Origin of the sequence: Sorangium sp. So ce448, from assembly GCF_051520915.1 — a bacterium.
GTDB classification, from domain to species: domain Bacteria; phylum Myxococcota_A; class Polyangia; order Polyangiales; family Polyangiaceae; genus Sorangium; species Sorangium cellulosum_B.
Map to the genome: position 1 here is coordinate 2,188,328 of NZ_CP150343.1, position 115,343 is coordinate 2,303,670.

The following is a 115,343-nucleotide window of genomic DNA, read 5'->3' on the forward strand; positions in this document are numbered from 1 at the left end:
TTTCTCGCTCCGTGATCCGCTCGACGCCGTGCGTTCGGCAGCGGAAGCGCGAGCCGGCGGTAAACGGTGGACTGGGGCGTTATGACGACGCTGTCGCCCGATCGGTAGATGTGCGCGGCGCTGGCTGCCGCTCCGGCGCGAGCCCACGCGAGCGACCGGCGACAGGGACGAGCCAAATACACCTTTCCGGTCGCGATCGATCCGGACTGGCGCACGCTCAAGCGCTGGTGGATGGATGGCCATCCGAATCGACAATACACGAGCGTCAGCTTCCTCCTCGATCGGGCGGGGCTCGTGCGGCACGTGCACCTCGGGGGCAAGCTGGAGCCCGCTACCCCCGAGTTCGCGGCGGTCGAGGGGCGCGTCCGCGCATTGCTCGACGAGCCTGCGCGCTGACGCCACACCCAGCATCGTTTCACCTCCCCGGGAGACGCGCGCAGAAGCGGTCCCGTTGTTGAACTAGCGTCGCTCTTCCAGGCAGCGGCGCCGAGGCGGGTGAGGGGGGCCGAGCAGCTCAGCGCGCGCTCGCGTGCGCGATGGTCTCGATCATGCGCGGGATGGCCACGGAGATGAGGATCCCCAGGTTCGCCCGCTTGTTGTCCACCAGCATGCCCTGGAGCAGCGTCCCGTGGTTGAGCACCACCACGGTGTGGTTGCCCGCCATGTCGAGCAGGTAATACCGCCCCAGCGGAGGGAAGTTCGAGTCGCGCAGCGAGCTGTCCAGCTCCTCGGTGATGCGCGTGAAGAGGGCCACCGCCACCGGCTGCTGGTTGAAGCCGGCGAGCGACAGGCCCGCCGAGCGCTCCCAGATGTCGGTGGCCAGCAGCCCGTCGCGGAGGATGTTGCGGAGATCATGGACTGCGGCCTCGAGGACTTTGGTATCGATCATCGTGCTTCCGTCGCTCCTGGGCGCGCGCGCCCGCATTGAAAAACCGGATGTACTACAGCCCGCGCAAGGTCGTCTCGAGCGCCTCCTTCAGCTGCTCGAACGACCGCGTGGAGAGAGCCTCGTCGCCCACGGTGCCGAGGCAGAAGCCGCCGCGCGCGGTGCGCGCCTCGACCCAGGACATCATCTGCGCGCCCAGCCAGAGCGCGCCCGCCGTGGCGTCGATGCCGGGGATGCTGCGGACGCCGACCAGCGCCGAGAGCAGCGGGCCCACGAGGGACACGTGCGCCTCGGAGATACCGTGCGCCGCCAGGGTGAGGCCGTTGTCGTCGGCCACGAAGGCGCCCACGCACGGGTGGTGATCGAGCGTCCAGGCGACGAGCACGTCGAGCCGATCGGCCGGGTTGTCGGAGGTCTGAACGAGGCGCGGCACCTCCTTCACCTCCTTCACCGCCTTCACCTCCTTGGGCGCGGCCTTCGCCGGCACGGGCGCCGCCTTCCCCGGCGCGCCGGCGCGCGCTCCCCCCATGGCGGTCACGAGCGCCGCGGGCTCCCGCGACCGCGTCGTGGTCACTCGCGCGAGGAGCGAGGTCACCCGCTGCGCGTCAGTCCACGAGACGGATCGGACCGTCATCCTCGCCTCCTGCGTTGGAGCCCAGGCGCTCCTCGATCTCGGCCACCAGCTTGTCGAACACCGCGGAGACCGCCGGAGGGCGGCGGCTGAGCAGACCGAGCGGCACGCCCGCGCGGCTCGCCTGGAGGAACGTGCCGTCGCGCGGGACCGCGGTGTCGAAGACCTGATCGCGGTAGAGGGACCACAGCTCCTCCAGCGAGGCCAAGAGCACCGGATCGCGGAACGAACTCATGGTGCCGACCACGCCGAGCAGGGAGCAGGCGGAGCCGATGTCGCGGAGCCGCGCCAGGAGCTCGAGCAGCCGGGGCATGGCCCGCAGCGCGAGCGGCTCGCACTGCGCGACGGCGATGACGCTGTCCACCTCCTCCAGCGCGATGCGCGACATCCCGCCGAGCCCGGCCGGCGTGTCGAAGAGGACGAGGTCGAAGTCGCGCTGGCTGTGCTCCAGGATGCGCCCCACGATGTTGGCCTCGCGCGCGTTGATGGCGAAGCGATCCTCATCGAGCGCGTCGACGGGGCCCATGGGCAAGAGGCTGAGCTCCGGGAGCCGGGTCTTCACCAGGCCCTCGAGCGGGGGGCCGCCTCGCGCGAGGTTCGCGGCGAGGCCGGGCCGGTCGCTGACGCCGTCGAGCGACATGCCGATGGCGCCCTGCAGATCCGTGTCGACGAGCAGGGTCCGCGCGCCTCGGCGCGCGAAGGCGAAGGCGCAGTTGAGCGCCACGGTGGTCTTTCCGACTCCGCCCTTGAGGCTGGCGAATGCGATGGATCGGGTCATCTTGGGTATCCGAGCTTGCGTAGCTGTTCCAGGTTAGCGCGCACGAGGCTGGACGCGGGGTCGAGCGTCGAGAGGTCGATGAGGACGCAGGCCGCCTCGCTGTAGCTGCGTTCCATCAAGAGGCGCCGCGCGTCGGCGTTGAGCTGCTTGATGCGGGCCGCGCGCTGCTCCGGCGAGATGAGCGCGATCTCGATCCGCCTCGACGAGATCGGCGGCGGCACCTCCACGCTGCCTTCGTCGATCCGGCGCAGCGAGTCGAGCACCAGCTCCGCCAGGTCCTTGAAGATGGTGCGCTCCTTCGTCGAGCCGACGGCCGGGGTGACGCGCACCCGCATCTCGGGGCGGATGAGCCGCGCGAACGCCTCCTCGCCGACGCCGAGACCATCGAACGCCGTCCACACCTGGCCGCGCCGCACCTCGATCAGCCCCACGTCGGCGCTGGCGTTGCTGACAACGAGGACATGCGACTCGCCGGACATGCAGATCATCTGCAAGAAGTCGACGGGCACGAAGTTCATCCCGATCGGCGCCGACTGGGCGCCCGCGGCGTGCGCCATGAGGATGAGCGTCTCCTCGGCGATGGGCCACGTCACCCGCGTGGTGCTCACCGCTCCCGGGACCTCCACGCCATCGTTGACGGCGAGCACCAGCCGCGCCGTGCGGCGGAGGAGCTGCGCGACGGCGTCCTCCGGCCCACCCGGGAGCGACGGCGCATAGATGATGAGCTCCGCGCTCTGCACGCCGTCGAGGGCTTGATCGAGCTCCTCCCAGGTCGCGGCGCCGAGGGCGCTCACCGGCGCCTGCCCGGCGATGACGCGGATGCACCGCATGCGCTCGCGCAGATCGGGGACAGCGACCACGACGATGGCCATCAGCCTCCGGTGTCGCGCCGCACTCGGCGCAGCATGACCGACGACGCCGTATCGCCCGGGCGCATGCGCGCGCACGCCTCGAACGCCTCGATCGCAGCGTCGTAGCGGCGCTGCACGAACGCGGCGGTGCCGCGGGCGAACGCCTCGCGGTAGAGCCGATCCTCCTCGGTCTCGTACACCCGCGGCGTGAACGGCGCGCTCGCGGGGGGAGCTGGCGCGCTCGCTGGGGGAAATGGCGCGCTCGCGGGGGGAAATGGCGCGCTCGCGGGAGGAGCGTCCGGCGGTCGCTGCGCCAGACCGCGCTCCGGCATGGTCGGCGGCCCCGGATCGGCGCCGGCCTCGGACGGCAATGTGTCCAGCTGCGGCCGGAAGGAGATCGACGGCCGGTCGCTGAACGGCGAGGCCATCTCCCTCCCCGTGTAGAGGCCGACCAGCACCTGGAGCGTGCGGAGCCGCCCGAGCGGGCACATCTGAATGATGTCGTCGAACGTCGAGGAGCCGTCGATGTACCGCGCCACCAGGAGCGCGTCGGGCGAGCGACCCGCCGACACCGGGATGGGCCCCGCCACCAGATCGAGGCCGCCGAGCCGCTTGGCGTAGGCGCCTGCGAGGAACTCTTTGATCCGCTCGATGCTCGCCTGCAGCTCGCGATCGCCGGGCGACTCCGCGCGCGCCCGGTACAGCACCGCCAGCGCCTCCTCGTAGCGCTTCTCACGGACCAGCCGCACGATCTCCGCCCGCATGGGCGCGCTCTTCGGGACCGCGCGGCTCTCGGGTTCCACCATCAGAGCTGAGTCGAGTTGGTCTTTCACGGCACAGCCGGCAAGTTACATGCCTCGACCGCCGGCATTCAAGCTGTTTGGCTGCACCTTTGCGGGGGCCGTCCTCGGTCGGCGCCGTGGATACCGGGCTCGCCATCGTTCAGGTACGCGCGTGTGGGACCAGCCAGCATCCCACCAGAACACGGGGAGCCGCGACATGCGCCCCATGGGAAGGCGGGGGAGACATGGCACGAGGCAATGACCGCGGCCCGCTTCCACATTCGGTCCATTGAGTCGCCACGTATTCTCGGGCGTCTCGCAGGATCGATCGTCTGCCAATCGCGAACGTCGCAAGCCGTATCGCACCCCAGCGCCGGTTCGCCCACCGGCCGCCGTTTCAAATTTGAATGGTGACCCCAAGATTGTGGATGCAACTTACACCGGGCGTGCGCTACAGTGGCTGCACCGGCTGGACGCACCCAACAGCGTTGCAGAAACGTCTGAGGTGGTTCGTGGAAAATTCCAGTAATCGCGCTCGGGTTGCAGCGCGAGGGGGGCGCAGGATTTCAACCGAGGGGAGGTCCAGCGGCAGCGTCCATGCTCGGTGCGCCGTGATCTTGTCTTGAGGCCTCAGGCACTCACGGCGCTTGGTTCACGCAAACAGAGGGATTGTTCAACCAACTGACACCCCACAGCCGAAAAGGAGATCGCTCATGCGGCAGGTCTTGCGGCACATCTTCGAGAAGAAGCAGGCATACGCTCGTCTACCCCTGTTCGAGCACATGCGTAACGAACTGCTCGATCCGAGCGAGCGGCTCGCGTTCTATCCATGCATGGCGTACTTCATCCTGAGCTTCGGTGATCTGAACAAGTTCGTATTACGGGAGGAGCACGCCGCGGACAAATACCAAGAGATGGTCAACGCCCACACGCGCGAGGACGACCATCACTGGCCGTGGTACCTGGAGGATCTGTCCAAGCTCGGCTACGACGTCGAGGGCCGGAGCACGGACCTGCTGAACTTCCTCTGGGGTGAGGAGACGATACAGAATCGGATCCTCACCGCGCGGCTCACCGCGCTCATCAAGGGCACGACGGGCCTCGAGCGGCTCGTCATCATCGAGGCGATCGAAGAGACCGGCAACGTGCTCTTCGGGGAGATGCTTCCCCTGGCGGAGGCCCTGGAGAAGCGCCTTGGCACGCAGCTGCGCTACTGCGGCCCGTTCCATTTCGAGCGCGAGTCGGGCCACGCGGTGAACGCCGACCACGCCGAGCTCGCGCGCATCCCGCTCGACGCCGAGACGCGCGCGCGGTACATCGCGCTCGCGGACGAGGTGTTCACCCTATTCGAGCCGTGGACACACGAGCTCTTGCGCTATGCCCTCGCGCACCCCGTGAGCGCCCCCGTGGCCGACCCCGAGACGGACGGCGTGAGCCAGGTGATGACCCGGTCGTCGGTGCTCGCCGCGTGAAGCAGCGCGGTTGAAGCCTCTCCGGTCGCACCGCCCCCTGTACGGGACCCACCCCCGGGCGCTCGTCATGCGACGAGCTCTCTGCACAAGACGCTGACGCACATCTTGCCCCGACAGCGGTCGCCGACCGCTGTCCCGCGCAGCGCGCAGCTCGTCGGCCAGCTGGACCAGCAGCCCGACGCGCGGCGCGGCGTCCCGCTTGCCGCGCCGGCTCATCCACACCACATCCCCACGACCTGCATGGCCTCAGAACGCAAGACGCACCGCGCCCTCACCGTCGCCGGGCTGATCCTGGCCCTCGCCATGGCCGCCCTCGAATCGACCGTCGTCGCCACCGCCATGCCCACCGTGATCGGCGATCTCGGCGGGATTCACCAGTACGCCTGGGTCACCACCGCCTACCTGCTCACCTCGTCGGTGCTGGTGCCCATCTGCGGCAAGCTGTCGGACATCTACGGCCGCAAGCCGATCATGCTCTTCGGCATCGCCGTCTTCCTGCTCGGCTCGATCGCGAGCGGCCTGGCGCAGACGATGCCGCAGCTCATCGCCTTCCGCGCCCTCCAGGGGGCCGGCGCCGGGGCGATGCAGCCGATGGCGATGACCATCTCGGGCGACATCTTCGATCTCAAGGAGCGCGCGCGGATCCAGGGCGTCTTCGGGGCCGCCTGGGGGCTGTTCGGCATCATCGGCCCGATGGTGGGCGGGCTCATCGTGCACTACTTCTCGTGGCGCTGGGTCTTCTACATCAACATCCCGTTCGGCGTTGCGTCCGTCGCGCTCGTGGCGACCTCGTTCCACGAGCGCATCGAGAGGCGGCCTCACGAGCTCGATTTCCTCGGGGCGGCGCTCCTGTCCGCCGGCGTCGTCGCGCTGCTGCTCGCCACGGGGAGGCTCGGCGGGGAGACGACGCTGCTCGCGGCGGTCGCGTCGGCGGCGCTGTTCGCCGCGTTCTTCGCGGTCGAGCGCCGGGCCCCCGAGCCGATGATCCCGCTGCCGCTCTTCCGGCGCCCGGTGATGCTCATCTCCAACGTGGCCGGCGCGATCCTCGGCGGCGCGATGATGGGTACGATCACGTTCGTGCCGCTCTTCGTGCAGGGCGTGCTCCGCGGCACCCCGACGGACGCCGGCAGCGCCATCGCGCCGATGCTCATCGGCTGGCCGGTCGCGAGCGCCATCGGCGGGCGGCTCATCCCCCGGGTCGGGTTCCGCCCGCTCATCTGGATCGGCCTCGGCGTCACGGCGACGGCGGGGCTCGCGCTCGCGCTCGGCGGGGCGCACGACACGCCGCTGATGCTCCGCGCGACGACGCTGGTCTTCGGCGTGGGCATGGGGCTCTCCAACGTCGCGCTGCTCATCGCGGTGCAGAGCAGCGTCGCGTGGGATCAGCGGGGGATCGCCACCGCGAGCACGATGTTCTCCCGGCTGCTCGGCGGCGTCGTGGCGGTGGGCGTCATGGGCGGCGTCCTGACGGCCCAGCTCGCGAAGGACCCGTCGATCCCCGCGGACGCCGCGAGCCGGCTCCTGACGGCGGAGGGGGCGCGCGGCCTCGATCCGTCGATCCTCCAGCACCTCGGGGAGGCGCTCACGGCCGGCCTGACCACGGTGTTCTGGATCATCGCGGCCATGGGCGTCACCGGCTTCATCGCGGCGCTGTGGTTCCCCCGCGTGCCGCTCCAGGCCGATGGGGGAGACGCCGCCGTCGCGCCGCCGAGCGGTGCCGGCGTCGGGTGAGGCGACCCGCCCTCGTCGGCAGGGACGGGGGCTCGATCCAGCGTGTCCGACGAGGGCCGCCAGATCCTGCTCCGATCGAGCCGCGAGGGCGGAGGAGACCTGTTCTGGGCGCGACGGCCGTCGGCCGACGCGGCCTTCGAAGAGGCGGAGTCGCTCGGTGAGCCGCTGAACCTTCCCGAAGAGCGCGACACCGATCCACACCTCTCGCCCGAAGGGGCCGTCCTGTTCTTCGCGTCGACGCGGAGTAGGGTGGCCGACATCTACGAAGCTCGGCGCGTCACACGATGAGTCGTTGCATCGCCATCTCGGTGTAAAATTTCTTCGAAGACGGTTCTTGGCGCTCCGCGAGAAGCTCGAGCAACCCATGATCGATCGTGGGCGCTCCGGCCCACGTGGGAGAGCGGGACGACCCGTCCCGGAGGACATCGAGCCGACCCCATGGCCAGCACCTCGACGGATGATCCGCCCATGGAGCCTCAGGAGTTCAAGATGCGTCTCACGCTTTGCCGGTCACGGCGACGACGGGTGTCCTCGCCCACGTCGAGCCTCCTGATCGGCGTCGTCGCAACGCTCGCGGGCTGCAGCACGGAGCCCTCGGCGCAGGGCTCCGGCGCAGGCGGCCAGGACAGCGGCGCCACCGGCGCCGGCGGCACGACCGCCGCTTCCGCCACCACGGCGAGCAGCGGCGCGGGAGGCCATCCGGGCGCGACGGCCGGGGTGGGGGGCGCCGGGGGCCCCGGCGGGAGCGGCGGCGCGGGCGGCAGCGGCGGCGCTGGCGGCAGCGGCGGCGCGGGAGGGGCCGAGGACAGGTGCGCCGATGCCCTCTACGACCCGGCGAGCCCGCCAGAGGCGCTGCCCCTGTCCGGGAACCTGGGGACCCACGACCCGGCCGTCATCCAGGCCGGCGACCGCTACTACCTGTTCCAGACGGGGGACAGGCTCCCGATGAAGAGCTCGTCGAACCTCACCGCGTGGCAGGCCGCCGGCCGGGTGTTCGACGCGAAGCCCGCCTGGCTGGAACAGAAGGTCCCGGGCGTGAGCGACCTGTGGGCGCCCGATATCTCGCGCTTCGGCGACACCTACCATCTCTACTACTCCGCCTCCACGTTCGGCAGCAACCGGTCGTGCATCGGGCACGCGACGAAGGCATCGCTCGACTCGCCAGGTCCCTGGACGGACCGCGGCGCCGCCATCTGCTCCAACGACGGCGGGGCGCGGGACGACTGGAACGCGATCGATCCCAACGTCGCGATGGATGCGGAGGGGACGCCGTGGCTCGTGTTCGGGAGCTTCTGGGGCGGTATCAAGATGGTGAAGCTCGCCCCGTCGGGGGAGCGGGCCGACAAGGAGCTCCACGCCCTCGCCGCCCGCCCCGACGCCCGCGGGGCGCTCGAGGCGCCCTTCATCGTCCGGCGCTGCGGCTTCTATTACCTGTTCGTCTCGTTCGACGCCTGCTGCCGTGGGACGGACAGCACGTACAAGATCGCCGTCGGTCGTTCGACGAGCATCACAGGCCCGTACGTCGACAAGGAGGGGACACCGATGATGTCCGGCGGCGGCAGCATCCTCGTGGAAGGAGGCGCCCGCTGGCGAGGGCCCGGGCACAACGCCGTGCTGTTCTCCGGCGATCGCTCTTACAACATCTATCACGCCTACGACGCGCAATCGAACGGCGCCCCCACGCTGCGGATCTCCGAGCTGGCGTGGGACACCGACGGCTTTCCGCGCTCCGGAGGTCCCTAGTCGCGCCACCGCCGCCGGGCTCCGCGCTGCGCGCCCTGATGATCGGGACTCATGGACTCCACCCTCGTCGCCAGAATGCGAAAGCCCGTGATTGACCTCCACGCGCCGCCGGAGGGAGCGCCTCCGCGGGCGGACGAGCTGCTCGGGCTCGCGCGCGCCGCCGCCGCGCGCGATCCGGCGGCGATCCGCACGCTCATCACCGAGCTCGGCGGCGCCATGCTGCGGAGCGTGCGGAAGGTGCTCGGCCCGCATCACCCCGACGTCGAGGACGTGACCCAGGAGGCCGTGCTCGCGCTGCTCCAGGCGCTGCCGTCCTTTCGCGCGGAGTGCACCGTGCTCCACTTCGCCAGCCGGATCGCCGTGATGACCGCGCTCGGGGCGCGCCGGCGCCTCAGCGTGCGCGCGCGCTTCGACGAGCCGGGCGCGGCGATCGACGTGGCCCCGGACGAGCGCGGCGCGTCGCCGTTCGCCGAGGCGGTCTCGAGCCGGCGGCGTAAGATGGTGCTCGAGGTGCTCGACAGGATGCCCGAGGCGACCGCGGAGGCGCTGGCCCTCCATTTCGTGCTTGGCTACACGGTCGACGAGATCGCGGCGCTGGCCCGCGTCTCTCCGAACACGGTCTGGAGCCGGCTCCGGCTCGGCAAGGAGGCGCTGCGGCGCGCGCTCGCCAACAACGCGAAGCTGGCCGAGCTCTTCCGGGCGAGGGAGACATGACAGCCGACTGCCGGAGCGAGCTCCTCACGCGGGTGCGCCGCGGCGTCGCGACCGAGCCGGACCGGCTCGCCCTCGACGCCCACCTCGGCACCTGCGCGTCGTGCCGGATGAGCTGGGTGCTCGCGCTGGACTTCGACGCCGCGGGCGCGGCGGAGCCCGGGGACGCAGAGCTCCTCGCGCGCATCGCGAACGCCGCGATCGGCGGGGCCGTGATCGACCTGCCGTGCGAGCGAGCGCCGGCGCTGCGGCGGCGCGAAGGAGCGATCGCGCGGCTCGCGAGCGCGCCCGTGCGGCCCGACAACGACGTCCGGCGCGGAGACGACGGCGCTCGGCCGGGGACCCTCCTCGCGGGGCGGCGGTGGGCCGGGTGGACGCGGAGCGCCTGGCTCGAGGCCACGCTCTCCCTCGTGTCGCTGGGCGGCCTGCTCCTCCACAACGGCTCGCCTGCCGCGGCGCTCGCGCAGTTCGACCGGTACCTCGGCGTCGCCGGCCCGCGCCCGCTCGCGGTCGAGGCGCTCTACGGCCGCGGGCGCGCCCTGCGGGCGCTCGGGCGTGCCGGCGACGAGGCGCAGACCTGGCGGCGCCTGCTCCGGGAGCACCCGGGCTCGCCGTACGTCGAGCACGCCCGCCGCCGCCTCGCCGAGCTCGGAGGGTGATCCGCGGTGCTTTGTCATCGCTTCGCGCTCTCTTCACCCCCGCTGGCCACGTACGTCCCTCCGGGCACGCACCCGACGCGTGCTCGTCGTGCACTGTTTTCCTGCAGGAGCTCGCCATGCGAATTCGGCCTATCTTCATGACCATCGCACTTCATTCTTTCGTCGCCGGTATCGGCCTCGCGTCTGGGGGTTGCAGCTCGGGAGGCCCCGACGATCACCCCGCCGCGCAGACCACGGGCAGCGGCGGTGGCGGCGGCAGCACCGGCACCGGCACCGGCGCAAGCACGAGCGCCAGCAGCGGTGCGGGCGGTGCGAGCAGCGCTTCCGGCTCCAGCGCCGCGGGGGTGGGCGGCGCGGGAGAGGGTGGCGGCGGCGGCGCGGCCGGAGGGACGACGAGCGCTTCAGGCGGCTCGGAAGGCGGCGGCGGGAGCGCCGAGCTGCCCGACGTCACGGTGTACATCGCCGGCGACTCGACCGTTCAGACCTACGTGAACAGCGCCCTTCACCAGGCGGGCTGGGGCCAGATGCTCGGGGAGTTCTTCGACGAGCGGGTGCGCGTCGACAACCGGGCCATCGGCGGCCGGACCGCGCGCCGGTACATCGACGAGGGCCGCCTCGACGACGTCCTCGAGGACATCCAGAGCGGAGACTACTTCCTCGTGCAGTTCGGCACGAACGACAGCAACAAGACCGCGACGTACGAGCACGACGGCAAGACCATTCCCTATTACCTGGACCCCGCGACGGACTTCAAATCGTACCTCGAGCGGTACATCACGGGCGCGCAGGCGCGCTCCGCGACGCCGGTGCTTGTCACCCCGCCCCCGCGGCGATCGTGCTCCGGGGACAGCCACCAATTCGGCAACGGCCTGGCCGCCCATTCGCAGGCGATGCGGGAGCTCGGAGACGAGCTGGACGTGGCCGTCATCGATCTCAACGCGAAGACGCTCGCCCACCTGAACTCGATCGGGTGCGTGGCGGCGGGCGAGGACTTCTTCCTCGTCCGGGCGGACGGCTCGGTCGACGGCACGCATTTCAACGAGACCGGCGCCCGGGTCATGGCGGGCCTGGTGGCCGACGGCACCGAGGACGCCGGCCTGACGCTCGCGCAGTACCGGAAGTGACGGGACCGACGCGCCTGTCGAGCTCGCGGCATCGACCTGAAGCATCCTCTCCAATCTCGGAAAAATTCACAGGAGGCGGGGAGACGGGGAGTGAATCCAATGAACCTCCCCGTCTCCCCGCCTCCCTGTTCAATCTCTTCTTTTGATAAAAGTGCCAGCAGAATGAGGGAACTGGTCAGGGCATCGAACCGAACATCCGCCATCCGACGTAGACGCCGTTCGAGACCTTGACGGCGACGACGCCGCGGTCGAGGTCCTCCATCTGGTAATGCCCTGTCGGTGCGGCGCCGCCGCTGCCTCCGGAGCCGCCGCTGCCGCCGTAGCCGCCGTTGCCGCCGCTGCCGCCGCTGCCGGCGGAGCCGCCGATTCTCCTCGAACACCGGGAAAGGGTGGCGTATGAGCCCGCAGTGGCGTGCTGGCTCGACCACTATCCACAAATAATCCACATGATGTGGACAAACGTTCAGCTGTCTGCGTAGCCTGGCGCGGCCGGTGGACCTGGCTGCTGGCGCGCCTGCTCGGCGCCAGATGCAGCAGGACCCGAGCGGCCCCCGTGCCCGAGGGCGGGCGCGGCTACAGGCACTCGGCGTTGCACGACTGCGCGCACTGGCTCGGCGTGAGCCGGCCGTCCTCGCGGCACAGATCCATGCACGAGTCGTAACATGCATCCGAGTTGTTCCGCACGAAGTTCACGGTCACGGTCTTCGCCGCCGACATCGTCACGAAGCAGCCGTTGCCCAGGACGCTGTCGCACCCGGTGAACACGACGTCGTGTCCCGTCGACGAGGCCAGGAGCATCACCTCGCTGCGCGTCGGGAACGCAGCAGAGCAGCTCGAGGTGCAATCGAGGTTCAGCGGCGTGCTCACCACGCGGCCCGCGCCGCTGCCCGCCGCGCGGACCACGCTGAGCGTCGATGTGCCCAGCAGGGGAGGGGTGACCTCCAGGAACGACACCGCGCTCGCCAGGCCGGCCCCGAGGTCGAACGTGGTGCGCGTGTGGCTCTGGCACGCGCCCGCGCCGGTGTTGCCGCTGCCGGCGTCGCTGCACACGCGCGCCGTGAGGGTCGGAGGCACGACGAGCGACACGATCCGGTTGTCGCCGATCGCGTTGAGCGCCGCGCCGGCCCAGCGGCCGGCCCCGAAGCTCGCGCGGGTGCCATAGAGGTCCTTCTCGGTGAAGGCCGTCACCACGCGCACGACCTCCGCGTACGAGGTGCCCGCGAGCACGGTCGTGGGCGTCGGCTCATCGTAGAAACGGCAGGTCCCGACGCCGTGCCCGCTCGTCCCGCCCTCGTCCGTGCACACGCGCACGCGCGCGCCCGGCGGGACATAGAGGGAGCGCGTCTGGTCGTTGCCGACCCCGGAAAAACTCCCGGTGCTGGCGCGGTGCTCCCCGTAGCCGAAGGCCGACACGCTGCCCCGGTAATCCTGCTGGCTGAAGAGCAGCACCATCGGCTCGATCTCGACGAACGAGATCGCGTTCCTGTAGGCGGCAGGCACGTTGTGCGCGCCCCCGTACTCGATGGTCGGGTTCTCGATCGTCGCGCAGCTCCCGCCTGTCCCGCTCACGCCCTCGTCGATGCAGTAGCGCATCCGGCTCGCGGGCGGCAGGCGCACGCGCGTGATGCTGTTGTCGCCCACGCCGCCGAGGTGACCGAAGCTCGCTCGATGGCGGCCGATCCCGAGCTCCTGGGCGCGGTCGTCCTCCGTGAAGACGATCGCCCGGCCGAGGATGCCGGCCGAGAGCATGCAGCGATTGGCCATGTGGGGGACGCTGTGGAGCCCTTGGTCGTACTCGCCTTCAGGATAACCGCAGCTGTCATGGCGATAGTCCTGCTGGTGCATCGCCTCGTGCCAGATGACGCCCGCGACGCCGGCGCGCTCGAAGTCGCTCATCCCGGCGGCGGCGACGCCGTCGAGGTAACCCCTGTCGATCTCCATCCGCTCATGGGAGTCGCCGTACCCGTCGTACTGCGCGTGGCCCAGGGCGTCGGTCAGGTCGGCGCACGTGGCGGTCACGTCGGCCATGTTGCCGCTGCGCATGACGTTGCGGACCTTGGTGTGCTGGGTGCTCCTCGGCTCGTTCGCGAACGGGTCGTCGCTGCCCTGGTGACAGGGCTTGTACCACTCCATCATCCGGTACCGCAGGCAGGCGTCGAACTCCTTGGTCATCGCGATCTGCCGGCCGGCCTGGTGGGCCTCCACGAGCACGTCGCGCTGCGCGAGCGTGCACGAGCTCGTGTTCAGGTCTCCGTACAGCGCCTCTTGCGCCTCGGCGATCTCCGGGCCCGCGGGCTCCTCGATCGCGTCGGCCCTGCACCCGGCCAGCACGGCGGCGATACAAAGAAAAAGCGACTTCGTCTCTACCCTGTTCATGGTCGTTCCCTCGAGTTGGCCCTGCCCGAGCCGTCCCCGGGGCGGGGCGTTCGGGCGAGCGTGCCGGGCTCATCGCAATCGATGTGCCCGGCCCCTCGGGGGGCGGTGCACCGGGGAAAAGGGCGGGAGATCGAGGCCCGCGCTGCGCGGCCTGCGGGCGTCCGCCGGCGCGTTGCGCGAGGGCTTGCTCAAGCTGGGCAGGGCTCGCTCAAGGGATCGGGCTCGGGTGCAGCCCCGCGGCGGCGAGCAGCGCGACGGCCCTGTTCATCGCCTGGATGAGGCGACCTGTCTGGCCGCGGTCACGCCGCGAGCCGGTGCTCTATCTCGATCGGCGTGAGCCGCGGCGGCTGCTCGTCGACGACGAGCGTGCTCCCCGGGTGCTGGCGGACGAGGTCCTCCGTGGACTCGATCGCTTCCTGCACCGTGCCGTACGGGAGCGAGCGGGTGACGTAGCCCTCGGCCGCGACCACCCAGCCCCAGCCGTCGGGGTCCGGCATGACGTGGTAGGCGAGTCTCTGTGTCATGGCGTGTCCTCCCTCCGGCAGGGTGAGCCCGGCGCGCGCGAGCCGCAACCGATCGGCGCTCGCGGAGGCCCTACCGCTGGCGGCGCTGCACCTCCTTGAGCGCGAGCTTCGAGATCGCCCTCAGGGTATCGAACACGCCGCGCCCGCTCGCCGCGGCGGCCTCGAACTCGGGCGCTCTGCTCGGGTTGAGGAGCTCCCGGAGCTCGGCGATGTCGGCGATCCCCTCGAGATCCCGCTTGTTGTACTGGACTACGAGCGGCAGCCGCCCGGGCGAGCGGCCCTCCTCGGCGAGGTTGTCCCATAGATCGGCCATCGACTCGACGTTCGCGTCGAGCCGGGCGCGCTGGGAGTCCGCCACGAACACGACGCCATCCAGCCCCTTCAGGATCAGCTTCCGGCTCGCCCTGTAGAAGATCTGGCCCGGCACCGTGTAGAGCTGAAGGCGCGTCCGGAAGCCCGACAGGCCCCCGAGATCGAGCGGAAGGAAGTCGAAGAACAGCGTGCGATCGCTCTCGGTCTTGAGCGAGATGAGCCGCCCCTTGGCGGCCGGCACCGTCCGGTCGTACACGTATTGAAGGTTCGTCGTCTTGCCGCAGAGGCCGGGCCCGTAATAGACGATCTTGCAGTAGATCTCCCGGCTCGCATAGTTGATGAACGCCATCGGCGTGCTCCTCCAGAGTCGACGTTCGAGGGGGAGGCAAGGCCGGTCCCCGCATTGAAATTGAAATCGGCCGGAGGCCGTCGCATTGGAAGCGATGGCTGCGGTCGTCCAGCGCAATGGAAACGAAGGCGGCCACCGGCGCCCGCGCTGGAAGCGGCGTCCGTGGTCGATCCCGCGATGGGAGGCGAGGCGCTGGCCGCTCCCCCCACGCGTCCCAGCGTCGTGCGCCGCGCTGGGTGCGCGCCGCGCGCCCGGCACGTCGCGCGGCGCTGCTTGCTCCCCGGCGCTACGTCACGCTCGGCCGGCGGCGAGCGGACGCGCCGCCGCTGCCGCCGCGAGCGGCGCCGCGCCGGCGGCGATCACGAAGACGCGTCGGCGATCGCGTGGAGGGCCGCCACGAAGCCCTCCAGGGAGGCGTCGCGCGCGTCGCTGTGCTTCACAAGCCGCTCGTTCACGGCGATGAGCTCCACCACGTCCGGGCTCGCGCCCGGGACTCGCCGGAGCTCGTGCACAGCGCGGCTCACCCGCGAGGGCGGGTCGAGGCACGCCAGCGCCGACAGCGCCGCCGTCGCGCCCGCCTCGCGGCCCGCCGCGAGCGCCTCCCGCGCCATCCCGAGCAGCACCAGCGCGAAGGCGACCTGGATCGCCTCCAGGAAGCCGCGGGAGACCTCCTTGCCGCCCTGGCTGACCTCGCTCCACGCGAGCGTCACGAGCTCGCCTATCTCCGAGAAGGCGCGCGCCGACATCAGCGTGGAGAGCGTCTCCAGGCCATGTTTGTCCCACGCCGCCCGCGTCGTCAGCTGGCGCGCGAGCCAGGAGAGCACGGCATAGGCGTCGTCCCCCGCCCGGATCGCGCCGAGCGCGATGTCCATCAGCGCGGCCCGCGCCACGCCGTGCGCCTCGAGCCAGCCGAGCAGGTTCGCCCGCTCCGCGCCCCGCGGCGTCCGGCGCGCCTTCTCGAGGATCGCGTCCCGGAGCGCCGGGGGAAAATGGAGGATATCGACGCTCCAGTCCTCGTCCGAGCCGCGCGCGCGCTCCATCGCCAGCGCGGCCAGCGCGTCGTCGTCGAGCGACAGCGCCCCGGCCCGCCTCGCCGCGAGGATCTTCGGGACGGGCAGATCGCGCAGCGCGGGGCGCTCCCCGTTCAGGCCGTCGAGCTCGTCCCCGTCGAGCAGCGGCGGCAGCCCCTTGTGGACCTTGGGCGCGAGGATGTACTCCGAGGGCCACTGGACGGGCTCGCGCCGGCAACGCTCGAGCACGCGCTCGTAGATCCCCGCCGGGACCTTGCCGCGCACGAGATCCGAGAGCTCGATCCACTCCTCCTCGTCGAGCACGAGGCGCGGCACGCCCAGCACCTCGTGCTGGAAGTGCCCTGGATCCTGGATCGCGAGCCGCGCGAGCTGCCGGATCACCGGCCCGCTGAAGCCGCTCTCGCAGCGCGCCCTCCAGCGCAGGAGATCGGATGTCCCGAGCTCGTCGATGTGCTCGGACAGGAAGGCATGATCGTCTGGCTCCAGCGACGGCTGACGGAGCACATGAAAGAACGCGACGGGACGGGCACGGCCCCGGTGCGCGCGCACCAGGGCCTCAATCTCCGCCTTTCGCATGGCGCGACCTCATCACCCGAGACCCCATGTGGGATCAGGGACACTCTCAGGTCCATCGTCGCCAGGCGCGAGCGCGGCCCGTCATGACTCGTCGGTCGGTGGAATGACGGATCCTGTTCCTGACCGGTATGCCCAGGGTAGCGCCGGCGCGCCCGCTGTCAACGTGCTCATCGCTACTCGATCCGCTGCCGCCGCCGCCGTGGCTCCCGGCCGCTCGCGGGCGGGTTGATCCGGCTGGAACGGCGCGATCCACCCCTCCGCCCGGAGCGCCTCCCGGCACCGGACGAGATCGTGCTGGAGACCGGCGGCGCTGCAGGGGGACGGACGGGCCGATCGGGGGCTACGCCGACCCGGCGAGAGAGCGTGACGGCCGATCAGGGCGAGCCGCGTCGAGCGCAGCGCCGCCGGACGCTGTCTGCCGAGCTCGGCCTTGAGCGGCACGCTCACGGTATCGTCCGCTGGCGGGCGAGAGCGCGAGTGATGGGGAGAGACGACGGGAGAGGAAGCGGGGGAGACGTCAAGCCACGAGGGCCCGTGGTCCCTCGGAACAGCGCGTTCATTCGTCCACGGTCGTCCGCGGTCGTCCAGGATGTCATCTGCTTGCGTCATCGCGCAATCGATTGCGCTTCCATTCCAGTCGTGCCAACTCCATTGAAGGGGACGCGCCGGACCTCTCAGCTGAAACCAGCGGCCAGGTAGCAGCTCTTTTTGGCGGTGCAGCTCGAAGGGGAGACGGCAGGTCACGCTGGCGTACATATTGCGAGCCTTCACGCCAGACGCCCACGCTGAATGCGCCTCCGGCCCTCCGGGGGGGCAAACGCCGTGGAAGGATTCGTTCTTGATGAAAGCAAGGTTGGGAAGAGCCATGATCGATCAACGACGAACGGTCAACCGCAGGATGTTCTTGCAAGGGATGACCCAGGTCGCCTCGGTGGCCGTCGCGGCGCCCGCGCTCGGTTCGGACCCATGGAGAGGCGCCTGCTCGACGACGCTCACCGCGGGGCGGCCCGAGGACGTGAGCATGAGCTCGGAGCGGCTGGAGGACGTCTTCGCGCGGATCCAGCGACGCGTGAACGACGCCCTGTTTCCCGGCGCCACCGCGCTGGTCGCGCGGCGCGGGGTCATCGTGGGTCACCGGGCCTTCGGCACCAAGGTCGCCGGCGCCGACGAGCCGGTGACGCTCGATACGATCTTCGACGTCCAGTCGATGAGCAAGGTGCTCTCGACGGCGGCGGCGGCCCTCGCGCTCGTGCAGGAGCGCGTGATTCGGATGGACGCGCCGGTCGCCAGGTACCTGCCGGACTTCGCCGCCAACGGAAAGGGCGCCGTCACCGTCTACGACATGCTCCGTTACTCGTCCGGTCTGCCGCTGGACAACCGGTGCTTGGATGAGGACGTCGAGACGGCCTGGTGCATCATGGCCGAGACGCCGCTCGAATACGCGACGGGCAGATCGGCGCTGTACAGCGATCTCACCTACCGCCTCCTCGGCCGCATGATCGAGGCCGCCGCGGGGGAAGATCTCGACGCCATCGCGAGAGAGTGCGTCTGGCGTCCTCTCGGCATGAGCGACACGATGTACAACCCGCCCCCGGAGCTCGTCGAGCGCGTCGCGGCCACGGGGTACTCCGCCCGCCGGGGCTGCCTCGTGCGGGGGCAGGTGCAGGACGAGCAGGACTTCGCGCTGGGCGGCATCACCGGCTGTGACGGCGTGTTCACCACGGCGCTCGATGTCGCCGTCTTCTGCCAGATGATCTTGAACGGCGGCGCCTATGGCGGCGCCGAGGTCCTGCGGCCCGATCTGGTCCGGCAGATGAAGAAGAACAACACGCCTTACGTGGCCGAGGCGGAGACCGACACCTCGCCCATCAACAACCTGCTCCTCGCCCCGAAGGGCCTCGGGTGGGAGATGCGGACGCGGCGCTTCTCGAACGGCGGCATGCGCCTGTCGCCGCGCGCCTTCGGCAAGGCGGGCGGCGCCGGCACGTTCATGTGGGTCGATCCGGATCTCGAGATCATCGGCGTCCTCCTGACCAACCACGGGCTGCCGCAGCCGTTCGACGAGCTCGGCTGGAACCGCATGCTCGACAACGTCGGTTGCACCGAGTTCTTCGACGGCATCATCAACGCCGTGCACCGCTGAGCGGCGGGCGAGCGGCGCCTCGACAGGCGAGGATCTCGGGCGAACGCCGCTTCTCCAGCTCGTTCAGGCGGCTTCCACGGGGAGCGGCTCCTCCGGCTCGACGGCGGCGGCGGCGAGCGTCCGGCGCAGCAAGGGGCCGATGGTCAGGCCCTGCACCACGATGGAGACGACAACAACGACATAGGTGATGGTCAGCACCATCTCGCGCTCCGGAACGAGCGTGCCGTCCGCGAGCTTTCCGGGGATGGAGAGCGCGAGGGCCACCGAGACGCCGCCACGCAGGCCGCCCCAGGTGAGGATGCGGATCGCCCCCGGGGTGAAGACCCTGCGCCTCTTCATGAGGCTCACCGGCAGCGCGACCGCGATGAACCGCGCGAGCAGCACGACCGGAAACGCGAGGAGCCCTGCGAGCAGCGACTGGGCGTCGAAGGCGACGATCAAGAGCTCGAGGCCGATCAAGACGAACAGCACCGCGTTCAGGATCTCGTCCATCAGCTCCCAGAAGTCGTCCAGGTGCTCGCGGGTCTTCTCGCTCATGGCGCCGGCGCGCGCCTCGTTCCCGATGAAGAGCCCGGCGACCACCATGGCGATGGGGCCGGAGACATGGATCGCGTACGCCAGGGCATAGCCGCCCGCCGCGGTCGCCAGCGAGAGCAACACCTCGACCTTGTAGTCGTCGACCTGCCGGAGCATGGCGAGCGTCACGAAGCCGAGCGCGAGGCCGTACAGCACGCCGCCGATCGCCTCCTGCGCGAACAGCAGCGAGAGCCGCTGCAGATCGAGGCCCGACGTCCCCGACGCGATCTCCAGGAGCCCGATGAACGCCACCACCGCCACGCCGTCGTTGAAGAGCGACTCTCCGGCTATCTTCATCTCGAGCTCCTTGGGCGCTCCCACGTGCTTGAGGACCCCGAGCACCGCGATGGGATCGGTGGGGGAGATGAGCGCGCCGAAGAGCAAGCAGTAGACCGGCCGGATGTGCACGCCCATCAGCGTCATCAGGGCGTAGGTCATGCCGCCCACCAGCACGGTGGACATGAGCACACCCCCGGTGGCCAGGACGCCGATGACGACCCGCTGCTTCTTCAGATCCGCCAGGTTGACGTGCAACGCGGCGGCAAACAGGAGAAAACCGAGCATCCCCTGCATCAACGTCTTGTTGAAGTCGATGCCATGGAGGTGCTCCTTCGCCTCGGCCTCCACCTCCGGAAACAGCTCTCCGATGGCCACCATGACGAGGGACGTCGTCATCGCGATCAGCATCAACCCGATCGTGGTCGGCAGCTTGAGGACCCGGTGGTTGAAGAAGCTGAAGATCGCAGCGAGCGAGAGCAGCGCTGCCGAGACTTGGAATAGATCCATGCTCCCAGGTTTACAGACGGACGCGCGCCGGCTCAGGCGAGGCGCGGCGACGTCCGGATAAAAAGTTGCACGTCAAAGTTTTCCCGAGGGAAGCAAATCCAAGCCGACTCAAAATGTCAAGCCTCGACCGCGGGACCTGCGCCGGGCTGCCCGAAGGCCGGGGGCGCGACAACCTGCTCCTCGCGCTTCCCGCACGTCTGACGACGTGTGTGGACCTCCCGTGGACGCTGCACACCGTCCTACCGAGCGGCGAGATGTGCGTGTGTCTGCGGCAGCTTCGCCTCTAGCCTGGTGATGCGACGTGCGCCTCGTCGGTGCCTCTGGCGCCGCTCGCGCTTCCGGTCGAATCTGTGGTCGGCGCCGCAACCGCGCGCGGTGAGCGCCGTAGATGGGCATGGGCCGTGGGTCGCGGGGCGATGGCGGCCCCTTCACTATTGCCGGTATCCTGCTGTGCAATGGCTCGTTCCTGTAAATGCATCATTTGAACCTGAAGAATCGCGGTGTGCGTCTCGCGAGCCGTGCGACGCTGGCTCACGACGCCCCCCGTGGGGAGGAGAGTATGACCAAGTCTGCAAACGTCGATGACCCGGGCGCTGCCAGGCACACAGGTGAGATATCGCGCCGCTTCTTCTTGCGGGCGTTCGCCGGGAGCGTGGCGGCCCTGTCGGGCGCGTGCGATGGGATGACGCCGGTCGATGCGCCGACAGCGGAGGCGCTGTCGGAGCTCACACGGGCGACCGGGGGGCAGCTGGCGGATCTCATCCGCCGGAAGCGGGTGTCGTCACTCGAGGTCGTGGAGGCGCACCTGGCGCGCATCGCGAAGATCAATCCGCGGCTGAACGCCGTGGTGAAGCTCCGCGCCGACGAGGCGAGAGCCGAGGCGCGGGCGGCGGACAAGGCCCTGGCGAGAGGCAAGCCGCTCGGCCCGCTGCACGGCGTGCCGATGACGATCAAGGATTCCATCGATACCGCCGGCGTGGTGACGACCGGCGGGACGGCCGGGCGAACGAATTTCGTTCCGAAAGAGGACGCCACCGTGGTCCGGCGCCTCAAGGAAGCGGGGGCGATCCTGCTCGGCAAGAGCAATACGCCCGAGATGACGTGGTCTTACGAGACGAACAACGCAGTTTACGGGCGCACCAACAATCCGTATGGCCTCGACCTGTCGCCGGGCGGCTCCAGCGGGGGGGCGGGCGCCATCGTGGCCGCGGGCGGCTCGCCGTTCGACGTCGGCAGCGACACCGGCGGGAGCATCCGCGTGCCGTCGCATTTTTGCGGGATCGCCGGGCTCAAGCCGACCGCTGGCCGCATCCCGCGGACGGGCCATATCGTCCCGGCGGAGGGGCTGCTCCAATCGTTCACCGTGCTCGGGCCGATGGCCCGCTCGGTCGACGATCTCTGGCTGCTCTTCAGCGTCCTGGCGGGGCCTGACTGGCGCGACGCGGCGCTGATCCCGGCGCCGCTCGGCGATCCGAAGCACGTGCAGCTCAGGGAGCTGCGGATCGCGATGCACACCGACAACGGGATCGCGGCGCCGGACGCGTCGGTGCGCCAGGCGGTGATGGACGCGGCGGCGGCGCTGGAGGCGGGCGGCGCGCGCGTCGAGTCGAAGAAGCCCGACGCGCTGAGCGACGTGCTCACGATCGACGCGGATATCTTCCGGGCGGACGGCGGCGCCTGGTTAAGGCGGCTCCTGGACCTGGCCGGGACCACGGACCCCGGCGCCGAGGTGGACGCCGCGCTCGTGAGCGCGCCGCTGTCGAGCGGTGAGCTGACCGCGGCGGTCGAGCGGCTGGACGCCTGGAGGGGGCGGATGCTCGGCTTCATGAAGGATGTCGACGCCATCGTCTGCCCGCCGTGTGTCCTCGAGGCGCTGCCCCACGATGCGTGGGTCGAGCACGGGGTCTACGCAGGATTCAGCTACTCGTTCGCTTACAACATGACAGGGTGGCCCGCGGTCGTCGTGCGCGCGGGCACCTCGTCGCGAGGAACGCCGGTCGGCGTCCAGATCATCGGCCGCCCCTTCCGCGAGGATGTCGTCCTCGCCCTGGCCGGCCACATCGAGCGGGAGCTCGGCGGCTACCGAGCGCCGGCGATCTGACGGGAGCGCGGGCCACGCTGCCGTGGCGGGCCGGGGTGGCCTCCGCGGGCTCCAGCCCAACCCGTGTCGGGTTGCCGCATGTCTCGACGAGGCTTGTCTCGACGACGCTCCGGACGAGGGGGACGCGACTATCGGGGGACCAGCACCGACACGCTGTGGGCCGGCATCGCGTAGGTGAAGGCGTTCGTGGCGCGCGGCGCGACCGGATCGGCACGCACGAGATCGGCCTTGGTGGACGTGAGTTGCCACGCGTCGATGGCCGTGTAGCTCTCGTGGGCGGCGAGGGTCACCGCGGCCGTGAGCGGGGCCGCTGTCTTGTTGATGGCGACGAGCACCATTCGGCTCGGATCGGCCTCGTCGATGCTCGCGTACACGGTGGCCTTGGCGACATCGCTCGTCTCGGCGCGGACGGACGTATCGCCGAAGCGCGCGCCCTGCCCGTCGTAGCTCGTGAAGGCGCGCACGCCGGCCCGGAGCATCGAGACCTCTTCGCCCGGATCCCAGATCGTCGCGAGGAACACGCCCTCGCGGCCGAAGACGCCGAGGGCGTCGGCCTGCGCGATCGCGCCGGAGATGTGGTTGCCGCCGCCGTAATTGTACTCGGTGATGCCGAGGGCGGTGCCCGGGTAATGGGCGTCGATGAGGCCCTTGAGCCAGGGGATGAGCTTGATGGGGCCGCGCACGACGTCGTTCGCGATCCAGCTGTCCTCGACGAAGGTCGGGTCCCAGAGCGAGCGCGGCGCCTGGACGCGGGCCTCGACCGACGCGGGGGAGGCGTCGGAGCCCGTGAGGCGCTCGCCGTTCGCGTAGATCTCCGTGTACCAGTGCAGGTCGAGCACGTCGACCAGGCGGCGCCCCTCGCTCATCTCGGCGGCCTTCATGGCGTCGAGCCAGTGCTCGATGAAGTTGCCGTCCGCGTCGGGCGCGTCCTGGAGGCTGACATAGCCCGAATACCCGTAGGAGACGAAGCCGGTGACGAGCGCATTGGGCGCGACGTCCTTGATCGCGGAAGCGAACTCGATGTTCTTGTCGACGAGCTCGGCGTAGCGCACCGGCTCCGGGTGGATGCGCTCGTGGGTGTGATTCCAGAGGTCGGGCTCGTTGTCGAGCGAGAACAGGACGCGCGCGACGTCGCCTTCGAAGGCGTCGGGGAAGGCCTGCTTCATCCAGGCGACGAACTCGTCCTGGTACACCGCGTTGTCGTCGAGTTTGGGCGACGAGGAGAAGGGAGCGCCCTTGCGCGCGATCGTCGGGTGAAAGCGGGTTTCGAGGTAATTCCGGGTCTGGTTGACGTCGCCGCCGCCGTTTTTGTCCGCCGCGACATAGCCGCAGATGGGGATGGTCGCGATGAAGGCGGCGCCGTGCGCCAGCGCGCCCTCGGCGTGCATGCGCACCGCCGCCCCGGGGACATTGCCGTTCGGGCTGTTCTCGGCGAGGTACCCGTCGTTCTGGTACATGTAGTCCGAGCCGGCGTTGGAGGCGTTGTTCTCCCAGTTGTACGCCGTCATGCGGTTGCCGCCCATGCGCACGACGGTGGTGCCGCGCTGCTCGCCGTCCAGGTCTTCGGCCCAGTTGGCGCCATAGATGAGCCGGCTGATCGGGCGCACATCCCGATCGGCGCGCACGGTGAAGGTGACATCACCCGGCCCGGGATCGCCGGGCTCGACGAGGTCCGCGGGAGGATGGCCGCCGGACCCGCCCTGACCGCTGCTGGCCGTGCCGGTGCCGCCGCCAGAAGCAGCGGCGCCGCCGCTGGCCGTGCTGGTGCCGCCGCCCGAAGCGCCCGCGCCGCCGCCCGAAGCGCCCGCGCCGCCGTTGCCAGCAGAGGAGGTGTCGGCGTCGTCGCCGCAGGCGAGGAAGGCGGCAGATGCGAGGAGGACCAGCGTGGCGTTCAAGAAGGGAGCATGTCGAGAAAGCATGCGGTGCATCGTATTCCATCCCTCCGCGGGATCGCGGCGCGTGCTGGCGCGGTCAGACCTGGATGCCCGCGAGCGGCGACGTGACCCGCCCCGCGTCGAGGCCGATCTCCTTGAGCGGCAAACCCATGATCTGGGCGACCGTCAGGAGCGCCTTGCTCAGGTTGTCGCCGGGGAAGTTGTGGTGCTCGTCGCCGCGCAGCCGCCCTCCGGCCTTCCCCGCGAAGAGCACCGGCCATTCCGTCCTCGTGTGTATCTTGCCCCACGCGGTGTCGGACGTGACGTACACGAGCGAGCTGTCGAGCAGGTTCGAGCTGCCGTGCGGCGTGTTCTTGAGCTTCGTCAAGAACTCGTTCAGGCAGCGCATCGTGTACATCACACCCTTGTCGACGCGAGGCTGGCTCGATTGATCCCCGGCATCTCCGTGGCAGATGGTGTCATGAAAGTCGTCGTTCATGTCCTGCGCGAGGTGCCGATAGTAGATGTGCGCGGCGGGCAGCGAGAACATGAACGAGAGCACGCGGGTCCTCTCGCAGGCGAGCGCGAGCGCCGAGAGCTCGACCATGGCGGAGTTCACCGCAGGCGGCGCCTCGCTCTGCGCATCCTTGCCGACGGTGGGAGCCGTCGGGCTCTTGCACGCTGCCGTCGGACCGCCGCCGGACGACATGGTATCGAGGCGCTGCTCGATGGCCCGGATCGACTCGAGGTGCTCCTCGATACGATGCCTGTCGGCCGCCCCGAGCCGCTGCTTCAGGCTCGCGCCGTCCTGCTGGACGGAGTCGAGCACGCTCTTCCGCACGTTCGCGAGCTTCGCGGCCTGAGCCGCGCCGTCGTCGCTGGGCTCGGGCAAGCCGCCCATGAACAATCGGTTGAACACGGCCTTCGGATCGAACTCCGGGTTGTTGCGCGCGTTCGGCCCCCTGTGCGAGACCGTGTGCAGCGAGTCCTGAGGGCCGTTCGGCGTCGCCGGCGTCACCCCCACCTCGAGGGAGCGGTACGGCGCCCCCTCCGAGATGGCGTCCGCGACGACCTGGTCGATGGACGCGGCCCGCACGGCGTTCCCGCTGATTGCGGCGCCGGTCGTGGCCGCCGCCGACCCCGAGGGGTGCTCGACACCGGTGATGACGGCCTTGTTTTCGAGGCCGCTGATCACCGTGAGGTACGACTTGAGGTCCGCGAGCGGCTGGAGCTGGGGGCTGAGCTCCCAGGCCTGACCGGCGCCCGTGCGCGCCGGCTTCCAGCGGCCGGGCAGCGTGCCGTTCCCGAAGAACCACGTGACGTAGAGCGGCGACACCGGCGTCTTCGTCTGAGCGTGCGCCGTGCCGCTCTCGTTCAGCATGATCTCCAGCAAGGGGAGCGGGATGGTGACGGCGGCGCCCGTCGCCAGCATGCCCCGGAGAACAGTTCGTCGGCTCAAAACTTTGTTCGTCATGGGGGATACCTGCGATCAGGGTTGGGGGGCGACGGACGAGAAAGCGTCGTTGGTCACGACGTCGAGGACCAGCTCCCGCAGCCTGTACCCCGACCCTTCGAACGAGGCGGCCAGCGCGTTCAGCACGCGCTTGTCCACCTTTCTCTCCTCGTGACCCGCTGCATACGTGTAGTACTTGCGGACGAGGCACTCCGCGACCGAGGCGTCCGAGCTGAGGGTCACGCCGAGCGCGCGCGCGTCGGCCACAGGCACCCCGTCGAACTCGCCGCTCGGGTCGATCGGCAGGCCGTGGTCGGTCGTGCGGAAGCGGCCGATCGCGTCGAAGGTCTCGAGCGGCAGGCCCAGCGGGTCCATGTACGAATGGCAGCCGGCGCAGGCGGGCTCGGTCCGGTGGATCTCGAGCCGCTGACGCTTCGTGAGGGGCCTGTCCGCGGGTGGCTCCGGGAGCTCGAGGGCGACGTCGCCGGGGGGCGGCGGGATGGGCGTGCACATGAGGGCGTCACGCATGAACTTGCCGCGCAACGTGGGAGAGCCCTCCTTCTGGTTCGCGAACTGCGAGAGGAAGCCCGCCTTGCTGAGGATCCCGACGCGCGGGCCGTCCGCGGGCAGCGAGCGGACCTCGAAGGCGCCCGCGCCGAGGCCGGCCGTGTCGATACCGTAGAGCTGGGCGAGCTCGGTGTTGACGACGACCTTCGTTGTCGAGAACAGGTCGAGCGCGCTCGCCTGATCGTCGAACGCGAGCGCCTCCCAGGTGCCCCGCATGTCGCGGACCATCGCCGCTTGCAGCGCGGGGCTGTACTCCGGAAAGAGCCCCGTGTCTTTTGCCTGCGTGCCGAGCCGATCGAGCCGCATGTACTCCTCGGCGAAGGCGCCGACCGCCTCGCGCCCGGCAGGCGCCTCGAGCAGCCGCGTCGCCGCGGCGCGGAGCCCCTCCACCGTTGCGAGCTCCCCGCTCGCGGCCTGGTCGAGCAGCTCCTGGTCTGGCAGGCTGTTCCACAACAAGAACGCGAGCCGGGACGCCATCTCGTAGCCCGTCAGGCGAAGCGAGCCGTCGGCGCTCGGAGCGCCGAGCTCCGGGCGATACAGGAAGTTCGGAGACGTGAAGAGGGCCACTGTCGCCCAGCGGGCCCCCTCGACGGCGCTCTCGAGCTGGGTCGCGGCGTTTGCGGCGACGGCCGCGAGCCGGTCGACCTCGGCGGCCTCGAGCGGGCGGCGCCACGCACGGAGCCCCAGCGCCTCGATGAAGCCGCGCACACACGCGTCGTTCTCCGCGCCGCTGGGCGTGCAGCCGATGAACTGGTCTCGCCTCCCGCGATCCGCGAACACCGCGTCGACGGCGCCCTCGATGGCCGCGTGGTACTGCTCGACGCCTCGCTCCGAGGTCACGACGGTCGCGGCGCCGATGACTGCAAAGTTCCCGTTCCAGCTGTCGGCGTCGAGGTCATTGAGATTGACCTCCACGCCGAAGACGTCGCGCACGGCGTTGCGAAATTGCGTTCTCGTCAAACGGCGCAGCATCCCGGCCGCGGGTTGAAACTGCGGCGGCTCCGAGCCCGTCGGTGAGCCGTCGCCGTCGCCGCCGACACCCGGGTCCGTCGGTGTTCCGTCGCCGCCGACAGAGGATGACCCGGCGCCCTCCGTCGTGTTGTCACCCAGCGCGCCAGTGCACGCGGCCGCGAAGGCGAGCGCGCAAACGCAGGCGACTTCTCTTGAAAAACGGAGCTCGTGCCAGGACGGCTTCTTCATCTTGCTCTCCGATGACGCGACGGACCGTACCGAGGATTGATCGACCCCCGTCGAGTCGACGAGGTCCGTGGTGTCCTCCGGTGGCTCACCCTCGGTAAGAACACCAAGCACCATCGCTCGGCCATCGCTCTCGCGGCGGTCGGGCGAACGGAGCTCTGGAATCGACAAGGACTCGATTGGATGACGAAGGGGGCGGCGCACAGGGCGACCCGCTCATGCGCGAAGCAAAAGGATACCCCTTGGCCCAAATGTGAACGATCACATGGCCGAGGTCAACGCCAAACGACCGGCCCGCGCAACTCCGTGAGGCCAGGGGAGGGCAGGGCTGGCGAGCTTCAGTCCGGATCGAGCGCGTACACGGCCGTTGTCGTCTTTCGCCCCGTGAGGTTGCGCTCGCCCAGCGCGCGCAGCGGGAAGGCGTCGCCGGCGAGGTCCCTCGTCGCCGCGGAGACCAGCACCTGGTTCGGCGCCGCGATGGCCTCGAGCCGCGAGGCCACGTTCACCACGTCGCCTATCACGGTGTACTCCATCCGCTTGTCGGAGCCGATGTTGCCGACGATGGCCTCTCCGGAGTTCACGCCCACGCCGAGGCGGACCTCGACGTCGTACCGCTCGCGCCACTCCTCGTTCGCCGTCTCGAGGAAGCGCATCATGTCCTCCGCGGCCGCGAGCGCGCGCCGCGCGTGATCTTCCTGCGCGATCGGGGCGCCCCAGACGGCCATGACGCAATCGCCGATGAACTTGTCGACCGTGCCCCCGTGCCGGAACACGATCTCGGTGAGCATCGAGAAGAGCTCGTTGAGGAGGGCGACCATCCGCTCGGCGTCGCGCGACTCGGCGAGCGGCGTGAAGCCGACGACGTCGGCGAAGAGCACCGACACGGCCGCCCGCTTGCCGCCGAGGGCGAGCGGGTGCTCGCCCCGCACGATCGCGTCGACGACCGCCTTGTCCATGAACCGGCCGAGATCGCCGCGGAGCTTCGCCTCCCGGGCGATGTCCGCCTCGCCCTGCTCGAGGTCCTGGGCCATGCGGCCGAGGGAGGTCGTGAGCTCGCCGATCTCGTCGCGCCGCCCCCGGAGCGCGTCGCCGAGCGCGATCTCGCGCCAGCGCCGGGCGCCGATGAGCCGCGCCTGCGCGACGAGGTGGAGGATGGGGCGCGTGACGTGGCGGGCGGTGACGAGCGCGAGGACGAGCGCGAGGACGAGCGCGCCCGCGGCGACGGCGACGCCGCGGCGCCGCATGTCGTCGAGGGCGGCGAAGGCCTCCGGCTCGGGGCGCCAGATCGCGACCGCCCAGCCGAGGTCGGGCACCGTCTCGATGGCGCCGATCATCCGCTGGCCGCCCTCATCGTGCGGGGCGAGCACGCCGATCCTGTCGTTCAACCCCGCGCCCGCGGGGAGGTTGCGCCAGATCGGCAAGGACGAGACGTCGCTGCCCGGCGCGACGCCCGGCACCCCGAACGCCGCGATCGCCTGGCGGTCGTGGCCCGCGATGAGCAGGCGCACCGCGCCGCTCCCGAGGCGGCGCCCGGCGATCACCTCGAGGTCGAGCCCGAGCATGTCGAGCGGCACCTCGGCGACAACGTAGCCGGCCGGGCCGCCCGGGGGAGGCGGCGCCGCGGCGCCGGCGCCCGCGGCTCCGGCGGGCCGCACGCGGGCGACGAGGAGGCCGCGGGCCGGCCCGATCACGCCGAAGCCGACGCCGCGCTCGTCAGCGAGCCGGCGCAGCGCAGCCGGCGCGGCGGGGACGTCCGCGTCGGAGGACGCCTTGCGGATCACGGTGCTGATCCCCGCGTCGGGCACCTCGAGCCGCACCGCGTCGATGAGCGCGCGCGTCGCGACGAGGGCGCGCACCGACGCGACAGCGTCCTCGTCCCGGATGGCGCCGCCCGCGGCGTGGCCGAAGATGGCCGCGGCCGCGACGGCATCGCTCTCGACGTCCCGGACGAGCTGGATCGAGGCCGAGGCCACCTCGGAGAGGATCGCCGTCTGCATCCTCTCCTCGGAGGTCCGCACGGCGCGCCGGTTCATGTCGACGAGGAGCGTCACGGCGACGGCGACGGGGACGAGCGCGATCGCCGTGAAGAGCGCGATCGCCTTCGTCTTGAGCGAGAACGCCCTCACGTGGAGGCCTCCCCGGGCGATGCGTCACTCAAGAGGACCGTCCTTCCAGCCGGCCGCGCCCTCGTCGGTGCGCTTGCGGATCTGGAACTCCACCCTGCGGTTCCTGGCCCGGCCGTCCCGGGTGCGGTTGTCGGCGAGGGGGCGGCGCGCGCCGAAGCCGCGCGCTTCGAGCCGGCGGGCGTCGATGCCGTGCGCGGTCAGCCACGCGACGACGGCGAGCGCGCGGCGCTGCGAGAGGCTCAGGTTCGCCTGGGCGGCGCCCTGGTTGTCCGTGTGGCCGTCGACCGCGACCCGGGCGATCTCGGGGTGCTCCTCGAGGACGGCCGCGACCTCGGAGAGCAGCTCGAAGCTCTCCGGCTCGATCTCGGCCCGGCCCGTCCGGAACTGGACCTGCTGGAGGATCACGATCTGCGAGCCCTCGATGCGCACAGCGAACGGGCAGCCGTGCGTCGCGCGATCCTCGCTCGGCTTGCCGCGCTCGTAGGGGCAGGCGTCCGCGGCGTTGGGGATGCCGTCGCCGTCCGTGTCCGCGGGGCACCCGTGCTTCGACGCTGGCTGGGACCCGGCGCTCGCGGCGGCCTCGGCCGTGACCCCGGACCCCGCGCCGCCCGGTCCCGCGTCGGCGGCCGCGCTGCTGACCCCCGGCACGTCCGGGCAGCGATCGTCGACATCGTAGATCCCGTCGTCGTCCCGGTCCGGCGGGCAACCGCGGCGGAACGCCGGTCGGGCGCCCGCCGCCGCGGCGGGCGGGCGCGCCTCGCCGATGACCCGGGGGCAGGCGTCCTCCGCGTCGGGGACCGAGTCCCCGTCGAAGTCGGCGGCCGGAGGCGCGGCCGGCGTCGCGCCGCGAGCGCCCTCCGTCCCGGCGGACGCGCCGGCGACGGCCGAGGGGGCGGCGGCAGGGGGCGCCGACGGAACGGCGTCCGCGGCGATGCCTATCCCCGCGAAGAAGCGCGCCTTCGGTGTGCCGGGCAGCCGCCCGAAGCCGGGGCCCGCGCCCGCGTCGAGCGTGAGGGGGCCGAGCGACCAGCGCGCGGTGAGCAGGAGCTCGCCACCCGCGCGGCCCGGGACCGCGAGCGCCGAGCCCTCGCCGGCGGCGGCCCAGACGGAGAGCTCCGACCCGAGCTGCAGCGGGCCTTTGCGGACGCCCGCGCCCGCGGAGAAGAGGACCTCGCTGCCCGTCAGGCTGTCCGCCGAGGCCTTCTGGAACCGGCCCCCCGCCGAGGCCGACCAGCGGAAGCCCGGGTGCTCGGCCCCCACGATCACCCGCGGCGCGTAGCGCACGGCGCCCGCGCCGGCGAACGCCGCCTCGTCTCCCGTCGGCAGCCAGACGGAGAGCCCGAGCGCCGCCGCCGGCCGCAGCCCCTCCTGGGGCAGGAGCGTCACCCTCCCTCCCGCCTGGAGATCGCCGAGCGTGGCGCCGCCGGCGGGCGCGGTGACGCGGATGCTCCCGAGCGCGCCGGACGCGCCGCCCTGATCCAGGACGAACGGCGCGTCGAGATCGAGCTTGATCCGGCGCAGGAGCTCGACGCTCGCGAGCGCGTGGAGGATCGCCTGCCGGCCCACCCACGTTACCGACCCGGCAGGCGCAGTCCCGCGCAGGCTGAGGGGTTGATGAGAATAGGAGAACAGAAGTCCGACCGCGGGCCGGAGCTCCCCCGATACGCCGGCAGAAGGGACAGTGGATAGCCCGTCGCCCGCGGGCGCGGGAGCGAGCCTGTCGAGCGCTGTGGCCTCCTGCGCTGCGGCCGGCACGGAAGCCGTGGCCGCCGCGAAGAGCAGCGGGGAGGCCAGGAGGGGCGCGATGACGCGCGCCGACCAATACGCCATCGGTCTGCTCGTATCCTATTGCCTGGTCCCTTGCAACGCCGATCTCGATCCGGTAGCGTGCCGCTGCCGTGGCACCGTCAAATGGCCAGTCCGTCGCTGTCGCGGTGCTCCTCGGCTGCGCCACCCACGCTGCGATCCACGCTGGATACGTCGGCTCGGCGAGCGCCGGAGAGCCGACGCCCGGATATCCGGAGGCGGTCATTCAATGGGGCGTGCAGGCGGGAGAGACCTGCGACGACATCGCGGCGGTCCTCTACGGCTCGTCCAAGCATGCAGCCCTGATCCAGCGGTACAACCGCGTCGCGTGCGGCCCGGGCACGACGCTCGCCGAGGGGCTCACGCTGGTCCTCCCGGCGGAGGTGACGTCGATCCCCGACGCGAAGCTCCGGTCGATGCACCCGGACGTGCGCGCGCGCCCGGCCGGCGGCGCCTGGTCGCCCGCGGCTCAGGGGATGCCCCTGCTCACGAACTCGAGCGTCAACACGCTGGATGAGGGGAGGGCAGATATCGAGTTTGTGGATCGGACTCGGGTGCTCCTCGCGCCGAATACGCTCGTCGTCATCTACGGCACGGCGAGCCGAGCGCGGGTATCGAAGACGCCGCCCGCGGCCGTCGAGCTCGCGGACGGCGAGGTGAAGGCGGCGCTCGCCGCGCTGCGGGGCCAGTCGGTCGAGGTCGCCGCGAGCGGGGGCGGCCGCGTGAGCGCGTCGTCGCGGGACACGGTGGTGCAGCGGCGCGGGGAGCGGACGACGGTCGCGGTGTTCGACGGCAAGGCGGGCGTCACGTCGGGCGGCCTCTCCGTCGTGGTCCCGAAGGACCACGGCACCCGGTTCGTGGGCAGAGCGCCGCCCGCGCGCCCGCGCCCGCTGCCGGCGCCGGTCGAGTGGACGACCGCGGACGCCGCGCAGATCGCGCTCGCCCCGGAGGGGCTCGGCGTCCTGTCGGCGTCGTGGAAGCCGGCGCCCGCCGCGGCCGGCTACCGCGTCGAGATCGCGCGCGATCCGGAGTTCAACGATCTCATCGCCCGCGAGGAGGTGAAGCCGGACGTCCTGTCGTTCCGCGCGGAGAAGATGCCGGCGGGCGCCTATTTCCTCCGGGTCCGGGTCGTCGATCGCGAGGAGTACCTGGGGGTGGGCGCGGTGCGCAGGTTCCACCTCGTCGCCGCGCGGGCCGCCGGGGGCGTCGTCCCGGCGGCGCAGGAGATCACCGCGAACCCGTACGGGATCATCGAGCTCACGCCGTCTCCCGCGCTCGAGCTCTCGCTCGACGACGGCCCGTTCGGCCCCGTCCCCGAGCGCATCGATCTGCTCCAGCGCGCGCCGCGCGCGCTCCGGCTGCGCGAGCGCGGCGGCGCGGCTCCCGGCGCGGCGACGTCGCTCCCGGTCCGGTACACGAAGGTGGGCGCGGTGGTCTCGGCCGCGCGCGCGGCGGCGCCGGGTGGGCCGGCGCTCGAGGCCAGGGTCGAGCTCGAGGGGCTCGCCGGGGTCGACGTCGCGCGGCGGGTGGCGCCGCGGCTCTTCGCCCACCTGCCGGGGGGGGTGCGCTCCGTCGCGCTCGCCGGCGGCGATCGCGGCGGCGCCCTGACGGCGCGGATCCCGCTGCCCCGGGAGGCGCTGCGCCCCGGCGAGCCGCTGCGCGTGCGGCTCGACGTCGCCGACGGCCGCGGCGGCGTGATCGGGACGAGCGACGCCGAGCTGCCCGCCGCGCCCGAGGCGCCGCGCGCCGCGCCTCCGCCTGCGCCCCCGGCCGCGCCCGTGCTGGGCGCGTACCTCCCGCTCCTCCCGATGTCCGGGGTGGCCGACGGGCTCTGGCTCGCGCCGACGCCGCCCTCGGTCGCCGCCGTCGGCGCGGCCGCGGCGCGCTCCGGGGGCGGCTGGGTCGCCGCGGGGCAGGTGCGCGCGAGCGGCGCGATCGGCCCGCTGGGCCTCGACGTCGCGCTCCGCTCGAACCCGGCCGGCGAGGGCGATGGCGCGGGCGCGGGCAGCACCGGCTGGTTCGGCGCGCGCGCGCGCGTCCTGCGCCTCGGCCGCTCGGAGCTCGAGCTCGGCCCCACGCTCCGCCTGGGCGTGCCCATGGCCGACGGGAGCCCGCCGCTCCGCGTCGAGCCCGGGATCGCGCTCGGCGGCGCCGCGGGCCGGTTCACGTGGGTGGCCGATGCCGGGGCCCGCATCCGCGCCTCGGGCGACGGCGCGGCCGTCGGCGCGGGCGGCGGCGCGGGCGGCGGCGCGGCGGGGGGCGAGGGCGCGGCGGCGGGCGGCGAGCCGGCCACGCCGGCCGTGCAGGGCTTCCTGCTGGCGGGGGCGACGGCGGATCCGGCGCCGTGGCTCCGGCTGCACGGCGCGCTGGATCTGCACCTCGTCGACCGGGAGATCAGGGCGGACGAGGTGCTCGGCGGGCTGTCGGCGGGCGTGGAGGCGGGCGGCGCGCTCTTCGGGGCGCTGTCGGTGCGGGTGAGCCCGTGGCGCGACGAGGGCGAGGGCCCGGTGACGGCGCAGATCGCGGTGGGCTTCCGCGAGGCGTCGCCGTGAGCGCGGGCGACGGCGAGCGCCCGCCGCCGGACGGGGACCCCGACCGCACCGTGCTGAAGGGCCAGCGGGCGGCGGACGGGCGGGCGCCCGCGCCTCGACCGCGCGCCGACCGCTTCGCGGCCGCGGAGACGCTCCCTTCGGAAGAGCCCGGCGCGGGCGCGCCGCAGCGCGCCCGCGCCGGGCGGGTCCTCGGCGGGAAGTACAACCTCGTGCGGCTGCTCGGCGCGGGCGGGATGGGGGAGGTCTACGAGGCGGAGCACGTGCTCCTCGGCGTTCCGGTCGCGGTGAAGACGATGCACCCGCACGTCGCGATGCTCCCGGAGAGCCGGCGGAGGTTCTTCCGCGAGGCGCGCGCCGCGTCGCGGCTCGTGCACCGGAACGTGGTCAAGGTGCTCGACCTCGGGGGCGACGAGGACGACGGCGACGGCTCGATCTACCTCGTGATGGAGCTGCTCAAGGGGCAGTCGCTCGGCGCGCTGCTCCGGGCGTCGCGCGAGCTGCTGCCGCTCGCGGAGGTCGCGGCCCTGTTCGCGGACATCCTCGACGGCGTGGGCGCCGCGCACGCGAGCGGCATCGTCCACCGCGACCTCAAGCCGGAGAACGTGCTGCTCGCCGAGCAGGACGGGGAGCGGGTCGCCAAGGTCGTCGACTTCGGCCTGGCGCACCTCGACGACCCGCTCGACGCCGGGCCGACGCTCACCTCGCAGGACATGGTCGCGGGCACGCCGGAGTACATGAGCCCGGAGCAGTGCCGCTCGCTCGCGGTGGGCCCGAGCACCGATCTGTACGCGTGCGGCTGCATCCTGACGGCGCTGTTGCAGGGAACGCCGCCGTTCGTCGGCCTCCCTGCGGTGGAGCTCATGGCGATGCACATGTTCTCGATCCCGCCGCCGCTGCGCCGGCCGCCCGGGGCTCCGCCGGTCCCGCCGCTCCTGGAGCGGCTCCGGCTGGACCTCCTGGCGAAGCTGCCGAAGAAGCGCCCGGAGAGCGCCGCGGCCGCGCGTTCCCGGCTCGACGAGGCGATGTCGCTGGAGGCCGAGGCGCGGCGGCTGCCCGCGCGCAAGGCGGACGCGCCGCCCGGCGACCGGGCGGAGCGGGCGCAGGCCTGGCCGGAGGGCGAGACGGCGGAGCTCGCGCCCGTGCCGGAGCGCACCGTCGCGCTGCTCCGTCTCGCGCCGGCGGGGCAGGGGCTCAGCGAGGCGTGCGAGATCGGGCTCGACGCGCAGGGGATCCACCTCGCCGAGGTGCCGGACGCCGCGGCGCTGATCGAGGCGGGGCTCGGCGTGGCGGTGATCGACGCCGGGGCCGACGTGGAAGGCGCGTGCGCGCTGCTGGAGGCGCTCGGCCGCGCGGCGCCCGTCGTGCGCGCCGTCGTGTGCGCGTCCGGGCTCTCGTCGGACCGGATGAACGCGCTCGTGGCGGCGGGCGCCGCGGACGTGGCGCGTTATCCGGTCGCGCCGGACGCGCTGTCTCGGAAGATCGCGCGGGTGGTGCGCCGGGGGCGCTAGCCACCCTCGCCGCGCCGCTTTCCTTGGCACCTTTGCCGACTCCGCGCTCTGTCGCAGTTCGGAGACGCGGCGACCCGGCGCTCAGCTCGTTCACACCATCGGGCGCGAACGGCTCGAGCGTGGTGCGTGAAGGGCAGAGGCCAAGCCGCTCGTCAGTTTGCCCCTTTCTCTGTTCTCTTCTCGTCGGCCGCTTCGAAAAGACGAATCTGGTCGGCCTGGGCTCTCTTGAATGAGGGGCGATCCGTCACACGGGTTACATAGGCCTCGGTCGCCGGCCGATCGCCGAAAGCGCGGACCTTCGGGACCCGTAGCACATCCGCCATCAGCAGGTCTGCGACGGTGAAGCGGCCGGCCGCGAGCCACTCTCGCTCGCTCAGTACCTTTTCGAGCTGGTCGAGTCGCTGGCCCATCCATCCGGCGAGTTGATTGTCCTCATCGCCGCATATTTCCAGGAACCACCATGGTACGGTGACCATCTCGATCGAGTTGAGCGCGGCGATCGTCCATTGCAATGTTTCCGCCTCTCCGGCCGGATCAGGCGGCATCAGCTTGTCGCTTTTCCGGGCCAGATGCAGCAGCCCCGCGCCGCTTTCGAATATCTCCAGCTCTCCGTCGTTCAGGAACGGAGCTTGGCCAAACGGCTGGCGCGCGAGATGATTGGTCTCGCGACCATCGAACGGGATCGTTTTGACCACGTAGATGAGGTCGGCTTCCTCACACGCCCATCTCAGCCTCAGATCACGCACAAAACCACGAGGGCCTTCAGGCACCCAGTCGTAGGTCCAGATGATCAGTTCGCTCATCGCAGCAAGTCTTTCCTGGTTCGGTCGGCTGGGAATGCCACTCAACGTGGTGTGAGCAGTATTGCACGGCCGAGTGAGCTCGTTGGATCTGTTGTTTTTATAGGCGGATCAGTGGATCGTACTTTTTGTACGTTGTGTCAACTGCCGGTCATTGGCAGAAATTTCTTGACAGGTCGGAATGGCTTTGCGCGGGCTACCCTCGCACAGATCGCATCCCCTTCTGCTTCATGTCCGACGAGCACAACGGGGTAGCGACGGATGAGGACGGCGATGTCCGCCCCGAGATCACGCGCTGCCATTCCGGCTTCCACGAGGCATCTTGGGAGAACGAATAGGCGTTTGCGGAGCTGCGCCGGGACCTCGCCGCCGCTGCTGCTCAGTATTCTGCCGTCGTGCTCGAACGTACCGCGACAGCAATGTCTCGGGGCGCGCGCGGTTCGCTGAAAGCACCGCGTGAACGCGAGCTTCAGCGCCTGGCACGTCGCTTGCTGTTGCGCTCGAACGCGACCGCGGTCATGGCCGGTCCGAGGTGGGCGAGCTGCCAGGCCAGCCAGCGATCCAGCTCGGCCTGGGCCCGCGCCGTGGCGGGCACCAGGTCGCCGCCACATTTGGCGGTCAGGTAACCAAAGAATGCGCTTGCCAGGCCGATCTGTGAGGGCATCATGGCCACCTGATCCCCCGGATTCGCCCCGGGGGCCGCAAGCATGCCTTCGCAGACGCTCTCGACCAAGCTCGCCCCGCCGGCCGGTGAGCAGCCGAAGGCACAAGCCATGGAGCCCTGGCTCTTCCCGGTGTTCTTCCTCTCGGGCTCCGCAGCGCTGGTGTATCAGGTCGTCTGGCAGCGCGCCCTCCACGCGATCTATGGCATCGACATCCTGTCGGTCACGATCGTCGTCACCGCGTTCATGCTTGGTCTCGGCCTCGGCAGCCTCGCGGGTGGGGCGCTTTCGCGCCGGTACCCGCAAGCTGCGGTGACGCTGTTTGCGCTCTCCGAGCTCGGGATAGGCCTCTACGGCGCCCTCAGCCTTCACCTCTTCGCCCTAATTGCAGAGGTCACGCACGGCATTGGCCATGTCGCGACGGGTGGGGCGGCCTTCCTGCTCGTGGCGCTCCCGGTCATGCTGATGGGAGCCACACTTCCCCTCCTGGTCGCGCACGCCACGTCGCGATCGCGCAACGTCGGTCGCTCGCTAGGTCACCTGTACTTCACCAACACGCTGGGCGCTGCGTTCGGTGCCTTTCTGGCGGCGCGCTACCTGCTGGGCGGGCTGGGCCTCCGGGCCACGGCGGAGGTCGCCGCGGCGCTCAACGTATTTCTCGGTGTGCTCGTGATGGTTCTGCGCCGGGGGCGTCGCGGCGAGCCATGAGGCTCCTCGTTGCCGTCCTCGTCGCCACGCTCGGCGGTTATCTCGCGCTCTCGCACGAGGTCCTCTGGCTCCGGGTCTACGGCTTCACGACCGAAGGCGCTCCGGACGCCTTCGGCTTTCTGCTCGCGGCCTACCTCGCCGGTCTGGCCGGCGGATCGCTCCTCGCCGGTCGCTACTGCCGGAGCGCGGCGGCGCAGCGCTCCGGACAGCTCTACCGGGTGGGCGTCGTGATCTTCGCCGGGGCGCTCGCGGCTTTCCTCATCGCCCCCGCCGTCGCCCACCTCGTCGGCCGCGGTGTGGAGCCGGCCTCGACGCTGCCTGTCTTCGCGCTCGCCAGCGCCTGCCTCGGCGCGGGGTTCCCGCTCCTGTGCCACTTCGGGATCCCCGCGGACGAGCTGGCCGGCGCGCGGCTTTCCTACGTCTATGTCGGCAACATCGTGGGCTCGACGCTGGGCAGCCTGGTCACCGGCCTCGTGCTGCTGGACGTCTTGACGCTGCGCGAGCTGAACGTGGCCCTCGCGATCGCGGGCGCCGCGATCGGCGTGATGCTCATGCTCTCCGCGTCGACGACGGCGCGCTCCCGCGCGTTCAGCGGCGCCATCCTGGCCGCCGCCATCGCGTCCTTCGTGGGGTCGGCGCCAGCGCTCTACGGCGACCTCTACGAGAAGCTCCTTTACGGGGAGGAACACCGCGAACACGGTCGCTTCGCCCACGTCATCGAGCGTCGCGAAGGTGTCGTCACGGTCTCCCGGTCGGGCGCGGTGTACGGCGGCGGATCCTACGAGGGCATCACCAACGTCAGCCCGCTGCCTGAAAAGGACGAGAACCGGGTGCTGCGGGCCTATCTGGTGTCCGCGTTCCATCCCCGGCCGCGCGACATCCTCATGATCGGCCTCGGGTCCGGCTCCTGGCTTCAGGTGCTGGCGAACGACCCCGACGTCGAGCACCTCACCGTGGTCGAGATCAACCCCGGGTTCGTCGAGGCGGCGCGGCGCGCGCCCGTCGTCGCGAGCGCGCTGGACAACCCCAAGGTGGAGCTCCTCATCGACGATGGCCGGCGCTACCTGGGGCGGACCTCGCGGCGCTTCGACGTCATCGTCGAGAACACGATCGTGTACTGGCGCTCGTATGCCTCGATGTTGCTCTCCCGAGAGATGATGGATCTGTGCCGCCGGCACCTGAAGCTGGGTGGTGCGCTCTACTACAACACCACGATGTCCACCGCGGCTCAGAAGACCGGGGCGACCGTATTCCCCCACGCCCTCCGCTACCAGAACATGCTGATCGTGAGCGACGGTCCGATTGCCATCGACCGCGCACGCTTCGAGAGGAAGCTCGACGCCTGGCGTATCGACGGCCGTCCCGTGCTGCCCGCCGGCATCGGCGCCGCGCAGCTCGATCTGCTGAAAGAACAGGACTGGCGCGGCGGGCCCACCTGGGAAGGCCGGGAGTCGATCCTGCTGCGGACGCAGGATGACCCGATCATCACCGACGACAACATGGCGACCGAATGGTGGGCGTTCGGCACGTACCCCTAGTACTACAGCCGCACGTCGCGAAATCTCCGCGGATTTCGATGGACGGGCGGACGATCGTGACGCTTGGCTTGTCCGCACACTGGTGGAGCCCAGCTCGTTCGGCGCTCACCGACGTGCGGCTGTAGTACTAGGTTGCGACATCCTCGAAGAACAGGGCGCGCCAGACGCAGCCAGCCGGGCTCATGTCACGAGCCCGTCCTGAAACGTGATGCTGCCGAGCACGAAGGTCTGCTCGGTGTACCGCCTGTCACTCGTTCCAGTTCTTCCAGCCGTTCCAGTTCTTGGACTGAGTCTGCCACACGCCCTTGTTGTTGTAGTCGCCACCGTCTTTGAGGAACGCGTCCTTGCGGGAGTTCTCCCCGCCGAGGTGCCAACGCATCCAAGCAACGTTCGCTCCGGCGCCGTCCCAAGGCCCCGAGCCGTGACCACCGCCCTTCATCTTGCCGAGCCAGACTGGCCCCTTGTTGCCGGCGTTGTTGAAGTCACCCTCGGCGTTGGGCGCCTCTTGACCCGTTTCACCGTAGATGATGCCGACAGGGATCTTGAGATTGACGAGGGCGTTGTGCTCGAAGGAGCCGCTGTTGTCGAGCAACGCGGTGGAGACGCGCTTATCGGTTTGAGCAGCCGCTTCCGACGACAGCCCGCCCATCGAGTGCCCGAACACACCAACGCGGTCGAGGATCAAGCGGCCGTACATGGGGCTGTTCTGATCGGCGTCCTGAGCCTCCAGCCAATCGATCGCCGCCGACATGAGCACGGCGTCGCCCGTCGACTCTCGAATACCGACGAGGACGAAGCCGTGCGAGGCCATGCGCGTCAGCAGCTGTAGGTAGTCGCGAGGAGGGGTACCTCCGCCCGGACCCCAAATGGCCACCGGGTGCTTCTTGTTGGGCTCGGTGGTGAGCGTCGTCGGCCTGACGAGAATGTGGCCACCGCCGCTGAACGAGAGGTCCTGAACCGTCGTCTCGAGCGGTCCGTTAGCGTTCACATTGTCACCCGCCAGCACCACTTCGGGCCGATTGACCTGGCCGCCGCCGCCGTCGCCGCCCGAGCCTCCGTTCCCGCCAGACGTCTCCCCGCCGCCGCCGGCAGGCGCTCCTCCGCTCGTGGCCGAGCCGGAGGCGTCAGACCCTCCGGCCGTGCTCTGCGAGCTGCTCGAGCCCGAAGGCAGAGGCCCTCCGGTGGTGCTCGCCTGCTCGCCGCCCGAGCCGCTCACGCTCCCTCCAGCGCCCGCAGGGGCTCCGCCGCTCCCCCCAACGTCGCCGTCGTCGTTCGAGCCGCCGCAAGCGCCGACGATCATGCCCAGCGCGGCCAAGGTGAAAGCCAAACTCGATCTATTTTTCATAACAACACCGTATTCCCTCGAGCGATCGAAGAAATGGACTCCATTCGCGTCTCTCCGCGGTTCGAGTCGCTGGTAGCCTGGTGTGCCCCCGAGGCGTCGCCCTCGACTCGACCCACGCTATGAATCTTTATCGCAGCCCGGATGCGGCAGCGCCCGGCCCGGCGCCGGCCGGGCGAGGTTGCGAGATGCAATCACGACGCGGGGCGAGCGCAGGGCTGCCTGAGCCGACGGCAGAATACCCAACTTGAAGTCGAAATGGTCCAGGTTGAACAGCCGATGGGACCGGTTCCCCGCGAACCGCAGGCAAAGGTCGTGCACGCCATCGGCCGGTGTCATGGAACAATTCGATGTTTATCTGACCTTGCGATCCTCCCGCGGTGCTGACGGGGCACGTGTACACGGGTCTTCAGGCGCCCACGGACCCAGGCGGCACGCCGTCGATCGTCGAAGCAAAAGGATGCCCCTCGAGGAGGAAAGTGAACGTTCACATTCCCGATGTCAATTCCAATCGACCGGCCGCGGCTGTGCTCGATGCCGAGGGAGGACGAGGCGGGCGGGCCTCCCTCGAGGCGCCGCGCCGGGTCAGGGCTCGTTCGGAGCGCCGCGTTCGGAGGGCGTGCGGCGCAGCTGGCGCGCGGGGACATCTCGACGGTAGCTCACGGTGGTGATTTCGCTCACAGCAAGTCAGCTGACATGTTGATTCTATTGGATTATTACACGGGCGAGATTCACAGGGCAGATCATGTCCACTCGACCGACCCGGAGGCGGGAGAGGCTAAAATTTCTTGACATCCACAAGGGTCGAGGTGCGCTGCCCGCCGATGATCAACATCCCAGGTTCACCATGTGACGCGGTAGGTGCAGGAGTCGGCGCCGCGCTTCCGCGACGGGCGGGACTCGTCGAGCACGACGTCGACGCGCGGCCTGACCCCGCGCGACGCCGCTCGCCGCGCCGTGCCGAGCAGGATCCCACGATCGAGCTCCGAGGGATAAGGCGTATCGCAGACCATGATGATCTGGTGCTTCTCCGGATGACAACGATAGTGGCCAATCCCCTCCCGCATGACGCCGGTCGCCGGATCGAACATCACCTCTCCGTCGAGCCTGTGATTCATGTGGTATGCCACGTCGATCATCTGGAGGGCGTCCGCCATGGTCGGCGGCATGGCCGGCCACACGGCGTGATCCACGAGCGCCTTCCCGATGGCGAGCAGCGTATGGTCCCCGGTCGCCCGGGCCACGCCCTTCAGCAGGTCGAGGAGCATCTGAAGGGGGTACCACTCGCCCGCGACCAGCTCGGCCACTCCCAGCGTCGAGAGCACCTTCTTCCCGATGTCTCCGTGCGCCCCGAGAGCTGCGCCGACCGACGCGAAGGCGCTCCCGGAGCCCTCGAGCCCGGGATGTGGAGAAAGGTATTGAGCCATATCCAGGGGTGGTTGAGGCGCTCCCTCCGCCGACGACCGACGATATCGAACATCGCACGACACCGCAAGATGCCCTGCTCCCGAGGGCCGGAGCCCTGGCAGCCTCGCTGCGGCGCGCCAGGTGATGTTCGTGAGCCTCAGGCTTGGACTCGTCAGGCCGTCAGTTTCCCATGTCGCTCGCCCGCTTGCCCGCACGCGCGTTCGCGCTCCTGTCGTCGGCGTGGACGTGGAGGTCGATGTAGGAGGACGACCTCATGCGACCCGGGGCCGGGAGATCTCGCCGGCCTGCTTTGCCTGGACGATGGCCTGAGCGAACCACAGGTACTCGTCGAGGAACCTGTCGGCCGCCTTCGCGACCTGCTCGCTCCTGAGCTGGAGCGACTCGTCGAAGACGCTCTGGACCTCCGGGACGAGCAGCTTGAGGGGCAGGGGGAACGCTCCGAGGCTCAGGATCACTTGCTGGAGCTGCGTCGAGGCGTTGATGCCCCCGAGCTTCCCCGCGGAGACCGCGACCACGCCGATCGGCTTCTTGTTGAACTCCTCCCAGAAATAATCGAGGGCGTTCTTCAGCACGCCCGAGAAGCTCCCGTGGTATTCCGGCGTCACGAACACGAGCGCGTCCGCCCCGCGGAGGCGCGCGCTCAGCCCCTGAACCGTCGCCTGGAGCTGCGGGGGGCGACCCGACCGGTCCTCCAGGATCGGCAACGGCGTCTCCGCCAGATCGATCCGATCGACCTCGGCGCCCCGCTCCCGGAGCTTCCGCTCCAGGTGATGGGCGATCTTGTGCGACTGTCTCCCGCTCCTCACGCTGCCGGTCAAGATGGCTACCTTCATTGTGGCGCTCCCCAGGAGGACGTTCTCCCGATGCGACGAGGGTAAGCCCGGGATGTCCGCCTGCTGGAGGCGGCGCCAATCCATTGGACAATGGTCAATCCGTCGTCAGGGGCGCGCCCCCGCGGGCGCTCGCGCCCCGGGCCGCGCCGGCTCGATGCAGCGTGTGCATGAGGTCCATGGCGCATATGAATTGGTGCGCGCCTCGCGAGGAAGTAGATCCCCCTCGCTGAGAACGGGAAGAGCGTGCCACTCGGGGGTCCTCGCCTGTCGGGCGTCAGATCCTTGCTCGACGCCGGCCAGGCATCGACACGTCGTCATCGGGCCGCCCGGTGATCCTCGCTCTGCCTCGACCACTTGGGAGCTTGTCATGAGAGCGAACCATTTCATCATTGCTGCTGGCTTGTTGTGCGTGGGGGCCGCCGCGGGGTGCGCGGCGCCCGCGCCCGCCGGGGAGGAGGCCGCCGGCGAGGCCCGCTCCGAGGTCATCTATGGCCAGGATGACCGCGAGGAGCCCTTCACGTACGCGGATCCCGCCTGGGCCGCGCGGGCGCTCGACTTCACCGTGGCGCTCGTCCCCGCGTCGGCCGTCGACGACTCGGACCCGAACGACATCCAGATCGCCGGGCCCACGTGGACGGGGCGCGACGGCGTGTGCCCCGACGAGCGCTTCGCGTCCCAGCCGGCGCTCGCCGACTGCAGCGGGACGCTGATCGACGACGACCTGGTGCTCACGGCCGCGCACTGCATCAACAACTGCAATAGCAGCCGCTTCGTCTTCGATTATGCGATGACGCCGTCCGGCCAGCTCGGCCAGATCACAAGCGATGACGTCTACAGCTGCGTGGATTTCGTCAGCTATTACCAGGACCGGCGTGGCGCGGACTACACGGTCGTGCGGCTCGATCGGCCGGTCGTGGGGCGGACGCCCGCCGCGGTGCGCGTGTCGAGCGATCCCCTGGCCATCGGCACGCCGCTCGTCGTGCACGGCTTCCCCCGCGGGTTGCCGCTCAAGCTGGCCGACGGGGCCGCGATCCGGAGCAACGCGCCGAGCCTCGACTTCTTCGTCGGCAACCTGGACACGTTCGTGGGCAACTCCGGGTCCGGGGTGTTCGACCTGAACACGAAGGAGCTCGTGGGCATCCTGGTGCGCGGCGAGCGCGACTTCGTGCAGGACGGCGACTGCGTGCGTCCGTTCACCTGCGCCGACGACGCGTGCCGCGGCGAGGACGTGACCTATGCCTTCCGGGCCATCCAGGCCATGTGCGAGCGCACGGCCTCGGACCTGTGCTCCTGCGGCGACGGCGCCTGCGGCCCGCTGGAGAGCCCGGCGTCGTGCGCGAGCGACTGCTCCTGCGGCGACGGCATCTGCAGCAGCGGCGAGAGCACAACGTCGTGCCCGGCGGACTGCCAGCTGGAGGTGCTGTACGACTCCCACGCGCCGCAGCCGAGCTGGGTGACGCCCGGGATCCAGGTGCGCAACACGGGGAGCGAGAGCGTGTACCTCGCGGGCTCGACCGTGCGGTACTACTTCAGCCAGGAGCCGCCCGGCTCGCTCGAGGCGACGTGCTGGGGTTGCTCGAGCGCGCTCGAGATGAGCTTCCACGAGGTGCCCGGGGGCGGCTGCGCGGGCGCGACGCATTACCTCGACGTGCGCTTGCCGTTCCTCTCGGTCGATCCCTCGTCCACCACCGACCGGTTCAACATCGCGTTCCACGCGTCGAGCTGGCAGGCGTTCAACCAGTCGAACGATTACTCCCACGCCGGGGGCAGCTGGAACTGGGCGCCGAACCCGAAGATCACGATGTACCGGCTCGGCTCCAGGGTCTTCGGCGACGAGCCCTGCCCGGGCCTGTTCATCCCGCCCGCCCACTGACCGCGGCCTCGCTGTCGAGCACCGCCATGTGGGCTTCCGGATAGCGCGCGCCGGCGACCTCGCTCGCCGGCACCGCGGCCTCGAGCGCGGCGACCTCCGACGCGTCGAGCGAGACATCGAGGCTCGACAGCGCCTCCACGAGCTGTTTGCGCGTGCGAGACCCGAGGGTCGGGACGATCGTTACCCCCTGAGCCGCGCCCTTCGCGCGGACCCACGCGATGGCGAGCTGCGCCGGGGACACGCCCTTCTCCGTCGCGAGGCGCGCGAGCGCATCGACGAGGGGCTGGTTCCTCTCGGCGTTGCCCCCGGAGAAGCGGGGCATGTGCGCCCGGTAGTCTCCCTCGCCCGAGGGCTTCGCGCCCGTGAGCAGCCCGCGGGACAGGACGCCGTACGCTGTCATCGCGATCCCGAGCTCGCGCAGGGCCGGAATGATGCCGACTTCCACGCCGCGGCTCACCAGCGCATATTCGATTTGCAGGTCGCAGATCAAATGTACCTCCGCCGCGCGCCGGATCGTCTCCACGCCGACCTCGGACAGGCCGATGTAACGGACGTAGCCCGCCTTCACCATGTCGGCGATGGCGCCCACCGTCTCCTCGATCGGAACCTTGGGATCGAGGCGCGACGGCCTGTAGATGTCGATGTGGTCGACCCCGAGGCGCGACAAGCTGTGCGCCAGGGCGTTCTTCGTCGTGGCCGGACGCGCGTCGTGCCCGAGGATCTCTCCGCCGGGCCCGCGGAGCGCTCCGAACTTGACGCTGAGGAGCGCCTTGTCGCGGCGCCCTCGCAGCGCCTTGCCGACGAGGAGCTCGTTCTTGCCCATGCCGTAGAAGTCCCCGGTGTCGAGGACGTTCACGCCGCGCTCGATCGCCTCGTGAATGGTCGCGATGCTCTCGGCCTCGTCCGCTGCCCCGTACCAGCTCCCGGCCCCCATGCCCATGCAGCCGAGGGCGAAAGGAAACACCGAAGGACCGCTCTTGCCCAACCTTGCTTCGCTCGCCGTGATCATGTGGTGCCCTTTCCTTTCAGGTGTCGAGATGACGCCCCTGCTCGAGGTCGGCGATGAGCCCAGGCTGCTGGGAACTCCATCCCAGCCGCTCTCGCGTCCGCGCCGCCGCGGCCGGGTCATCGACGCCGCGGGAGAGATTGGAGCTCCGTCGAGCCTGCTGCACGTGTATCCTCGGAAGCCTGAGCATGATCAAAAGTAGGTCTCGCGGGTTCGACAGGCGTTCGCTGGACGGTCTCGGCGTCCTCCGCGCGGTCGTGGAGGCCGGGAGCTTCGTGCGCGCGGGGGAGGCGCTCGGCCTCACGCAATCCGCGGTCAGCCGCGCGATCGCCCGCCTCGAGGACCGCGTCGGCGTACGCCTCTTCCGCCGCACGGCCCGCTCCATCTCGCTGACCGACGAGGGGCTCCGGTACTACGAGTCGGTGGCGCCCCACCTGGCCGCCATCGAGGACGCGACCATCGAGGCGGGCGGCTCCTCGGCCAAGGTTCGCGGCCGCCTGCGCGTGAATGTCGACGGGGGCGTCGGGCAGTTCGTGCTGACGCCTCGCCTGGGACCGTTCCTCGCGCGCCACCCCGAGCTCTCCATGGAGGTCGCCGTGCGTGATCGCATGGGCGATCTGATCCGCGATGGCTTCGACGTCGCCGTCCGGTTCGGTCGCCCGGAGCCGTCGTCATTGAAGTCTCGCCTGCTCCTGCGCACGCGCGTCGTCACCTGCGCATCGCCGGCGTACCTCGCGCGCCACGGGGCGCCACGCCGCCCGAGCGACATCGAGAAGCACCCGTGTGTTCTGATGCGAGATCCCTCGACGGGAAGCCATTTCGCATGGGAGTTCGTGCGCGGGAAGAAGGTCGTCCCCGTGAGCGCCTCTGGACAGCTGATGGTGAACGGCGTCGGTCCGCTCCTCGCGGCGTGCCTCGCGGGACAAGGGATCGCGCAGGTGCTCGAGCTCTACGCGCGCGAGCTCCTGGCCGACGGGCGGCTCGTTCACGTGCTGCCGGAGTGGGCCGAGGAGACGTATCCCCTCTACGCGTACCATCACGCCGCACAGCTCATGTCGGCCAAGGTCCGCGCCTTCCTGGAGTTCGTCGTCGCGCTGACGCGCGCATAGCGGCCGATGATGAAGAGCGGCAGGTACGAACAAGCCCTCGATGGCCGCGTGGTAGATCAGAAGTAGTGGGCGCGCATGCCGTCGAGCAGGCCCGGTTGCTCCGGCTTCCAGCCGAGCAGCTCACGCGTCGCCTCGCTCGAGGTCCGGTTGTCGAGCCCGACGACCATCGACATCCACCCGAAGTGAGCGCCTGCCTCCGCGGCCGGCACGCTCTTCGTCGGCACGCCCGTGCCTTTGCTGATCGTCTCCGCGATCGCGCGCATCGTGATGCCTTCCTCGGCGGTGCCGTGCAACACGGATCCAGGCGGTGCGCTCTCGACGGCAAGCCGGTACAGCCGCGCCGCATCGTCGCGATGCACCGCGGGCCAGTGATGGTTGCCATCGTCGACGTAACCAGCGGTCTTCTTCTCTCGCGCGATGTTGATCAGCATTGGGACGAAGCCCTTGTCGCCAGCGCCGTGGACCGTCGGAGCCAGCCGGATGACACTGCCACGCACGCCGCGCTTCGCAGCATCGACCACGAGACGTTCGGCCTGCAGCCGGACCGAGAGCGGCGAGCTCGCTGGCGATTCGTCCGTCTCGAGCGCGACCTTGCCGGGCCTCGAAACCACCAGCGTGCCGTTCGTGCCGACGAACGCCTTGTTCGTGCCCGCCATCGCATCGAGCATCGCGCGGATCGCGTCGCGATCGATCTGGTTGATCCTCGGGAAGTCCGAGAAGTCCATGTGGAACGCCAGGTGAATCGTCGCATCGGTCGCGCGGACGCCCTCGATGAGGCATGTCGGGTCCCTGATGTCGCCGCGGTAAACCTCCACGCCCTGCGCCTTCAACTTCTCCGCGCCCGCATCGCTGTGCGCCATGCCGAGGACGCTGTGGCCGGCTCCGCGCAGCTCCTTCAGCACGGCCGTACCGATCCAGCCCGTCGCGCCGGTGACAAACACTCGCATTGACTTGGTCATGCGAGGACCGTACGCTCGGACTGCTCGTCCGAAAAGACGGGCGCCTATACTGGTATGGCGGCTACCACCCTCCCCGCATTCCTGCGCGACCGCCGCGAGCGCGTCCGTCCCGCGACCACCGCGCGCCGACGCACCCCCGGATTGCGCCGCGAGGAGGTCGCCGCCCGCGCCGGCGTGAGCGTCACCTGGTACACGTGGCTCGAACAAGGTCGCGGCGGCGTGCCGTCGGACGACGTGCTCGAACGCCTCGCCCGCGCCCTCGAACTCGACGATACGAATCGAGAGATGCTGTTCTTGCTCGCGCACGACCGCCCGCCGCCGCGCAAGCCCGCGCCGCCCATGGCGGTCACGCCGTCGCTCCAGCGCGTGCTCGACAACATCTCCCTCCCTGCGTTCGTGAAGACGCCGACGTTCCAGATCGTCGCGTGGAATCGCGCGGCGGTCGCGGTGATCGGCGATTATGCGGGGGTACCGGAGCGCGACCGCAACTTGCTGCGCCGGGTCTTCCAGCCGGGTTCAGAGAACAAGGTGCACAACGTCGAAGACGTTCGCCGTACCTGTCTCGCGTCGTTTCGCGTCGACATCGCGCGTGCCGGCCAATCTGACGAGGCGACGGCGCTCATCGACGAATTGATGGAGACGAGCCCCGACTTTCGCCGCCTGTGGGACGAAGGTGAAATCCGGTCGCACGGCGGGTTTCAGAAGCGGCTCGTCCGTCCCGATGTCGGCGAGATCGTGCTCGAGTCGTCGGTGTTCAACGTCGAAGGCAGCGACGGCCTCTCGATGTTCGTGTTCTCACCCGCGAACGAGGCAAGCGCGCGCGCCATCGCGCAGCTGGTTCAACGGTCCGGAGCCTGACGACGATCCGAACAACGACCCGCCGGTGAAGACGGCCTTGTTTTGCACGGGTTGTCACTCGCATTGACGAGCCGCTGGCAAGCGGCTCCGACGCCAGCGGCGGACCCGCGGGTGACCGGGCCGGCGCGGACTGGCAGCCGACCGAGGTGCGGCGGAGGGAACAGGAACACGTCCTCGCCGGTGGCCGCGGCGCTTGACGACGGGGGGCCGGTCTCGATGTTGCGCGCATGGGGCGACCATCCACCGGGCGACGTCCGCAGTTCCCTTCCACCGTGCCGCGACCGGTCCGGGCGCGCGCCGGGCGCACACCGACGGAGCGGACCCCGTTGGCGGTGCGGACCTTCGGCGTCGGCGTCGACGAGCCGACGCGGGCGCACGTGCGCCAGACGCTCGGGGCGAAGCTCGGGCGGTTCGCGCCCGACATCGAGCGGCTCACGGTGCGCTTCACGGACGTCAACGGGCCTCGCGGCGGCGTCGACGTCGCGTGCGACGTGAAGGTCGTCCTGAGCGGGCACCCCAGCGTCGTCTACCAGATGCGAGGTCGAGAGCCGCGGGAGACGATCGACAGAGCCGTCCCGGGGATCGTACGGGCCGTGCAGAGCGCCCTCGAGCGCGCGCCGCGCGCCGCATCACGCGCGCCGGCGCGCGGCCCGAAGCCCACTGCGCGAGCGGCGAAGCGCGGCGCGGCGGCTCCGGCGCGGCTCGGTCATCCATCACCCGAGGGCAGCTTCATCGGGCGGCGCGTGGGGCGCAGCAAGGAGAACCTCGAGCGCGCGCTGGAGCGGCCCGAGAAGTCGCGGCGTGACGTTCCCGTCGACACGGCCGCTCCGGAGCGGAGCGCGACCGACCGGAAGGCGGGCGGCGGCTCGACGGCGCGGCGCAACACGATGCGGAGGACACGGAAGGCCACCGCGACGCTCGAAGACTCGGCGCAGGACCGCCCGTCGCGCAAGTCGACGCGCAAGAGCGCCAATCGCGCGAAGCAGGGCTCGAAGCTCCAGCGGCGCGCGGTCCGGCAGGCGGCCAGTCCGAGCACCAGGGCCGCGAAGGCCGCCGCCGGCTGATCAGGCGGTGCGCTGCAGGCCGCCCTCGGCCATGACGCCTCCAGCGAGCGCCAGGCACATTGTTCCCGCCGGCGCGCTGGCACGGACGATGCTCGAAGCCGACGCGGTCCCGGCCACCTCGTCCTCGCGCGGCGGGTGAGCGACGGGACACGCGTGCTCCATGAACCAGAGAGGTCGCCCATGGTTGCTCCGCTCGGAGAGTCCCCGAGGTCGCTTCGCTTTGCGCAGGTCGACTTTCACACCGTGCGGGAGAACCGCGGTTGGTTCCTCGCGCTCGGTGTGGCCTCGATGGTGCTCGGGGTGCTCGCGTTCGTCATGCCCTTCGTCGCCTCCCGGGTCACCGCCATCGCCCTCGGCTGGTTGATCGTGCTCGCCGGCGTGATCGAGGGCTGTCACGCCATCCAGAGCCGCGGCTGGGCAGGCTCCGGCTGGGAGCTCGTGAGCGCCCTTGTGCAGGTGGCGTTCGGGCTCCTCCTAGTGGTCGCCCCGATGACCGGCAAGCTCGCGCTGATGGTGATCGCCGCGGCGTACTTCGTCTCCGAGGGCGCGCTCAAGCTCATCCGCGCCTATCAGCACCGCGGGCTGCGGGGCTCGGGATGGCTCGTGTTCGACGGCATCCTGGCGTTTGGGCTCGGGATGCTGATCATCACGGGCGGCGTCACGACGGCCGTGAGGGTGCTCGGCTTGCTCGTCGGAATCAGCCTTCTGACCGGCGGGATGTCGATGGTCCTGATCGCGCTGGGCGGCGCTCGCGTGCTCCACACGCGACCGTGAAGATGCGACCTCCGCGCCGTGCAGAAGGGCTCACGCCTTGCTCGGAGCAAGGAGCGCGGCGAGCGCGAAGGCCAGGTTGGCAAACCGGACACACTTCATGTCGCAAGCAAGAAAGCTCATCCAGGATCTCGCGGCAGGACGCTACGACGCCCGCCTGCGAGGAACACGGAAGGTGTGCGCCGTGCAGCTCAGCGACGACGAGCGCGTCGTCGTGGAGATCGCCGACGGGTCCTTCGGAATCGCGCCCGAAGGCGCGAGCGAGGACTGCCAGCTCTCGTGCTCGCTCGACGATTTCCTGCGGATCTTTCGCGGTGAACAGAACCTGATCACGGCGATCATGCAGGGCCGCGTCGGCGTGCGAGGAGACCTGGGCGTCGCCCAGATGTTTCAGAGCGTCTTCTCCCCGGGAGATCAACAGGCTCCGGAAGCGACGCGCTGAGCCACCGTACTCGGAGGGGGCCCATGGAACGGCAAGTGAGCATTCTGGACGGCGGCACGTTCGTCGTCAGCGATCTGCGCGGCAACATCGAGCACTCCGTCAGCCGGCCGCTCGGCCTCTTTCACCTCGATACGCGCTTTCTCTCCGAATGGATCCTGACGATCGACGGCGTCGTCCCGGCCGCGCTGTCCACCGACGACGTGCAGTACTTCCAGGCCCAGTTCTTCCTCGTCCCGAGGCCCGCCGCGATGTACGTCGAATCGACGCTCTCGATCGTCCGGAGCCGGTTCGCGGGTGATGGCTTCCACGAGGACCTCCTGCTGATGAACCACGGCAAGCTCCCGGTCGAGCTCGAGGTCCGCATCCAGGCCGGCGCCGATTTCGCCGACCTGTTCGAGGTCAAGGACATGCTCCCGAAGAAAGGGGAGCGCTATCACCGCATCGAGGACAACCGGCTCGTCCTCGGCTATCGACGCGAGCGCTTCGTGCGCGAGACGTGGATCTCCGCCTCGCAGCCCGCGCAGATCGATCCGAGCGGCTTGACGTTCCGGGCGAGCATCCCGCCGCACGGCCGCTGGAGCACGTGCCTCGACGTCGTGGCGGCGATCGACGGCCTCGAGGAGCGGCACACCCGGGTGAAGTACGCCCACGGCGAGAGCCACGCGCGCCCGAACATCGGCATCAGCCTCGAGAGCTGGATCGACCACGCGCCGCGGCTCCTCACCGCGAACGAGACGCTCGCCCGGACGTACGAGCGGAGCCTCGTCGACCTGGCCGCGCTGCGCTTCTTCTCCAAGCTGATGCCGGACGCCGCCATTCCGGCCGCCGGTCTACCGTGGTTCATGGCGGCCTTCGGGCGCGACAGCATCATCACGAGCCTGCAAGCGCTGCCGTTCGTCCCCGAGCTCTCGCGCTCCACGCTGCGCTATCTCGCGCGCCGCCAGGGCAGCCGCCGGGACGACTTCCGCGACGAGGAGCCGGGAAAGATCCTCCACGAGGTGCGCTGGGGCGAGCTGACCGCCTTCGAGGAGCGGCCGCACTCTCCCTACTTCGGCTCTGCCGACTCGACGCCGCTCTTCCTGATCCTGCTGGACGAGTACGAGCGCTGGACCGGCGACGCGGATCTCGTCGTGTCGATGGAGCACACAGCGCGCGCCGCGCTTCGATGGATCGATGAGTGGGGCGACCGCGACGGGGACGGGTATGTCGAGTACGACACGCGCAACCCCGAGACCGGCCTGGAGAACCAGTGCTGGAAAGACTCGTGGGACTCCATCGTCTTTCATGACGGATCGCTCGCGCGGCGGCCTCTCGCGTGCTGCGAGATCCAGGGCTACGTCTACGACGCGAAGGTGCGCGGCGCCCGGCTCGCGCGCGAGTTCTGGCGGGACCCCGAGCTGGCGGCGCGCCTGGAGCGAGACGCGGCCGAGCTGAAACGTCGATTCAATCAGGACTTCTGGCTCGACGATCGCGGGTTCTTCGCGCTCGCGCTGGATGGCCAGAAGCGCCGGGTCGACTCGTTGACCTCGAACATCGGCCACTTGCTCTGGAGCGGCATCGTCGAGACATCCAAGGCCGAACGCGTGGTGGAGCACCTCCTCGGACCGCATCTGTTCAGCGGCTGGGGGGTGCGCACCATGGCCGACGACGAGGGCGGGTACAACCCCATCGGATATCACGTGGGCACGGTCTGGCCGCACGAGAACTCGCTGATCGCGCTCGGGCTCCGGCGCTACGGCTTCAGCGTGGAGGCCGGGCGCGTCGCGACGGGCAACCTGGCCGCGGCGCCCTTCTTCCACTACCGCTTGCCGGAGGCGTTCGCCGGGTATCCACGCGAGCTCACAAGTTTCCCTGTCGAGTATCCGACCGCGTGCAGCCCGCAGGCCTGGGCCACGGCGGCTCCCTTGCTCTTCCTGCGCGTGGTGCTCGGGCTGGAGCCGATGGGCAATCGCCTGTTCGTCGACCCGGCGGTCCCTGCCGAGCTCGGGGAGATCCGACTGCTCGACATCCCCGGGCGCTGGGGCAGGTGCGACGCCTTCGGTCGAGCGCGCCCGGAGTCGGGGCTCCGGGCGGCGTGAATCGCCATGGCGACGGCGGGGGCGATCGGGCGATGACTCATTGCACGCTTTCGAGGAACACCTCGCGCCGTTCGCGGTTCTGCTCGCCCCGCACCAGCATCGAGATCGCGTGCTTCTGGTCGACGTAGATCTTGCCGTACAGCCGCTCTTTGCCAGTGCACCCGGTTTCGAATCGAATGAACGTGTGCGTTGCGTCGTCAACGCGGCCCCCCAACTTCATCTGTCGCTGGCAGGCAGCGCCGACGTGGGCGATCACGAGCTTGATGAAGGCCCTGTCGTCGAGCTTCCCGGCTGGCATCGGCAACTCGATCACCTCGTACGACGCACCCTCAGCGGTTGCTCGCCACGTGCGAGACTTCGCCGCGCTATCGAGCGCCGCTCCCTTGGGCAGGGGAAACGCCAATCCCCACGTCGTGTCGGAGACGCGCTCCCAGCCGGCCGGGAGCTCCTGCGCCTTCGGGGCGCTCTCCTGCACCGGAGCTTCGCCGCGGTGGCAGCGCATCATGCCGGCGAACGCGTCGACGCACCTCGGCGCGACGACGCTGTGGCAGAAGCCTTCCGGGGCGTTCAGCTGGCAGGTGAAAGCTGCCGCGGTCACCGCCTCGCAACCCGCCGACTTGACCTCGTAGCTCGCACACTGCGCGAGGCATGCCTCTCCGCGCCCTTCCGCGCACGAGGTATTTACACGTTCGCAAAGCTTCGCGCACGCATCGCGAACGCGGGTGTCGGGCGGCGGCTTCGCAGGCGCAGCCGCAGACGCGGACGCGGACGCGGGCGCGGTGGGTGCCGGCGGTGGGACCTCGGTCGCGGCAGCGCTCGGGGGCGGCGGTGCGGGTGCCGGAGGCGTCGCGGAACAAGAGGCGAGGATGGCGGCGAGGGCGAGGTTTCCCCGGTGTAGGCTCATGGGTTCCATCGTACACCCTTGCGAGTTGCCTTGCAGCAGCGGAAACCCTTGTGTGCTCCGTCTGGACGATCTCGACCGGGGGATTGCCCGGCCAGTGCACCATGCCGTCACGGATCGGCACGCTCACGTCGACCCACGGCTCCTCGGCCTGGTTCGGGGCTGGTTGTCGCATGGAGGTGTCCCTCCAGTACATCCCAATGCATCCCCCGTACCCGCCGGCGCCGGCGAGACGGCGGGCTCAAGCGGCCATGAGGTTCACGGGCGACATCGGCTCCTGTCCGGACAGGACCCGAACGACCTCGCTCGCCGCGAATCGTCGGACGAACTCGATCGACTCTTCCGAATAGTAGGCCGCGTGAGGCGAGATGACGACGTTCTCGAGCGAGAAGAGCGGGCTCGTCGGCCTCCAGTCCCGGCGCTACGCCGGCTCCTCGGCGGTGTCGTCGAGCCCGGCCCCCGCGATCCATCCCTCCGCGAGTGCCCGGTACAGAGCGCCGTCGTCGAGGATCGGACCACGGGCGGTGTTGACGAGGATCGCTGTCGGCTTCATGCGCCGGAGCTCGCGTTCCCCGAAGAGGCCATGGGTCCCCTGGGTCAGCGGCGCCTGGATGACGAGGTAGTCGGAGCGCTCCAGGAGCTCGTCGAAGGACACGGGGGCAGCGCCGGCGGCGCGGATCTCGTCCGCGTCGAGAAAGGGGTCGTGCGCCGTGACGCGCACACCGAAGCTCGCCATCCTCGCGGCGACGTTTCGGGCGATCGCGCCGAACGACAGCAGCCCCAGGGTCGCGCCGCGCATCCGGTGGATCGGCCGGCTCATCGACAGGGCTGTCCCCATCGTGTTGCAGTGTCCCACGCTGGGCGCCGCCGCGGCGACCATGTCCATGAACTCCGTGTAGTCGATGCTGCCGGCCGCGAGGAGCCGGCGTGCCTCCCAGACCACGAGCCCCGAGCCGGCGAGCCTCCCGCGGTAGTATCCGTTCAACATCGGCCCGCCCGAGAGCACGATCGCGGGCAGATCGACAGTCGCCGCCGCCATCAGGCAGGACGGCGTTGTCTTGTCGCAGCCCGTCGTGAGGACGACGCCGTCGAGCGGGTATCCGTGGAGCACCTCCACCAAGCCGAGGTACGCGAGGTTCCGGTCGAGGGCTGCGGTGGGCCTCTTGCCTGTCTCCTGGAGGGGGTGCGCCGGGAATTCCAGCGGGATCCCGCCGGCGTCACGCACGCCCTCCTTGACCCGGACGGCGAGGCTCAGATGATGGCGATTGCACGGCACGAGGTCGCTCCCTGTCTGGGCGATCCCGATGACGGGGCGGCCGGACTGGAGCTCTTCACGGGTCAGCCCGAAGTTCAGGTAGCGCTCGAGGTACAGCGCCGTCATCTCCGGATTGGTCGCGTCGTCCCACCACGCCTGGCTCCTCAGCTTGCTGCCGGCTCTCCACGAGATGCATCAGTGGACGGGCAGCAACGGGGCCACGCCCCGGTTCTTCACGAGCACGACCAGGAACTTCGCGGGCTTCTTGGTGCTCGCGTTCCGGCCGACGGTGTGGATGTCGTTGGGCCCCTCGTAGAAGGTCTGACCAGGGGTGAGCGTCACCTCCTTGCCGCCTTTCACGCCCATCACGATCGAGCCCTCGAGGACATAGATGAAGCCGTGGGCGTCGTGACGGTGCACCGGATCGGCGCCGCCGGGGGGGTAGTCGACGAGGAGCATCATCACCTCGGGGCGAGCACGCGGCGTGCCGTCGCCGAGGTGCCGCGTGCCGGGGAACGATCGGTGAGTGAGCACGCGCCGCGCATGTGAAAGAGCTTCACCTGCGCCGCCAGGCACCGGAGAATGATCCCGTCGAATCATGACGGGCTCGTCGCGCGCCCGAGCCATGAATGCGCCGCGGGGCCCGGACCTACGGCGCTTCGCGCTCATGGCACATCGATCCTGGCGTCGCGGGCGATAGGGAAGGGGGAAGTTCCTCCGAGGTCGACGGTTCCGGGCAGGCCGGGAACACGGCGGCAGGAGGAGGTGGTGGAGGAAGTGGCGCGGGCGGGACCACGGGCAACGGCTCCGGGCTCGAACGGCGTCTCCCCCTGGCCCATGATCCTGCAACGTGGCAGCCAGCCCGCGTGTTGCGCCGGTTCTGCTCAACCCGCGCCATGACAGCTCAATCGGCGCCGCATCGACCAGCCTTCCTGGCGCGAAGGCTTCGATTGCGCGGTATGGCGACCGGCACGCGCCCTGCTTGAGGCGACAGCAACCGGCGCGACGCAGCTTCGAACGCAGGCGTATGCCGGAAGGTCGTATCTTCCAGGAGGCCAGATCATGAGCCATCGTCGTTATTCGATCCTTCGTCCCCTCGTCTCCGCGCTCGGCGCGTGCGCCGTCGCCTTCTCTTTTGCGGCCTGTATGGTCGATGCCCCGCCGGACGTCGAGGAGCAGGACGCCCCGGAGCTCGAAGGCGACACGCAGACTGCGGAGCCCGCGATGCTGTCGATCGGCAGCTCTACGGGCGGCTACACCAGCTGCCTCGGCGCCTGCGGCGAGTATCTCTACGAGTGCAACCGTGCCTGCCGCGAATTCGTCGATCAACCGAACCGCGGACCATGCTTCAACTGGTGTCAAAGCAACTATGGCGAGTGCCTGCAGAGTTGCGACCGTGGTTACATCTTTACGCCCCCGTGGTGATGGACGACCCGCGCCGCGCGTGGCGGCCGAACACGTGATGGCCAGGCCACGGCTCGCTCCTGCCGCGAAGCTCGGACCGCAAGCCAGGCCATGGCTCACCCTCCCTGAGCGTCAATGAACGACACCGCCGCCCCGCCTACCTGCGCAGGGCGGCAGGGTCGTCTGCTGGCGGTTCTCAGCGAGGATGACGCTGGAGGCGATCGACATCCCGGAGGCCGTTCACGTCACTGCCGGCAACGAGGAAGCCTGCGCCGCCCTCGCGAGCGGCGAGATCGCCTGCTGGCCCACGAGCAACAGAGATGCCTACGTGTTCGGGCTTGTAGCCTCGGCGCCCTTGTACGGGGTCATCCGGACACCGTCGCCGCAGTGGAGCACGAGCGCGCGCCTCGCCTCGGAGCAGCGCCCGGCGTACCTGGTCGCGGCCGTCGAGAGCCCGCGCCAAGACGACGGTCCGGAGACCTGATGGGACTGTTCCGCGGGGGCGAACCGTCGCGATCTGTCGCGTCCCCGGGGATTGGGGGAGAGCCTGACGACGGATCGCCTTCCTCAAGAGGCATGGACCCAACCCGGGCTCAGGTAGCTCTTGAAATCGAACGGCAGCGTCAGCGCTCCGAAGTCCGGGATGCTGCCGTCGGGGGCAGTCTGCCCCTCGTCGGTCGGTTCGTCAGGCTTTGCGTTCTGGTTCAGCGCGATGTCCTGATTGCGGATCACGTAGGCGCGCAGGGCGTCCTCGTACGCGGCGATGCCACCCACCCGATCATCCTCGTGCATGGCGAGCTCACTGGCCAGAACGTAAGCGCCGACCATCGCGACCGAGGTGGCCTGCCCCGTACCCAGAGAGACGGCGTAGCCAGCATCGCCGACCAGCACGATCCGCCCGCGTGCCCAGCTGCTCATGCGGACCTGGCTCAGTGAGTAGAAATGGAAGTCGGTCGCGCGCAGCATGTGCTCCACGATCTGCGGAATGACCCAGCCTGCGCCTGCGACGCGGTCGGCGAGCAATCGCTTCTGCGCGTCGATGTCGCGGAGGTCGTGGTCGATCCCCTTCGGCGCGTTGAAGCCGAGATACGTCCTCGCGTGGACATCCTTCCGCAGGCCCATGACCAGCGCGCCGACGGAGTCCGGCTGCCGGTACATGATCTGCCAGCGCTCGAGACCGAGGAAGTTCGGCATGCCGAACGTCGCGACGTACAGGTCGCCGAAGGCGCGGATGAACTGCTCATCGGGGCCGAAGGCGATCCGCCGCACCCCCGAACCCAATCCGTCGGCGCCAACCACCAGCTCGAAGCGGCGAGGCGCAGCCTTGACGAACGTGACGTCGACGCCCGACTCGTCCTGGGTCAGCGACGTGATGGAATCGGCGAAGAGGTACTCGACCCGGGGGCCCACCGCTTCGTGAAGCACATGACACAGGTCGTCGCGCAAGATCTCGACGTCGGGGCTGTCGAGCCGGCCGCCCGTCAAGGTGCTCTCCGTGCTCCGAAAGATCTCCTGACCGGCCGAGTCGACCACAGAGATGCCCGTCAGCCTCGTGCTTCGATCGCGAAGCGTGGCGAGGATGCCCATCCGCTCCGCGACCTCCAGGGCCGGCCCCCGAACGTCGAGCGCGTGCCCGCCCGGGCGTAGATGCGGTGCGCGCTCGACCACCGTGACCGCGAAGCCGTGGCGGGCGAGCCAATAGGCGACGGTGAGACCGGAGACGCTGGCGCCGGAGACCAGCACCCGGGAGGCGGGGCGCGTCGGGATCATCGAGTTCATGGCAAGCACGGTAGGTTTCTCGAACCGAGCCGTCCAAGACATTGATCGCACGGCTATGATGCCTGTAGGGTAACGGTCGAGACCATGGAGCTCCGACACCTGCGCTACTTCGTCACGATCGCCGAGGAGCAGAGCTTCCGCCGAGCCGCCACCAGGCTCCACGTCTCGCAGTCTCCATTGAGTCGGCAGATGAAGGACCTCGAGGAGGAGATGGGCGTTGAGCTCTTCGCGCCCGAGGGACGCGGGATCAAGCTCACGGCCGCCGGGAAGTCCTTCGCGGAGAGAGCCAGGAGCATCCTCGCGAGCGTTGACGCGGCCGTCGACGAAGCCAAGGGAATCGCCGAAGGCAGGCTCGGAACCGTGGTCATCGGCTTCGAGACGGGCACGACCTTCATGGGCTTGTTCTTGTCCCTCGTCGCGGCGTTTCGTCGGCGAACGCCCCGCGTCGGCCTCCAGCTCGTCCCCATGAGCAGCCTGGAGCAGTGGACGGCGCTGCGGCAGGGGACGATCGCCTTCGGCTATGGGGCCTACGCGCCCGAAGACGACGCCCTCGGCCACCTCGAGATGACCCGCGATCGACTGGGGCTGCTGCTCTCTCCTGAGCATCGGCTCGCACGGCTCAAGAAGATCCGGCTTCGAGACCTCGAGAGCGAGCGCGTGCTGCTCCAGCCACGTCAGCTCTATCCGAGGCTCCACGCGGACATCATCACGGCGGCGCGCGCACAGGGCGTGACGCTGCACGTGACGGCGGAGGTGCTCGACCTGGAGGCGCTCATGGCCCTGGTCGTGATCGGCGACGCGGTCACCTTCGTCTCAGAGAAGTTCTGGGAGCTGGCTTCGCAGACCTCGTTGCTGTGGCGGCCCGTCGAAGATCTCCACATCGATCTGAGCGAAGTCGTCACATGGCGCGCGGAGGACGACGGCGCGCCCGTGGTGCGAGCGCTGATCGAGGCCGCGCGAGAGGTGAGCCCGCTCCTGCAGCACGCTGCAGACCGCGCGCGCTCCCCCAGGGCCGCCGGGCGAAAGCGCAACGAGCGCTGAGGCGTTTTCCCGGGCGGTCACGAGCGCAACTCGCCGCCGGAGCCTTGCCGCTCGCCAGCGCCCGCGGGCTCTGCTGCGATCGCCCGCGGCAGTGGCAGCATGCCGAGAGGCAGTCACCGGTCGGACCGACGGATCTGCTTTATGGCGCTGGACAGCATCTGGGCCTTGCGGCGCAGAGCCGATCCGTGAGACTTTTTGTGGGGGAAGTCACAAGAGGCGACGAGCTCGATGGACCTGGTCCGGCGGCGTCGGCTGACCAATCGACGGATAGCTGGGCAGACTCACATATTCTCAGCGCCTTCTGTGTCCCGATAGCTGATCGGTGTTTGTACGTAGTACTCGATGGATTCATAGCCGATGGACAAGCAAGTCGATGTCGTGGTTGTAGGCGCCGGGCCGGTCGGGCTCCTGCTCGCGATCGAGCTCAAGCTGGGCGGCGCCGGTGTGATGGTGCTCGAGCGGCTCACTGCGCCAAGCGTCGCCCTGAAGGGGACTGCAGTCGGACCGCTCGGCGTGGAGGCGCTCCAGCGCCGGAGCATGGGCCCAGCGCTCGCCGAGGCGGAGGATCGCCACTTCGCGGCCATGGGACCGGTCCGTGCTCGACCTCGACCACCCCGAGCGCCTGCCGCGCGGGTCGACCCGCACGCCGGAGGGCGTCGTCATGAACGGACCTCGGCCTCGCTGGGTTGTGATGCACGACTTCAGCGGTCCACCGGCTGATCGCAATGCGCCCGTCACGCGCGAGGCTGTCGCCTCGGGCGGCCGTGGTCGAGGCAGTGTCCGGCGAGAGAGGATCAGGGCTGGAACGGCGGTGCTGCGATGGGGCCGCTCGGGTTCAGCGGATTGACGAGGTGCTGCACCACCTGCTGCGCAAGGAGCTTCAGCTCGAACATGATGCCGAGCGCGCTGTTGAACATCTCCGGGCGGCCGTTCCACGTGGCGTCGAGCGCGCCGAGCAGGCGGAGGTAGGCGTCGTAGAAAGCCCCGGCGGTGAGTCCCGCCGCCGACGTGGGCGAATAATCGCTCAAGCGAACGTTCTGGGGGAAGTTGTAGACCTGGCTCGCGTCGAACGGCACCGGCGTGCCGGTGTAGGACCATCCAGACGGCGCGGACGCGTCGCGGACCAGCCGGTGCCCGAACGCGATCTCGCCGAACTTGAAGTAATGGGACATCTCGTGGCCACCGCCGTAGGGGTCGATCGGATCGATGCCGACATCGGCGCCCTCGCCCTGGCGGATGATGGTGCGGAGCGCCGCCTCAGCGCTCGCCAGGTCGCTCACCCGGCACGTCGAATCGCCTGGCACGCTCTTCGGGAACCAGCGCGAGAGGTCGAGCTGGCGCTCGAGGTGCGGGTCGCCAAACGGGTCCTGCCCGCGCTTCACCAGCCGCTTCAGCGCGTCGATGATCGCGTTGTAGAAGTCACCGATCGAGCCGAATCCCTTCGTCTTCGAGTCGGCGAGCCGCTGCGCGACCCGCGGGTCCTCGCCGGGCAGGACCGCGGTCGTGTCGGGGCGCTCGATCGCCATGAACACGCCCTGGAGCTGCGCCGCCGTGAACGATCCGAGCGTGACGGTCAGCTCGGGGTCGATCGACATCGGCAGGCGTCCGGGGTACTTGAGCGCCAGACCGAGCTTGCGAATGGGCGGATGGCCACCGAGCGCGACGGCGGTGTTGGCGGCGAGCGCCATGTGCAGCATCTCCTCGACCACCACGGATTGCACGAGGGCCCGCGCCTCGTCATTGACGCCCGGCTGGAGCGAGAAGACGCCCGTCAAATACGGCGGGAGCGTCGACAGCTCCAGCTGAATGGCGCCCTCGAGGGTGGCGATCACATCGGCGACGTCTTGGGCCTCGCGGGCCCGGGTGATCAGGTTCTTTTCGACGACGAGCATGGTCTCACCGGCTCCGCACGCGGTTGAAGATGGGCTGATTCTCGACTTCCTTGGGAGGCGACGACGGCGCCACCCCCGAGAACGGGCAGCGCCCCTGGAAGCGCGCCACGAGCTTCGGGTCGTGGACGGTGGCGCGGTCCATCACCCTCTCGAGGTAGCGCAGGAGCGCGGCGCGCTTGCCGGCGGAGAGGTCGCGCGTCACCGGCATGTGGTCGGGATCGGTCACCGGCTTGTTGAGCACGAAATGCAGGATGTGCGCGTTGGCGTCGGCGACCTCCTGGATCGAGAAGTCGAAGAGGCCCTTGCTCATGATCGGGTAGAGGTTCGCGTATTGCTTCCAGATCGGCTGGACCTCCTCCCAGGTCGGGTTCTCCGACGCCTTGAAGGTGCTGAAGAGGAGCACCGAAATCTGGTCGAAGGTCTGCTGGATGATCGGACCCTCGTCGGCAAAGTTGTAGGCGACCGCATAGAGCTGGCCGTCGATGTAGCGGCGCGGACGGCCAAACGTCGGCGGCCCCTGGAATCGTACCGTCGCCCGCCCCGCTGCGTCGGTGCGGACCACCTGGGGATGGATCGCGAGCGCGCCCATCGGGCTGTTCATGATCGGGATGGCCGCGGTCGGCGTGGTGCCGACGGCGGGGTCGGGCGGCGCATCGCCGTCGTCGGGCACAGGCGCGAGCTGCTGGAAGGCGAGCGGCGCGTCCGCGAGCGGCAGGCCGTAGCGCGTCGCCCACAGCGGCACGTCACGGTGGTTCTGCTCCGACGCGTTCGGGTCGAGGCGGAATGAGAGCGCGTCGGAGCGCACGTCGCGACCGTGCGCGGTCTCGCGCATCATGACGAGCGCGTGGCCGGCCGGCACGCCGCCGCCGAACTGCACGAGCGCGAGCGGACGCTTGGTGATGAGGTCCTGCGCCGCGGCGGGGAGCGTCAGCGTCTGGATGCCCGATGCCACGGTCAACGATGCGTCGCTCGCGTCGAGCGCGCCGAGCACGGTGACTTGATCTTCGGCGAGGACCGCGCCCTCGTTGGCGTCCGGGTCGTGGAGCAGCGCGAACCGCAGATCGCCGAGCGGGGCCAGCTTGCCGTCGCTGCCGATGGGCAGCGCGTTGCTGACGTCGACCACCAGCGCGCCGTCGATGACCTTGCCGGAGAAGCAGGTCATCATATTGGCGGCGACACACATGTTCGGCGGCAGCGCTGCGGGCTGGAACGCGCTCGTGGGCATGAATCTCCGGCCCGACACGAACGACGCCGGCTCGTCGGACAGCACCGGCCCGATCGCGCCGACGACGGTGCCGTAGGTGAAGTCTGCCGCCGTGACGTGGGTCTGGTAGCCGAAGGTCGTGATCCGGATCGAGAGGCGGCCGCTGTTGCTCGACGCTTCGGCGAGCGCGTGCAACACGGGGCTCGTCACGCCCGCGAGCCGCCAGCGCAGGTTGGAGAGCTGCGACTGCCACATGGCCGATGCGCCCGAGTCGCCCTTCTGACCGCCGCGCACGAACCAGAGGTCCCGGAACGGCGTGGGATCGAAATCGGCGACGAGCACGAGGTCACCGGTGCGCGGATCGCGGAGCGACACCGAGAGCCCGTAGAGCTGCGAGGCGAGCTGCCAGTCCGGGTCGATGTCGACCAGCTTGCCCGACGGGCGATCCGGCGAGTTTCCGACCACAAAGCCGACCGCGCCGTCCGCTGGATCGACGCCGCCTTTGCCGATCGCCTGCTGGATCGTGCAGCCGGCGAAGCGGAAGATGCCCGTGCCTGTGGGGTTCCACCAGCCGTTCAACGATTGCTGGGAGCTGAACTCCTGAAACCGCGACGTGAACGTCGCGTTGTCGAAGTGCCTTGGGTCATTGTTGACAGTGGACGGATCCGCCTGGAATCGTCCGGAGAATGTCAGCCGGGGCTGGTTCAGATAGCTCATGGTCTCTCCACCTCGCAGACGAATGAGAGGCTGGCTCAGAACGGTTTGATGAGGCCGATCGGATTGGCCTCAGGGTCTTTGATCATCGCGAACTGATAGCCGTCGATCGACGTAGGCTGCATCAGCCTCGTGCCGCCCGCCTCCACCGCGCGCTCGATGGTGCCTTCGAGGTCGTCGACGAGCAGATAGAAATTGTGGCCGGGCTCGAAGCCCGGCGTGTTCGCGCTCTGACCGATCCCTCCGAGCGCCTCGCGCCGCTCCACCGGGAACTTCACATAGGCGAACTCGCCGGTGCCGATGGTATAGGTCCAACCAAAGACGGTCTTGTAGAACGCCTTTAGCTTCGCCTGATCGCGCCCGATGATCTCGAACATCACCGACGGGTGCTGGTTCGCCTGCGACGTCGCGTTCGCGGGCGCGAACGCCTCCGGCCGGATGAACCCGGCCTGCCGCGCGAGGAACTCGACAAAGGTGAACGGCTTGCCGTTCGCGGCGACGAAGAGGTCGCCGTGCTGCTCGAGGAAGCGCGTGAACGCAGGCCCGTGAACGTGGCGCAGGAAGGCGTCGGCGCTGCGATAGATCTCAAAAAACACGACGCGGTTCGGCGGGCCCGGCGGGAGGGCCTGCAGCCGGTCATCGCCGAGAAACGGCGCGTGCACGAGGTAGGCGAGCGTGTCGGGCTCGCTCTCCCGCACCTCCGTCGCGAGCGCCATGAGCGCGTCCATCGCGGCCGACTCCTGCCCCGGCCGGAGAAACCACGTCGACGTGAGGCTCAAAATCTCTGGTTCCCCGATCATTCCCGCCACGCTGCCCCTCTCGGCCGGGTCATCTCCAACTGAGCTGCCCATCCGTGCGGGGAACAGGAAAATCAAAAGCCATCCGTGCTGTCAAGCCGCTTTTGCGCCGCCCGCTGCCCGCACCCGTCGCCATCCGCCTTTCCCAGGGCGCAGCTCCGCTCCCACGCCTTGTCGAGCGACCCGACCCTGGTTGGACCAAGCCGCTTCGCGGCAGCTCCTGTCCCTGCCGCGGTCGGCCGCGACGATGACCGCGATCGCGATGAAGACGCCGCCCTCGCGCCCCGCGTAGGCCTCCACGAGACGCTGGGAGCCATGGACCTGGCGGCGGCGCTCGGGGTCGCGAGCGAGCGCGATGCTGACGAGGTGCAGGAGCTCGGCGGTGTGCTTCCGGACCCGCGGAGACAAGACCGTGACGCTCTCCGCAGAGGAGTTTCTGGGTCGATTCCTGATGCACGTGCTGCAAGGCTCTGGCCCGACCGCCTCCGCTCCCCCCCCGACAGGCGAGCGCCTCCGACCGCTCGGGGCATCCGTAAGTCCTGGCCTCTGAAGCGTTTCCAAATTGGACGCAAGTCCTCCACGCACGCCTTCGCGCGCGCTCGCGGCCGCTTCACCCGAAAGGCGGTGTTATCGGGCCGACGGTCGATTCCGTCGATACGAGGCTCGCGTGCACGCGGCGAGCGGCGCGAGCCGCATTGGCATCAGAGAGTCCATGATTCCCAACTCCATACGTCCTCTTGCGGTTTGTGCCCATGTTCCGATTCTGCTGGCGACCGTGCTCGCGGCCTGCGCGGACGGCAGCGCGCGCTCCGACTCGGTCCAGTCGGTCCAGTTGAAGGCGACGTCGGTGCCGGACGGATTCTCGTTCCAGACCGTGCTCTCGGGACTCGAATTGCCCACGATGGTGCGGTTCTCTCCCGACGGGCGCGTTTTCGTTTCCGAGAAGAGCGGCAGGGTCAAGGTCTTCGATTCGCTCACGGATACGAGCCCGACGCTGCTCATCGATCTGTCCACCCAGGTCTACGACTACTGGGATCGCGGCCTCCTCGGGATGGCGCTGCACCCGAGCTTTCCGACCCAGCCCTATCTCTACCTGCTCTACGCGACCGACATCGTTCCCTACGGAGACACGTGTCCCGATCCGCCCGGCGCGACGAGCGACGGGTGCATGGCAAACGGGGCGCTCGTCCGGATCACGGTCGGCACGGATGACACGGTGCTAGAGACGAGGGATCTCCTCCGCGGAAATTGGTGCCAACAGTTCCCCTCGCATTCGATCGGCTCACTCGAATTCGGCGCGGACGGCGCGCTCTACGTCAGCGCGGGCGATGGAGCGAGCTTCACCTTTGCGGACTATGGACAAGCCGGCGGAGATCCGACGAGCCAGACGCCCCTCAATCCCTGCAATGATCCCCCTCTCGAGGGTGGGGCGCTCCGAAGCCAGGATCTGCAGACCACGTCCGCCTCCGACCCGGTGACGTTCGACGGCGCCATCCTACGGATCGATCCGCTCAGCGGCGAGCCGCTCCCGGGGAATCCGCTCCTCGGAGGCGACGCGCGTGACGATCGGATCGTGGCCTATGGGCTGCGCAATCCGTTCCGAGTCACGACGAGGCCTGGCACGTCTGAGCTCTGGATCGGCGACGTCGGCTGGGCTACCTGGGAGGAGATCAATCGCGTCCCCGATCCCACGGCGTCCCCGATCCGGAACTTCGGCTGGCCGTGCTACGAGGGCGCGGATCGGAACCCGGGCTACGACAGCGCGGACCTGCCGATCTGCGAGAACCTCTACAGCACCACGGGCGCGGTGACGCCTCCGCACTTCACGTATCAGCACGGCGTCGTGCTCGAGAGCTGCCCGGAGACTCCCGGGTCAACTTCCGCCATCACCGGGCTCGCGTTCTACGCGGGAGGGAACTACCCGGTCAGCTATCAGGGTGGGCTGTTCTTCGCCGACCTTGCCCGCGCATGCGTCTGGGTGATGCTCCCGGGTACCGATGGCCTTCCGTCGCCTTCGAATATCTCCCTCTTCGCGAAGGACGAACCAGCCGTCGCCCTCGTGCGCGGCCCCGGTGGCGACATCTTCACCGTCGACTACCTCGGCGGCGCCATCCGACGCATCGTCTTCGCTGGCGCCGGCAACGCTCCGCCGACTGCCGTTGCGCAAGCCACGCCGACGCGGGGGAGCGCGCCGCTCACCGTCACCTTCGACGGGCGCAGCTCTTTCGACCCCGATGGCGATACACTCTCGTATAGCTGGGATCTCGACGGGGATGGTCAGCTGGACGATGCGTTCATGTCGATGGCATCGTTCACGTACAGCACGCCGGGCACATACGTCGCCACGCTCGGCGTGTCGGATGGCCGCGGCGGCACGGCGACGAATTCGGTCACGATCGCGGTCGCCAACGACGCGCCGTCGGCGACGATCATCACGCCGGCCGTGGGGACGACGTGGGGCGTGGGTGACACCATCAACTTCTCCGGGCAGGGGACGGATCCCCAACAAGACCCGTTCCCGGCGTCGTCGATGCGGTGGGTGCTCGACCTCCGTCACTGCTCGCCGGACCAGCCGACCGACTGCCACACGCATCGGCTCCAGGAGTTCGTCGGTGTCCCCTCGGGGAGCTTCGTGACGCCCGATCATGATTATCCGTCGCACCTCGACCTCACCCTCACGGTGAGCGATGCGTTCGGCCTGAGCGATTCGGAGACGCTGTCGCTTTACCCGCGCACGATCGATCTCTTCTTCGACACCCAACCTCCGGGGTTGGCCCTCGTCGTCGGCAGCGCGCAGAAGAACGCGCCCTTCACGCGAACGTTCATCGAGGACTCCATGACGTCGATCGCCGCGCCGACGCCGCAATCCTTCGGCGGAGCGACGTACGACTTCGAGTCGTGGTCCGACCGCGGCGCGCGGTTACACACGATCACGGCCTCCGCTGCGGGCACCCTCGCCGCGACGTTCGATGGTCGGCCCGTCGCGGTCGCGACGGCGACGCCGAGTTCGGGGCAGGTCCCGCTCACCGTCTCGTTCTCGGCGGCGGGCTCGAGCGATCCGGACTCCGATCCCCTGAGCTACGCGTGGGATCTCGACGGCGACGGCCAATTCGACGACGCGACGGGCATCACAGCCTCCCGGACGTATTCGGTCGCCGGCACCCACGTCGCGAGCGTTCGGGTCACGGACGGAAGGGTCGGGGTCGCCATTGCGAACGCGACCGTAGCCGTCTCCGAGGCACCGGCGAATACACCGCCTGTCGCGGCCCTCGACGCCAGCCCGACCTCGGGTGTTGCTCCGTTGACCGTCAGATTTTCGGCGGGGCGATCCTTCGATGCCGACCGCGACGCGCTCACGTACAGCTGGGATCTGGACGGCGACGGTGTGTTCGGCGATGCCACGGGAGTTTCGCCCACGTGGACATATTCGAAGCCTGGGGCTCGGCTGGTGACGCTGCGCGTCTCCGATGGGCGCGGCGGGACGAGCGCGGCAACTGCGAAGATCCGCGTGCGATGCGGTCCGCGTTGAACGCCGCCGCGCCGCACGCGCCTCGGCTCGCGGCGCGCTCTTCGTAGAACCGCTCCGCGCTCTCGACCTGAGCGTCAACGAAGGGGTTGGCCGCCCCGCCTACCTGCGCAGCAGGCGCCCCTGCCGGGTCTTGCTCGTCAGCGCGCCGTCCTGCGCCACCACCTCGCCGGTGATCAGGACGGCGCGGATCCCCGTCGGCGGCGCGTCGGCCCGCCGCGGCGTCGTGTTGTCCGCCACCGTGGCCGGATCGAACACGACGAGATCCGCCCAGTGCCCGGGCAGGATGCGCCCCACGTCGCGGAGCCCGATCCGCTCGGCGGGCAGCGAGGTCATCCGGCGCACGGCCTCCTCGAGCCGGAACAGGCCGGCGTCGCGGCTGTAGTGGCCGAGCACCCGGGGGAACGTGCCAAATGACGCCGGGTTGTGCTGGCCGCGCCGGGTGAGGATCGCGTCGGTCTCGAACGCGCAGAGCGGGTGCGAGAGCACGGCCCGGAGCGGCTCGTCGTGCGCATCGACGCCCGAGTACGTGTTCAGGAGGACGCGCGCCTTGCCGTCGCTCACGCGGGCGACGTGCACGTAGGCGTCGAACTCGCTCCCGCCGAGGCGCCCCGCGATCGCCTCGAAATCGAGCCCCTCCAGCGCCGCGAGCTCCGGCGCTCCGCCCCAGAGCAGCCGGATGTCGGCATACGAGAGCCCGAGGAGCCGCCGGAACATCGCGAACTCCCGCCGGAGCCGGCGGAGGACGGCCGGGTCGCCGATGCGGGCGCGGAAGTCGTCGAGCACCCAGGCGGGGAAGAGGGCGTTCACCGTGGTGTTGCCGACCGTGTAGGGGAACGCGTCGAAGGCGGCGTCGACCCCCCTGTCCACGGCCCGCTCGATCGCGCGGAGCACCCAGGGCACCGTGGGCCACGTCCGCCGGCCGATGAAGATCTGGTGCGAGAGCTGGATCTTCGCGCCGCTCTCCTCGGCCAGGCCGAGCAGCTCGCGGACGGAGCGGAGGTTGTGCGGCGGGCCGAGGAGCAGCGGCCTGTAGAACGGCGATATCCACGTGTAGGCCCGGCCGTGGACCGTGAACACGCCCCCTTCGCCGGCCACCGCCCGGAGCAGCGTCAGGAGCTCGTGCCTTCCCGCGAAGACCCCGGGCGTGTAGGCCAGCCCGGCGGAGAGCCCGAACGCGCCCTCGCGGAGCGACGCACGCGCGAGCGCGCAGAGCGCGTCCAGCTGCTCCTGGCCCGGGGGAGCGGCCCTGTTGCCCATGACCGCCTGGCGGAGCGTGCCGTGGCCGACCAGGAGCGCCGCATTGACGAGCAGCCCGCCGGCCTCGAGGGCCGCCAGCAGCTCGCCCATCGAGCGCCACCGGTAGGCGAGCGCTCCGTCCTTCAGGATCTCCGCGGAGTGCTCCACCAGCGGGATCGACGCCTCGGTGACCGGGGCAGGGGAATGACCGCAGTTGCCCGCGACAACGGTCGTGATGCCCTGGGCGACCATCGGCGCGAGGACGTCCTCGTGGTCGGGCAGCGCGAGCAGCCAGTCGACGTGCGAGTGGATGTCGATGAAGCCGGGCGCGACGGCGAGCCCGCCGGCGTCGAGCGCCCGCCCTCCCGCGAGCGCGCCCGGCCCGGCGATCGCGGCGACCTTGCCCTTCTGGATCCCCAGGTCCGCCACGTAGCGAGGCTGGCCGCTGCCATCGAGGATCGTTCCCCGCGAGATGACGAGATCGAAGTCCATCTGCACACCTCCTCGACAAGCTCGTTCGTGGACCACGCCGAACCGTGGGAAGCCCACCGGACCGGGGCATCGCCGTGGAGCGGAGCATGGGCTCCGCGCGGGCCGCGCGCCCCCAGATCCGGGCTCCGTGGCGCTCGCGCCCCGGCGGCCGCGCCCTTCGAGCCGCTGCCCTGCCAGCACGAGGCCGTCTGTTCGCCCCGCGCGCCCCTCGCATGAGCCCGCCGGTGTGCAGCCCGAGCCCAGCGGCCTGCCCCGGCCCGGTCCAGGCCGCGTCGCGCAGTGCAGTTCGCTCCGGGCGACCCCGCGAGATCGCCTGGCCCCGCGATTGTATCCGCGGCTGTCGCAGTCCTGCTGCGGGTCGACTCGACCCGCGAGCGACGGGGGGAGTCCATGGGTCGAACAGCGAGCGCGCCTCGAGGCGGGCGTCTCTCTCTGCGCCCGCTCGCCGAGCGGCCGCGGTGCAGCATCGTCATTCCCTGTTACAACGAGGAGCGCTACATCGAGGACGTCCTCCGCTGCGCCCTCGAGCAGCGTTATCCTCCAGAGCTCCTCGAGATCTTCGTTGTCGACGGCGGCTCGACCGACAGGACACGGGAGCTCGCCGGCCGCGTCGCGGCGGAGGATCCACGGGTGACGCTCCTCGACAACCCCGACCGGATCCAGGCCGCCGCGATGAACATCGGCATTCGCCGGGCGCGAGGTGAGGTGATCGTCCGGATGGACGCCCACGCCGACTACGCCGGCGACTACGTGGCTGCGTCGGTCGCGGCGCTCCGGAGGACCGGCGCCCTCAACGCGGGCGGCGCGGCGCGGCCGCGCCACCGGAACGGCTTTCAGCGGGCGCTCTGCGTCGCGCTCTCGAGCCCCCTCGGCGTGGGCGGCTCGGCGTACAGGGACCCGTCGCGCGAGGGGTTCGTCGAGTCGGTGTTCAACGGGGCTTTCCGGCGCGAGGCGTTCGAGATCGCCGGCCTCTACGACCCGGCCGCCATCACCAACGAGGACGCCGAGCTGAACCAGCGCATCATCGAGGCTGGCGGCGCTGTCTACCTGTCCCGGGAGATCGTCGCCTATTACTACCCGCGGTCGTCGTTCGCCGCGCTCTTCCGGCAGTACTTCGCGTATGGCAAGGGGCGCGCGCGCACGCTGCTGTGCCGCCGCAGGTTCCTGTCGCTCCGGCCGGCGCTGCCGTTCTTCATGGTGACGGCCTTCGCGCTGCTCGCGCTCGCGTCGGCGCTCGCGCCGGCGGTCCTCCCGGCGCTGGCGCTCGCCTCGCTCGCCTATGCCGCGCTCGTGATCGCGGAGTCGCTCCGGCTCGCGCGGCGCGCCTCGCCGCGCGATTTCCCCTTGCTCTGCGCCATCTTCCCCGCGGTGCACGCCGCGCACGGGCTCGGGTTCTGGGCCGGCCTGCTCCGCGGCGCGCGGGACGGCGCTGGCCGGCGTGAGGCCGAGCGCCTTCCGGCGCCGTGAGCGCGAGCAGCGCTTGATCCCCGGGTTCAGCGGCCCGGACGCGCCTCGAACGTCGGCGCGGCGCGTTGATCGCCCGCGTTCGCTTTGGTATGTTTGCGCCGTGAGCGTACGCGGGACGTCGTTTGCATCGTTCTCCTCGGTCGCGGCCGACCTCATCGAGCTGTCCCGCTTTTGCCATGAGCGCGGCTGGACGCCGGCCACGAGCGGCAATTTCTCCGCCCGCCTCGGCGACGGCACCCTCGCGATCACGGCGTCCGGGCGGCCCAAGGGCGCGCTCGGCGTGTCGGACATCGTCGTCGTCAATGCGGACGGCCGCCTGACCGGGCCCTCGCCGGCCCGCCCGTCGGCCGAGACGGCGCTGCACTGCCAGCTTTACCGGCACTCCAGCGAGATCGGCGCCGTCGCGCACACCCACTCGCGGGCGGCGACGGTGCTGTCGCGCCGGTGCGCGCAGGAGGGGTACGTGACCCTCTCGGGCTACGAGGTGGCGAAGGCGCTCTCCGGGATGACGACGCACTCCGCCACGGTGCTGCTCCCGGTCTTCGTCAACACGCAGGACATCCGGAAGCTGGCGGAGGACGTCGATGCGTTCATGTCGGCGCATCCGCCCGTGTACGGTTACCTCATCGCAGGTCACGGCCTGTACACGTGGGGCTCGGACATCGCGAGCACCATCCGCCACATCGAGGCGATCGAGTTCATGCTGGACTGCGCGCTGCTGGAAGGAGGGTTATCATGAGCCGATTGCGGGTTTACCGGGAGAGCGACCCGACGAGGGCCGACGAATACACGACGCTCGAGGACATCACCCGCGTCGCCGCCGAGGCGAAGATCCGCTTCGAGCGCTGGTCCGCCGAGCGCCCGCTGCCGCCGGGGACGGCGCAGGAGCGGGTGCTCGAGGCGTACGCGGGGCCGGTGAAGCAGCTCTCCGAGGCGTGCGGGTTCGTGACGGCGGATGTCGTGTCGGTGTCGCCGGGCACCCCCAACCACGCCGAGCTCAGGCGGAAGTTCCTGGACGAGCACATCCACACCGAGGACGAGGCGCGCTTCTTCGTCGAGGGGCGAGGGCTGTTCTGCATCCATCACGGCGAGCGCGTGCTCTCGTTCCTCGTCGAGAAGGGCGATCTCATCAGCGTACCGGCCGGGACGCGGCACTGGTTCGACATGGGGCCTGAGCCCTCGTTCACCTGCATCCGGTGGTTCTCGGACCCGAAGGGGTGGGTCGCCGAGCACACCGGGTCGGACATCGCGTCGCGCTTCCCGCGGCTCGAGGCGTGAGCGTGGCGCCGCTCCCTGCCCGCGCGGTGCTCGTCGACATCGAGGGCACGACGACCGACGTGCGCTTCGTGCACGACACGCTGTTCTCCGTGGCGCGCCGGGATCTGGCCGCGTACGTCGCGGCGCACGGCGGGAGCCCGGAGGTCGAGGCCGCACGGCGCGCGGTCGCGCGCGAGCGGGGCGAGGGCGAGCAGGCGGTGAGCGACGGCGAGCTCGCGGCGGCGCTGCTCGCGTGGATCGACCAGGATCGCAAGGAGACGACGCTGAAGGCGCTCCAGGGCAAGATCTGGCGCAGCGCCTACGAGTCGGGGGGGCTCCGGAGCCACATCTACGCGGACGTGGAGCCGGCGCTGCGGAGGTGGCGAGACCTCGGGGTGACGCTCGCCGTGTTCAGCTCCGGGTCCGTCGAGGCGCAGCAGCTCCTCTTCCGGCACACGACGGCCGGTGATCTCACCGGCCTGTTCACGGCGTTCTTCGACACGACGACCGGGCCGAAGCGGGAGGCGGGCGCTTACCAGCGGATCGCGGAGGCGCTCGGGCTGCGGCCGGGAGAGGTGCTGTTCCTGTCCGACATCGTGGCCGAGCTCGACGCCGCGGCGGCCGCCGGCATGCGCACGGCGCAGCTGCTCAGGCCGGGGACGGCGCGGGACGCGGAGAGCCGCCACGCCGTCGCGGAGCGCTTCGACGACATCGCGCCGTAGCTCGCCCGGCGGCGGCTCGTTCCGCTTGGCGCGCGAGTGACCGCGCTGACATCCTTGGCGCGCATGCTTCACGGCAGACTGCTCGCCGGCCGCTTCGAGGTGATCGAGCTCGCGGGAACGGGAGGGATGGGCGCTGTCTACCGGACGGTGGACCGCGCGAGCGGCGATGTCGTCGCCGTGAAGCTGCTCGGCGATCTCGACGCGCAGGCGGCGGCGCGCTTCGGTCACGAGGCGCGGGCGCTCGCCACGCTCGATCACCCGCACGTCGTGCGTTACGTGACGCACGGGGTGGCGCCCACCGGGGAGCCTTATCTGGCGATGGAGTGGCTCTCCGGGGAGAGCCTCTCGGCCCGGCTGTCGCGGGGACCGCTGGACGTGGAGGAGAGCGTCGCGCTCGTGCGCGCGGTGGCGGATGCGCTCGGCGCGGCGCACGCGCGCGGGATCGTCCACCGCGACATCAAGCCGAGCAACCTGTTCCTCCCGGGCGGGGCCGCCGACCGGGTGAAGGTGCTCGACTTCGGCATTGCCCAGCTCTCGGGCGCCTCGGCGCGGCTGACGCGGACGGGGGCCCTCGTGGGCACCATCGGCTACATGGCCCCGGAGCAGGCCAGCGGGGAGCGCGCGCAGCTCGACGCGCGCGCGGACGTCTTCTCGCTCGGGTGCGTGCTCTTCGAGTGCCTGACGGGTCGTCCGGCGTTTCACGGGCGGCACTTCATGACCATCCTGACCAAGCTCCTCCAGGAGGAGCCGCCGCGGGCGAGCGCGCTGCGGCCCGAGGTGCCGCAGGCGCTCGACGAGCTCCTGGCGCAGATGCTGGCCAAGCGCCCGGAGGGGCGCCCGGCCGACGGCGCGGCCGTTGTGCGCTGCCTCGACGCGCTCGGCGCCTCGACGGCGGACGGCGCTCGCTCCAGCCTGGCCGCCGTCGAGCTCGTGACCGCCGCGGAGGTGTGGCTCTGCTCGATCGTGGCCGTCGGGCCGGTGGACGTCAGCGCGCCGGCGTCGACGGAGATCGTGCCCGCCGGTCGATCGCAGCGGAGCGCTGTCGCCGCCGTCCGGCGCGAGGCCTCGCCCCTCGGCGCGGTCGTCCAGGAGCTCGCCAGCGGGGCGGTCGTGGCGATCCTGGCGGCGGGGGCGGGCGCGGGCAGCGCGACCGACCAGGCGGCGATCGCCGCCCGCTGCGCGCTGCGGATCCGCGCGTCGGTCCCCGGAGCCAATGTCGTGCTGGTGACGGGGCGCGGCGAGTCGACGGGACGATCGCTGCTCGGCGAGGTCCTGGACAGGGCGGCCCTGCTGCTCGACGACGCGGCCGCCCTGAGCCGCCCGGGCCGCCGCCGCGTCGCCGTCGACGCCGTGACGCGGGCCCTGCTCGACGCGCGCTTCGAGGTCGCGGAGCAGGACGGGCTCTCCTGGGTGGAGGCGGAGCGCGAGGTCGCCGACGGCGCGCGCAGGCTGCTGGGCAAGCCGAGCCCCTATGTCGGGCGCGCCCGGGAGCTGCGCAGCCTGCTCGATCTCGTCGAGGAGAGCTTCACCGAGCCGCGCGCCGCGGTGGCGCTCGTGACCGCGGCCGCGGGGGTGGGCAAATCGCGCCTGCGTCACGAGCTGGTCCAGGCGCTGCGGCCGCGCCACCCCGAGCTCGTGCTGGGCGTCGGCAGCGGGGACTCCATCGGCGCGGGCTCCGCGTTCGCGATGCTCGCCGGGTCGCTCCGGAGCGCGCTCGGGATCGCGGCCGGCGAGGCCCCCGAGGCGCAGCGGGAGAAGCTCGCGCGGGCCGTGGGCCAGCTGTTCGCGGGGGAGCAGCAGCAGCGCGTGGCCTGCTTCCTCGGCGAGCTGCTCGGCGTTCCTCTCGCCGACGGCGGGCCGCTGCTGCGGGCCGCGCGGCAGGACCCGGCGCACATGGCCGACCGGATCCAGGAGGCCTACCTGGACTACGCGCGCGCCGTGACGAGCGCGCGGCCCATGCTCGTCGTCCTCGAGGATCTGCACTGGGGAGATGCGCCTTCGGTGAAAATTTTCGATCACGCGCTGCGGGCCCTCGGCGAGCGCCCCTATGCGGTGCTCGCGTTCGCGAGGCCCGAGGTCCACGAGCTCTTCCCCCGGCTCTGGATCGAGCGAGGGCTCACGCAGATGCGGCTGCGCGAGCTGTCCGCGCGGGCCGCCGAGCAGCTCGTGCGCGGCGCGCTGGGCGCGTCGGTCGCGCCGGGGACCGTGGCGGCGATCGTCGATCGGGCGGCGGGAAACGCCTTCTACTTGGAGGAGCTCGTCCGGGCGGTGGCCGAGGGGCGCGGCGGTGCGTTGCCGGAGACGGTGCTGGGCATGGTCGAGGCGCGCCTCGCGGCGCTCGATCCCGAGGTGCGGCGGCTGCTCCGGGCGGCGAGCGTCTTCGGGGACGTGTCGTGGATCGGCGGCGTGAGCGCGCTCGTCGGCGCGCGCACCCCGTCGCCGGGGGCGAGCGACGCGGACGCCTGGGCGGAGCTGTTCGATCGCGAGATCCTCGAGCGCCGCCCGAGCTCGCGCTTCGCGGGGCAGGAGGAGCTCGCGTTCCGTCACGCGCTCCTGCGGGAGGGGGCTTACGCGATGCTCACCGAGCGCGACCGGGCGGTCGGGCACAGGCTCGCCGGGGAGTGGCTGCTCTCGGCCGGCGAGCAGGATCCGATGGTGCTGGCCGAGCACTTCGCGCGGGGCGGGGACGGGCCGCGCGCGGGGGGGTTCTACCTGCGCGCCGCCACCCTGGCGCTCCACGGGGCGGACGTGCAGGCGGCGCTCGCGCGGGTGGAGAAGGGGATCGCTTGCGGGGCCGAGGGCGAGCGGCTGGCCGAGCTCCACCTGCTCCGGATGAACGCCCTCATCTGGACCGACGACGCCGCGCGCGCCCACGCGAGCGCGCTCCAGGCGCTCGAGCTCGCCGCGCCCGGGAGCCTCGCCTCCTGGCGTGCCCTGAGCGGCGCGATGTACTGCGTCGCGCTCTGCGACGACCGGCGGGCCGTGGAGGTGTTGATCCCGCGCCTCCTGGCCGAAGAGCTCCCCGTCGACGTCCTGAGCCCGGAGCTCGCGACCCGGATCGTCTTCAGCCTGCTCTGGGACGGGAGGACGGCGCTGGCGGAGCGGATCGTGCGCCGGATCGAGCACGTCATCGCGCCGGCCGTCGAGGGCGATCTCCATGCGGCCCTCTGGATCGAGCTCACCCGCGGCTTCTGGCGCTGCCATGCGGCGCGGGACCTGTGGGGAGCGCTCCAGGCGAACCTCGCCGCCGCGCGGCGCGCCGAGTCCCTCGGCAGCGGGCTGTTCGTCGCCTGGGCGTGGATGCTGGTGGCGATCGATTACACGAGGCTCGGCGATATGGCCGCCGCAGATGAGTGCCTCGATCGCGTGCTCGCGACCGAGGGTCTGCTCGACTACGTGTTCACGACCTCGGTGACGTGCCGGATCCTCTCGCTCCTCGAGCGGCGCAGGCTCACCGAGGCGGTGGAGATGTCCAGCAGCCTGCTCGAGCACATGCTCGCGCGCGGCCATCGCAGCCGGAGCGTGATCCCGCGGCAGCTCCTCGCCGAGGGGCGGCTGCTCCTCGGCGATCTCGCCAAGGCGGAGGAGGAGCTCTGCGCGGCGGGGGATCCGGCGGTGATGGCGCCCTTCGCCGGGGCCGTGCATCTCTCGTTGTTCGCCGAGATCCGGCTGCGGCAAGGGCGGACGGAGGAGGCCTGCGCGATAGCCGGTGAGGCGCTCGCGCTCCAGCGGCAGGCCGGCACGGTCTTCCTGATGCGGCAGGAGGTGATCCCTGCGCTGTACGCCGAGGCGCTGCACGCGAAGGGCGACGCGGAGGCCGCGCGCGCGGTCGTCCGAGAGGAGCGCAGCGCGCTGCTCGCTCGGGCGGCCAGGATCGAGGAGCCTGCGCTCCGGAGGAGCTTTCTCGAGAACGTCTCCGCGAACGCGCGGACTCTGGCGCTCGCGCGGGTGTTGCTCGGGGAGTGAGCTCGGACCGCTGGCTCTTTCCGGGGGGCGCCAGATCGAGGTGCTGTAGAGTGACGCGCGGTTGGGCGCGTGAAGAGGGATGGGGTCATGAAGGATCTGGAGAATTTGAGACCGCCCGCGGTGCTCGAGGAGATCGAGCGGGCCATGGCGGAGATCGGGTTTGCCATGGCGAGTGACAGGCAGACGGGCTCGATGCTGCGTACGCTCGCCGCCGCCAAGTCGGGCGCTTTCCTCGAGCTCGGGACCGGCACGGGCATTTCTACGTGCTGGATCCTCGATGGCATGAATGCCAGCTCCACGCTCGTCTCCGTGGAGCACGACGAGAAGGTCCAGGACGTGGCGCGGCAGCACCTCGGAGGCGACCCCCGCCTCACGCTCGAGAACATGGATGGCGAAGCCTTCTTGCGGTCGGTCCGGGGGCAGCAATTCGAGCTCGTTTTTGCCGATACATGGCCGGGCAAGTACTACGCCCTCGACGAGGCGCTGAGCCTGATCAAGCCCGGCGGGCTCTACGTCATCGACGACATGCTCCCTCAGCCCAACTGGCCTGATGACCACGCTCCCAAGGTGGCAGAGCTGATCGCCGCTCTCGAGCGACGCCAGGATCTCGTGCTGACCAAGCTCTGCTGGTCATCAGGGCTCATCATCGCGACCAAGATCGGCCGCGCCTAGAGAACGGCCGCGCCCGCATGGTCGCGGAGCTGCCGGCAGGTCCAGCGACGGCTGTCACAGCAGCGAGGTGAACGACACAAGGAAAGGACGACCTGCTCTTCGAGGTGCGCCCCGTGCCTCAGCGCGACAGGCGCGCCGTCAGGCAGTGACGCATGGACCTCGGCGCTCGGCCGAGCAGGCGCTCCAGGGTCGGATCCACCGCGGCGAACTCGCGCTCTCGGCTCGCTGCGAACATGCCCAGGAGCAGGTCCGCCCGGTGTTCGGGGACGCCGTGAGACACCATGTCTTCCCTGAACGCTCGATCGCTGACGGTCACCCGCGTGATCGAGCGCCCGGTGAGCTCCGAGGCGATCGCCGCGATGTCCGCGAGGTCGAGGGCCGCGGCGGCGGTGAGCGGCGGCGTCAGCCCGTCGAGGCGCGCCTCGTCGGTCAGCGCGATCGCCGCCGCGTCGGCCAGGTCGCCGTGCTCTGTCCACGAGACCGGGCCGTCTTCCGGCGCGACGAGCTTGCCCGTCTCGAGCGCCCGCTCGAGGAGCATGAGCGCGGACGCCGCATAGAACCCGTTGCGAAGCGAGGTGAACGCGCCCCCCGACCTTTGCAGCGAGGCCTCGGTGGCCGCGTGGTCGCGCATGGGCTCGAAGCGGGACGCCGGGTTCGAGCCCATGTGGCTCGTGTAGAGGACGCGCCGGGCGCCCGCCGCGCGCGCCGCTTCGAGCGCGGCTTCATGCTGGCGCACCGCGGCCTCACCTGTGCTGTTGATGGAGACGATCAGGACATGCGAGGCGCCCTCGAACGCGTGGCGCAGGCTCGCGGCGTCGTCGAAGGCCCCCCGGCGCACGCGGACGCCGCGCTCGGCGAGCGCGCTGGCCTGCTCCGGGTCGCGGACGCTGACGCCGAGCCGAGCGGCGGGCACGCGCTGAAGGAGCCGCTCCATGATGGCTCGGCCGAGGTGACCGTTGGCTCCAGTGACGATGATCATGACAACCTCCTGCTGCGTTTGGCGCAGCGACCCTGCGCGGTCATCCCAGGGATCACGCGGGCGCGGCGCTCCGTGCTCCGCGTGGCCCGGTGACGATGGGCTGCTTCACGTCATCGAGCCTAGCGCCGGCCGCCGGAGCGCATTAGTGTGCCTGGAGGGAAGGGACTGTTGCCGTGGACGCACGAATCGATCTGGACCTGAACGACGCCGCGCTCCTCGTGCGCGTCGTCCGGACGCGCAGCTTCTCGGCCGCAGCCCGCGAGCGCGGCGTGCCGGTCTCCACGGTGAGCCGGCGCATCGCGCGGCTCGAGTCCGCGCTCGGCGTCCGGCTCCTCGAGCGAACCACGCGGCGGCTGGACCTGACCGAGGCCGGGCGCGCCTACTTCAGCCACGCCGAGCGGGCGATCGACGACCTCACGAGAGGCACGCATCACGTCCGCGAGCTCCAGAGTGAGCCGCGCGGACGCGTGCGCATCGTGGCGCCGATCGCCCTCGGCGCCGCGGTGTCGAGCGTCGTCTGCACCTATCTCGCGAAGCACCCCCGCGTGTCGGTCGACCTCGAGATCGATTCGCGGCGGGTCGACGTGCTCGCCGGGGGCTTCGACATCGCGATCGTCCCGGGCCACGTGGACGACACGACCGACTTCGTGGCGCGAGAGCTCTGGCGGGCGACGCGGAAGCTGCTTTATGCGAGCCCGCGTTACCTCGAGGCGCGCGGCGTTCCCCACCGGGTCGAGGACCTCGCGCGTCACGATTGCATCGCGGTGCACGCGACGGACGGAATGGCCACGTGGACGCTCGGGCAGGGGCGCCGGAGACGACGCATTGCCTTCGAGCCCCGCTTCTATGTGAGCGAGTCCTCCGCCGCCTACCGCGCGACGCTCGCGGGCGTGGGCATCGCGCTGCTTCCGGAGGTGTTCTGCGCCGAGGACGTCGCCGCGAAGCGCCTCGTCCGCGTCCTCAAGGGCTACGAGGCCGAGGCCGGCGGCGTCAGCCTCCTCTATCGCGCGCATCGCGCCCTGACGGCCGCCGTCCGGACCTGCATCGACCACCTCCTCGGGGAGCTGCCGGCGACCGACCCGGCCCGCGCCGGCCGCGGCCGCCGCGCGTAGCGAGATCCGTCGCGGCCAAAATCCACCCGATGGTCGCGCACCGCTCGAAGCGCGCCTTGCACAGCGCGAGCGAATCCATGATGAATTTGATGTGCCTGTAAAGAGCGTGCACCTCGGCTCGGCATTGGCCGCTCAAGAGAGGGTGGGGTTCCAGCGTCGGCTCCGTGGCTTCCGCTGGCTTTCCGCAAATACACCGTTGCGTGACAGGGCAGCGAAATTTGCGAGTCCACGCTCAGCTCGGTCTTGACTTCGAAAAGAAAGGCGGTTGCAATGGTGAAGAGCGTGCTATCGCACGTTCCATTCAGCACCCGCCGGTCACCGGCGCCAGGGGGGCACGTGTTGTGCGTGGGGTCTTGCATCGCGGGGGCAGGCCCAGGCCACGAGAATCGCACCATCGGCGTCCGCCGAGACCCCGCCAAGAGGGAAAGGTGACATCCAAGCTGTTCGAAGGTCCAGCTCCTGACCCTGGGCAAGGAGCCTGATGGCGACAGCGTCCGATTCGTGCCGGATGGTTAATCACCATTCGAAAGAGTGAAATAGGGGTTTGATGCAATCTCACAGGCGGGCACCGGCCGTGCTCAGCCGACGGATGCGGGAGGCGACATGCCGCTGAAGAGCTATGGCGTACTGAAGGGGACAGTGATCGATCGTCGTTTCGCGTCGGGAGCGAACCCGCACTATCAGATCCACATCGTGGACGACACGATAGACTATCGCATCGCGGTGAATGTGCAGTCGCAGGACGGCTCCCAGGTCGAATATGTCGTCAAGTCACATTTTGCGCACCCGCTGCTTCAAGATCTCCACGAGCTGAAGCCGGGCTTCCATCCGCTGGAGAGCAAGCCCGGCGGGGGCGGGCTCGACTTCATCCGGGGGAACCTCGTGGATCGGACGGAGTTCGTCCCGCTGCCGTTCTCCGCCCCAGGCCCTGACAACGACCTCAACGAGAAGCTCGATCACTACGTGCAGCGGGCGATGGCCGACGAGACGGCGATTCTGTACGCCTTCGGGGAGCGCTGGGGCCCCGAGAACGGGAAGAAGGACAAGATCTTCGGCTTCCTGCCGGGCAACGGCATCCACGATATCCACATGAACCAGGGCAACGACGCCCGCTTCAAGAAGGATGATGGTGTCTGGCAGGACGGCGGCCTCCTCATCCACTTCCCGCGTGGGGACCAGTGGGTCGCGATCTTCCTGAAGTTTCAGACGCAGGCGTGGCACACCGATGACCAGACAGGTCACACGCTCGACATCCCGGTATCCGGACCGCCGTCGGACGTGGCCGGTGGAGGCGGCGGGCTCCCCACGGTGGAGCAGCCCGACGGGATCGTGCGGATCGTCGCCGCCCTCGTGAACGACACGCGTACGCCCGAGCGGGAGACCGTTACACTGGTGAACACGTCGAACCGCAAGATCAACCTCGCTGGCTGGTCGCTGGCCGACAAGGCCAAATCGAAGATGGCGCTCACCGGAGAGCTTCAGCCCGGTGGGCTGACGACGGTCGTCGTCCAGGCTCCGATGGTCCTCTCCAACAAGGGCGGGCTCATCACGCTGCTCAACGCCGAAGGGCTGAAGGTCGACGGCGTGTCCTACACGAAGCAGCAAGTGAGCAATCCGGGCTGGACGATCGTGTTCTGATGCCACGCGGTCCTTCGCGCGTGGCGAGCGTTAACGAGACCGTTACCAGCCGTCCATCGGGTTGACGCAACGGCGCGCGTAAGGTCGACGGCGCGCCGTTCAAGCGCTCTTCCGCCGCATCGCCTCTCCGGTGCGGTTGACATGCCGAGCAGCTCATCGTAGCCCTTGATCCGGGCGTGCATCGGTGCGAAAACTCGGCCGCCTCGACTCGATATGGCTGGTTGCGCGCGGAGAGGCATCGGCCGAAGCGGCGCTCGGAAAGGTGTTCACGATGACAGGTCGAGTCGGACGGGTAGCGTCGGTTTCGTCGCTGATTCTGGCCATGGCCGCGCTGACCGCGTGCGGCGATGACCAGGAGGGCACAGGCTCATCGACCTCCAGCTCCTCCTCGAGCACCTCAAGCTCCGCAGGCTCGGGCGGCGAGGGAGGAGGCGGCAAGGGGGGAGGCGACCAGGGGGGAGGCGGCGAGGGAGGAGGCGGCGAGGGAGGAGGCGGCGAGGGAGGAGGCGGCGCGGGCGGAGGCGGCGCGGGCGGAGGCGGCGCGGGAGGGGCGCCTGCGACGCCGAGCGGCGCCACGGCCGACCTCGCGTTGCTCGAGACCACCGATCTCCATACCAACATCCTCGGCTTCGATTACTTCAAGCTGGTCGCTGAGCCATCGATCGGCCTCGAGCGCACCGCGACGCTGATCAACCAGGCGCGGGACGAGTTCGCGAACACGCTCCTGATCGATAACGGCGACACGATCCAGGGCACCGTCCTCGCCGACTATCAGGCGCTCGTCGCGCCGATCGCGTGCGGTGAGACGCTGGCCATGTACAAGGCGATGAACCACGTGGGGTTCGACGTCGGCGGGATCGGCAATCACGAATTCAACTTCGGCCTCGCCTTTCTGTCGCAGGTGACCCACACCCCGTTCGACGTCGACGGGCTCGATCTCGCTGCGTCGGCGGGCTGCGAGGGCCCTCGGTTCCCGCTGGTGAACTCCAACGTCTTCAGCCTGAAGACGAGCGAGACGCTCTTTCCGAAGACCGTCCTCGTCGAGAAGACCATCACCGCGACGGCGCCGGGCGGCGGCGCCATCGCGAGCACGGTCAAGGTCGGCTTCATCGACGTCACGCCGCCGACGATCCTGAGCTGGGACAAGAAATGGCTCGACGGCAAGGTCTTCACGAAGGGGGTGAAGGAGGTCGCGGCCCCGCTGGTGGACGATCTCCGCGCCAGGGGGGCCGAGCTGGTCGTCGCCATCATCCACGGCGGCCTCGACGACTCGCCGTACACGCCCACCCTCGAGAACCAGGCGTGGCACCTCGCCCAGGTGCCCGGCATCGACGCGATGCTCATGGGCCACTCGCACCAGATCTTCCCCAACCCGAGCAGCACCGTGGCGCAGTTCAGCCTGCCGGAGGTCGACAAGGACGCGGGCACCGTCGGCGGCCTCCCCGCGGTCATGGCGAACTTCTGGGGCCAGCACCTCGGTGTCATCAAGCTGGGGCTCACCCACGACGGAGAGGGCTGGACGGTCGACAAGGGGAAGACGGTCGTCGAGGCCCGGCCGATTGCCACGACCTGCAAGGGTGGGCTCCCCGAGGCGTGTGATGCGATGGAGCGCTGGCGCACGGGGGCGTCCTGCGCGTTCGCGACGCTCTGCGACGCGCAGCCGGACAAGACGAAGGTCCTCGTCGCGGCCGACGCCTCCTTCGCGCCGCTCCTCGACGCCGAGCACCAGGCGACGGTCGCCTACGTCAAGACGCCCATCGGCACGAGCGATTTCGCGATGTCGTCGATGTTCGCCGACGTCGGGGACGCCAGCGCGATCCAGATCGTCAATCAGGCCCAGGCGGACTACGTTGCCCGCTACATCGAGGAGAACCTGCCGCAGTATGCGTCGCTCCCCGTGCTCTCGGTGAGCGCGCCGTTCAAGTCCGGCTTTCAGGGCGGCAACGACTACACCGACGTGCCGGCGGGGAGCATCGCGATCAACAACGCGGCCGATCTCTACCTGTACGCGAACACGGTCCAGGCGGTGAAGGTCACCGGCGCGGACATCCTCGACTGGCTGGAGAGGGCCGCGACGCGCTTCAATCAGATCGATCCGAGCAAGACGGAGCCGCAGCCGCTCATCAACAGCGCGATGCCCGGATACAACTTCGACATCTTCACGGACAGCAGGATCACGTACGAGATCGACGTGACGCAGCCGCTCCCGCCGACGGGGATGAAGGCCAGCGGCCGGATCAAGAACCTCCAGTGGAACGGCGAGCCCATGGATCTGGCCGCGGGTTTCATCATCGCCACGAACAACTACCGCGCGAGCGGCGGCGGCAGCTTCCCTGGCCTCGACGGCTCGAAGACGATCTACGCCGCGCCGGACACGAACCGCGACGTGCTCATCCTGTACATCAAGAAGGTCGAGAACCTCACGCGGGCCCAGAACGGCTCTGCCCGCAGCTGGCGCTTTGCCCGGGTCACGACCACGGGCCTCGTGACCTTCACCTCGGCGCAGAACGCGCTTCCGAAGGCGGAGGCCGCCGGGCTGACCAACCTCTCGCTCGTCGCGCAGGATGACGGCAGCGGCAAGATGCTCTCGGTTTACTCCATCGACCTGAGCCGGTGAGCGTCAGGCCTGCCGTGCGGCTCGCTGTGCTGGCCGGCGGCGCCCTCGTGCTGGGCGGCGCCGCCGCCCTGTCCCTTGGAGGGCTGCGCGAGGGCGATCGTCCCGAGGCGGAAGGCCCCACGGCCGCCGCGGCGGCCTCGCCGCCGTCGCGCCCTGCGGCGCCGCCCTCGAGCGGCATGGAGGCGCGGGCGCTCGGCTTTCGCCTTCTCACGCTCGCGGATCCCGGGGAGGTCCTCGCCGGGATGGATTCACTCGCGCGGGCGGCCGAGCAGGGAGACGTCGAGGCGCAGGTCTCGCTCGGAAGGATCTACCTGAAGGGGCTCCCATCGGTCCCAAAGGACGCGGCGCGCGCCCGCGTCTGGCTGCTGCGAGCCGCCCCCTCGCAGCACCCGAGCGCCGCGTATTTCCTCGGCGTGATGAGCCAGAACGGCGATGGCGTGACGGCAGACCCTGCGGAGGCCGCGCGCTGGTTCGAGATCGCGGCGCGCGGAGGGTCGCCGGACGCGATGTTCCTGCTCGCCAATGCGTACCGCGCGGGCGCCGGCGTGCCGAGGAATGACCGAAGAGCCGTGGAGCTCTACGAGAGCGCTGGCGAGCGGGAGCACCCCGCGGCGCTCCAGGCGCTGGCGATGGCCTATCGTTATGGTGAGCTGGGGCTCGAGCCAGACGAGGCCGAGAGCCGCCGGTACACGATGGAGGCCGAGCACGCCATCCAGCACCGGCAGGCTCCTCCGTAGGCGGCAGGGCCCCGAGGAGGCGCCACCATGGCAGTGCTGGGCGGAGACGCCCCGCGCAGCCGTCAGGCGCCCCCGGGCCGTGGTCCAGGGGCCAGCGCTGCCGCTCGCGCCCCCGCTACCGCGCCGGGGTGATGGTCACCTTCAGCAGCTGGTTCGACGCAGGATACAGATAGCCGTCATCGACGTTGCGCACCTGGTCCTTGGGATCGTCGGCGCCCATCTGCGGCCCGGCCTGGCGCGGCGCTTGGTCGGGGCCCACGCCGGGCCACTGGTTGGCCTCGGTGCCCGCATCCCAGATCGTGACCTGGTCGGAGACATCGCCGCTCACCGGCTCGCCGCTCGCGTCGAACAGCGCGATCCCCGCATCGCTCGGCCCGAAGAACAGATCGTTCGATTGCCCCAGCATCGACGCGAAGCTCAGCCGCTCGCCGGGCCGCGCGGTCACCGTGAAGCTGAACTTCGCGCCGGGCAGCAGCGGCCCCGGCGCCGAGGCGTCTACGGGCGTGTTGTAGACCAGCACCGACGAGATCCCGCTCTCGCCCCCGACCTCGGTCTCCAGCGACCCCGCGAGCGTCGCCGGATTCCCGTCCTCGGCCAGCATTTCGAGGCCCTTGCCCCGGTCCGCCTCGCCCGTCTTGAACAGGGGCGCTCCGGACCCGTGCACCACCGCGACGCCCGGCGCCACCGGCGAGGTCAGCCCTGCGCGGGGAATGGCCCCCTCGTGCAGCATCATCGGGTTCCCGTCCTCGGCCTGCGCCTCCAGCCCGTTGTCGGGGTGCGCCTGCCCGACCGTGAACAGCTGGTTGTCCATCGTGTGCACCACGAAGAGCCCCGGCGACAGCGGCACGGCGGCCGGCTCCCCGCCCTCGGGCATCAGCGTCCCCATCTCCGACATGTTGGTGATCCGGATCGTGAACTCATTGCCCGGCTCCGGCGTCACCGTCACCTGGATGACCTCCTCGACCGCCGGGTAGGTATAGTCATCCTGGACCAGCCGCACTGTGTTGTCCGGGTCCGGAGCGCCCGTGTTCGCGCCGCTCTGCCGGGGCGCCTGGTTCGGCCCGGCGCCCGGCTCCTCGTTGGCCTCGGTGCCCGCGTCCCACAGCATGACCTGGTCGGTCACGTCCCCGCTCACCGGCTTGCCCGAATCGTCGTAGAGCGCGATCCCGGCGCCATCGGGCGCATAGAACAGATCGTTCGACTGCCCGAACATGGTCGTGAACGACAGCCTGTCGCCCGGCAGGGCGCCGACGCGGAATTCGAAGCTCTTCTCGGGGAAGAGCGGCCCGGGCATGCTCTCGCCCACGGGCGTGTTGAACACGCTGGCCACCCGGTAATCCCGCGCGGGCGTCACGTTCTCGAGGGTCACGTCGAAGCTCGTGGCCGCGTCCCCGCCGCCGGGCCCGCTCCCGCCTCCCCCGCCCATGCCACCGGCGCCGGTGGGTTCGCCGCCTTCGCCGTCGCCGCAGGCGGCGGCGAGGGTGAGGACGAGGGGCAGAGCCGACAGCGCGCGATTCCGAATCTTCATAAGCATCCTCCAGAAGCGGTGATTGAGATGACGCGACCTGGATCGCTTCCGCCGCGGCGGGCCGCGTGGCGCGATCGGTCCTCCGGCACACCCCTGAGATCGGAGTGACCGCGGGCCCGCATGGCGCCCGCCTCCACCAGCGATGGCTCGTGGCGCGTCGTTCGACCGTGCTACGCGACGGAGGGCGGGTCGGTTTCGCGGTTTTCGCGCGCGCCTGTTCGATCGTGCTGGGGAGGAATTTTCTAGCGCTGCCGGCGGTCGCCGGCGCGCTCGCCCAGCCGAGCGGCGCCGGTGGGACGCGCTGGTGAACCGGTTCTCACCAACATCGCAATCAGCCTGAGCGAGAGCAACGAGGCGAGCGGCGTCCCTGCCGCGACCGAGCTTCGATCGAAGATTCCTATGTCCTTGAATCGTAATTCACATGTGATGCCGAGCTGGACGTTGAGATTGAGGGAGTGGACGTCCCCGCCGAGGAAGAGATCGACGTGCGCGGTCCGGACGAGGGGCCCCTGCGGCCTGAAGGACTACACGTCTTTGTGCGTAGTATTGCCCGGAATTGGACCTGCAGCGGTGTTGTTCGCTCGCGGCCGATGGGCTCAGGCCATACGGTTTCTTGTTGCACACAGGGCTTGGCACCCGGGGCATGGTGGAGAGCTCGCGGATCGGGTGGAGCTGCTGCAGAGCGCGAGGCGATGATCGCCTGTTCTTCTCGCGGGCCCTAGGCCTGGCAGCAGAAGGTCGACGGCTCTGCCGGCAGCAGCTCGCCGGTGGGCTCGCCGCCGCTCGGGGCGCAGCCGCCGGGATCCACGGCCACGACCTCCGCCGACTTGCTGCCGAGGGCGATGCCGGGCGGCGTGACGCCGCAGAACGGCGCCCTGGAGCTGACGAGGGTCGAGGCGACCTGCTCGGCGCACGCCCCGTCGCTGTAGACCGAGGCCATGATGGTGCAGGACGCGCCCTCCAGCTCCCCGCAGCCGCACTCGGAGCAGCCGCGCCTGTCCTCGGCGCCGCCATAGAAGACGTGCCTGTCCAGGTAGGGCTCTTCGCACGTCACGTCGCCCTCGTGGAAGATGCACGTCAGGAAGCCGCCGGGCGGCGGGACTCCGGGCTGCTCCGGCGAGGGCATGCAGGTGCTCCGGTCGCCCAGGCACTCGGTGTAGGCGCCGGGCACGCAGGCGAGCGCCCGGGTCAGCCAGGGATCGAGGAGCGCCGGCGGCGGGGGCTCATCGACCCTCGGCGTGCAGGTGGCGGTGGCGGTGACCAGCACGGCGGGCGCGTCGATCGAGATCGACTTCACACACGGCTGCCCGCCGCAGTTCTGGCCCGCGGGGATGGCGTTCGCGGCGGTGCAGGCGCCGTCCCAGCCGCCGGGCGCCGCGAAGGCGGTCGCGACGCTGCCGGGGTCGCCGGAACAGGTCGTCGAGGTGTGCGCCGACCAGCCCAGCGGGAGCTGGCACGAGGCTGCGGCCGCTTCCGGCGGATCGCACAGGCAGGCCGCGCAGGCGAGCGGCGCGGGCGCCAGGTCGGCGAACCCCTCGTAGCCGACGTTCGGCGCGTCGGCGGGGCAGTCCGGCACCTGGTCCCGCGGGCCGAACCAGAGGAGCGCCGGTCCGAACCAGCCGAGCGGCGCCGGTGGGACGCAATCGCCGGCGCAGGCGGTCTCGTCGCCGCCGCCTGTCCCGCCGCTGCCGCCGGCCCCGCCGCCCCCACCTTCGCCGCCAGCCCCGCCGCCGCCTTGCTCGGGCCACGGGCAACCTGGATTGCCGTACTCCTGCGGCTGACAGGGACCGATCACGGTCGGATCTCCGGGACAGCCAGGCAAGAAGAGAGAGCCCACGAGCAGGAGGAAGGGGGTTCGCATGCCGGACAAGATACGTAGAGATGGCCCGCGCTCACAACGGGAAGCTTTCACGAGACAGTCGATTGCACTGAGCATTGAGGATTCCTTCTGAAAATTCTTATCTCGATGGCGAGGAGAGCCGGGCCTCCACGAAATCGTTCAGTACGTCGCCGTGACACCGAGTCCGAGCGCCGCGCCGACCGGAGGTGAGGACCATGTGATGGATCCAGCTGTCTCGCGCCGCTGGCTACGGCGCCGGAGCACCGCCTCCGCAACGATCGCGTTGGCCTCGGCGTATCCATGCGCGCTCCACCTGTCCGACAGGGCCCAGGCGCTGCCGAGCCGCGCTCCAACGCTGAACAGAGCGTCGTCGCGTACCGTCATGTCCCACGGATGCCGGGGTACGAACCGGACGAAGCCGACGGTCGCGACCCCGCAGCCGAACAGATGGCTGCCGCGCAGACAGCCCACACCAGCCGCCGTGAGGGCTCTCGTGCTGATGATCATGTCTTTCACCTCCTCTCCCAGGGAGACGAGCCCTCGCCCCTCCACCGCGATCGACCAGGCGGGCCGGCGAACGCCGAAGGACAACGTCAGGCCAGCCGCGGCCCCCGGCGTGGTCCCCAGGCCCAGGGTCGCGCCGAGCCCCGCTTCGAGCCGCAGCGGCTCCGTCGGGGTCGGGGCCACCTCCGGCGGTGTTGGCGCCTTCGGATGTTCGGCCGGTCGCGCTGGCTCGGGCGCGGCCCGGCGCGCCTGCGGAAGTGGCGGTGAAGGCCGTGCTGAGGGCTCGGGCGGCGGTGAGGCTTCGGAGGGCGGTGACGCCCGCTCCGGCGCGTTCAGGATCTGCGCCACGATCGCGAGGGCTGCGCCGGAGAGCAGCGCCTCGCAGCCGCGCCGGGTGCTGAACCCCTCGGCCCAGGTTGTCTCGTCCGCGTTCTCGCTCTCGCGCAGTGCCATCGAGGCCGTGAGCTCCGGCCCCGCCTGCGCGAGGGTGACCGTGAGCACCCGCGGCGCGTCGTCCTGGAACGGATCGGCGCCGAGCCCGCGTGTCACCTCCGCGCGCAGGAGCGCCGCGTCGGGGCAGGCTTCGGCGCCGGGGCCCCGCAATACCTCCAGCCGCATCGCGGCCCGCGGCAGATCCGGCGCGGCGCGCGCCGCCGCGACGCACAGCAGGACCCAGGCGGCCGTGGCCGCCGCGACGGCGGCGCGCGCCGAGCGCCCTGCGCCCCGGATCGATCCCATAGCGCGCCGGGCCTGGCGTGCGCCGAGCCCGTGTCTGGCCCAGGCGCTGCTCATCGCGACTGCGCTCCTCCCGGCGCACGCTGCTCCGGAGGAGAGAGGCGCGCCCGGGCGATCGTGCGGAGCCGCTCCCGCACGTTCTTCAGCTGGCCCCCGGGGAACCGCTGCTCGTGCACGGCGATCTGCCGGAGCGCCCCGGCGGGGTCACCGGCGGTGAGGCGCTCGCGAGCCGCGGTGAGCAGCCGCAGCTCCTCCGCGAACGGGTCATCGCGCTCGCTGGCCCGTGGCGCCGCCCGCGGAGCAGCAGGGCACGGCCGGTGGGGCGCCTCGGGCGCGGGAGCGACGGGCCCCGGCTCCAGCGCCTGCAGCGGCGGGGTCGCTGCATGGCAGGCGGTGCTCACGGGCGGCAGCTCGGGCAGCAGCGCCCCGAAACGGCGAGCCCACTGGGCCGGCGGTGACGCGATGGCGAGCTGCACCGCGATCGTGCCGGCGATGCCCGCCGCGGCCGAGCCGAGGGCGAGGCCGACACGGGCGAGCGTCCGCCGCAGGCTCGGGGCCGCCGGCGTCCCCGGCAGCGGCGCCGGAGGCACAGGCGGAGGAGGCGCAGGCGGCAGGGACGCAGGCGGTATGGGTGGAGCAAGCGGCGGGGTGGTCGGCGCTGCAGCCAGAGAAGGAGGCAGCACGGGCAGCGCCGCCTGAGACGGCGCCGGCGGTGCGCCCGGCGGCGTCGAGGCGCCCGCGCCGTCCTCGCGTGTGAGTGTTATCGCGCCCGGTAGATGCGCCTTTTGGAGCACTTTATGAGCCGACTCCTTGATGGCCATCCGGAGCCTGGAACCCCCGCCGGCGGCATCCGTATGCCCATCACTCGGGGCGCCAGCCAGCGGGCGCACGTAGGGCGGGTCAAGGGCGCGCAGCGGCGACCGGCAGGGAGCGCACCCTTGACGCGCCCGAGTACGCCCGCACCATCGCGTCCGTGGTGGGCGTGCTGCTGCGCGATGATGGCCACCATCCAGACGGACTTCATGGCCATCAATGAGCTGGCTCGGTAACACCTTGCCATCGGGCACAACAAACGCGCCATGGCCGGCAGTGACAGCTCTGCCGGGGGACGACTCTTCATGGGTCGCCGTGGAATCGGCAAATTTGCCGGGCTCGCTGTTGCCAAAATCATGAAGCTAGAGACATGGCACAATGGACGGCGTACCACCGTAACGTTCGATCGCGACACGTTTGACCAGGCGGAAGACATCGACACAATCGAAGTCGACGTGGTCACAGACGAGTGTACCGATAAGCTCAAAAGGGGCACGAAGATCACGCTACTTGGAACACGTGGGAGGTTCAACGGACCCACACCACTTCGACTCGCGCGGCAGCTGATCCACCAGTTTGGCATACGCGAAGACTTCAAGCTCTACGTAGACAACGAGCGCGTGACCGAGAATGAGATCCACGGAGACAGGCACCAGATAGACGAAGAAGTGGCTGGCGTAGGTAAGGTAACCGGGACGTTCGTCATTCTGCCGCGGTCGTCCCCGCTCCCGCCGGAGCCGGGTGTCACAGTCATGGTTCGTAGTCGCGCCGTAGGCCGGCCGGGATTCTTCGGTGCGGATCTCCAATCGGACCAGATGCGCGACATCCGCCGCATATATGGCAGAATCAACATGGACGGTCTGCGCAGTTCTATCACGCCGGACCATTCGTCGTTCTTGGAGGCGTCGCCTGAGTACGCGGCAGCCAGCGAATGGCTCAAGAGCATGATACTTCACTTCAAGTCAAAGATCGCCGACTCGGAAGTCGCCCGCCTTGAAGCGATAATACTCAGCTCCCCGGCAGTTGTGGAGCAGTTGCGACTCATGCCCGAGCATCTGCGACCCTCTGCCGAAGCATCAATCAAGAAGGCTATTCCAGTAGTAAAAGCTGCGCCGATTGATGTCGTAAAGCTAGTTGCGTCGCTTATGGCAAAGTCGTATGCTTCTCCAGAGATCATGGCCATATTGAGCAGTTTGGACAGCGCTGACCCAAAGGATGTGACCACCCTCTCTAAGGCTCTAGAGACGTGGGGCTTTGGAGAAATCGCCAGCATTGCTCAGGTTATACAAAACCGGCTAAAGGTGCTCGACAAGTTTGAGGAACTCGTTCGGGACGACAAGACCAAAGAAGTATCAGGGTTACAGAGTGTTCTGGAGCGCAACCTGTGGATTTTGGATGAGAGATACGTCTTGTTTTCTGGCAACAAGACGCTGTCGACTATCGTTGATAAGATGCTCAAGTCGATGTATGTTGGAAGACGAGCCAAAGAGCGGCCTGACATCATCGCGAAGGAGCTCATGGGCGACTACGTAGTGCTTGAGCTAAAGCGCCCAAAGCACACGGTCACCGTAAACGACGTGGCGCAGGCAAAGAGGTACAGGATGGAGCTCCGACGCGTCGTTCCGAACTTCAGGGTCATGGATGTGTACGTGGTCGGGCGCCAAATTGACGATGGGCTACGGGAGGAACTCAAAGAGTCCGACAAGAACACATACGCGCTAACCTTGAGCGAGATCGTTACCAGCGCGAGATTCAGGCTTAAGTACATTAGTGATGCGCTCAGGCCAGAGGTCGAAGAGGCGCAAAAGCATTTGGCGACTCGCGACTTTTCGATCGATGTCGGCCGTCCGCCCGCTGCGCAGGGGAATCTCTTTGATATGCGGCAGTCGCCGGCTCAGTCCGGGTCGAAGAGTGGACGGACGTCCGGGCACCGAGCCACGTAGGCGCGGCCACGCTACAGCGTGCGCCAGTTGCTCGACTTCGCCGAACAAGCTCAGCATGCACCATGCGCCTCGGACCCGGCGCAGGCGGGGGTTCTGACGGGGGCGGGGGCTCCCGCTCCGTGGGCGCCACGGGCGCAGCCGGCGCGCCGCCGACCAGCCGGAGGAACTCGCGCCCGTTCGGCAGCGCCCGGTCGGCGTTCAGTGGGCGAATTGCTGAACGGGGACGCGGGGTTACACCGTCGGGTGGATCAGTGACGGCAGACCAAGGTCGGCGCTGTCGCCCCATTTGAGCTCACCCGCGTCGCGCCACGGCTTGAGCAGCTCGCCCACCTTGCACATCGCCAGGAACAGCGCCTGGAACGGATCGGAGCCAATCGCATAGTCGAGAACCGGAGCCTTGAACGACTCCTCAATCTCGATGTCAACGATCCATTCGTTCTCTCGATGAACGGGGCTGTGCGGCCTGCTGAGCAGGATGCGAACCTTGCGCGTGAAGCTCCCATCATTCGGCGTGAAGTCCAGATGCCTTGAGGCTACCACGTTTCCGTCGTGCATGCCCGGTAGATAGGGCAGCGCTGGCGTCAGTGGAAGTTGTTCGTGCAGAAGTTCGTCCATTCCCGCCCGCCCTGATTCGCGGCGGACCAGCACTGCCTCTTGAGCCAACTTGGGCACGCGAAACGACAAAACATCTCGCGAGAACTCTGTCGCTTGCTGGCGAGCAAGCACAGCTGCTTGAGGCGCGGCTCGGCTGCCGCAGCAGCGTCTTCATCTGTCGGCTCTTCTGCCTCTTCCGGTTCCGTGATCTCGGCCACTGGCTGGACCACGCAGGACGACATGAACACGGCGGCGATGATCGTCGCGATCCTCATGGCCCTCCGCGAAAGCGAGCCGCGGGCCACGCGGCCGTGAGCGCTCGGGTGACATGAGCGCGCCCGCCACCTCGACCATTCACTGCGTATTCTAGCCTGGAATAAGCGGCGATGACGCACCGAATCGTGACAGGGATGGACGTCTGGGACGAGCCGATCGCCGGGACGCCAGGCGGCCGGCGTCCTACTCCGCGCCGTCCGGCAGGTCGCCGAACAGGCTCAACTGCACGGGCGTCCGCGGCTTCGGCCGCCACGCGAACAGATCGAGTTGACCGGCCGGCTCGACGACGGCGGGCGCAGGCTGCGGCGGCGCTGCGGGCTCGGTCGCCGCGAGGGGCGCGGCGTGCGACACCTCCACGGCCGCGACCAGTGCGTCGGGAGCGACGGGCGCCGCGGGGGGTGGCTCTGGAGCAGCGGAGGGCTCCGACGTTACGGATCCGCCCGAGACGAGGCGCAACCAGCCCCGGCCGGCCGGGAGCTCGCGGGCGGCGGTAGGCGACTCCCCTGGGCGCGGCTGCAACTTGAGCGGCTGCGGCGCGGGCGGCGGCGTCTCCTCTTCCTCGTCGAGCGCCGCCGTGACGAGTTCGGCTAGGGTCCACGGACGCTCCGCCAGACCCGCCGCAACAGTCGGCGTGGTGCCGAGCGTGCCGTGCACGCGAACCCAGTTGTAGGAGGCGATCCCCAGACCGATCGCGGCGCGGTGCCCGCGGAGCGTCTTCGAGAACGCCAAGCACAGCCGGCGCGTCCGGCCGACCGTGTGACGCGTCTGGAGATTAAAGCGCTCGACGAAAGATGTCGAGATTAGCTCATTCTTGGTGGCACCGAAGATCGGTGTCTTGGTCATGAACGGATCACGCGGCGGCTCGTATCGATGATCTGGTGAGCGCTGCGGACCACCGCGGTAGTTCTTGACGCATTGGCCGTAGTCCGCCGATCCGCGGAAGCTGGCGACCATCGCCTCGATGTACGGCTGCCAGCCGTCGCTCGTGACGTGCGGAACGACCGTGAGCCGGCCGCGGAGGTCCTTGATGAACATCTCCGTGTTCTCGCCGTCGCGCTTGCCGACGTGGAACGAGATCGCCAGCTTCGTGTTCGCGTCCAGCGCGACGTAGAGGTAGGCGTCGCCGTGCTCGGCAGGGTCCCGCGCGGTAACGCGAGCCTGTTTCTTCTGTACATACCCCCACATCTCGTCCATCTGAATCACGTGTGCCGCCAGATTGCGCACCTTCCGGTCGTGGAACCGGATGCTGCCCTCGCCCAGGCGCAGCGCTAGGGTCATCACGGTCCCCTTGTCGACGTCGACCATGCGCGCGGTGGCGCGGATCGAGTTGCCTTCCACGAGAGCGGACGCGATGCGGACACGCGTCTCCTGCGAGAGCGGTGCGGGCATGACCGGGCCTTGCCTCTCTCCCCGGGCCGGCCCATGATGCGGCTGCGACGCGCGCTCTGTGGGCCCTCCACAGGGTGTGTTGCAGCCCGTCCGTAGTGACCAGCTACGGACGGGCGCTTTCGTTAAGGCCCTTAGTCTACCACTTGAGATGTCGTCGGCCCGCTCTTGCTGAGACCGGTCGGACAGCGCATGTCCTAGCCGACGTGCACGTTTGCTGCCTGTTTGACGGCTCTTTCGCGCGATGGCGCGCAGAGCGCTGCCAGGACGCGCGGCGTCCGCTGTGACGCCACGGCGCGAGCATGCGGCCCATCCTGGAGAGCGGTGGTCGCGCCGAACGGCGACGTGGTGGGACGTCGAGGGGGAGGTCGCGCTTCGGGCGTGGCTGCGGCACCGGATCGACCGGCAGGGCGAGGACGAACCGGCTGAAGAAAATTGACCGTCCGGCCAGCCGTGGGCCTTGACAGCCGGCGCATCCTGGGTCGATGGCCAGGACCAAAACTAATCCAGATTAGTCTGGACACGGCCGCTTAGATGCCTCAGACGCTCGAGCAACACGGAAGGAGATGGCGAACCGCGGGGACTCGGGGCCGGTTGGCGGGGCCGAGTTCCATCGCGGCACCGGAATCACTATGGCAAACGCAAGCGAATCCATGGCCGATCAACTCTCGACGTACGCCCGACTCATTCGGGAGCAGGAGAAGGCATTGCACCGGCCCCTCAACAAGAAGGAAAGGATGGTGTGCGCAAAGGCCGCCGGCCTGGACCAAAGCGAGGCCCCCGGCATGGACGACGATGATGACGACTCGCCCGTGCTCGGAGGCAGTAGCGAGAACTCGGACGACTGGATCTACAGACAGCGGCGAGACTGAGCCTGCCCCATTCGATGCCCGGCGGTCGCTCTCGCGTAGGAATTGCCGCCGGGCGTTTCCCTCATTGTCGCTTCAGTAGAACGGGGTGTCCGGAATGCGCCGCGCGGGTGTCCGGGATGCGGGTGGCGCCGATGTGGTTCCGGACATCTCCAGCTGGGCAGCCCCGGGAAACCGGAGCCGGTTACGGGCAGGCAGCTGGGCAGCCCCGGGAAACCGGATCCGGTTACGGGCAGGCAGCTGAGCAGCCCTCGCGCAACCGGACTGCCCGAGCCTGTAACTTTCCACTATCCAGGTCCCGTCCACCGCCCGTCCCGCGGGACGCCAGGCGCGCGAGACGACGATAGGGCAGCCCTCCTCGACTCGCAGGCATGGATGCCCTTGAGCAAGATTACGACGTTGAGGGGCACGCGCTCTGCAAATCATCCGGCTGATGAATTGACACGAAAGCGAGCATGATTACCCCTGCCGGAACGTCCGGCGTGCGCTGGGCGTTCACATCACATCCAGCGTGGGGGGTAGGGGGCATGGCATATCCATTCTTTCGCCGCTCCGCGACGGACATCAACGAGAGGTAATCCCCTCATGGCCAGACCGTTCTCGAACAAGAAAAAGGCAGCTCCCAAGAAGCCCGCGACCCCGCTCCAGGCGGCGAAGGCGTTCGACAACGCCCTCCGCGAGATCGAGGCGCTGAGCGCGGATCGGCTCATCACCATCAACCTCGATATCCCGCGCGTCGTCTCCCAGGTGCTTGGCGTGCTGCCCGGCCTCCTCGCGCTGCGACCCGCCGTCGCCGAGCACCTCCACAAGCATGATGTCGCGCTGCTCGACAGGCTCGAGACCTACGCGCTCGCCGCGTGGTACGCGCACCTCCTGTGGCTGTCCAGCGAAGGCGCGGAGAACGCGCTGAAGCCGCTCCTCGAAGAGGCCGTCCCGCTCCGCGAAAACCTGCTGAGCGACGCCGAGGCGCTGGCCCGCCGCGGCCTGCTCGACGCGGAGACGGTCGCGGAGATCCGCGCAGGGCAGGGGCACATCGATACGGCCAACGATCTCGTGGCGCTCTCGGCGCTGTTCAGCGGGAGCTGGCCGGAGATCGCCGGAAAGACGGCGGCGACCGAGGAGGAGGTGCGCCGCGCCGGAGAGATCGGGCCGCAGCTCCTCGCCGCCCTCGGCGTGAGGGAGCACGGCAAGGGGCCTGGGCCCACCGAGGCGGCGGACAAGCGAGCGCGCGCGTTTTCGCTGCTCGTGCACGCCTACGATCAGACACGCAGGGCCGTCGCCTACCTCCGCTGGAACGAGGGTGACGCCGACGCGATCGCGCCGTCGCTGTACAAGGGCCGCGGCGGTCGCTCCGCGTCGTCGAGCGATACCGCCGCAGCCCCGGAGGACGCCGCCACGGCTGGTCCGACGGCGCCGGCATCGCCGGGCGCCGCGCCTCCGGTGGTGCCGCGAAGCCCGGCTGCACCGGCGCCGCCCGGCGCTGCGCCGCCCGGCGCGGTGGCGCCCGGCCCAGCACCCAACGGCGTGCCGCCCCTCCTCGCCTAGCTCTGCGGTCGAGCCCAGCCAGAGCGCCGCGAACCCGCGCCGATATGCGCACGGGCGCAGGCGCCGCGCCGTGGTCCGCAGCCATGGCCCGCAGGTGAACGAAGCCGCTGTGGCCCGCGTGATAGCAGGCCACAGCGGCGAGCGCGAGCGTCACCGCGCGGTCGCCAGGTCCGGCAGTCGGGGCTTGACGATTCAGAAACGTTTGGATTTTCTCCCACGACACCGCCGCCGCCCTCATGTACAGCTCCGGAGCAGCGAAGGAGGCCGCCGTCGCGGCGGGCGGCAAAAAGCTGGAGCGCGGATGAGCACGCCGGGGCCAACGAAGACGAACCATTCAAACGAACGGAGAGATCCATGATCGGCTATGTCACGCTGGGCACGAACCATCTGGAGCGTGCCGCCCGTTTCTACGACGCCCTGCTGGGCGAGCTGGGCGCGACGCGGCTCATGCAATCCGAGCGGATGATCATCTGGGCGGTGAAGCCGAACGCGCCCGCGCTCGGCGTCGCCCTGCCCTTTGACGGCCAGCCGGCCACGGTCGGCAACGGCGTGATGGTCGCGCTCGCCGTCGATAGCCCAGCCAAGGTGGACGCGCTCCACAAGAAGGCCGTGGAGCTGGGCGGCAAGGACGAGGGCGCGCCGGGGCCGCGCGGACAGGGCTTCTACGGAGGGTATTTCCGCGACCTGGACGGCAACAAGCTCAACTTCTTCACCATGGTGCGCTGAGCTCCGAGGCGCCGCGCCAGTTGACGACCCCGAACCGGAAGGTGAGGGCTTGCCCAAGCTCAGTTAAGCCGAGCTCGCAAGAGGCGAGGCACTCGTCCTCCTTGAGAAGTTGTTCGATGCGCCGTTGCAACGGGTTGTTAGCCACGTCGCGCGCCATGGTCGAGGCCCTTGAGCCAGTAACGCACTGTAGCAGTTTGCACGCGATCGACCATGTCGCAACGATCGATTTCGTCGAGGCTCTCGACGATCGCCTTCGACCCGAAGACGTCGGCAAGGTACCAGGGGAGCTGCTCTACTGACCGGTTCCACTTGGGCAAAACACTGCGCAGCAGGTCTGTGAGCGGACCCGAGCACGGTGGGCGGAGCCGCTCGAGCAACTCTCCCGCGTACTGCTGCGCGAGGTACGCATTGGCTGGCGGCGCAACGAATGCTCGGAGTAGCACGTGCGAGCGGTCATCGGGAGGAAGGCGAGCGACCAGCCGCTCGAGATGCTGGAGCTCCTGCGGGTTCACTCTCGGCCATCGATCGGCTGCGCGGTACAACCGAGCAAGCACCTCGGCCACCTTGTCCGCTGCGCCCGTCGGCTCCTGCTCGATTCGTTCATGATCGCGACGGCCCACGGTTCACCCCTCCCGCGACGTTCGAAGACCTCAACGGAATTGAAGCGGTCCTTGCACCGGGAGCCACGTGGTCCGCGGGGTGTCTCTCCTCCATGCAGCCTGGCGTAGCCGGCACGCCAGCGCGGGGCGCGCTCGTCCGAGCCTCTCGATCACCGAGCGAGCCAGGCGCTGACAGGGGCGATGACGCGCTCGCTGAACGCGTTCTTGTCCAGCGCAGCGCCGAGATCGACGCGGAGATAGCGGTAGGTGCACGGGCGCCCGCCGGCGTCGAGCTCGTGATCGTTTCCGTCGTAGATGGTGTCCTCCTGTTCGCTCAAGGACGACCAGATCTGGTTCCACGGCAGGTTCCGAACGGAGGAGCGCATCAGGCTGATCTGCAGCTCGGAGCCCGCCGCGCTCGCGCCGCCGAAGCGCGTCGGATCCGGCTCCCCACCGCCGTCGCGCGTGAAGCCCGTGTCCGACACCACGTCGACGACCACGCTCCGCGAGGTGCTGGCCGATGACTGCCAGACGAGCTGGAGGCGATACGCAGGCAGGAAATCCCAGGCCCAGTACTTGCGGCGAAAGAACTCGGTGGTCGATTTCGGGTGACGCGAGAACAGGGACGGGTCCCAGCGCTCGAACGCGAGCCCGATGCCCGCGAGCGCGTCGGACAGCTCTGCCAGCCGATCGAAGACGCGGCGCTGATACTGTTGGACGAGCCGATAGCTCTGCCTCACAAGGGCCATGTCCATGCCGCCGTCCCCCGCGGTCGTCTCGAGACTTCGAGGCGTCGCGGCGGCGGCGGCGCGCGGGGCGGGCGCCGCCTCGGTGATGAGTGAGCGGTGTGCGACCCGGGTGACGGGAGGGACCATCACCTCGACCTCGTCGGCGAGGAACGGGAGGGGCCCAGCGGGGGCCGGGGACGGTGCGGACGCCGCCTCGAGGCGCGCGGTGGGCCGGGGGGCGCCCGCCATGAGCGGCGGCGGCGTGGTGGGCTCCCGGTTCCCGGCGGTCCCGAGCGCGTTCACCAGCGCGACCAGGGGATCACCGAACTCCTCGAACGGCAGGAACTCGATGCAGCTCAGGTCCTTCAGGCGCCGCTGGGTGTCGCGCAGCTCGCGCGCCCGGACGAGCATGTAGTGCGGCCCCGCGGCGCCGCCGAAGGCCTCCTGGACCCACGCGATCTGGTTGCCGAACATCGCGTCGTCGAGGCTGAAGCCGACGAACAGGAACGTGCGCGCTGCAAGCAGGTGCCGCAGCGCCTGCAGCGCGCCGCGGTAGCGCACCTCGTCCTCCTGGCTCGGGTACAGCTCGCGGTAGCCGTCCGGCGTCAGGATCAGCCGCTGCGGCTGCTGGATGAAGCCGTGCAGGTGCCAGACCGTCGGGCGATCGATCTCGTCGCGCAGCATGGCGGACAGCTCCGCCGTCGCGTCGACGCTGATCTGCACGAGATCATTGGGATCGTCGAGGGCGTAACGGAGGATCTGATCGTAGTTGGTCGTGATCACCAGCCTGCTCGGCAGCTGCCAGACGGCGCGCGCGAGCGACAGAGATCCGGTGTCGATGCGATTGCCCGGCGGATCCAGCACCTGGCGGAGGTAGCGGTACCAGCCCGCCCCCATGCCCTCGCGCGCGTACCGGGCCGCCTCGAAGTAGTCGGGCGCCCGCTTCTCCAGCAGCCCTTCCACGACGTTGGCCTCGGGCCGCTTGCCGTCCTCGCGGAGGCGCGCGGCTGCCCCGAGGAGCAGGTCTCCCCAGCTGGGGAACATCCGCTTCCCGTTCCGGTCCAGCGCTGCCATGGATACGCCGGCGCCGACGAAGGGCACGACGAACCGGTCGCGCAGCGCGTCCTCGAGGGTCTTGGGAATCGCGATCACGGCGCGCGATGTTGCCGGTTCCGGCCCCGCGCGACAAGGGATCCTTCTGTCCGCCCACGTCTTCGACGTGCCACAGGGCATCTCCATGCGAACGCATGGCTGCCGCGCTGAGCCGGCTTGCGGTCGGCCGGCCGAGGCGCATATCCTCTGCGGCAGAGGGACGGCGTGATGCAAGCTCAGGACGCATGGCGAGAATCGAGCGGGCAAGCGTGGGTGAAGCTGCAGGCGCAAACTGACGCGCAGCTGGAGCCTCTCGGGCGCCCGGCGCTGGATCGCTTGCAGCTCGAGGCGGGCGAGCGGGTGCTCGACGTGGGTTGTGGCGCGGGCCAGAGCTGCATCGAGCTCGCGGTCCGCGTGGGAGCGACGGGGACGGTCGTCGGGGTCGACATATCGGAGCCGATGGTGACGGCTGCGCGCGGGCGCGTCGCGCAAGCGGGCCTCGACAACGTCGAGATCATCCTGGGAGACGCCGCACGTCAGACCTTCGAGGTGCCGTTCGATGCCATCTACTCACGCTTCGGCGTGATGTTCTTTCCAGATGCCGTCGCGGCTTTCCGCGAGATGCGTGAGAGCCTGCGACCGAGCGGGCGCCTGGCTTTCGTGTGCTGGCAAGAGCTGGAGCGCAATGACTGGGCTCACGTGCCGCTCATGGCGGCGCGCAGCGTCGCGCCCGATCATCCGATGCCCGCGCTGCTGCAACCGGGCCAGCCTGGGCCGTTTTACTTTTCCGCTCCCGCGTTCGTTCAGCAGGTGCTCGGCGCTGCGGGTTTCAAGCGCGTGAACATCGAACCCCGCGAGACGAGGATTCAACTGGGAGCGGCGCGAGACATCGCCGAGGCAGTGGAGTACTCGATGCAAATCGGGCCATCGGCCCGTTTCATGGCGGACACGGACCCCTCGCTCAAGCCCGCGTTCGAGCGGGCGCTGAGCGAAGCCTTTCGCCCCTTTGCAAGCAGCACGGGCGTCTGGATGGCGGCGCGCAGCTTGGTAGTCACCGCGTCTTCGTCTTGAGCAGATCAAGCCCGAGGCGCCGCCCGGAGGCCGGCCGCCGACGGTGTTCCCTGGGCATCGCGCGGCGGAATCCGTTATCTTGGCCCCCGTGGGGGATCCATGACGCGGTCGTTATCGAGAGGGGCAATGGGATGAGCACCGAGGCCACCACGGAACCGCCGCCTTCGGTGGACAGCGGACGACGCACGCATCTCGCCTGCGGGCGATGGGTCGAGGCAGAGGCGATCTCCGATGGACCTGCCCTTCTGGCTTGAGATCGAGCTCGAGCTCCACGGCGCCGAGCTGCGGCTCGCCGCCCGCGGCAGCCGTGGGGAGCGCCTGCCGTCCCGGTCGCTGGGCTCGGAGATCACCCTGGAGCGGCTCACGGCGTTCACGAAGAGCGTCGGGCACGCGGTGAGCAACGGCCAGCCCCTCGGCGCGCCGGCGTTGAGCGAGGCACGGGCGCTCCACGCGGCGGTCTTCCAGGGCGAGCTCCGGGACGTCGCCGCTCGGCTGATCGAGGCCGCGAAGGACCGACCGCTCCTCCAGCGATTGCTGCTGTGTGATCCCGTCCTGCAGGCGTTCCCCTGGGAAGCGCTCTGCCAGGCCGACACCAGCGAGGGCTTCTGGGGCAGCTCCCCTCGGGTCCTGCTCGCCCGGAGCGTGGCCATCGCCGGCCCGTGGGAGCCGCGCGAGGTGGCCGGGGCGGTGCGCGTTCTCGCGATCGTGCCGTCGGGGGAGGGGAGCGCCCTGCGGATCCTGAAGGAGGCGCTCTCCGACCAGATCGAGGCTGGCGAGATCGAGTGGCTGGATCCGATCACCGGCCCTCGTGCGGGTCAGCGTTTCCTGTTCGAGCAGCTCCGCCGCAGCAAGAGCCCGCACATCGTCCATTTCCTCGGGCACGGCACCGTCGCCCCGGATGGCCGGCCGATGCTCCGGCTCGCCGACGAGGACGGCGAGGAGGCCCGGATCTCCGCCGGGTCGCTGGCGCAGGAGCTCTCGGCGAGCTTCGGCGAGGACCTCCGGCTGGTGGTGCTGGAGGCGTGCGAGGGCGCCGCGCCCGGGGCCTTTGGCAGCGCGGCGGAGATCCTGGCGCGGGCGGGAGCGGATGCGGTCGTGGCGCACCTCTGGCCGGTCGAGGCCGGCATGGCTCGGCTGTGCTCGAAGGAGTTCTATCGAACGCTCACCGGATCGGGGCGCGCGCACGGCGACGTGGCGGCGAGCCTCGCTTCCGCGCGGCGGACGATGCTCTTGCAGAGCGCGGAGGGGTTCTCCCCGGTGCTCACCTTGCGCGGCCCGGGCGCGACGATCTTCGATTTCGAGCGCCGCAAGGTATCGCCTCCCGTAGCGCGGCGCGCGCTCTCGGGCCGCGCGAGGAGCCTGGCGCCTGCGCTCCAGGGCCTCCTGGAGCGGCCGTTCTCGATGGTGCTCGGCGACCACGGCCAGGACAACAAGTCGGAGTTCCGGCGCGAGCTCCAGCGGTTCCTCGCCGAGAGCGGCGACCCCGGGGGAGACGCGCTGTCGCTCTCCGCGCTCACCCAGCGCTGCGCGCTGCGCTTCGGCCAGGAGAAGCTCTACGAGGTGTTCCAGGACGCGCTCCACGGCAAGCTGGACGCGCACACGCCGCCGCTCGTGGCGTCGCTGGGGCGGCTCTTGCGGCCGGGCGTGCACGTGACGTTGTTATGGCTGCCGTTGCTCGAGCGGGCCATCGCCGAGCACCAGCCGGATCGCACGGTGTACGTGATCCAGCCGTCGCTCCTCGACACGGTGGGCAAGCCGCGGGTGGTGAAGCGCGCCGGCGGCGCGAAGGCGTGGACGAAGCTGGCGGGCCTGCCGAACCGCTTCGATCGCGAGAGTGATCTCGTGGTGCTGCGTCTCTACGGCGGCTACCTGCCGGAGCCGCGGCCGGTCTTCACGAGCGCGATGCTCACGGAGGATCAGCACATCCACGGCCTGATTGGCGTGGAGGGTTTCCGCCCTCCCGAGTGGGCGGATGGCCTGATGGGCTGGCTGCGCAATCAACCGGGCCTGTTCGTGGGCCTCTCGGTGCTGGAGTGGCGGCACCGGATGCTCCTGCGCTGGCTCTATGACCAGCGGCCCGCGCCGAAAGGCAGCCTGTCGCTGCTGAACACCCGGGTCGACCCGGCCGAGCAGGAGATCTGGGAGAGCGGCGGAGGCCTGCCAGGAACGGGGCGAATCGCCGCGTTGCGAGAGGAGCCGGACGAGCTTTCGGCGGCGCTCGCCGCGGTTGCGCTGCCCGAGGCGACGACCCGATGAGCCAGAACCCCTTTCCAGGGCCGCAGCCCTACCGCGCGAGCGAGCGAGAGCGCTTCTTCGGCCGCGAGGACATGACCGAGAGGCTCTCCGGCAGCATCCTGGCCCATCGCTGCGTCACGGTCTTCGGGCCTTCGGGGGCAGGCAAGTCCTCGCTGATGCAGGCGGGCGTGATCCCCGGGCTGGAGGCGTCGCACGAGGCGCGGGCGGTGCGCGTCGACACGTGGCCTGAAGGCGAGCGTCCGGTCGAATGGATGGCTGACGCGATGTATGCCGCGCTCAAGCTGGGGGAGCGGCCGCGGGAGACGGCGCCGGACGAGGCGGTCCTGCTGGCGGCGCAGCGGGCGGCGCGGCGGTCGGAGCGGCCCATCCTGATCTACCTGGACCAGATCGAGCAACTCCTCTTTCCCGGCCGGGATCCGGCGGAGCTCGAGGCGCTCGCCGAGTGCATCGATCGGCTGGCGGATCAGCCATTGCGCGGTCTGAAGCTGGTGCTCTCGTTGCGGGAGGACTACCTGGGACGCTTCCGGGATCGGCTCCGGGGCCGCCGCAAGCTGCTCGACAACGGGTTTCGGGTCGGGCCGCTCTCGGTGAGCGAGATGGTCGGTGCGGTCTGCCGTGCAGCGGAGGAGCAACGGTGGTCCGAGCGGCAGATTCACGCGCTGATGCTCGAGGTGAGGGCGCCTGGTTCATCGGCGTCGGACGAGGCGGAGGTGCAGGCCGTCTATGCCCAGATCGTGTGTCGGGTGCTCTGGGACGAGCGGGCCGCGGGGAAAGGGCACGAGCCTGGTGTGGTCGAGGCCGAGGCCATCCTCCGCCGGTACCTGGAGGCGACTGAGGAGGGGCTGGGCCCGCTGAAGGACGCGGGCCGTCGCCTCCTGGAAGAGCACCTGATCGATCCGGCGGGCAACCGGAAGCCGCTGACGGAGAAGGCGGCGCGCCTCGTGCTGCCGGCCGGGGACGCGACCGAGGTGCTGGAGCGGCTGGAGCGGGCCGGTGTGCTGCGCGCGGAGGAGCGCCAGGGGAATCGGCTGTTCGAGCTCGGGCACGACTGGCTCGCCAAGAAGGTCTTCGAGCGGAGGCAGGCTCGGGAGGAAGAGCAGAGGCTCGCCAGAGAGCGTGCGAAGAGGCGGAGGCTCGTGGCCATCGCGGCGGCGCTGGGGGTGGCGGCGGCGGTGATGGTGGCTGTCGTCATCTGGGCCCTCGGACAGCGGGACGCCGCGCTGAAGGCCGAGGGCGCCGCGCGAGAGGCTCAGCAAGAGGCTGCTGCGCAGGCTGCGCGGGCACGTGCGGCTTCGTTGATGGCTGGCGCTCGGGAGCTTCTCGCGACAGGTCAACGTGCTTCGGCGGTCAGGCTGCTCCTCGAGGTCGAGAAACCGCAAAGAATACGGGGATGGCCCGAGTTGACGCGTGAGGTTCTTGCCCCGGGTCTACTCATGGCGACGATGCGAGGCCATCAGGGCCCATTGAGTGACTGTGCGTTCAGCCCCGACGGCCGTCGCATCGTCACCGCCTCGGTGGACGAGACCGCGCGGGTGTGGAACGCGGACGGGTCCGGCAGCCCGGTCGTCCTCCGGGGTCATGAAGACGCGGTCAGGTCCGCGGCGTTCAGCCCCGACGGCCAGCGGGTCGTCACCGCGTCGGACGACAAGACCGTGCGGGTGTGGAATGCGGACGGGTCCGGCAGCCCCGTCGTGCTCCGGGGCCATGAAGGCTGGGTCAGTTCCGCGGCGTTCAGTCCTGACGGCCGTCGCGTCGTGGCCGCCTCGCACGACAAGACCGCGCGGGTGTGGAGCGCGGACGGGTCCGGCAGCCCCATCGTCCTCCGCGGCCATGTAGGCCTGGTCATGTCCGCGGCGTTCAGCCCCGACGGCCGTCACGTCGTCACCGTGTCGCACGACAAGACCGTGCGGGTGTGGAATGCGGACGGGTCCGGCAGCCCCCTCGTCCTCCGGGGTCATGAAGACGTGGTCAGGTCCGCGGCGTTCAGCCCCGACGGCCGTCGCATCGTCACCGCTTCGGTGGACGAGACCGCGCGGGTGTGGAACGCGGACGGGTCCGGCAGCCCCGTCGTCCTCCGGGGCCATGAAAGCTGGGTCGGGTCCGCGGCGTTCAGCCCCGACGGTCGTCGCGTCGTCACCGTGTCGCACGACAAGACCGTGCGGGTGTGGAATGCGGACGGGTCCGGCAGCCCCGTCGTCCTCCGGGGCCATGAAGGCTGGGTCAGTTCCGCGGCGTTCAGCCCCGACGGCCAGCGGGTCATCACCGCGTCGGACAACACCGCGCGGGTGTGGAACGCGGACGGGTCCGGCAGCCCCGTCGTGCTCCGGGGCCATGAAGGCTGGGTCAGTTCCGCGGCGTTCAGCCCCGACGGCCGTCGCGTCGTCACCGCCTCGGTGGACGAGACCGCGCGGGTGTGGAACGCGGACGGGTTCGGCAGCTCCGTCGTGCTCCGGGGCCATGAAGGCGAGGTCATGTCCGCGGCGTTCAGCCCCGACGGCCGTCGCATCGTCACCGCCTCGGTGGACGAGACCGCGCGGGTGTGGAATGAAGACGGGTCCGGCAGCACCGTCGTGCTCCGGGGTCATGAAGACGCGGTCATGTTCGCGGCGTTCAGCCCCGACGGCCAGCGGGTCGTCACCGCGTCGGACGACAAGACCGCGCGGGTGTGGAACGCGGACGGGTCCGGCAGCCTCGTCGTGCTCCGGAACCATGAAGGCTGGGTCATGTCCGCGGCGTTCAGCCCCGACGGCCAGCGGGTCGTCACCGCGTCGGAAGACAAGACCGCGCGGGTGTGGAACGCGGACGGGTCCGGCAGCCCCGTCGTGCTCCGGGGCCATGAAGGCTGGGTCATGTCCGCGGCGTTCAGCCCCGACGGCCGTCGCGTCGTCACCGCTTCGGGCGACAACACCGCGCGGGTGTGGAACGCGGACGGGTCCGGCAGCCCCGTCGTCCTTCGGGGCCACGAAGGCTGGGTCATGTTCGCGGCGTTCAGCTCCGACGGCCAGCGGGTCGTCACCGCCTCGGTGGACGAGACCGCGCGGGTGTGGAACGCGGACGGGCCCGGCAGCCCTGTCGTGCTCCGGGGCCACGAAGGCTGGGTCTATTCCGCGGCGTTCGGCCCCGACGGCCAGCGGGTCGTCACCGCCTCGAGGGACACAACCGCGCGGGTGTGGAACGCGGACGGTTCCGGCAGCCCTGTCGTGCTCCGGGGCCACGAAGGCTGGGTCTATTCCGCGGCGTTCAGCCCCGACGGCCAGCGGGTCGTTACCGCTTCGAAGGATCAGACCGCGCGGGTGTGGCCCCTGCCTATCTCTGCGCTCCGGCAGAGTCTTCATGGAGCCACTGCCGATTGCCTCGACCCCGACATGCGCCGGACCTACCTCGACGAGAGCGACGACGACGCTCACAAGGGCTATGAGGCATGCGAGCGCTCCTATGGCCGGACACCCTTCTATCCCGACACCAACACGCCTTGACCCGCTACGCGTTGCTGCGGCAGGAGCCTTGCTATCGTAGCGCTGGCCGCTTGACTGGCGTTTGGCCGAAGCGATCGCTGGTCCAGAAGGCTTCGAGAGCAGGCTGAGCTCACGCGGCTCCGCCGCCGAGGCTGCCTCGGCGCCGCAATCAACGTCGCAGGTGCATCGTGGCCGTCGGACAGGCTCGAGCGGATCGTGGTGACGCCTGTCGCGGCCGGATGCGCGCGGAGCACCGGAACGTCGCATCCTTATCGTGAACAGCGCCCCTCCTGACGGAAGGGCGGATGACCGACACGGGTATCGGTCCACCCGAGGCTTCTGGCCACAGGATCCCTGGTCCTGCGTCAGCGGTAGGCCCCCGGGGAGGGTGCTCGTGGCGTGGGTGCGGTGTGGGGATGGGCCGCTGTCTGAGCCCAATAGCCATCTATCCTCCGGCGGAGCCGGAGGATAGATGGCTCAGGCGAGTTCGGCGGGGCCCCACCCCGCGCCCACGCGACGAGCACCCTCCCCGGGGGCCGGGCGTCTCGGCAAGACCCCCGCCCCGCGCGCCGCGCTCAGGAACGCCCCTGTGCCACGGCTCGCGTTCGCTCAGCTCAGCTCATCTCCAGGAACAGCCGATCCGGATCCTCCAGGTACCCGATGATCTCGTACGCGAACGCGGCTCCCACGTGACCATCGATGATCCGGTGGTCGAACGACAGCGACACCAGCATCACCTCGCCGATCACGATCTGCCCGTCGCGCACCACCGGCTTCTGCTTCATCTGGTGGATCCCGAGGATCGCGACCTCCGGGAAGTTCAGTATCGGCGTCGCGAACAGCCCCCCTTGCTGGCCGAGGGACGTGATCGTGAACGTCGAGCCGCCGAGGTCCTCCGGCTTCACCCGCCCCGACTTCGTGTCCTCGCCGAGCCGCGCGATCTCCTGCGCGATCTCCAGCACGCTCCGCCGATCCGCGTCGCGCACCACAGGCACGATGAGCCCGGCCTCGGTCGCGGACGCGATGCCGATATGATAGCTCTTCTTGACGACGATCTCCTGCGCCGCCTCGTCGAAGGCGCTGTTCAGCATCGGGTGCTTCTTGAGCGCCGCGACGACGGCCTTCACGAAGAAGGGCAGGAACGTGAGCTTCACGCCCGCCTTCTCGGCCAGCGGCCGCAGGCGCGCGCGGCGCTCCTTCAGCGCGGAGACGTCGCACTCCTCGACGAAGGTGAAGTGCGCCGCCGTGTGCTTCGACCGCGACATCGCCTCGAAGATCCGCTTGCGCACGCCCCGCAGCGGGACGCGCTCGTCGCCCGGCGCCGAGGGCAACCCCCGGCCGCGCTCCCCCTCGGGCCGGGCCGCCCCGCGCCCGCGGTCCTCCTCGGGCCGCCCGGCCGCAGCGCGCTCCCCCGCGTCCAGGGGCGCCGCCGCCCGGTCATTCCCCGGATCGAACACCATCGGAGCCGTCGGGGGCTCGACCTCCGGCGCCTCGAGCGCCCGCACGTCGTCCTTCGTCACGCGGCCCGCCGGCCCGGTCGGCGGCACGCGCCGCAGGTCGACCCCGAGGTCGCGCGCCAGCTTGCGCGTCGCGGGCGTCGCGAGCGGCTTCTCGTTGAAGTAGGCCGCCGCGCGCGACCCCGCGCCGATGCTGCCGTTCGCCCACGCCGACCGCGCCGGCGCCACCAGGTTCATCCCCGGGAGGTCCTCCCGGATGTCGCCGACCGCCGTCGCCGCGGGTTCCGCAGGCCCGCCCTTCGCGGCCGCCGCCGCGGGCGGCTCCGCAGCCCCCGCCTTCGCGGCCGCCTGGCGCACCCCCGCCCCCGACGCGGGCGGCGCCGCCGAAGGCCGGTCGTCGAGGTCGAACACGACGAGCACCGAGTGGACGGGGACGACCCCGCCCACCTTGCCCCGCGTCTCCACGATCCGGCCCGTGCGCGGCGACGTGATCGTCACCGTCGCCTTGTCGGTCATCACCTCGACCATCGGCTGGTCCTCGGCGACCATGTCGCCCGGCGACACCAGCCAGGTCACGATCTCGCCCTCGGTGACGCCCTCGCCGATGTCCGGAAGCCTGAACTCGTACTTGCCCATGCGTCAGTACCTCGCCGTCTCCAGGATCGCCGGAAGGATACGATGGGACAGAGGGAGATACTCGTTCTCGAGGGTGTACGGGAACGGGGTGTCGAAGCCCGTGACCCGGACCGGCGGCGCCTCCAGGTGGAGGAACGCCTTCTCGTTGACCAGCGCGACGAGCTCGCCCCCGAGGCCGCAGGTCTTCGGCGCCTCGTGCACAACGATGAACCGGCCCGTCCGCTTCACCGACTCGATCACCGTGTCGATATCGAGCGGCCACAGCGTGCGCAGGTCGATCACCTCGCACTCGACGCCCTGGGCGGCCGCCTGGTTCGCCGCGTCGAGCGCCTCGTAGAGCATCGCGCCCCAGACAACGAGCGTCACGTGCCAGCCCGGCCGGACCACCTTCGCCTGGCCGAGCGGGACCGTGTACTCGCCGTCGGGGACGTCGCCCTTCGCGGCGCGGTAGATGCGCTTCGGCTCGAAGAACAGCACCGGATCCGGATCCCGGATCGACGAGAGCAAGAGCCCCTTCGCGTCGGCCGGGTTCGACGGGCACACGACCTTCAGGCCCGCCACGTGGATGAACTGCGCCTCGGGCGACTGCGAGTGGTAGTGCCCGCCGCGGATGCCGCCGCCGAACGGCGTCCGGATGACCAGCTTGGACGGGTACTCGCCCCCCGAGCGGTAGCGGTACTTCGCCAGCTCGGACACGATCTGGTCGTACGCGGGATAGATGAAATCGGCGAACTGGATCTCCGGGATCGGCACGAGCCCGTAGAGCGCCATCCCGATGGCCGTCCCCACGATCCCGTTCTCCGAGAGCGGCGTGTCGATCACCCGGTCGTCCCCGAACTCGTCGAACAGGCCCTGGGTCACGCGGAACACGCCGCCGACCTTGCCGACATCCTCGCCGAGCACGACGACCCGCGCGTCCCGCCGCATCTCGTGGCGTAGCGCGTCGTTGATCGCCTGGACCATGTTCATCTGAGGCATGCTCTTCGTCTCCGTCTCTCGGCCAACAGGTGGGGGTACAACCTCACCGGCGCCCCGGCCCCCCGAGGGTCCCCGCCGATCGCGGGCAGCGGCGCCACCCCCGCCGCCCCGCCGTCCGGCGAGCCGCCACGCCGACGCCGCCGTCCGCGCGGCCTAGTGGCCGCCGTGGCCCTTGGGCCTCGGGCCCGCCTTGAGCTGCTCCCGCTGCTCCACGAGGTGCCAGGGCGGCTCCGCATAGACGTCCTCGAACATCGAGTCGAGCGGCGGCGGCGCGACCTTCTCCGAGGCCGCGATGCACGCCTTGACCTCCGCGTCGACCGCCACCTCGATCTCGCGATCCTGCGCCTCCGTCCAGCCCTGGGTGCGCTCGACGTGCCGCCGGAGCCGCGCGATCGGGTCGAGCCGGCGCCACGGGTCGAGCCATGCGTCGGGGCGGTACGCCTTCGGGTCGTCGCTCGTCGAATGGCCCGACAGGCGGTACGTCATCGCCTCGATGAGCGTCGCGCCCTCGCCGCGCGAGGCGCGCGCGATCGCGTCGCGCATGACCTTCACGACGGCGAACACGTCGTTGCCGTCGACCCGCACCCCGGGGACGCCGTAGGCGACGCCCTTGCTCGCGAACGTGTTGCTCGACGTCTGGCGCTCGGTCGGCACGCTGATCGCCCAGCCGTTGTTCCGGCAGAGGAAGATGACCGGCACCTTGAACACGCCGGCGAAGTTCAGGCCGCTGTGGAAATCCGACGAGCTCGTCGCGCCGTCGCCGAAGTAGGCCAGCGTGACGAGCTCGTCGCGCTTCAGCTTCGCGGCCCACGCGAAGCCGACAGCCTGGGTGATCTGCGTGCCGATGGGCGAGCTCACCGAGCCGAAGTGGCCCTCGCGGTAGGTGTAGTGGTCCGGCATCTGCCGCCCCTTCACCGTGTCGTTCGCGTTGCCGAACATGTTGTCGATGTACCGCTGGAGCGGCAGCCCTCGCCAGAGCGCCGCCCCGAACTCGCGGTAGCAGGGGAACACCCAGTCCTGGGGCCGCGTCGCGGACACGCTGCCGAGGACCGTCGCCTCCTCACCCAGCGAGCCGATGTGGAACCCGATGCGCCCCTGGCGCTGCAGCGCCACGAGCCGCTCGTCGAGCAGGCGCGTGCGCATCATGGCCTTGTAGAGGGCGATCACCTCCGATGGCTCGAGCTTCGGATCGTGCGCGGGGTCGAGCGAGCCGTCGTCGCGCAGGACCTTGATCACGTCGTCGGCACACGTATCGAGCGGGTGCCGCGCGACGGCAGCCTGCGGCTCGAGGCTTGCCCCTGAGACGTTCGGCGGGCGGTCGGTGGAGTACGTCGCGGTGCTCATCGGTTCGCGGGACACTAACCAAAGGCGCTGCCCGAGACCAGTGCCCAGAAGCGGCGTACGCTCATTCGCTTTACGCGTGACGTTGGGGTGACGTTGACTCGTCGCAGCGATCGCGCGCGGGGTTTGACTCGCCGCGGCGAGCTCGAACGCGCGCGCGCCCTGATGCGCGTCTCCCGCCGTACGCGGCGGCGCTGATGTCCACGCTAGACGTTCACGGGCTCGGCTGCCTGCGCGAGGGCCTCGTCGACGGCGGCCACGTCGAGCTTGAAGCCGCGCGCGAGCTGCTCGAGCACGCCGTGCTCCTGCGCGCTCACGCCGCCGGAGGCGTGCGCCATGGAGGCCGCCACGCGGAGCACCTCGCGCTGATGCTCGGTCCGCGCGATCGTGCGGGCGACCATGCTGATGCGCTTCTCCAGCCCGTCCTCGGCCAGCATCTCGCCGAGATCGGCGACGAGCGCCTCGATCTGCTTCTCGTGGACGAGGTTCTGGCAGGCGCCGGACACGATCGCCTGGAAGCGCCCGCGCTCCTCGTCGTCGAAGTGGCCGTCGGCGTTCGCGACGAGGAACGCGGCCTCGATGATCGTCTCGAAGAGCGCCACCGCGGCCGGATCGAAGCCGGTGGGCATCGTGATGTCTTCGATGGGAGGGCGCGCGCTGTAGGCCCTCGCGGCCTGGGCCAGGATCGACGCCACGCGCACGCGGGGCGCCTCCGAGCCGAGGCGCGGGGCCCCTGGAGCGATGCCGCCGGGGCGCCTGTTGATGGGAGCGGACATCGTGGTGTTGGACCCTCCTGCCGTCCAACACGCTCGGCCAAACGCCGGTAAGCGTCAAGGCGCTTGCGCCTCCCAACCCGCGCTCCCCGTGGTGAATGCGTTCAGTCTGCCATCCAGTCTGCCGAGCCCGTCCCAGAGCGGGTGAGCACCGCTCGGGGGCGCTCTAGCGGCGGACGAGGGAGGCCGCCGGGACGAGGCGGGCGGGGCTCGACGACGCCGTCGCCGGGGCGCCGGGCGGGCGGGGCTCGTCCGGGTCGAGCTCTGCGGTGAGGCGGGCGGCCTCGCGGCGCGCCACGGCGAGGCGCTCCTCGAGGAGCGCCTCGACGGCCGGGGCGCCGCCCGGGGAGGCGCCGGCGGGCAGCGCCTCGCCGCCTCGGTCCATCAGGCTGCGGACGAAGACCTCGGCCGCCTTGTAGCTCGACCGCACGAGCGGCGCGCTGGCGGCGTAGAGGAAGCCCATCTCGAGCGCCGCGCGCTCGAACGCGGCGAAGGTCTCGGGCTCGACGAAGCGCTGCACGGGCGCGTGCTTCGAGGAGGGGCGGAGGTACTGGCCGATCGTCACGATGTCGACCCCGGCCTCGCGCAGGTCGCGGAGCGCCTCCAGGACCTCGTCGTCGGTCTCGCCGATGCCGACCATGATCGAGCTCTTGGTGAGCCGCCGCGGCGCGGGCGCGCCGGCCTCCGCGGCGTCGGCGGCGAGGCGCCGCTGGCGCTCCTTCGCGCGCCGGAGCACGGCGAGCGACTGGTCGTAGCTCGACCGGACGTCGCGGATCACGCGCGTGATGCGGCGGACGACCTCCACGTTGTGGGCGAAGACGTCGGGCCCGGCGTCGACCACCATGTCGACGGCGCTCATGTGGCCCTGGAAGTCGCCGACCAGCGTCTCGATGAGCAGGTCGGGCCGGAGCCCGTGCAGGCGGCTCACCGTGCGGGCGACGTGCTCGGCGCCCCCGTCGAGCAGGTCGTCGCGGTTGACCATCGTCATCACGACGTACTGGAGCGAGAGCCGGGCGATGGCGCGGGCCACGTGCTCCGGCTCGCGCACGTCGACCGCGCCGCGCGGATCGCCCGTCGTGACCGCGCAGAAGCGGCAGCCGCGCGTGCACACGTCGCCGAGGAGCATCACCGTCGCGGTCCCCTCGCGCCAGCACTCGCCGACGTTCGGGCAGCGCGCCTCCTCGCAGACCGTGTGGAGATCGAGCTTGCGGAACGTCTCCTTCAGGTGGTGGTACGTGTCACCCCCGGGAGCGCGGACCTTGAGCCATTCAGGCTTGGGCGAGAACTGCGCCATCAGGGGTGTCCTTAGCCCATGCGGCGGGGGAGCGCGAGGGGGAGGGCGCGCGCCGGCCCCGCGGCCCTCGAGCGGCTGGGCGCCGTGGCCCTCGCGCGGCCGGCGCTAGCCGGCCGGCGGCGCAGGCGGCACGGAGCGGCTGATCTCGCGCGTCGTCAGCTTGCCGCGCTCGGTGAAGACGGCCGTGACGAGCTCCGCGGGGGTGACGTCGAAGGCCGGGTGCCGGACGGGCACGCCGGGCGGGACGACGCGGCGGCCGCCGACGACGGCGAGCTCGTCGCGGCTCCGCTCCTCGATCGGGATCGACGCGCCGCTGTCGGTGGCGAGGTCGATCGTGCTCCACGGCGCGGCCACGTAGAACGGGATGCCGTGGTGGCGCGCGAGGCAGGCGAGGCCGTAGGTCCCGATCTTGTTCGCGACGTCGCCGTTCCGCGCGATGCGGTCGGCCCCGACGACGACGGCGCCGATCTCGCCCCTCTGCATGAACCACGCGGCCATCGAGTCGGAGATCACCTCGACGGGGATGCCGTCCCGCTGGAGCTCCCAGGCGGTGAGGCGGGCGCCCTGGAGGTACGGGCGGGTCTCGCACGCGAGCACGCGGAGCGCCTTGCCCTCCTCGATGGCGGCGCGGATCACGCCGAGCGCCGTGCCGTAGCCGCCGGTCGCGAGCGCGCCCGCGTTGCAGTGGGTGAGGACCGTGCCCGACTCCGGCAGGCGCGCGGCGCCCGCGCGGCCCATCTGGTGGCAGGCGGCGACGTCTTCCCGGTGGATCTCGCGGGCGAGCTCGGCGACCTCCCGCGCGCGCTCCTCGCCGCGGCGCCCGGCGTGCTGCAGGGCCGCGGCGATCGCGCGCCGCACCGCCCACCCGAGGTTCACGGCGGTGGGCCGGGCCGAGGCGAGGTGCTCCCCCGCCGCCCGCATGGCGGCGACGTAGCTGGAGGCGCCCTCGTCGCGGGCGGCGCGCGCGGCGAGCGCCATCCCGTACGCGGCGGCGATGCCGATGGCCGGGGCGCCGCGGACCACCATGGTCCGGATGGCCTCGGCGACGCCGGCGGAGTCGGTCACGGTGAGGTAGCGCTCGCGCTCGGGCAGCTCGCGCTGCTCGAGGAGGAACACGCGGTCGTCGCCCTGCGCCAGCTCGACGGCCGAGTAGTCGGCCCCGGAGAGGGCCGCGGCCGGCTCCCAGGGCGGCGCCGGCCGCGCGCCGTCGCCTGGCCTCGGTGTCTGCTCTGCTTCGAAGCTCGTGCCCATTCAGCCCCTCCCGTTCGAGCGTGACGGCTCCCCTGGCGATCCGTCGTCCGGCCCCTGCGCCTCGGCGCTCGCGGCGAGCCGGCCGCGGATCTCCTCCGCGACGGTCGCGAAGTCCTCCGCCGCGTCGGCCTTGCGGCCCGCAAGGTAGGCGCGGAGCGCGTCGGCGGCGAGCAGCGCGAGGCTCGCGTTGATCCCGCGCGCGGTGAGCGCCTCGATCACGTCGCCGTTCTTGAGCAGCGTCTCCAGGTCGTCGAAGACCGCGGCGAGCTCGGGCCCGGGATCGATGCCGCCGCCGGCGGCGGGGCGCGTCTTCTTGTCGTCCTCGCGGGTCACGGGTCGCGCCTCATGATTTCGTGCTGGTCGCCTTGGGGATCGCGGTGAAGGGGAAGTGCGGCGGCTCCACGCCGGGCACGCACTGGTACTTCGAGAAGTCGGTGACGCCCTCCTCGCGGAGCAGGGCCTCGTCGATCCACGCCTTGCCCCGCCGCGCCGACGGCTCGCGCGAGAGCAGCGCGAGCGTCGCGTCGGCGAGGATATCCGCCTTGCGCCAGAGCTCCGGGCCGCCGAGCCCGAAGTTGATCGTGGCGAAGCTCTCGATCGCGGTCGCGGGCCAGAGGGCGTGGGCCGTGACGTTGTGCTCCGCGTACTCGCCGGCGATGGCGTCGGCGATCATCGTCATGCCGAATTTGGAGACCGCATAAGCCCCGTGGTGGGCGCAGGCCCCGGCGTCGACGGGGGGCGACATCATGATGATGTGGCCGTATTTTTGCGCGATCATCTGGGGGAGGACGGCCTGCGAGAGGGCGAACGACGCGCGCACATTGATGCCCATGATGAGGTCGAACTTCTTCATGGGTGTGTCCACGACGTCGGCCCACCAGAGCGCGCCCGCGTTGTTGATGAGCGCGTCGATGCGCCCGAGGCGCTCGACGGCCGTGGCGACGGCGCCCCTGCAGGCCTCGTCGTCGCGGACATCGAGCTTGATGGGCAGCGCGCGGCGGCCGAGCTGCTCGACCTCGCGGGCGACGTCGTGGATCGTGCCCGGGAGGCGCGGGTTCTCGGCGACCTCCGTCTTCGCGGCGACGACGATATCCGCGCCTTCTCGCGCGCAGGCGAGGGCGACGGCCCGTCCGATCCCGCGGGAAGCTCCTGTGATGAAGACAACGCGGTCCTTGAGGCGCATGGTCGGCGGTCATAGCACAGGAGCCGCCGCGGGTGCGGCCTCGCGGTTCGCAGTCGAGCGGCCGCGCTGCGGGGTCGCCGCGCGGTCATCGGGCCGTCAGGCCGTCAGGCCGCCTTTCCACCTTTCCACCAGCGCGGCAGCCGGCATGCCGCGCGGATGAGATGGCGCGCGCGTACGGCAAGAGGCCACATCCACCGCCACCCCGCGCGTGACGCAGGGACGAGCTCTGCCGCGGACGTGAGCGGGCGAGGGCCCTCAGGCGAGCGCGTGGCGGTGGCGCGAGGAGCGGGGGAGTCGCGCGGAGTTTCATGGGCGTTCGAATGACACGCTTCTGACATGCGGCCTGGGGCTCCCCGCCGCGCA

The 115,343-nt window shown here is 70.2% G+C and carries 92 protein-coding genes and 5 pseudogenes; 45 read left to right on the plus strand and 52 right to left on the minus strand.

All coding sequences use genetic code 11. The features are described 5' to 3' along the window. Positions 1 to 108 precede the first annotated feature (108 nt). On the plus strand, positions 109 to 396 hold the full coding sequence (locus WMF45_RS08360; RefSeq protein ID WP_437716415.1) for a hypothetical protein: 288 nt from the start codon (positions 109 to 111) through the stop codon (positions 394 to 396). Positions 397 to 514: 118 nt separating this feature from the next. Here the strand turns inward: WMF45_RS08360 and WMF45_RS08365 are convergent, their stop codons facing one another. The 5 genes from WMF45_RS08365 to WMF45_RS08385 are packed head-to-tail and all read right to left on the minus strand — an operon-like array spanning position 515 to position 3,952. Beyond that, entirely contained in the window at positions 515 to 889 is a 375-nt protein-coding gene (locus WMF45_RS08365; protein ID WP_437716416.1) for a hypothetical protein, read from the minus strand. A 52-nt stretch (positions 890 to 941) separates the two neighbouring features. Continuing rightward, the gene (locus WMF45_RS08370) at positions 942 to 1,520 is read right to left on the minus strand and encodes a hypothetical protein (RefSeq protein WP_437716417.1); all 579 of its coding nucleotides are present in this window, start codon (positions 1,518 to 1,520) and stop codon (positions 942 to 944) included. Further along, complete coding sequence (locus tag WMF45_RS08375) at positions 1,492 to 2,295, minus strand: ParA family protein (protein WP_437716418.1); 804 nt, start codon at positions 2,293 to 2,295, stop codon at positions 1,492 to 1,494. Before WMF45_RS08375 ends, WMF45_RS08370 begins: the two co-directional genes overlap by 29 nt. After that, a complete protein-coding gene (locus WMF45_RS08380) occupies positions 2,292 to 3,167 on the minus strand; it encodes a DUF4388 domain-containing protein (RefSeq protein ID WP_437716419.1) in 876 nt (291 codons plus the stop codon). The genes WMF45_RS08375 and WMF45_RS08380 overlap by 4 nt, the downstream gene beginning before the upstream one ends. Then, on the minus strand, positions 3,167 to 3,952 hold the full coding sequence (locus tag WMF45_RS08385; RefSeq protein WP_437716420.1) for a TRP-like protein: 786 nt from the start codon (positions 3,950 to 3,952) through the stop codon (positions 3,167 to 3,169). Before WMF45_RS08385 ends, WMF45_RS08380 begins: the two co-directional genes overlap by 1 nt. Positions 3,953 to 4,641: 689 nt before the next feature. On the opposite strand from WMF45_RS08385, the gene WMF45_RS08390 reads away from it, so the two are divergent. From WMF45_RS08390 to WMF45_RS08420, 7 genes are all read left to right on the plus strand, one after another. Then, positions 4,642 to 5,400: a hypothetical protein gene (locus WMF45_RS08390; RefSeq protein ID WP_437716421.1), complete on the plus strand. Its 759-nt coding sequence runs from the start codon at positions 4,642 to 4,644 to the stop codon at positions 5,398 to 5,400. A 162-nt stretch (positions 5,401 to 5,562) separates the two neighbouring features. Then, a complete protein-coding gene (locus WMF45_RS08395) occupies positions 5,563 to 7,131 on the plus strand; it encodes an MDR family MFS transporter (RefSeq protein ID WP_437719508.1) in 1,569 nt (522 codons plus the stop codon). Positions 7,132 to 7,173: 42 nt separating this feature from the next. Further along, positions 7,174 to 7,419, plus strand: coding sequence for a hypothetical protein (locus WMF45_RS08400; protein ID WP_437716422.1), 246 nt, complete (start codon positions 7,174 to 7,176; stop codon positions 7,417 to 7,419). Positions 7,420 to 7,656: 237 nt separating this feature from the next. Continuing rightward, the gene (locus tag WMF45_RS08405) at positions 7,657 to 8,874 is read left to right on the plus strand and encodes an arabinan endo-1,5-alpha-L-arabinosidase (RefSeq protein ID WP_437716423.1); all 1,218 of its coding nucleotides are present in this window, start codon (positions 7,657 to 7,659) and stop codon (positions 8,872 to 8,874) included. Between the two features lie 87 nt (positions 8,875 to 8,961). Further along, on the plus strand, positions 8,962 to 9,588 hold the full coding sequence (locus WMF45_RS08410; RefSeq protein WP_437716424.1) for an RNA polymerase sigma factor: 627 nt from the start codon (positions 8,962 to 8,964) through the stop codon (positions 9,586 to 9,588). Beyond that, the gene (locus WMF45_RS08415; RefSeq protein WP_437716425.1) at positions 9,585 to 10,244 is read left to right on the plus strand and encodes a tetratricopeptide repeat protein; all 660 of its coding nucleotides are present in this window, start codon (positions 9,585 to 9,587) and stop codon (positions 10,242 to 10,244) included. Before WMF45_RS08410 ends, WMF45_RS08415 begins: the two co-directional genes overlap by 4 nt. A gap of 116 nt (positions 10,245 to 10,360) precedes the next feature. Next, positions 10,361 to 11,368 (plus strand): rhamnogalacturonan acetylesterase, encoded by a 1,008-nt coding sequence (locus tag WMF45_RS08420; protein ID WP_437716426.1) that lies wholly within the window; start codon positions 10,361 to 10,363, stop codon positions 11,366 to 11,368. A gap of 175 nt (positions 11,369 to 11,543) precedes the next feature. On the opposite strand, the gene WMF45_RS08425 is transcribed toward WMF45_RS08420, so the two are convergent. The 5 genes from WMF45_RS08425 to WMF45_RS08445 form a co-directional block, all read right to left on the minus strand. Then, on the minus strand, positions 11,544 to 11,630 hold the full coding sequence (locus WMF45_RS08425; RefSeq protein WP_437719509.1) for a hypothetical protein: 87 nt from the start codon (positions 11,628 to 11,630) through the stop codon (positions 11,544 to 11,546). A 311-nt stretch (positions 11,631 to 11,941) separates the two neighbouring features. Continuing rightward, positions 11,942 to 13,744, minus strand: a complete 1,803-nt coding sequence (locus WMF45_RS08430) for a hypothetical protein (RefSeq protein WP_437716427.1) — start codon at positions 13,742 to 13,744, stop codon at positions 11,942 to 11,944. 299 nt (positions 13,745 to 14,043) lie between these two features. Further along, entirely contained in the window at positions 14,044 to 14,268 is a 225-nt protein-coding gene (locus WMF45_RS08435) for a DUF2188 domain-containing protein (protein WP_437716428.1), read from the minus strand. Positions 14,269 to 14,338: 70 nt separating this feature from the next. Next, the gene (locus WMF45_RS08440; protein WP_437716429.1) at positions 14,339 to 14,929 is read right to left on the minus strand and encodes a GTP-binding protein; all 591 of its coding nucleotides are present in this window, start codon (positions 14,927 to 14,929) and stop codon (positions 14,339 to 14,341) included. A 359-nt stretch (positions 14,930 to 15,288) separates the two neighbouring features. Beyond that, complete coding sequence (locus WMF45_RS08445) at positions 15,289 to 16,536, minus strand: hypothetical protein (protein ID WP_437716430.1); 1,248 nt, start codon at positions 16,534 to 16,536, stop codon at positions 15,289 to 15,291. A gap of 865 nt (positions 16,537 to 17,401) precedes the next feature. Between WMF45_RS08445 and WMF45_RS08450 the strand changes: the two genes are divergently transcribed. After that, positions 17,402 to 18,679, plus strand: coding sequence for a serine hydrolase domain-containing protein (locus tag WMF45_RS08450; RefSeq protein WP_437716431.1), 1,278 nt, complete (start codon positions 17,402 to 17,404; stop codon positions 18,677 to 18,679). 63 nt (positions 18,680 to 18,742) lie between these two features. On the opposite strand, the gene WMF45_RS08455 is transcribed toward WMF45_RS08450, so the two are convergent. Then, positions 18,743 to 20,041: a cation:proton antiporter gene (locus tag WMF45_RS08455; protein WP_437716432.1), complete on the minus strand. Its 1,299-nt coding sequence runs from the start codon at positions 20,039 to 20,041 to the stop codon at positions 18,743 to 18,745. A gap of 559 nt (positions 20,042 to 20,600) precedes the next feature. Here WMF45_RS08455 and WMF45_RS08460 point away from each other — a divergent pair. Next, on the plus strand, positions 20,601 to 22,142 hold the full coding sequence (locus WMF45_RS08460; protein WP_437716433.1) for an amidase: 1,542 nt from the start codon (positions 20,601 to 20,603) through the stop codon (positions 22,140 to 22,142). 128 nt (positions 22,143 to 22,270) lie between these two features. On the opposite strand, the gene WMF45_RS08465 is transcribed toward WMF45_RS08460, so the two are convergent. The 5 genes from WMF45_RS08465 to WMF45_RS08485 all read right to left on the minus strand — a co-directional run bounded on the left by WMF45_RS08465 (position 22,271) and on the right by WMF45_RS08485 (position 31,189). Next, positions 22,271 to 24,061 carry a glycoside hydrolase family 44 protein gene (locus tag WMF45_RS08465; protein WP_437716434.1) on the minus strand — a complete coding sequence of 597 codons (1,791 nt, stop codon included), beginning with the start codon at positions 24,059 to 24,061 and terminating at the stop codon, positions 22,271 to 22,273. A 52-nt stretch (positions 24,062 to 24,113) separates the two neighbouring features. Then, positions 24,114 to 25,490, minus strand: a complete 1,377-nt coding sequence (locus tag WMF45_RS08470; RefSeq protein WP_437716435.1) for a DUF1552 domain-containing protein — start codon at positions 25,488 to 25,490, stop codon at positions 24,114 to 24,116. Positions 25,491 to 25,505: 15 nt separating this feature from the next. After that, complete coding sequence (locus tag WMF45_RS08475; RefSeq protein WP_437716436.1) at positions 25,506 to 27,236, minus strand: DUF1592 domain-containing protein; 1,731 nt, start codon at positions 27,234 to 27,236, stop codon at positions 25,506 to 25,508. A 335-nt stretch (positions 27,237 to 27,571) separates the two neighbouring features. Further along, entirely contained in the window at positions 27,572 to 29,359 is a 1,788-nt protein-coding gene (locus WMF45_RS08480) for an adenylate/guanylate cyclase domain-containing protein (protein WP_437716437.1), read from the minus strand. A gap of 24 nt (positions 29,360 to 29,383) precedes the next feature. Then, entirely contained in the window at positions 29,384 to 31,189 is a 1,806-nt protein-coding gene (locus WMF45_RS08485) for an OmpA family protein (protein WP_437716438.1), read from the minus strand. A 68-nt stretch (positions 31,190 to 31,257) separates the two neighbouring features. Here WMF45_RS08485 and WMF45_RS08490 point away from each other — a divergent pair, with 68 nt between their 5' ends. Both WMF45_RS08490 and WMF45_RS08495 read left to right on the plus strand, forming a co-directional pair. Then, positions 31,258 to 33,717, plus strand: a complete 2,460-nt coding sequence (locus WMF45_RS08490) for a FecR domain-containing protein (RefSeq protein ID WP_437716439.1) — start codon at positions 31,258 to 31,260, stop codon at positions 33,715 to 33,717. Next, positions 33,714 to 35,225: a serine/threonine-protein kinase gene (locus tag WMF45_RS08495; RefSeq protein WP_437716440.1), complete on the plus strand. Its 1,512-nt coding sequence runs from the start codon at positions 33,714 to 33,716 to the stop codon at positions 35,223 to 35,225. The genes WMF45_RS08490 and WMF45_RS08495 overlap by 4 nt, the downstream gene beginning before the upstream one ends. A 152-nt stretch (positions 35,226 to 35,377) precedes the next feature. On the opposite strand, the gene WMF45_RS08500 is transcribed toward WMF45_RS08495, so the two are convergent. Together WMF45_RS08500 and WMF45_RS08505 are read right to left on the minus strand one after the other, a co-directional pair. Beyond that, positions 35,378 to 36,028, minus strand: coding sequence for a glutathione S-transferase family protein (locus WMF45_RS08500; protein ID WP_437716441.1), 651 nt, complete (start codon positions 36,026 to 36,028; stop codon positions 35,378 to 35,380). Positions 36,029 to 36,494: 466 nt separating this feature from the next. Next, a complete protein-coding gene (locus tag WMF45_RS08505) occupies positions 36,495 to 36,800 on the minus strand; it encodes a hypothetical protein (RefSeq protein WP_437716442.1) in 306 nt (101 codons plus the stop codon). Between the two features lie 19 nt (positions 36,801 to 36,819). Here WMF45_RS08505 and WMF45_RS08510 point away from each other — a divergent pair, with 19 nt between their 5' ends. Next, positions 36,820 to 37,395, plus strand: coding sequence for a fused MFS/spermidine synthase (locus WMF45_RS08510; RefSeq protein WP_437716443.1), 576 nt, complete (start codon positions 36,820 to 36,822; stop codon positions 37,393 to 37,395). After that, positions 37,392 to 38,933, plus strand: coding sequence for a hypothetical protein (locus WMF45_RS08515; protein ID WP_437716444.1), 1,542 nt, complete (start codon positions 37,392 to 37,394; stop codon positions 38,931 to 38,933). Before WMF45_RS08510 ends, WMF45_RS08515 begins: the two co-directional genes overlap by 4 nt. A 247-nt stretch (positions 38,934 to 39,180) precedes the next feature. Here the strand turns inward: WMF45_RS08515 and WMF45_RS08520 are convergent, their stop codons facing one another. The 4 genes from WMF45_RS08520 to WMF45_RS08535 form a co-directional block, all read right to left on the minus strand. Then, the gene (locus WMF45_RS08520) at positions 39,181 to 40,278 is read right to left on the minus strand and encodes a poly(ethylene terephthalate) hydrolase family protein (RefSeq protein ID WP_437716445.1); all 1,098 of its coding nucleotides are present in this window, start codon (positions 40,276 to 40,278) and stop codon (positions 39,181 to 39,183) included. 117 nt (positions 40,279 to 40,395) lie between these two features. Further along, on the minus strand, positions 40,396 to 40,614 hold the full coding sequence (locus tag WMF45_RS08525; protein ID WP_437716446.1) for a hypothetical protein: 219 nt from the start codon (positions 40,612 to 40,614) through the stop codon (positions 40,396 to 40,398). 503 nt (positions 40,615 to 41,117) lie between these two features. Next, entirely contained in the window at positions 41,118 to 41,702 is a 585-nt protein-coding gene (locus WMF45_RS08530) for a hypothetical protein (protein WP_437716447.1), read from the minus strand. Between the two features lie 252 nt (positions 41,703 to 41,954). After that, positions 41,955 to 42,536 carry an NADPH-dependent FMN reductase gene (locus WMF45_RS08535; RefSeq protein ID WP_437716448.1) on the minus strand — a complete coding sequence of 194 codons (582 nt, stop codon included), beginning with the start codon at positions 42,534 to 42,536 and terminating at the stop codon, positions 41,955 to 41,957. Between the two features lie 367 nt (positions 42,537 to 42,903). Between WMF45_RS08535 and WMF45_RS08540 the strand changes: the two genes are divergently transcribed. Beyond that, on the plus strand, positions 42,904 to 44,409 hold the full coding sequence (locus WMF45_RS08540) for a trypsin-like peptidase domain-containing protein (RefSeq protein ID WP_437716449.1): 1,506 nt from the start codon (positions 42,904 to 42,906) through the stop codon (positions 44,407 to 44,409). Here WMF45_RS08540 and WMF45_RS08545 read toward each other — a convergent pair. Beyond that, positions 44,390 to 45,418, minus strand: coding sequence for an aldo/keto reductase (locus tag WMF45_RS08545; RefSeq protein WP_437716450.1), 1,029 nt, complete (start codon positions 45,416 to 45,418; stop codon positions 44,390 to 44,392). The two genes, WMF45_RS08540 and WMF45_RS08545, sit on opposite strands and share 20 nt — an antisense overlap. A gap of 185 nt (positions 45,419 to 45,603) precedes the next feature. Between WMF45_RS08545 and WMF45_RS08550 the strand changes: the two genes are divergently transcribed. Then, entirely contained in the window at positions 45,604 to 46,524 is a 921-nt protein-coding gene (locus tag WMF45_RS08550) for a LysR family transcriptional regulator (RefSeq protein WP_437716451.1), read from the plus strand. Between the two features lie 56 nt (positions 46,525 to 46,580). On the opposite strand, the gene WMF45_RS08555 is transcribed toward WMF45_RS08550, so the two are convergent. Beyond that, entirely contained in the window at positions 46,581 to 47,483 is a 903-nt protein-coding gene (locus WMF45_RS08555) for an SDR family oxidoreductase (RefSeq protein ID WP_437716452.1), read from the minus strand. Between the two features lie 54 nt (positions 47,484 to 47,537). On the opposite strand from WMF45_RS08555, the pseudogene WMF45_RS08560 reads away from it, so the two are divergent. The 6 genes and pseudogenes from WMF45_RS08560 to WMF45_RS08585 form a co-directional block, all read left to right on the plus strand. Continuing rightward, a pseudogene (locus WMF45_RS08560) lies at positions 47,538 to 47,708 on the plus strand (helix-turn-helix domain-containing protein); the annotation flags it as partial. Between the two features lie 114 nt (positions 47,709 to 47,822). Beyond that, positions 47,823 to 48,341: an MmyB family transcriptional regulator gene (locus tag WMF45_RS08565; RefSeq protein ID WP_437719510.1), complete on the plus strand. Its 519-nt coding sequence runs from the start codon at positions 47,823 to 47,825 to the stop codon at positions 48,339 to 48,341. Between the two features lie 326 nt (positions 48,342 to 48,667). Further along, a complete protein-coding gene (locus tag WMF45_RS08570; RefSeq protein ID WP_437716453.1) occupies positions 48,668 to 49,405 on the plus strand; it encodes a hypothetical protein in 738 nt (245 codons plus the stop codon). A 180-nt stretch (positions 49,406 to 49,585) separates the two neighbouring features. Then, complete coding sequence (locus WMF45_RS08575) at positions 49,586 to 50,179, plus strand: HdeD family acid-resistance protein (RefSeq protein ID WP_437716454.1); 594 nt, start codon at positions 49,586 to 49,588, stop codon at positions 50,177 to 50,179. A 97-nt stretch (positions 50,180 to 50,276) separates the two neighbouring features. Continuing rightward, positions 50,277 to 50,618, plus strand: coding sequence for an SCP2 sterol-binding domain-containing protein (locus WMF45_RS08580; RefSeq protein WP_437716455.1), 342 nt, complete (start codon positions 50,277 to 50,279; stop codon positions 50,616 to 50,618). Positions 50,619 to 50,641: 23 nt separating this feature from the next. Further along, positions 50,642 to 52,696 carry an amylo-alpha-1,6-glucosidase gene (locus WMF45_RS08585; protein ID WP_437716456.1) on the plus strand — a complete coding sequence of 685 codons (2,055 nt, stop codon included), beginning with the start codon at positions 50,642 to 50,644 and terminating at the stop codon, positions 52,694 to 52,696. Positions 52,697 to 52,733: 37 nt separating this feature from the next. On the opposite strand, the gene WMF45_RS08590 is transcribed toward WMF45_RS08585, so the two are convergent. The 4 genes and pseudogenes from WMF45_RS08590 to WMF45_RS08605 form a co-directional block, all read right to left on the minus strand. Then, positions 52,734 to 53,201: a hypothetical protein gene (locus tag WMF45_RS08590; protein ID WP_437716457.1), complete on the minus strand. Its 468-nt coding sequence runs from the start codon at positions 53,199 to 53,201 to the stop codon at positions 52,734 to 52,736. 817 nt (positions 53,202 to 54,018) lie between these two features. Continuing rightward, positions 54,019 to 54,435, minus strand: coding sequence for an NAD(P)-dependent oxidoreductase (locus WMF45_RS08595; RefSeq protein WP_437719511.1), 417 nt, complete (start codon positions 54,433 to 54,435; stop codon positions 54,019 to 54,021). Continuing rightward, positions 54,411 to 54,978: pseudogene (locus WMF45_RS08600) on the minus strand (dihydroxy-acid dehydratase domain-containing protein); the annotation flags it as partial. The pseudogene WMF45_RS08600 and the gene WMF45_RS08595, both read right to left, overlap by 25 nt. A 69-nt stretch (positions 54,979 to 55,047) precedes the next feature. Further along, positions 55,048 to 55,386 carry a cupin domain-containing protein gene (locus tag WMF45_RS08605; protein WP_437716458.1) on the minus strand — a complete coding sequence of 113 codons (339 nt, stop codon included), beginning with the start codon at positions 55,384 to 55,386 and terminating at the stop codon, positions 55,048 to 55,050. 528 nt (positions 55,387 to 55,914) lie between these two features. Between WMF45_RS08605 and WMF45_RS08610 the strand changes: the two genes are divergently transcribed. Both WMF45_RS08610 and WMF45_RS08615 read left to right on the plus strand, forming a co-directional pair. Then, entirely contained in the window at positions 55,915 to 56,277 is a 363-nt protein-coding gene (locus WMF45_RS08610; protein ID WP_437716459.1) for a hypothetical protein, read from the plus strand. A gap of 184 nt (positions 56,278 to 56,461) precedes the next feature. Then, positions 56,462 to 56,740, plus strand: a complete 279-nt coding sequence (locus WMF45_RS08615; protein ID WP_437716460.1) for a hypothetical protein — start codon at positions 56,462 to 56,464, stop codon at positions 56,738 to 56,740. Positions 56,741 to 56,823: 83 nt separating this feature from the next. Here the strand turns inward: WMF45_RS08615 and WMF45_RS08620 are convergent, their stop codons facing one another. Further along, complete coding sequence (locus WMF45_RS08620) at positions 56,824 to 58,035, minus strand: FAD-dependent monooxygenase (protein ID WP_437719512.1); 1,212 nt, start codon at positions 58,033 to 58,035, stop codon at positions 56,824 to 56,826. A gap of 84 nt (positions 58,036 to 58,119) precedes the next feature. Here WMF45_RS08620 and WMF45_RS08625 point away from each other — a divergent pair, with 84 nt between their 5' ends. Continuing rightward, positions 58,120 to 59,076 carry a LysR family transcriptional regulator gene (locus WMF45_RS08625; RefSeq protein WP_437716461.1) on the plus strand — a complete coding sequence of 319 codons (957 nt, stop codon included), beginning with the start codon at positions 58,120 to 58,122 and terminating at the stop codon, positions 59,074 to 59,076. A 357-nt stretch (positions 59,077 to 59,433) separates the two neighbouring features. Continuing rightward, entirely contained in the window at positions 59,434 to 59,796 is a 363-nt protein-coding gene (locus tag WMF45_RS08630) for an FAD-dependent monooxygenase (protein WP_437716462.1), read from the plus strand. 74 nt (positions 59,797 to 59,870) lie between these two features. Here the strand turns inward: WMF45_RS08630 and WMF45_RS08635 are convergent, their stop codons facing one another. From WMF45_RS08635 to WMF45_RS08645, 3 genes are read right to left on the minus strand one after another with little or no spacing between them, the layout of a single operon-like run. Then, complete coding sequence (locus tag WMF45_RS08635) at positions 59,871 to 60,968, minus strand: ferritin-like domain-containing protein (RefSeq protein WP_437716463.1); 1,098 nt, start codon at positions 60,966 to 60,968, stop codon at positions 59,871 to 59,873. 4 nt (positions 60,969 to 60,972) lie between these two features. Continuing rightward, on the minus strand, positions 60,973 to 62,889 hold the full coding sequence (locus tag WMF45_RS08640; RefSeq protein WP_437716464.1) for a hypothetical protein: 1,917 nt from the start codon (positions 62,887 to 62,889) through the stop codon (positions 60,973 to 60,975). A 35-nt stretch (positions 62,890 to 62,924) separates the two neighbouring features. After that, positions 62,925 to 63,665, minus strand: coding sequence for an antibiotic biosynthesis monooxygenase (locus WMF45_RS08645; RefSeq protein ID WP_437716465.1), 741 nt, complete (start codon positions 63,663 to 63,665; stop codon positions 62,925 to 62,927). A gap of 793 nt (positions 63,666 to 64,458) precedes the next feature. Between WMF45_RS08645 and WMF45_RS08650 the strand changes: the two genes are divergently transcribed. Continuing rightward, positions 64,459 to 67,212, plus strand: a complete 2,754-nt coding sequence (locus WMF45_RS08650) for a PKD domain-containing protein (protein WP_437716466.1) — start codon at positions 64,459 to 64,461, stop codon at positions 67,210 to 67,212. Between the two features lie 99 nt (positions 67,213 to 67,311). On the opposite strand, the gene WMF45_RS08655 is transcribed toward WMF45_RS08650, so the two are convergent. Then, positions 67,312 to 68,940, minus strand: coding sequence for an N-acyl-D-amino-acid deacylase family protein (locus WMF45_RS08655; RefSeq protein WP_437716467.1), 1,629 nt, complete (start codon positions 68,938 to 68,940; stop codon positions 67,312 to 67,314). A 390-nt stretch (positions 68,941 to 69,330) separates the two neighbouring features. On the opposite strand from WMF45_RS08655, the gene WMF45_RS08660 reads away from it, so the two are divergent. The 6 genes from WMF45_RS08660 (at position 69,331) to WMF45_RS08685 (ending at position 77,024) form a co-directional block, all read left to right on the plus strand. Further along, positions 69,331 to 70,407, plus strand: a complete 1,077-nt coding sequence (locus WMF45_RS08660; RefSeq protein WP_437716468.1) for a glycosyltransferase family 2 protein — start codon at positions 69,331 to 69,333, stop codon at positions 70,405 to 70,407. 100 nt (positions 70,408 to 70,507) lie between these two features. Next, positions 70,508 to 71,146, plus strand: coding sequence for a methylthioribulose 1-phosphate dehydratase (locus tag WMF45_RS08665; RefSeq protein ID WP_437716469.1), 639 nt, complete (start codon positions 70,508 to 70,510; stop codon positions 71,144 to 71,146). Beyond that, positions 71,143 to 71,685: a 1,2-dihydroxy-3-keto-5-methylthiopentene dioxygenase gene (locus WMF45_RS08670; protein ID WP_437716470.1), complete on the plus strand. Its 543-nt coding sequence runs from the start codon at positions 71,143 to 71,145 to the stop codon at positions 71,683 to 71,685. Before WMF45_RS08665 ends, WMF45_RS08670 begins: the two co-directional genes overlap by 4 nt. Positions 71,686 to 71,687: 2 nt before the next feature. Beyond that, complete coding sequence (gene mtnC / locus WMF45_RS08675) at positions 71,688 to 72,386, plus strand: acireductone synthase (RefSeq protein WP_437716471.1); 699 nt, start codon at positions 71,688 to 71,690, stop codon at positions 72,384 to 72,386. 63 nt (positions 72,387 to 72,449) lie between these two features. After that, a complete protein-coding gene (locus WMF45_RS08680) occupies positions 72,450 to 76,352 on the plus strand; it encodes a protein kinase domain-containing protein (protein WP_437716472.1) in 3,903 nt (1,300 codons plus the stop codon). Between the two features lie 87 nt (positions 76,353 to 76,439). Continuing rightward, positions 76,440 to 77,024: an O-methyltransferase gene (locus tag WMF45_RS08685; protein ID WP_437716473.1), complete on the plus strand. Its 585-nt coding sequence runs from the start codon at positions 76,440 to 76,442 to the stop codon at positions 77,022 to 77,024. Positions 77,025 to 77,142: 118 nt separating this feature from the next. Here WMF45_RS08685 and WMF45_RS08690 read toward each other — a convergent pair whose 3' ends face one another. Further along, complete coding sequence (locus tag WMF45_RS08690) at positions 77,143 to 78,003, minus strand: NmrA family NAD(P)-binding protein (RefSeq protein WP_437716474.1); 861 nt, start codon at positions 78,001 to 78,003, stop codon at positions 77,143 to 77,145. A 173-nt stretch (positions 78,004 to 78,176) separates the two neighbouring features. Between WMF45_RS08690 and WMF45_RS08695 the strand changes: the two genes are divergently transcribed. From WMF45_RS08695 to WMF45_RS08710, 4 genes are all read left to right on the plus strand, one after another. Next, on the plus strand, positions 78,177 to 79,115 hold the full coding sequence (locus WMF45_RS08695) for a LysR substrate-binding domain-containing protein (protein ID WP_437716475.1): 939 nt from the start codon (positions 78,177 to 78,179) through the stop codon (positions 79,113 to 79,115). 603 nt (positions 79,116 to 79,718) lie between these two features. Continuing rightward, positions 79,719 to 80,753 carry a DUF2278 family protein gene (locus tag WMF45_RS08700; protein ID WP_437716476.1) on the plus strand — a complete coding sequence of 345 codons (1,035 nt, stop codon included), beginning with the start codon at positions 79,719 to 79,721 and terminating at the stop codon, positions 80,751 to 80,753. 322 nt (positions 80,754 to 81,075) lie between these two features. Continuing rightward, positions 81,076 to 83,370, plus strand: a complete 2,295-nt coding sequence (locus WMF45_RS08705; protein ID WP_437716477.1) for a 5'-nucleotidase C-terminal domain-containing protein — start codon at positions 81,076 to 81,078, stop codon at positions 83,368 to 83,370. Beyond that, a complete protein-coding gene (locus WMF45_RS08710; RefSeq protein ID WP_437716478.1) occupies positions 83,367 to 84,107 on the plus strand; it encodes a tetratricopeptide repeat protein in 741 nt (246 codons plus the stop codon). The genes WMF45_RS08705 and WMF45_RS08710 overlap by 4 nt, the downstream gene beginning before the upstream one ends. Before the next feature lie 115 nt (positions 84,108 to 84,222). Here the strand turns inward: WMF45_RS08710 and WMF45_RS08715 are convergent, their stop codons facing one another. The 4 genes from WMF45_RS08715 to WMF45_RS08730 all read right to left on the minus strand — a co-directional run bounded on the left by WMF45_RS08715 (position 84,223) and on the right by WMF45_RS08730 (position 89,304). Then, the gene (locus tag WMF45_RS08715) at positions 84,223 to 85,635 is read right to left on the minus strand and encodes a spondin domain-containing protein (RefSeq protein WP_437716479.1); all 1,413 of its coding nucleotides are present in this window, start codon (positions 85,633 to 85,635) and stop codon (positions 84,223 to 84,225) included. Between the two features lie 718 nt (positions 85,636 to 86,353). Then, positions 86,354 to 87,496 carry a hypothetical protein gene (locus WMF45_RS08720; protein WP_437716480.1) on the minus strand — a complete coding sequence of 381 codons (1,143 nt, stop codon included), beginning with the start codon at positions 87,494 to 87,496 and terminating at the stop codon, positions 86,354 to 86,356. Between the two features lie 138 nt (positions 87,497 to 87,634). Next, positions 87,635 to 88,717 carry a hypothetical protein gene (locus WMF45_RS08725; RefSeq protein WP_437716481.1) on the minus strand — a complete coding sequence of 361 codons (1,083 nt, stop codon included), beginning with the start codon at positions 88,715 to 88,717 and terminating at the stop codon, positions 87,635 to 87,637. A gap of 50 nt (positions 88,718 to 88,767) precedes the next feature. After that, positions 88,768 to 89,304 carry a hypothetical protein gene (locus WMF45_RS08730; protein WP_437716482.1) on the minus strand — a complete coding sequence of 179 codons (537 nt, stop codon included), beginning with the start codon at positions 89,302 to 89,304 and terminating at the stop codon, positions 88,768 to 88,770. A 489-nt stretch (positions 89,305 to 89,793) separates the two neighbouring features. Here WMF45_RS08730 and WMF45_RS08735 point away from each other — a divergent pair, with 489 nt between their 5' ends. Beyond that, positions 89,794 to 91,470, plus strand: a complete 1,677-nt coding sequence (locus tag WMF45_RS08735) for an ATP-binding protein (RefSeq protein ID WP_437716483.1) — start codon at positions 89,794 to 89,796, stop codon at positions 91,468 to 91,470. A 37-nt stretch (positions 91,471 to 91,507) separates the two neighbouring features. Here the strand turns inward: WMF45_RS08735 and WMF45_RS08740 are convergent. The 4 genes and pseudogenes from WMF45_RS08740 to WMF45_RS08755 form a co-directional block, all read right to left on the minus strand. After that, positions 91,508 to 91,723 (minus strand): annotated as a pseudogene (locus tag WMF45_RS08740) (hypothetical protein); the annotation flags it as partial. Further along, positions 91,702 to 92,085 carry a DUF6968 family protein gene (locus tag WMF45_RS08745; protein ID WP_437716484.1) on the minus strand — a complete coding sequence of 128 codons (384 nt, stop codon included), beginning with the start codon at positions 92,083 to 92,085 and terminating at the stop codon, positions 91,702 to 91,704. The pseudogene WMF45_RS08740 and the gene WMF45_RS08745, both read right to left, overlap by 22 nt. Continuing rightward, complete coding sequence (locus WMF45_RS08750) at positions 92,052 to 92,339, minus strand: hypothetical protein (RefSeq protein ID WP_437716485.1); 288 nt, start codon at positions 92,337 to 92,339, stop codon at positions 92,052 to 92,054. The genes WMF45_RS08745 and WMF45_RS08750 overlap by 34 nt, the downstream gene beginning before the upstream one ends. Positions 92,340 to 92,523: 184 nt before the next feature. Beyond that, on the minus strand, positions 92,524 to 93,729 hold the full coding sequence (locus WMF45_RS08755; protein ID WP_437716486.1) for an IS1 family transposase: 1,206 nt from the start codon (positions 93,727 to 93,729) through the stop codon (positions 92,524 to 92,526). A gap of 650 nt (positions 93,730 to 94,379) precedes the next feature. Here WMF45_RS08755 and WMF45_RS08760 point away from each other — a divergent pair. The 3 genes from WMF45_RS08760 (at position 94,380) to WMF45_RS08770 (ending at position 96,866) form a co-directional block, all read left to right on the plus strand. Next, positions 94,380 to 94,598, plus strand: coding sequence for a hypothetical protein (locus WMF45_RS08760; RefSeq protein ID WP_437716487.1), 219 nt, complete (start codon positions 94,380 to 94,382; stop codon positions 94,596 to 94,598). A 582-nt stretch (positions 94,599 to 95,180) separates the two neighbouring features. Further along, positions 95,181 to 96,140 carry a hypothetical protein gene (locus WMF45_RS08765; RefSeq protein ID WP_437716488.1) on the plus strand — a complete coding sequence of 320 codons (960 nt, stop codon included), beginning with the start codon at positions 95,181 to 95,183 and terminating at the stop codon, positions 96,138 to 96,140. A gap of 354 nt (positions 96,141 to 96,494) precedes the next feature. Next, positions 96,495 to 96,866: a VOC family protein gene (locus tag WMF45_RS08770; RefSeq protein ID WP_437716489.1), complete on the plus strand. Its 372-nt coding sequence runs from the start codon at positions 96,495 to 96,497 to the stop codon at positions 96,864 to 96,866. Between the two features lie 137 nt (positions 96,867 to 97,003). Here WMF45_RS08770 and WMF45_RS08775 read toward each other — a convergent pair whose 3' ends face one another. Then, entirely contained in the window at positions 97,004 to 97,486 is a 483-nt protein-coding gene (locus WMF45_RS08775) for a hypothetical protein (RefSeq protein ID WP_437716490.1), read from the minus strand. A 149-nt stretch (positions 97,487 to 97,635) separates the two neighbouring features. Further along, a complete protein-coding gene (locus WMF45_RS08780) occupies positions 97,636 to 99,345 on the minus strand; it encodes an SIR2 family NAD-dependent protein deacylase (RefSeq protein WP_437716491.1) in 1,710 nt (569 codons plus the stop codon). Positions 99,346 to 99,513: 168 nt separating this feature from the next. On the opposite strand from WMF45_RS08780, the gene WMF45_RS08785 reads away from it, so the two are divergent. The 4 genes and pseudogenes from WMF45_RS08785 to WMF45_RS08800 form a co-directional block, all read left to right on the plus strand. Further along, positions 99,514 to 100,356 (plus strand): class I SAM-dependent methyltransferase, encoded by an 843-nt coding sequence (locus WMF45_RS08785; RefSeq protein ID WP_437716492.1) that lies wholly within the window; start codon positions 99,514 to 99,516, stop codon positions 100,354 to 100,356. Positions 100,357 to 100,587: 231 nt separating this feature from the next. Then, positions 100,588 to 102,612 (plus strand): CHAT domain-containing protein, encoded by a 2,025-nt coding sequence (locus tag WMF45_RS08790; protein WP_437716493.1) that lies wholly within the window; start codon positions 100,588 to 100,590, stop codon positions 102,610 to 102,612. After that, positions 102,609 to 103,661 (plus strand): annotated as a pseudogene (locus WMF45_RS08795) (nSTAND1 domain-containing NTPase); the annotation flags it as partial. The gene WMF45_RS08790 and the pseudogene WMF45_RS08795, both read left to right, overlap by 4 nt. A gap of 393 nt (positions 103,662 to 104,054) precedes the next feature. Then, a pseudogene (locus WMF45_RS08800) lies at positions 104,055 to 106,088 on the plus strand (WD40 repeat domain-containing protein); the annotation flags it as partial. 593 nt (positions 106,089 to 106,681) lie between these two features. Here the strand turns inward: WMF45_RS08800 and WMF45_RS08805 are convergent. The 8 genes from WMF45_RS08805 to WMF45_RS08840 all read right to left on the minus strand — a co-directional run bounded on the left by WMF45_RS08805 (position 106,682) and on the right by WMF45_RS08840 (position 114,980). Beyond that, on the minus strand, positions 106,682 to 108,160 hold the full coding sequence (locus WMF45_RS08805) for a dihydrolipoamide acetyltransferase family protein (protein WP_437716494.1): 1,479 nt from the start codon (positions 108,158 to 108,160) through the stop codon (positions 106,682 to 106,684). Between the two features lie 3 nt (positions 108,161 to 108,163). Then, entirely contained in the window at positions 108,164 to 109,138 is a 975-nt protein-coding gene (locus tag WMF45_RS08810) for an alpha-ketoacid dehydrogenase subunit beta (RefSeq protein ID WP_437716495.1), read from the minus strand. Between the two features lie 153 nt (positions 109,139 to 109,291). After that, positions 109,292 to 110,482 carry a thiamine pyrophosphate-dependent dehydrogenase E1 component subunit alpha gene (locus tag WMF45_RS08815; protein ID WP_437716496.1) on the minus strand — a complete coding sequence of 397 codons (1,191 nt, stop codon included), beginning with the start codon at positions 110,480 to 110,482 and terminating at the stop codon, positions 109,292 to 109,294. Positions 110,483 to 110,685: 203 nt separating this feature from the next. After that, entirely contained in the window at positions 110,686 to 111,255 is a 570-nt protein-coding gene (locus tag WMF45_RS08820) for a tellurite resistance TerB family protein (RefSeq protein WP_437716497.1), read from the minus strand. Between the two features lie 163 nt (positions 111,256 to 111,418). After that, complete coding sequence (gene lipA / locus WMF45_RS08825) at positions 111,419 to 112,546, minus strand: lipoyl synthase (RefSeq protein WP_437716498.1); 1,128 nt, start codon at positions 112,544 to 112,546, stop codon at positions 111,419 to 111,421. A gap of 105 nt (positions 112,547 to 112,651) precedes the next feature. Beyond that, positions 112,652 to 113,797 carry an S-methyl-5-thioribose-1-phosphate isomerase gene (gene mtnA, locus WMF45_RS08830; RefSeq protein WP_437716499.1) on the minus strand — a complete coding sequence of 382 codons (1,146 nt, stop codon included), beginning with the start codon at positions 113,795 to 113,797 and terminating at the stop codon, positions 112,652 to 112,654. Continuing rightward, positions 113,798 to 114,130 carry a hypothetical protein gene (locus WMF45_RS08835; RefSeq protein ID WP_437550964.1) on the minus strand — a complete coding sequence of 111 codons (333 nt, stop codon included), beginning with the start codon at positions 114,128 to 114,130 and terminating at the stop codon, positions 113,798 to 113,800. A gap of 10 nt (positions 114,131 to 114,140) precedes the next feature. Further along, a complete protein-coding gene (locus WMF45_RS08840; RefSeq protein WP_437716500.1) occupies positions 114,141 to 114,980 on the minus strand; it encodes an SDR family oxidoreductase in 840 nt (279 codons plus the stop codon). Between the last annotated feature and the right edge of the window lie 363 nt (positions 114,981 to 115,343).

Coding starts and splice junctions, on each gene's coding strand:
- WMF45_RS08360 (WP_437716415.1), top strand. CDS start 109: ATGTGCGCGGCGCTGGCTGCCGCTCCGGCGCGAGCCCACGCGAGCGAC.
- WMF45_RS08365 (WP_437716416.1), bottom strand. CDS start 889: ATGATCGATACCAAAGTCCTCGAGGCCGCAGTCCATGATCTCCGCAAC.
- WMF45_RS08370 (WP_437716417.1), bottom strand. CDS start 1,520: ATGACGGTCCGATCCGTCTCGTGGACTGACGCGCAGCGGGTGACCTCG.
- WMF45_RS08375 (WP_437716418.1), bottom strand. CDS start 2,295: ATGACCCGATCCATCGCATTCGCCAGCCTCAAGGGCGGAGTCGGAAAG.
- WMF45_RS08380 (WP_437716419.1), bottom strand. CDS start 3,167: ATGGCCATCGTCGTGGTCGCTGTCCCCGATCTGCGCGAGCGCATGCGG.
- WMF45_RS08385 (WP_437716420.1), bottom strand. CDS start 3,952: ATGGTGGAACCCGAGAGCCGCGCGGTCCCGAAGAGCGCGCCCATGCGG.
- WMF45_RS08390 (WP_437716421.1), top strand. CDS start 4,642: ATGCGGCAGGTCTTGCGGCACATCTTCGAGAAGAAGCAGGCATACGCT.
- WMF45_RS08415 (WP_437716425.1), top strand. CDS start 9,585: ATGACAGCCGACTGCCGGAGCGAGCTCCTCACGCGGGTGCGCCGCGGC.
- WMF45_RS08420 (WP_437716426.1), top strand. CDS start 10,361: ATGCGAATTCGGCCTATCTTCATGACCATCGCACTTCATTCTTTCGTC.
- WMF45_RS08425 (WP_437719509.1), bottom strand. CDS start 11,630: ATGGAGGACCTCGACCGCGGCGTCGTCGCCGTCAAGGTCTCGAACGGC.
- WMF45_RS08430 (WP_437716427.1), bottom strand. CDS start 13,744: ATGAACAGGGTAGAGACGAAGTCGCTTTTTCTTTGTATCGCCGCCGTG.
- WMF45_RS08435 (WP_437716428.1), bottom strand. CDS start 14,268: ATGACACAGAGACTCGCCTACCACGTCATGCCGGACCCCGACGGCTGG.
- WMF45_RS08440 (WP_437716429.1), bottom strand. CDS start 14,929: ATGGCGTTCATCAACTATGCGAGCCGGGAGATCTACTGCAAGATCGTC.
- WMF45_RS08445 (WP_437716430.1), bottom strand. CDS start 16,536: ATGCGAAAGGCGGAGATTGAGGCCCTGGTGCGCGCGCACCGGGGCCGT.
- WMF45_RS08450 (WP_437716431.1), top strand. CDS start 17,402: ATGATCGATCAACGACGAACGGTCAACCGCAGGATGTTCTTGCAAGGG.
- WMF45_RS08455 (WP_437716432.1), bottom strand. CDS start 20,041: ATGGATCTATTCCAAGTCTCGGCAGCGCTGCTCTCGCTCGCTGCGATC.
- WMF45_RS08460 (WP_437716433.1), top strand. CDS start 20,601: ATGACCAAGTCTGCAAACGTCGATGACCCGGGCGCTGCCAGGCACACA.
- WMF45_RS08465 (WP_437716434.1), bottom strand. CDS start 24,061: ATGCTTTCTCGACATGCTCCCTTCTTGAACGCCACGCTGGTCCTCCTC.
- WMF45_RS08470 (WP_437716435.1), bottom strand. CDS start 25,490: ATGACGAACAAAGTTTTGAGCCGACGAACTGTTCTCCGGGGCATGCTG.
- WMF45_RS08475 (WP_437716436.1), bottom strand. CDS start 27,236: ATGAAGAAGCCGTCCTGGCACGAGCTCCGTTTTTCAAGAGAAGTCGCC.
- WMF45_RS08485 (WP_437716438.1), bottom strand. CDS start 31,189: ATGGCGTATTGGTCGGCGCGCGTCATCGCGCCCCTCCTGGCCTCCCCG.
- WMF45_RS08500 (WP_437716441.1), bottom strand. CDS start 36,028: ATGAGCGAACTGATCATCTGGACCTACGACTGGGTGCCTGAAGGCCCT.
- WMF45_RS08505 (WP_437716442.1), bottom strand. CDS start 36,800: ATGGCTTGTGCCTTCGGCTGCTCACCGGCCGGCGGGGCGAGCTTGGTC.
- WMF45_RS08515 (WP_437716444.1), top strand. CDS start 37,392: ATGAGGCTCCTCGTTGCCGTCCTCGTCGCCACGCTCGGCGGTTATCTC.
- WMF45_RS08520 (WP_437716445.1), bottom strand. CDS start 40,278: ATGAAAAATAGATCGAGTTTGGCTTTCACCTTGGCCGCGCTGGGCATG.
- WMF45_RS08525 (WP_437716446.1), bottom strand. CDS start 40,614: ATGACACCGGCCGATGGCGTGCACGACCTTTGCCTGCGGTTCGCGGGG.
- WMF45_RS08530 (WP_437716447.1), bottom strand. CDS start 41,702: ATGGCTCAATACCTTTCTCCACATCCCGGGCTCGAGGGCTCCGGGAGC.
- WMF45_RS08535 (WP_437716448.1), bottom strand. CDS start 42,536: ATGAAGGTAGCCATCTTGACCGGCAGCGTGAGGAGCGGGAGACAGTCG.
- WMF45_RS08540 (WP_437716449.1), top strand. CDS start 42,904: ATGAGAGCGAACCATTTCATCATTGCTGCTGGCTTGTTGTGCGTGGGG.
- WMF45_RS08545 (WP_437716450.1), bottom strand. CDS start 45,418: ATGATCACGGCGAGCGAAGCAAGGTTGGGCAAGAGCGGTCCTTCGGTG.
- WMF45_RS08550 (WP_437716451.1), top strand. CDS start 45,604: ATGATCAAAAGTAGGTCTCGCGGGTTCGACAGGCGTTCGCTGGACGGT.
- WMF45_RS08555 (WP_437716452.1), bottom strand. CDS start 47,483: ATGACCAAGTCAATGCGAGTGTTTGTCACCGGCGCGACGGGCTGGATC.
- WMF45_RS08565 (WP_437719510.1), top strand. CDS start 47,823: ATGGCGGTCACGCCGTCGCTCCAGCGCGTGCTCGACAACATCTCCCTC.
- WMF45_RS08575 (WP_437716454.1), top strand. CDS start 49,586: ATGGTTGCTCCGCTCGGAGAGTCCCCGAGGTCGCTTCGCTTTGCGCAG.
- WMF45_RS08580 (WP_437716455.1), top strand. CDS start 50,277: ATGTCGCAAGCAAGAAAGCTCATCCAGGATCTCGCGGCAGGACGCTAC.
- WMF45_RS08585 (WP_437716456.1), top strand. CDS start 50,642: ATGGAACGGCAAGTGAGCATTCTGGACGGCGGCACGTTCGTCGTCAGC.
- WMF45_RS08590 (WP_437716457.1), bottom strand. CDS start 53,201: ATGATGCGCTGCCACCGCGGCGAAGCTCCGGTGCAGGAGAGCGCCCCG.
- WMF45_RS08595 (WP_437719511.1), bottom strand. CDS start 54,435: ATGGGGACAGCCCTGTCGATGAGCCGGCCGATCCACCGGATGCGCGGC.
- WMF45_RS08610 (WP_437716459.1), top strand. CDS start 55,915: ATGAGCCATCGTCGTTATTCGATCCTTCGTCCCCTCGTCTCCGCGCTC.
- WMF45_RS08615 (WP_437716460.1), top strand. CDS start 56,462: ATGACGCTGGAGGCGATCGACATCCCGGAGGCCGTTCACGTCACTGCC.
- WMF45_RS08620 (WP_437719512.1), bottom strand. CDS start 58,035: ATGAACTCGATGATCCCGACGCGCCCCGCCTCCCGGGTGCTGGTCTCC.
- WMF45_RS08625 (WP_437716461.1), top strand. CDS start 58,120: ATGGAGCTCCGACACCTGCGCTACTTCGTCACGATCGCCGAGGAGCAG.
- WMF45_RS08630 (WP_437716462.1), top strand. CDS start 59,434: ATGGACAAGCAAGTCGATGTCGTGGTTGTAGGCGCCGGGCCGGTCGGG.
- WMF45_RS08635 (WP_437716463.1), bottom strand. CDS start 60,968: ATGCTCGTCGTCGAAAAGAACCTGATCACCCGGGCCCGCGAGGCCCAA.
- WMF45_RS08640 (WP_437716464.1), bottom strand. CDS start 62,889: ATGAGCTATCTGAACCAGCCCCGGCTGACATTCTCCGGACGATTCCAG.
- WMF45_RS08655 (WP_437716467.1), bottom strand. CDS start 68,940: ATGGACTTCGATCTCGTCATCTCGCGGGGAACGATCCTCGATGGCAGC.
- WMF45_RS08660 (WP_437716468.1), top strand. CDS start 69,331: ATGGGTCGAACAGCGAGCGCGCCTCGAGGCGGGCGTCTCTCTCTGCGC.
- WMF45_RS08670 (WP_437716470.1), top strand. CDS start 71,143: ATGAGCCGATTGCGGGTTTACCGGGAGAGCGACCCGACGAGGGCCGAC.
- WMF45_RS08680 (WP_437716472.1), top strand. CDS start 72,450: ATGCTTCACGGCAGACTGCTCGCCGGCCGCTTCGAGGTGATCGAGCTC.
- WMF45_RS08685 (WP_437716473.1), top strand. CDS start 76,440: ATGAAGGATCTGGAGAATTTGAGACCGCCCGCGGTGCTCGAGGAGATC.
- WMF45_RS08690 (WP_437716474.1), bottom strand. CDS start 78,003: ATGATCATCGTCACTGGAGCCAACGGTCACCTCGGCCGAGCCATCATG.
- WMF45_RS08700 (WP_437716476.1), top strand. CDS start 79,719: ATGCCGCTGAAGAGCTATGGCGTACTGAAGGGGACAGTGATCGATCGT.
- WMF45_RS08705 (WP_437716477.1), top strand. CDS start 81,076: ATGGCCGCGCTGACCGCGTGCGGCGATGACCAGGAGGGCACAGGCTCA.
- WMF45_RS08715 (WP_437716479.1), bottom strand. CDS start 85,635: ATGAAGATTCGGAATCGCGCGCTGTCGGCTCTGCCCCTCGTCCTCACC.
- WMF45_RS08720 (WP_437716480.1), bottom strand. CDS start 87,496: ATGCGAACCCCCTTCCTCCTGCTCGTGGGCTCTCTCTTCTTGCCTGGC.
- WMF45_RS08725 (WP_437716481.1), bottom strand. CDS start 88,717: ATGGGATCGATCCGGGGCGCAGGGCGCTCGGCGCGCGCCGCCGTCGCG.
- WMF45_RS08735 (WP_437716483.1), top strand. CDS start 89,794: ATGGCCGGCAGTGACAGCTCTGCCGGGGGACGACTCTTCATGGGTCGC.
- WMF45_RS08745 (WP_437716484.1), bottom strand. CDS start 92,085: ATGGACGAACTTCTGCACGAACAACTTCCACTGACGCCAGCGCTGCCC.
- WMF45_RS08750 (WP_437716485.1), bottom strand. CDS start 92,339: ATGAGGATCGCGACGATCATCGCCGCCGTGTTCATGTCGTCCTGCGTG.
- WMF45_RS08755 (WP_437716486.1), bottom strand. CDS start 93,729: ATGCCCGCACCGCTCTCGCAGGAGACGCGTGTCCGCATCGCGTCCGCT.
- WMF45_RS08760 (WP_437716487.1), top strand. CDS start 94,380: ATGGCCGATCAACTCTCGACGTACGCCCGACTCATTCGGGAGCAGGAG.
- WMF45_RS08765 (WP_437716488.1), top strand. CDS start 95,181: ATGGCCAGACCGTTCTCGAACAAGAAAAAGGCAGCTCCCAAGAAGCCC.
- WMF45_RS08770 (WP_437716489.1), top strand. CDS start 96,495: ATGATCGGCTATGTCACGCTGGGCACGAACCATCTGGAGCGTGCCGCC.
- WMF45_RS08785 (WP_437716492.1), top strand. CDS start 99,514: ATGCAAGCTCAGGACGCATGGCGAGAATCGAGCGGGCAAGCGTGGGTG.
- WMF45_RS08790 (WP_437716493.1), top strand. CDS start 100,588: ATGGACCTGCCCTTCTGGCTTGAGATCGAGCTCGAGCTCCACGGCGCC.
- WMF45_RS08805 (WP_437716494.1), bottom strand. CDS start 108,160: ATGGGCAAGTACGAGTTCAGGCTTCCGGACATCGGCGAGGGCGTCACC.
- WMF45_RS08810 (WP_437716495.1), bottom strand. CDS start 109,138: ATGCCTCAGATGAACATGGTCCAGGCGATCAACGACGCGCTACGCCAC.
- WMF45_RS08815 (WP_437716496.1), bottom strand. CDS start 110,482: ATGAGCACCGCGACGTACTCCACCGACCGCCCGCCGAACGTCTCAGGG.
- WMF45_RS08820 (WP_437716497.1), bottom strand. CDS start 111,255: ATGTCCGCTCCCATCAACAGGCGCCCCGGCGGCATCGCTCCAGGGGCC.
- lipA (WP_437716498.1), bottom strand. CDS start 112,546: ATGGCGCAGTTCTCGCCCAAGCCTGAATGGCTCAAGGTCCGCGCTCCC.
- mtnA (WP_437716499.1), bottom strand. CDS start 113,797: ATGGGCACGAGCTTCGAAGCAGAGCAGACACCGAGGCCAGGCGACGGC.
- WMF45_RS08840 (WP_437716500.1), bottom strand. CDS start 114,980: ATGCGCCTCAAGGACCGCGTTGTCTTCATCACAGGAGCTTCCCGCGGG.